The sequence below is a fragment of the Desulfofundulus thermocisternus DSM 10259 genome (assembly GCF_000686645.1).
GTDB classification, from domain to species: domain Bacteria; phylum Bacillota; class Desulfotomaculia; order Desulfotomaculales; family Desulfovirgulaceae; genus Desulfofundulus; species Desulfofundulus australicus.
Map to the genome: position 1 here is coordinate 1 of NZ_JMLG01000007.1, position 115,343 is coordinate 115,343.

Below are 115,343 nucleotides of genomic sequence, written 5' to 3' on the forward strand. Positions count from 1 at the left end.
TATCTGCAAGGTGGCCGATAAAGCCAGAACGTATCCGCCGACCAGAAACCGGCCGGCCTGGTTTGCTGCCGTGTTCAGAGAAAAGTTGCTGGAAGCACGGGCGGAAATTCTGGCCCTTAAGAAAAAATATCCGTTTAACCGGTTTTGAGCGGTATTACCACCGGCTGCCTCTTTCGGGTAGCCGGTTTTTCTTTTTTGGGTTTTCGATGGAAATGCCAGCGGAATTTAAAAATTATTTTTATGATTACCGGTTTAAAATGAGAATTTCCTTTGTTCCACCAGTTGGTTGCTCCAATTTAATTTGAAGATTTTTCCCGAATCAATTTGAAAATCTACAATTCAGCACCACCCGCCTTCCTGACCAGGCCGTAGTCCGTCACGTGGACGGTCGTCCTGTAGCCGCCGGTGGTTCGGACGACGGCAAATTTCGGGTATACCTTCTCCACCACGCCGGTAAAGGTTTTCGGGTACAGGCCCGCATTGCTGTCCCTATAGGAAACGGCCACCCTGGAGCCGGGTTTAAGGTTGACCACTGCCATCATCTCCTTCCCGCCTGATTCTGTTTCCCAAAAAAAATAAAACCCCGGTACAGGACCAGGGTCACTGGCAACCAGACAAAAAGCATTTACACGAGCTCATTTACCAGTACCTTCACTTTTCTCAGCGCTTCTGCCAGCTCCGGCGTTTTCTCCACGTCTTCATGCCCCAGCTTCACCAAGCAGTCGGCCAGCCTCCTGCACAGCGCCACGGTTAGTTCCGCCGCGCTTTTTGCCGGTGGACGCTCCCTGAACGGCGCTTCTTCCAGGACCTTTACCGCATTACTGACTACTTCCGGCACCATACGTTTCCTGTTTTCATACTCGGCCCGGGCCTCTTCAAGCAGCCGCCGGATTTCCTCGGCTTTCTCGCCTTCGGCTTTTTCCAGCGCCTTTTCCATCTTCTCCGCCCCCTGCATCGCTTTAACCAGGGGGCGCGACTCCTTTTCCAGCTTCCTTCTCAACTCTCTCGCTCCGGCAACAGTTATCCCCTGCAGGACGTCATTCCTGGCCGCTACTTCCTGCTGTATTTCCGGGGCCAGCCGGGACAGTTCGGCAGCCGCCATCGCAGGAAGTTCCCCGTTTTCAACCCTTTCCCTCAGTTTAGGCACCAGGTTGTTTAAACTGTCATACCTGTTGAGCTGCCGGAGCGAAAGGCCAAAACTTTCGGCAACTTCGGACAAATTGACCGGAGTTTTCGCCAGATCCAGGCGTGCCCCCTGACGGATTCCCAGGTGCTCTTTCAATTTCCGCACGGCACTGCTAATTTCGAGGGGCGATAAATGCCTTCTGGCAATGTTGTCCATAACCATGAATGACAAGGCGTCGTTACTGTCCGGCGCTATATCCCGGATTTCAACGGGCACTTCTTCCAGGCCAATTTCTTTCGCGGCCTCCCATCGCAGGTGCCCGGCCAGTATGGTTTTTCCATCGCTGGCCAGGATTATCGGGTTCTGAATGCCGCGTTCTTTTATGTCGTTTAATATAACGTGCCAGTTATCCGGTTTCCCTGGAAAAAATTCTCCGTTCAGTGGGTGCGGTCTCAGCTCATCAACTTTTTTCTCCATCGGCAGCCCTCCTTTTCCGGGAAGGTTCGACGCCCGGAGAGAAATTCCTTTAAGCCTCAGCTTTTCTGGGTTTCTTCCTGGGTTTTACCGGCTGGGCCTCCAGCCACTGCCGCACCAGGGAACGCAAAACGGGTACGGCGGCCTCTTTATACAGGATCTGCTCCACAACCTTACCTTCGATAACCCTGCCGGTCTTTTTGTTCACGGCGGGGGTTATACTGACTACAGCAAACTCGTTCTCCATCTCCCCGGCTTCCCTGTTCGGCCTGACACCGTGGGCCTTCGCCAGCATCGCCAGCCTCATACCGGTAATCCTGGTCCCGAACTCGAAGGTGAATTTACCGGCCAGCTCTTCCGTGGCGTAGTATTTGACCGTCGGCTGGACTTCCAGCCCGGCCAGGCGGGAGATGACGGCCTTCTGGAAGTCGGCGGGTAGGGGATATTTTTCGACGAAGGCCAAAAGCCGCATATTCTTTTCCCGCTCAGCCTGGACTTGTTCAAGCTCGATCTGTGCCTTTATGCGCTCAATTTTAAGCCTTTCCGTTTCCGCTTCCAGCCGTGCCAGGTCAACGCGGGCGGGGTTGATGGCGTAGCCGGGACCGAGGAAGTAGTCGCGCAGGACGCGGGCGGCTTCGGTCTGGTATCTGATCAATGGCTCTACCGCTTCTGGTTTAACCTTTGACGGGCTGATCCCGGCAAGCCAGAAAGGAAGCATGTCGATATGCAACATAAAAACTTCTCTTCTGTAATTACCATTATTTTCCGTACTGATAAGGGTACTTAAATATTTGTTCTTGTACACAGGGTTGGTTTGAATTTTAATTCTTTGGTTTTGACTTTTCACACCCAACTTCTCGCAAATAGGAGTAACTGCTACATAAATTTCCTGCCTCTTGTTTTCCTCTACGACGGCTGCTACTAATTCATCGTCGTAGAAGCGGACTTTCTGTACTGTAAGAACTTTTACATCTCTGGTTTCACTCATTTCCAATTCCTCCTTAGATTAGATTTTGGTTTTCCAGGGCCGCCTGTCCGGCCCGGCAGGGAAACAAGAGAAAACCCCTGCCTTTACTCCCAATATTTGCCACTGGCAACTTGTCAGATGCAAAATCTAACAGACCGAAAAGTTCTTACCTCCGTGGTAGCGTGCTGGTTGTCCGGCAACAGCCACAGGAATTTCACCTTTTCCAGCACACAGGTTTTTGCCGTAAGCTCGTCGCGCAGCGTCCGGCTTTCCAGAATAACAGCAGGGTTCACAAAAACCACTCCTTTCGATTTCTGTAGATTTGCTTCTTAAAAAAGAGAAGGCCCGCACGGAGCAATTTCCGTACGGGCCTCACTGCTATATCCGCGTGGCCAGGAGCGCGAACTGCACCGGTACGAAGAGCCTGCCGTCCCTGATCTCAGCGGGCGCAGGCATGGGGATTTCGACGCCCCTCACCCACGCTTTGGCCTGGCCGGCCCGGAAAACAGTCACCCGCTCCAGCGTCCTGCCCGGCTTGACCGGCAGGTAAAACTCGTCCAGCACGGGCGGTTCCACCTTCCGGGCAGTCACCACCACGGCACCGGCGGCGTCCACCACCAGATCCGCGCCGTTGGCCTCAGCCATCCACCGGAGGGGCACCATGAAAACGCCCCCGGTTGTGGTGTACGGCGCGGGGCCTTCGTAGGCGAAGGCGGGGACGGCAGCAACCGCCAGGACGGTTAAGGCCAGCAGTAGCGCGAAAACAGCTTTGCCGCGCATGGTGCATTCACCTCCTTCTTTTAACTCTTCCCATAAAAAAAGAAAAACCCGGTCCACTACTGGACCGAGTTACATCAGCCCCTGAGAAACAGCGTCAAGCCAGTTTACTAGTCTAGGTAAGCGGTACCGGCAATCCCTGTGTTGGTAATTGTAAACCCGCCCGAGGGGGACGACGTGACAGCGGAAAAGCAGTTCTGCGGCTTTGAAAAGCTGATAGACTCCACCACGCCCTTTTGTACCAGTATGCACGGGCTGCCGTCCCCAACGTAGGCGAACGGCGTGGCCCTCACTTTGACGACTTGCCCGTTGCTGTCTACGCTAATTCTCGCATTACCGCCGGGAATACGGTTGATGGTCAAGGTCTGGCCGGGTGCTAGTGTGAACGTGCGGACAGTGCCTCCGGCCAGCCTTTCGGACACCGTTATCGCGTGCCCGGAACGGGCGGACCCGGTAATAACGTATTCAGGTTTTTTGGTGCAGGCCGAAGCCGCTATCCCGGCCAACCCCGCCAGGATCACGACAAGTAAGATTACAACGGGTAAACGCTTTTTCATGGGAACAGTTCACTCCCTTTAAATTTAATTTTGGGGCACGGCTTTCCTGTTGCACCCCCTTTGCTGCCCGATTTGCCCTTATAAAAAAGAAACCGGCCGGGCAGCTTTTCCAGCCGGGTTTCAAGGTAGTTGTGTACAAATACATCAAGGTAGGTGCACACAAATTTTACAGGGGTGTGTGCAACTCTCTATAAAAGCTGCACAAAACACCCTGTAAAAAGTCACCTGCCCGCGACCAGCCTGGACACATAATCCCACCCCGCCGTGATGTACCCGGCAGCCTCGTGAAGTACGGGTATTTGCCCGCCGGTAAGGTAATTGGCGGCCAAAACGGTTACGGTCACGAAACAGAGGATACCCGCCGCCCAGAGCAGGCTCTCCACCGTCCACCAGATAAGCGCGTAGGTACGCCAGAGCGCCCTGCACACCCGTTTCAGACCGGCGGCCACGTCCCGCATGTCCACGGCTGGTTTTGCGCGGGTGGGTCCGCCTTCCGCAGCCGTCCGGTTCGTTTTAATTTCCTGTGCTTTTACGTCCATACCCATCTCTCCTTTACCCGGGTTTTCAGGCCCGACAGGGTTATGCCGGGCCTGCGGAATCAACAACAATAGACTTGTTTTTGGAAAGGTTCCGGTACTTCCGAACATGCGCCGTGACCGTCCCGGCAAACCCCGTCGGGAGTTCAACCAGCCCGGTCTCGCCTTTCGCCAGGGTCACTTCAGCCAGTGTGCTAGTGCCCGTTCGAAGTTGCGCCGTTACTTGTTCTGGCCCCCGTTTCGGCTCGTAAGTGACGTTCACCACGCCCGGCCCGGCTTCAGCCAGGGACAGGGACACGTACACCGCCCGGAGTGGAGGCAACAACAGCAGCCATTTCTTCCGGGTTAGGAAGGCCGCGCCTGCCAGCGCTACGCCGGTTATCACGACAGCAGCCTTCCCGCCGTGTCCGGGCGGCGGAGACGGTTCAGGTTGCGGCTTCGGCTCCGGTTCGGCAGTTTTAACCTTGTCCAACCAGGCTTGCGCGGAAGCCGGGCAGAAGGGGAAGCCGAAGGAAGGACCACGGACAGTGCCGGAAGTAACTTCAGGCATTTGATAGGACAGATGCATTGTGCCGTCCATCAGGCCGCCGTCGGCAGCCTGGTATCCCCAAACGTCGCGGTACCGGTAATAGTCATCCTGAAGTTGTTCTGTCGCTTTTTTATTCAGCACGATATTTCCCGTAGCCGACAGACTGTACGGCAAAGTGTATCTTATTTTGAAATCAGGAAATTTTATAACCGGCTTTCCTGAAACGGCGCTATCGACGTGTATCACTTCTTTTCTACCGCCGATGTCGGCGACAACATCACTGTTTCCGAAAAGCGTGACTGCCATCAGACCGAAACTGTATTTCTTATCGCCACCTTTAAGGTTATAACTACCTGGGTTTACAATCGGTGTAAATCGTGCCGTTTCTAAGTCTGATTTAACCATCTGCCCGTAAACCTTCACCCCCTCCGGGATGTGAATGGTTACGCGATCACTGCCCCAAAAGTCGTAAGCGTACAGGATACCTCCCTTGTAAAAAACCGTACTTTGCATTTGTATTTCGTCGTCCGCCCATGCTGCCAGCGGCATAACCACCAGCAGCGCCGTGATAAATAATAACAACAGTGATGATGCTTTGTTTTTGCGCATTTAAAAACCCCCTTCTTTGGATTGATTTCGGGGGCGGCGGCCCGTCTCGCACCCTCCCTTCCCAGCCTGATTACCGCCCCTATAAAAAAGAAAAGCCCGGCCTTTTCAGCCGGGCGCACTTCGGACAATTTGACCGATGTCAGTTCTGCGCGAAGTCCTCCGGTTCCAGCGTGTCCGCCCTGCCAGCCAGCACTGCCTTCCGCACCGCCTGCTCCACCAGCTTCCGGGCGTAGCGCCCGTTCCCGGCGGTCCCGATGTCCACCTGCCTGAACACCTCCAGCAGGACGGGTTCCGCGCTGTCACCAAACCGGAAGCCCTGCTTCCTGGCCTCCAGCCGGGCAATTTCCACCAGTTCTTCAGGCGTATAGTCGGGAAACTCGCAAGTGAACGCTATCCGGCTTTCAAGGCCGCTGTTCAGGGTGAACAGGTCCTGCATTTCCCTGGTGTAACCGGCCAGGATCACCACCAGTTTGTCCCTGTGGTCCTCCATAGCCTTTATGATGGCGTCCAGTGCTTCGGCCCCGAAGTCCTGCGGGCCGCCACGGGCCAGGGAGTAGGCTTCGTCGATAAACAGCACTCCGCCCATAGCCCTGTCCAGCACTTCCCGCACCTTCTGCGCCGTCTGGCCCACGTAGCCCGCCACCAGGCCGGAGCGGTCAACTTCCACCAAATGACCCGAAGGCAAAGCGCCCAGGGCCGCCAGCAGTTCTCCTACCAGGCGGGCAACGGTGGTCTTGCCCGTGCCGGGGTTTCCTAAAAAGCACATGTGCATGGACTGCTTCAGGGGCGGCAGGCCCTTCTCCCGGCGGGCGACATTGGCCTTCGCCACGGCTTCCACTTCGCGGAGGAAGGATTTCACGCTGGAGAGGCCCACCAGGGAGTTGATCTCGGCCCATATCTCGTCCAAGGAGCGGGCCTTTTGAATCGTCTGACCAACAGCGGCAGCAACATCGGTATCGGTAATTACAGCGGCAGCAGGGTCACGCTCAATGGCCGCTGATATGGCCTTCTCCACCACGTTCCGGGCGTAGCGCCCGTTCCCGAGTTTCCCGATCTGCCCCTCCACCTGCCGGAAGTGGGCCAGGAGTGCGGTCTGCGTGTCGTCGGCCAGGGCAAACCCCTGGCCTTTCGCCACCAGCGCGGCAATTTGGGCCAGCTCGTCGGCCCTGTAGTCGTCAAAGGCGATTATTTGGCCGATTCTGGACTTGAAGCCTTCGTTCACCTTATTGAGCTTTTCCACCACGTCCGAATACCCGGCCACGATGACCACCAGGCGGTCCCGGTGGTTCTCCATAGCCTGGATCAGCTCCGTGATTGCCTCACTGCCGAAACCCCGGTCGGCCAGTTCATACGCTTCGTCGATGAACAGCACGCCGTCCAGGGCCTTCTCGATGACTTTCCGTGCCGCCCCGCTGGTCTGCCCCACGTAACCGGCCACCAGGTCAGACTTGCTGGCCGTGACCAGGTGACCGCTGTTCAGCAGGCCCAGACCGGCGAAAAGCTCCCCGATGAGCTTCGCAACGGTGGTCTTGCCCGTGCCGGGGTTGCCAGTAAAGGCCATGTGCAGGCTTTGTTTCAGGGGCGGTAAACCCTGCTCCCTTCTCTTCACCTGCGCCTCGGCTAAAGCCATAAGCCTCCGCACCTGCTGCTTCACCCCTGCCAGCCCCGGCATGGCGTCCAGCTCGGCCAGCACTTCTTCTACCGGGCGGGCGTTCACCTGCGCGCCCCTGCCGGTGACGTCCTTCAAGGCGTCCAGCACGTGCTGTCGGGTGATTTCGGCATTTTCCTTCGCCGCGAACAGGGCCGCCCGGTCAACTGCCGCCCGTATCCCGGCGGGGGATATGCCGTCCGTGACGCGGGCCAGGTACTTCAGGTCGTCCCTGCTCAGGCTGTTGGGCCTACCCTGCAGGTACAGCTCGAACAGCTTCAGCCTGGCCTTCTCGTCCGGGTTGCCGATCTCCACCTTCAGGTCGAAGCGGCCAGGGCGGGTCAACGCTTCATCTAAGGTGTCCGGCCTGTTTGTGGCCGCAATGACGAACACCCCGTCACTGCCGGAGAAACCGTCCAGGCAGGCTAAAAGGGTATTTATAGCCAGGTCGGACGGGCTGTTGATTGAATGCCCGGTGCGCTTCTGCCCTATCGCATCAAATTCATCGAAGAAGATGACGCTGGGCTGGTTGGCCTTCGCGTGGGCGAACAAGTTCCGGATATTCTCTTCCGTGCCGCCCACGTAGCCGGAAATGATACTGCTGGCGTTCACCACGTAGAACGCCGTGCCGAACATCTCCGCCGCCGCCCGCGCGAAGCTGGTCTTGCCGGTACCGGGAGGGCCGTACAGGAGCAATCCCTTCGGGGGCCTGATCCCGTACCGCTGGAATTTCTCCCGCTGCGCCGGGTCCAGGGCGGCAGTGAGCGCGTCCCTGGTGGCCTCCTTAGCCTTCTCCAGGCCGATTATGCGGTCAAACGCCGCAGGGTCGGGCTGTTTCTTCGGGAAGTATTCCACACCTGCAGGCAGCCGGTTCCCACCGGCCAGCGGCTGGCCCTGCGGGACGCCTTCCGGCTGGGGTTGGGAGAGCGCGTCCTCCGGGACGGGCGGGAGGAACCGGTACTCGTAAAGCGCACCGGCCCCCACCATGAGCACTGCCGCCGCGCCCGCCAGCCCGGTTTGCAAGAGGGCCACGAGAAGCAGCCCCACCAGGGCCGAAAAGGACACCGGCCAGTGGCGGCACGCAAAGTCCGCCGCCCGCAGGACGTAGTAGGCGCTGGTGTCCAGCCAGTCGGGTTGGGCGTACTGGGGGTTCCTGTTCATTACTCACTCACCTTCCTCGTGATCAGAATCCTGAAGTGCCGCTTCCACGTAGGCCAGGCCGAGGGGTAGCGGCTGAAAAACCGGTACGTGACGGCTGCGGAAAATACCGTTACGCCGACCAGAAACGCAAGGAAGCCGTTGCGTGTGGCCCCGGAGACCAGGGACCACGCTATCAGACCGGCTCCCAGGGGCCACGCCTGGATGTAGAGGAACATGAACGCCCGCATCATCAGCTCCAGCAGTGCGCCGAAACCAAACATGCCCACCACTCCTTTACGGGATACTAAAAACCAGTTCGGACATGACGCATTCTTTCACTGGGTTAAAATTACTTATGACACCGTGATAGAAACTGCCATCATCCGGCTGCTCACGGATGATGTACTGACACGTCCACTGTTGTCCCACGGGCTGGTATGGGTTATTGATGTCCCTTTTCACCGTGAGCATGTCGTCCGGCCCCGCGGTGAACGTGAACGATTCCCCCGGGTTGAGTTTAGCGTGTTCCGGCGGGGAAGTGCGGTCGGAATGCGTCACATCTACCAGCAGGGGGAAGTCGCCGCCGGAATAAGTCAGGACATAGGTTTGCTTGCCGGTAGTACTATTCTGCTGAACCTGCTGAATTTGCTGGACCGCACCCTTCACCGCGCCGGTCGCCGCCTTTGAAGCCGTAGAAGCGGTTTTCATTGCAGCGTGTACTGTAAAAACTGTTAGGATGGCGGCCACCAGGACGGCGACCGCCAGGACGGTTTTACTTTGCAGCCTGAGTTTCATTTTTGCCATCTCCTTTCAGGGTAAAGTTCAGGTCGGCTAAAACCACCGGCATGAACGGCCCGTACTGGTCCGTAGTGCTGGTGTAGCCGTCTTTTTCAACCTTCTTCCCGTGAGTAGCCAGCTTGACCACCATCTGGCTTTTACCGGTCAGGTCGATGGTCACCGACTCGTCGCGGGACACCAGGTTGTCCTTTGCGATGTCCCGGCTCAGGGCATTTTCCCTGTCCACGCTGATCTCCAGGGCCGTCCCGTAGGCGTACCCGTTCAGGTTGCCCATGTTGTTCGGCTGCGCCAGGGTGAAGCTGACGGACTTATACCGCCCGCCCAGGGGGAAGACGATTGACGCGGAATAGTCGCTCCCGCTGTTCTTGCCGGGCCGTATCAGCAGGCCGGGTTTGGAATAGTCCGTACCGGCCAGGGACGTCCCGTTAAACAGGACCAGTTCCACCGGACCGGCAACCTGCGGGTAAATACCCTGCCAGCTCACCACGGCCTGACCGCCGGACTGCTGCTGTTCCTGCTGCTGTTGTGTCTGTTGCTGTTGTGCCTGCTGCGGTTGTTGTTGTGGTTGCGGCTGCTGTTGTGGTTGTTGTTGCGGTCGTTCCTCCCGCTGCGCGGCCTGCTCCTGGCGCACCGGCTGGCTGACCGGTTGACTGACCGGCGGGTTCGGGTGTACCCTGCTGATAAGGGTAATCACTATCACCAGCAGGGCGAACAGTCCTATCCCCCCGACGAAAACCAGGTGGGGGGACTTCTGCCAGAGTGTTTTTATCCTGTCTACTGTTTCCTGGATAAATTTTCGTACAGCTTCCAATGACGTTCCCTCCTTTACTGTATCAGGTCGCCCCGGTCGTCGGTGCGGTACGTCACGGGTTTCTCCGGCGTGACCGTACCGCTAACCCGGTGCCTGCCGATGGAGATCTCTCCCCGGTAGCTCACGGGTCCGGGGTCCGGCGTGCTGATGGTAACCGTACCGTTGCGGCAGTAAAAGACGCAGGGGGCCTGGTACGTCCTGGTGCCGCTGGCGTCCGTCACTGTGACGATTAGTCTACCCCCTGACGCCTGTATGCTGGACTTCAGGACCGGGGCTGACTGCCCCTGTATCGCGCCGAAAATAAGGACCAGGGCCAGCAGGAGTGCCGCCCCCAGGCCGACCAGCCCGCCCAGCCCCTTCTTCGGCGGTCCCGGCGCTTCTGCCTGCTCCCGCCGCTGTCCCTGCACCGCTTTGTTCTTTGTTTCAGTTTTCACTTCCAGCCCACCCTCCTTTTTTTATGGTCCTGCTGGGCCGGGGAGAAACCCGGCCCGAACAGGCGAAAGTTTACCGTCCCAACAGGTCCCTGATCAACATCACGACCAACTGCCAGCCGCCCAGGATTATCAGGGCACCTACCGCCACTGCGACGAGCAACTTTTTGCCCTGTTCCCGGGCAACCATGAAAACTATGCCCGCCACTATCAGCATCACGACCACCAGGGCGCTGCCTATCGCGGTCAGCCGCTCCTGCAGGCCCTGCAGGAAGCTGGTCGTGGTCTGCTGCGGCGCAGTGGTCACCACCGGGGGCGCGGTCTGCTGCGCGGCGGAATCGGTTTCCGTGGCGAGAGCAGGAGCCGCAACCAGGGCGAGGACCATGAGTGCGAGAATTGCGACGGCCATTGCTTTTTGCATTGCCTTTTCACCTCCTTCCGAAAACTTTTCCAGAGCCGCCCGGCTTGATTACACCCCTCCTTCCCGCCGGAAAAGCTGGCCCCTATAAAAGAAAAAGTCCGGCCTTTTCAGCCGGACGTTATCTACGCCAGCCTGCCGCCCCGCAGCCGCAGGTGCAGCTTTTTCTTCTCCCTGTCGAAGGCGGTGACCACAGCCGCCACCCTGTCCCCCCGACGGAGCACGCCTCTCAGGGGCGGGGGAGCTATGCCTACCACGCCGGGCTTGATCTCCAGGAACACCATTTTCTCAGCCTGCCCCACCACGGCACCGGCCACCACGTCCCCGCGCTTGTAGACCAGGCCCTCCCACGGGTCGGGTCCAGCGTCCACCAGGGACAGCTTCAGCGTCCCGGTCTGCGGGTCCACGTGGACCACCTTCGCCTTCACCGCCTGGCCGGGGCGGAACAGCTCATTCAGCCGGTGCGCCCTGCTCCTGGTGGCCAGCTTCCTGGGCACCTCCGCCAGAACGCCCCCGCCCGCGTCCACCACCAGGGATGCGGGCTTATTGTTCGCCGGGTCCGGCGGCAGGACGGCCTTCACCACGGCGTCGATAACCATGTCGGGCTTCAGCGCCTGGAACAGCCTCTCCTGGGCGTCCGCGATGGCCTCCCTCCGGGAGCAGGCCGCCACGCCGTTCTCCTTATCCAGACCCCTGATTTTGACCAGCACCTTCTGCCCCACAAACCTGGGCATCAGGGAAGCATCCGCCAGGCCGGTCTCAGAGGCGGGCACCACGCCCTTAATACCATCCCCCAGGTCCAGCTCCCAAACTGCCGTGTCCAGGTTCTCCGGCCAGGTCACCTTCTCCACCACGGCTTCCACCGGGACGCCGCGCTCCTTGGCGAAATAAAGGTACTCCCAGCGGTCGGCCACGACTTCATAACCTTCAGGTTTCGGAATAAACACAATACCTCACTCCCCTTTCACTTGCTAATAGTTATCATCAGCGCCACAACCATCCAGCTTACCGCCGCAACGATATGCTCACGATAATCCTGCCCGGTCACCACCTCCCCTCTGTAGTGTCGTTTCCCAGTTCGTCCCTCCACCTCAGCGGCCCAGGTGTTCCACCGCTCCAGCTTCCCCTTCACCCGTCCCGGCAGGAAGTCAGGCAGGGGAAGTTTCGGCAGCCACACCCGGAACGGCCTCACCCCGGATTTCGTCATGGCGTCCAGGACTAAATGCGACACCGCCCCCAGGACGCCGGAGAGCATCAGCAGCGGGACGCCCAGGAAAAGGCCCGCCAGCAGGCCCAAAAACAGGCCAGCGGGCAGGCAGAACATCACCGTGTGGGTGGGGCTGTCCCGGTGGCCCCATCTTTCTTCCAGCACGACCGCCAGCGGGCGGATTTTCCGGCCCAGTTTCGAGCCGGGGTGGTCTATGTCGGCCAGCAGGCCCGCTATCCCGCCCACCACGGCCCCGGCAGCTGGCTGTCCGGTTAAAGCGCCCACCGCCGCGCCCAGGGCGGCCCCGGCCGCGAAGTGCGTCGAACCGGTCACGTATAAATCACCCCTTTTTTAAAAATTCCAGTAACCAGTCAGCTAGCTGACTGAAAGCACCTCTTTTTTAAAAAAATGCCCGACCCTTCACTGGGCCGGGCCAAACAGGTCGTCGAGCCAGTCCCTGTCCTCGTCGCCGCCGGTGCCAGCAGTATCAGCCCTGCTCCCTTTCTTCTCGCCCCCGCGCCTCCTGTCCCTGTCCGGCTTCGGTGCCTCTTCTATCTCCGGCATCTCCGGCAGCTCTAATTTAAAGTCCTTCTTCGGGGCCACGTCCGCCAGTGTAGAAACTGCCAGCTCCTTTATCTCCTTCGCCTGCGGCAGCTCTTCCCAACCGAGCTTTTGCAGGTACAGCGGATAGCACCAGCGCATCAGGCACACCGCCGCCATGGAGTCCATCCCCGCCAGTTCTTGAGGCTCCATCAGGGCTCGGCGGACCACCGTCTCCCGGCGCTTCGCAACGTCCAGCCGGTCCCAGGGCATGGTCACGTCTTTCGATTCGCTGACGCTGTAGACCGCCGCTTCCCCCAGCTGCTGGGAGAAGTACCGTGTGGTGGTGGCGTCGTCGCCTCCCAGGAACAGCCTCACCGGGCAGTTGCCCGTGATGACTTCCAGCTCGTTTGCCCCGTACACGTCCGCCAACTGCCTTACGCTCTGTAGAATGAACTGCACATATATCCCCAGAGACCGGGCGGTAGAGATGATCTCCGTGAAGCCGGGCACCTGACCGATGTTGGCGAACTCGTCCAGCAAAAATCTGGTCGGGTTGGGCAGACTACCCCCATTTTCTGCGGCAAGCTGGTATAAACGCCGGAAGAAGAAGTAGTAGAACGTCGCCAGCACCGGCTTCAGGTGGCCGCTGTTCACCGGTAACACGCAGAACAACGCCGCCCTCTTCCGGCCCAGGGCGCTCATGTCAATCATGTCCCCCGGTGTACCGCTCAGGAGCTTCGCCACCGGCTCCGCCCGGACCACGCCCAGTTTGGCCGTCAGGCCGGAAATCGCGTTGTCGACGTTCGATGACACCGCACCGCGCCATTCTTCCAGCCCCTCCCTGGGCAGCCGCCCGGCCCGGTAAGCCTCCTGGAACCTTTCGTCCAGCGCCTCCACCGGCCACGCCAGCAGGGAGAGCACACTCCTTAAATGCGCCTGTTCCGGCGGGAAGTCGGCCCGGAGCAGGTAGACCAGGGCCTTCAGGAGCTGAATCTCCTTCATCACAAAGTACCCGCTGCTGTCTTTCGCCGCGTTGTGAACAATCGCAGTGGCGAAGGCCGTCACTTCCTCGTCGTCCCTGGCCTCTAAAATCGGGTTCCACCGGTCGCCCCATTCGGAATACTGGAGATTAAATACGTACACGTCATAGCCCTGCGATTTCAGCCACGGGGCCAGCAGGCACGTCAGCTCCCCCTTAGGGTCGGTCACCACTATGCTTTCTCCCGCGCAGGCGGCCGCTATCGCGTTCGGGATGACAAAACTGTACGTCTTCCCGGCACCCGTCCCGGCGGCCACCATCACATGCCCCGGCAGGGGCGGTTTCCCTTTTAAACTGGGCTGCGCCCTCACAATCCGGCCCTTCAACCTGCCCAGGACTATGCCGCCGCCGAACTTGTCCCCCATCCTGGGCGGGCCGAACTCGCAGATGTGGGCTATGTCCCGGTCACCCGCCCACCGCCTGGTGCCCTTGGCCGCGTTTTCGGCCACCCGCAGGCCGTGCACATGTCGCTCATCGTGCAATTCTCCACCCCGCCCGCGGGCCAGGGCCAGCACCGCCCCGCCCAGTGCGCCCAGGACCAGCCCGATTCTGGCCGCCCGGTTGGCCGGGTCCAACCGGTCCATAGTCATCCAGCCAGCTATGTCCAGGGGCACGGCGGGCTTCGTTCCTCCTAAATGCCTTAAAGTGTTTATCAAATCGCCCGCGCTCCAGAACGCCAGCGCCACCCCCACCCCCAGGGCCAGGGGGAACAGGGCGGCAGCCGCACGGCGGGTGTACCGGTACGCCCCGAAAGCCGCCGCCACCACCAGTACACCAACCGGGAGCGCCGCGACCAGGGCCAGCCCTGCAAGCCCTATGACTGCGAAGGTTGCAATTTTCACCTTGTTCATAGTCCATCCCTCCTGTCCTCAGTTGGCTCCCCGGCGAATGGCTTCCACCACTTCCCGGTAGTGCGCCTCCACTCCCGGGTCCGCCGGGTCGCGCTCCACCATCACCAGCAGGGACACCGGGTCGGTACCCCAGTGGCTCACAAACACCCGGTCGGACAGGGCCACCGCTTCCTCCGCCAGGAACTCGTTTGCCCGGCGCTCCACTTCTTCCGCGCCGCCGACGAAAATTTTCAGGATTCGCTCGCGCACTGCCGCGTCACCTCCCCCTTTCTCTTGTCCTCTCTCTCGGCCCGGACGGCAGCAGGAGTTGCAGGTCCTGGATGTCCCGCCTCGTCACCCGGAATACCCGGCTCCTGCCCGTCTGCACGGAGTACCCCTTGGTTTTTACCACCAGGTACGTTTTCCACCTTTCCCCGCGCTGCGGCGGGAGACCACCCGCCCAGTCGAGTACCATATCATGATTTCTCTCCAACAAAAACCCCGCCCGGTTGACCAGGCCCACCGGGTCAGACACCGGCACCTGGAACACTACCACAACCACCTTCGGCATGTTTTTCCCCGCGTAATAGGTTTCCTTCACCCACCATTCACCCGGCGTCATCCGGTCGCGCTCGTCGTTGAACAGCGGGCTGATTCTCCGCAGGAGCCGGAGTATCTCTTCCACCCGGTACAGCGGGAACACCACCACCCGCCACTCCCGGCTCTCCTGAAAGCTAGGCACTCCCCCCACCGCCCTTCAGCCGGTCCACCACCGCCTGCAGCAGCCGGTCCGGGTCCAGGTCCGCCTTCCTGCCGCACGCCACCTGCGCCGCTATCACAGCCGCCGCCCGGGCGTACAGCTTCACTTCCGCCAGGTCGGCCCCCGGGCCAGCCCCCAGCTCCCGGTAAAGGCTGAGTGCTTCCACCAAAATATCCGTCACCGTCCGGCCTTCGTCTTTCGCCTTCTCCTGCGCCCACCGGGCCAGCTTCTCCGGCACCCGGAAGGTCACCCGGACGGTCCTGCCCGTTCTTTTCACCTGCTCCCACCTGCCTTTTCTGTTTTCTTTTCACCGCACCCCCCGGCCCTGCCGGGCCGCCCCCACATACAACCCCAAGGTAGACCGGGCTTCCCGCCTCCCCGGGCACGCCTGCACCAGGCGCCCCGGCACGTCAGCCCACACTGCCGGACGTGTCCGACAGGACCGGCGGCCGGGACTGGGCGGCCTGGTAAGCGTCAGACAACCGGTATATCGCAATATGACGATAAAACGTTGGGCCGCCGGGCGCGTGAGCCCCGGGCACCGGCAGGACACTACCTTGGGGTTTTACGTGGTTGGTGGACGCCGACGCAGGGAGGCGGGGGGTCCGTATAAAAAAAAGAAAACCGGCAACCTGGAATGGGCTGCCGGTATACTGGTTAGTTCACCGCTTCCCGCAGTTCCTTCCCGGCGCGGAAAGCCACCACCTTCCGGGGTGGGATAGTGATAGTTTCCCCGGTGCGAATGTCTCTGCCCTGCCGCTCCCCGCGCTCCTTCACCACGAAGGCCCCAAAGCCCGGGATACGGACTTCCTCACCCCTGGCCACGGCTTCCTGTACCGCTTCCAGCAGGGCGTCCACCGCGCGGGCCGCGTCCTTCTGGGTCATGACAGCCTTTTCGGCTACGGCACGGATTAAATCGGTCTTGGTCACGGCTGTTTTCACCTCCTTTCCCAGGTAATGCCGCTAGTTTCTCAATGGTACAAAACTAGTCACAAACATACTCTTTATGACCGCATTTCGGGCATATATAGTTTCCAGCCCGCACGGAGACGGGTATAAGCACCATCTCTTCGCCACAGTTGGGACAACGCATATCAGCCACCCCTTCCTGATAAACAAAAACCGGCTGTACGGCCGGCTTCAAAACGGAAAAGCGCCGCGAATCTGATTTACAGCGTCATTCACCATCCCGGTAAAGTCAGGAATATCCGGCAGGCCGCCCGTCCCGATAAACTGCGACGCCACGGCGTAAGAGTAATCTAACGCTGCCCAGCCCAGGGTGGGGTTGGTGAGTAGCATGGCGGCAAATACCCACATGCACACATTCGCCACCATACCGGCAAACCTCCCGAATACCGGAGTTAACAGCGCCCACAGAATCATCCAGGCCAGGGCAGCGAAAATAAGCAGGACGGGCAAACCAATGGCAATTTTCTGAAATTGAAACACCATCTGTTGGATAGAATCAAACAGCCCCATGTCGAAATACATTCCCAATTCACCACCTTTCCAGGAATTTTTGTCCGATACCACAAACTAAGAGGCTCACCGCTGCCCCCGCCATCATCACCACCGGCCAGGCCAGCCAAACGAACCAGGCCGACCGGGACGGCTTCAAGTCGCGCAGCCAGTGTGCCGTAGAGAATATGCCGCCGCCCAGGACCACGGCGTACCAGGTCAGGAACCGCTCCGGTCCGGCCAGTATGTAGCACGGCCCGGCAAGCAGGCCCAGTACGGAGGCTAAGACGATTTCGCGCTTCTCGGGCTTCAAGCCACCACCTCCCGGTCACTGCTTCACCACCCAGGCGATAAACCCCACGACCGTCACCGCCAGACCGATTACGCCCAGGCCGATCAGCACCCAGATAAACTGCTCTTTCGCCCCGGCACGCACTGATTCATTTGCGGCAGTGGCCATTTTCAGGCCCAGGAATACCAGCGCCAGCACTGCTATCGCCCCTGCCGTACCGCCTACGGCTTCCCCGATTTTGAGGATCCGGGCCGCCAGCGCCGCTTTGTCCACCTGGGTTATCCCCGTCCCTATGTCCACGTCCCCGGCGGCCCACGCTGCGGCAGGAATGAGCAGGGACAGGGCAATACTTGCTAATACCCCTATCATCTTCCTCATACTCACCCTCACCACTCCCTATGTTTGGTTTTTAATATAACACAGACCTATCAATAGTTTTATTCCTACTCAAAGGCCGATAAAAAATCGTCCGGGTTGGGTATGGTGGCTTCTTTCTGCTGCCCGGTATTGGTTGCCCCGGTGTGTACTGATTCTTCCAGCCGTGCCAGGCGGGCCTCTATGGCGGCCAGGCGGGCGTCCAGGGCGACAAACACCTGCCCTGCGGCCTTACGACCAAATGCCGCCTCCAGCACGGCCCTGGCCACCTTCGCCCGCTGGCCTTCCGGGAGCTTCCAGATGGGGTGGTCTGTCGGGAGCCATATCTCCAGTCGTTTCCGCTTCTCCGCCATGTCCGCTTACACCCCTTTTACCGGTAACCTCAAATCACCTAAAACGCCCGCTGTATACGGCTTTACCGGGCGCATTACTCTTTAATTTTACCGGCAAACTTCAGGGACAGCGCGGTATTGATGGTCCCGCGTGTTTCCTTTACCGGTAAAAACACGTACAGCCAGAGCCGTATATGTCCCATGTTTTCGGCGTTTCATCCCATCTATACCATCCGGCAAAAGAAGGAGAAAGGTTAATCCCTTCTCCTTCTTCCGGTGCTAACAGGGCGGTTGAGTGCGGGAAAACAGGACCCACGGGTGTACAGGCGCTCGGCGATACTGGCAACGAACGGCTTCGGCGGTTTGTGGTCCCTTTTCTTTTTTTGCACCCGCTTATCGGCCATTTCAATCCCCCTTTCCTTTTCCCCCGGACAGCATCCGCAAATAACCCAGGGCGTTGGCGAAAACCGGGTCCTCCACCAGCACCGGGTTCGGAAAGGCCCGCGCCAGGCGCTCACCCAGGAGCAGGGCACCGCCCCCAGCCAGGTAGGTCACTGCCACGGAGTCCGTAAAGTCCCGCCATGCTGAAAGCACCTGCCGGGCCACCGCCTCCGCAACGTCCTCTACCGCCTCCCCATACTCCCGCGATAAGTCCAGCTCCCCGCCACGGAAAACTGTCCTGCCCGTCTCGGCCAGGTCCTCCAGCATTCTCCGCTCCATACGGGGCGGCAGGGGCCTGCCGGTCTTAGCCAGGTACGCCTGGGACACCCGCTGGGCCACTAAATGGCAGCCCGCCTCAACGGAACCGGAAGCCTCCACCACCGGCCTGCCGGTGCGCAGGTCCACCAGGAGAAAGTCGGTGGTGTACTGGCCTATATCTATCACTCCGGCGAAGCCCCGGCCCTTCGGGAGGCCCTGGACGAACACAACCCCGGCCCCCTGGGGGACCACCAGCACCCGCCTGAAACTGATGTACCGCTCTCCCCCGCCGTCTACGGAAACATGAGCTGCCAGGGCCTCCAGTCTCGTTTTGAGTACATCCTTCTGCGCCCGATAGAAGGCCAGCGGCAGACCCACGGCCAGGTCCACCTGTACTGGCGGGAACCCCGTGGTTCCGGCCCCAACCAGGTAGGCCGCAGTCAGGAGTAATAAGTCATGAAGTTCGGCGGGCTTCTCGGCACCCAGGAAGCCGGACGCTAAAAAACTTTCCTGAGCCGCTTCCCCGATCAGGTACTCCTGCGCCTGGCCGTTGAGCCTGCGTACCGTTACCCTATGGCCGGGGGCGGGGCCGCCGAAGCCCAGGTCCAGAGCCTGGTCGTGGCCCGCAGGGGCGGCCAGTGAAGGGAAGCAGGCCCGCTTACCTTCGGCGGAAACAGCTTTGGCAAAACCGTAACCGATGTCAATTCCTAACATACTCGCCACCACCCTGCAGCATAGCGCAGTGCCCCCGGATAAGTTCCAACATTAACGGCTTAAATTCCCTAGCAAACTCTTCCATACCCGGCACCTGATGTTTCTCCAGCACGGAGAACACCGCAGCCTGGCCCGCCAGGCGGGCAGCGTTGGCCGCGGCCTCCGCCAAAAGCGCAAACTCCGGGTACTTTTCCGCCAGCAAACCGGTAATGTCCGAAACCATGCGCTCTAACAGCTCTGCGTACTCCGCAAAGTTTCCGTCAAGGTCAAAATTTTTTTTGTGCATAATATCACTCCTTTAAGTTTTTTGGGGATTAACTCTCACTCTCACCGTTTTTCTCCCGCACGGCCCGTATGAGGCCCCTGGCGGGCCTGAAGGCCACCCGCAGGCCCTTCCTGCCCCTGCGGGGGTAAAACGTCCCCAGGCCCGCCAGGTGGACTTTTTTGCCCTGGGATACCGCCTCCACCAGGACAGCAGGAAAATGCTCCAACAGGAGTTCCCGCGCGTCCTTGGCGTAGCAGCCCATGCGCCGGGCTATAGAAGCCACTGCCTCCCTGGTGTTTACAGCTGGTTTCCGTACCATTCACCAGCACCTCCTTTTTTTTAAAATTTCGCTTTTCACAGTCACCTTACTGACTGAAATATGACTTCTTTAAAGAAAGCCCCGGTCAGAATGACCGGGAGTATCCTGTTGCGCTATGCCGTTCGCCGCACCGTCTACATCCGTATGGCCGTAACCTTGCAGGGCGGTTCATCTACGACGAAATCAAAACCGCCCAGGATTTCGAGTATCCTCACCGGCACGTACAGGTGCCCGCCGCGCTCCACCGTCACCGCGCCCGGCACAACGTCGGGCAACAGCTTACGGTAAAACAGGTAGAGCTTTATGGGTTTTCCAGCCTCTCCGGTCAGCCGGACGAAGCCGTTCAGCACGCTTGCCGACCAGGACAACCCTTCCGCATAAACATCGGCGCCCACCAGGTCCGCCAGGGCCTCAACCGGTACCATTATCCTGCCGTTAACACAAATCGCCGGGGCGGGCATGGTGACTGTTGCCGGTCCTTCCCCCGGCGCTATGGTGTGTGCAGTGACAACAGGACTACCCAGTTCAAATTCAAGGACGTAAGGGTTAAACGGCAGCCCACCGGCAAACGCCGGGACCGTGAAGGCCAGCACCAGCAACACGAGAGCAACAGCTACGCCAAGCCGTTTCATTTTTCAGGTTCACCCCCTTCTCGAAAAACTCTCCCAAAAAACAAAAAGGCCCCGGCATTGAACCGGGGCCACCGCATTACCAGTTACCAGCCCAAAGCCCTCAGCAGGCGGAGCAGGGTCGTCAGCGCCTCCGCGCGGGTGATGTGCGCGTTCGGCTTCAGGCTGCCGTCCGGGTAGCCGGAGAGCACACCGTCACTCACCGCCGCCTTCGCCCACTCGGGCACGTCGGCGGCGTCTTTAAACTGCGACAAATCGGCGGGCTTGTAGCCAGGTATCTTCGCCAGGGCGTTCGAGACCATCACGGCAGCCTCAATTCGGGTGATAGGCTCGTCACCCGCGAAGTCGCCCGGCATGCGGCCCTTCGCCAACCCGCTGGCCAGGGCAGTCGCCAGGGCGTCCCGGCACCACCCGGGCACGCCCTTCATGTTGCCCAATATGCGGGCCTTCTCTTCGGGCGTGGGCTGCTTCAGCACTTCGTACAACTTTTGTTCTCCTTGTGGTAAAACGCCGAGCGCCCTTGTCAAAACGGCGGTAAACTCCGCGCGGGTTATCTCCCGATCCGGGCCAGCAGGGCGTTCTAAGCTGGCCGGGTCCTCCGGGTTCGGGTACCCCTCCACCAGCGCCAGGCCGTTCATCCTGTTGATGACCGGCTCGGCCCAGTGGCCGGATACGTCCGTAAAATGCGGTTGTTTCACCGCGAAAACTGCCACCCAACCGGAGTAGCCGCCGTCGTTGAGTGCCTTGACCGCCTTGCCGTCCACCTGCGGGTAGGAAGCCAGGGCGACCCACTTCTGGTACTTATCGTTCCAGTAGTACACCCTGGGCGTCAAATCCTTCGCTTCGGCTTCGGCCAGGCGGTCGGTGCGGGTGATGTCCACGGTAAACTCCGGCTCAGGCTTCTCCAGCTTCGTGCCGTCCGGTGCGTAGCCTACCTTCGCGGCCTGCGCCACTAAAGGTATATGACCCGGCCACCTGGCGACGAACACCGATTCCGGCAGGTTTTCCACGGGCGGGGTTTCGGTCTGGCCGGTGCTGCCGCCGCTGGAGCCGCCGGGACTGCCGCCCGAAGAGCCGCCGGAACCGCCACCGGTCGGCGGGGGTTGAACAGACGGCAGCACTTCAACCCGGGCGGTTTTCTGCATTTTCTGGGGCGTCCCTCCCAGGGACAAGAATTCGCCTTCTGCGGTTATGTCCGCATAGACGATCCCCTGCACTGTTTCCGGCGCTCGGTAGACGGTCTCAAACCTTCCCTGTTCATCGGTAATAAGTTGGTTTGCCGCCAAAGAACCGGGGCCGCTCAGCGCCAGCGCGATCGGGGCGTTACCCCGTGGAGTGCCGTCAGAGTTATAGAGGAAGCCCCACACGCGCCCAGAGCTACCCGCATAAACAGGCGTCTCGGCAAAGAGTGTCAGGCCCTCCCTAACCTGTATGCCTACCTCTACTGTATGGGTTCTGGTTTCACCACTAGGTAGCCGGAAGATAACTTTCCAGTGAACGTAACCCGGCTCACTGGGGGCATGGTAAGTGTTTTGCGATTTCCCCAACGCATTAGTTACGGTTTCCCGCTTATCCCAAGCGCCTTTGTCGGCTTCCCATGTGACTGTCACTCCAGGGACAGGACCGAAAGGGGTATATACCTTTACCTCGGAATCCGTGAAAGTCTCACCGACATACATATATGCCGGATATATCGGACCTTCTGTTACCGTCCCTAGATTCTGAACCTGTACGGGAAGCAGGTTTTGCCGCACCACCGTGCTGTCCGCTTTCTGTAAAAATGTCCCCAGGACTACATCCTGGGTCACATTCGGATTGGGGGTCTGCGGAGCGGTAAAGCGCACCGACACCGTTTCATAATCAGACCCGATCAGCACTTCCTGCGGGTCTATTTGGCCCGCGGAAGCGGCGAACACTAAACGTAGCCCCTTACCGTTGATTACCTGCACCGTGTATTCGGCGGTCCCGCCGGACGGCACAACACCAGGGCCGTTTAAATCGGTAATATCCGGCACCTGAAACCCGGTCCCGCCTACCACATCAACAAAACCGCGGCCTTCTACAAAACCGGTCGATACCGCTTTGGACGGGACGCGGGCAATGACCAAAGCCTGCTGGTCGGCAGGCGTAAATGTCGTTTGCGCTTCTCCTTTTTCGTCCGTCACCGCTTCGGCAGGCGAGACTGTGCCGCTGGAAGCCGTAAAGCTCACAGGTACTCCCGCGTAATAAGTGGACGGGGCGAAAACGTAATCCGTTTTTACGGTCACTGCGGCAGTCTCATTCGGGTAAACACTAGGCGGCCTCGCCGTCACCCATACCCTCACCGGCTGCGGGTCCTGCGGGTCGGGCGGGTAAACCACCGGAGTCTCAGGCGGCCCGGCAACCGTGAAGCTGAAGGTGTAGTCGCGGGTCAGAATGTAATCTAACGGACCCCCTTCACCCAGGACAGACCCCTCAAGCAGTTTCACGGTCACGGTGCTTCCAAAGGGGAACCAGCCCTCCGGCGTCAGCACCAGGCTGCCGTCCTCTCCTATGCGGGCGGTGAAACCCACCGGCGTACCGTCGGCTGCGATGCTGATCCCTGCGCTCACGTAAGAGCGGGCGGGGCGCTCAAAGCGTATGGTGATTTTCGAGTCCGCCGGAACGCCTACAGTCCCATCTGCCGGATCTGTGGAAGCCACGCCGGACTGCGGCAGCGACTCTACATATCCCACGGTAAAGAAAACCATAGTGAAATCGGAATCCATCACGTTCTCAGCCGAATCAGCATCGGCAACCGCCCCGCGTTCGATCACCACACCTACTTGATCAGGGGAAGGCAACTGCTGATTGTTAAATCGCACCACGCGGCCATCAACCGGATCGACCGACGGGGCGCAAGGCACTGGACCGGCGTCCCGAGCGAATAAATACACACGTGCCGGATCCAGCAGCACTACTGGACGGTCAAACACGACGTACACCTGCACGTCTACAGGCACTTCACGCTGCCCGTCAACCGGGGACGTGGAGACAATCTGCGGGTTGACGGCCAGTATGCTGAATTTAAAGCTGTAGTCTTTGTCCGGCCCCACCCGCGCGCCGTCCGTTACCGCTCCCGCAAGCACCGTAAAGGTGTACGCCTCACCGTAGCGGTAAGACGAAGGAACGACGCGCACCTCGCTGCCAACCGCCTCCACGGAAAACAGCGGGACAGCCTGCCCGCTGCCGTCGGTCAAAACGAACTTCGCAGCGTCGGCCACACTAACGGGGCGGTCGAACGTTACCGTTATCGCCACCGGGGCTTCGCGCAGCACCGCCCCGTCCGCCGGGTCAGTGGAGACTATCTTCGGCGCGTCCGCAGGCTGCTCGGGCTGCGGGGCCTGCACCGTCACCGTAGTGCTGGCCGACAGCGCCGTGCCGTAAACCTGCGCCGTCACTGTCACTTCCCCGGGTTCCTGCGGGGCCGTGAAGGTGGTCACGGCCTTGCCATCAGCAAGGCCGGTCACGACCGAAGCCGGGTCAACCTGCTCCGCCGAAGCCGCGAAGTCCACCTGCACGCCCGGTACGGGCTGGCCGTACACGTCCTCCACCACAGCAGCCAGGGTGGACGTCCCGCCCGGCTGCACCGTACCGGGGTCGGCGGTCAGGGTTAAGTTGGCAGGTTCAGCCGCAAACGCCGCGCCCGCAAAAACCAGGAGCAGGGTGAGCGCGGCAAACAGGACAAATACACGTTTCCGCATAGCAAAACCATCCCTCCTGAATGTTTTTTCAGGCCCCTCCCCCATACCCCGCCCGGCTCTGCACTCCACCCCCTTCCCGCCGGAAGAGATTGGGGCCGGAAAAGGTTCCCAAAAATAAAAGGGCCGGGCGCGATGACCCGACCACTAAGTAACAATCAACTTTAACCTCCCCTGTTCCCGCTTCTTCGCTTCTAATATCACCCTTTCCAGCGGAATCCGGCACGACCTGCAAGCTAATTTTGTTGTGCGCATATCCCCATCAAAACAATATCTGTAGTTATACTGGCAACCTTTGTTTTTTAGCATTATACTACCCCTCCTTATAATCCTGGCTTATTTCCTTTTTCAAGGTACATCATAACCGCCGCCCTAAGTAATTTCGCGTCCACCACTGGCAACCCCACCTCCAGGCGAGCAATCCTGGCAGGCGACACCCCCAGGGCTTTCGCCAGGGCCGTCCGGCTCACCCCGGCCTGCTCTCGCAGGGCCTGGAGCCGGGCGCCTTCTTCAGCCCACTCCCGGGCGTGGTTGGCGGCGTACACAGTCGCCTTCACCCGGCGGCGGGCGGGGTCGACAAGGTTTAAAAACTTTTCCTGAAATTCGACCAGCGCGGCGTCCAGCGCCCGCAGGCCCTCTTCCCTTACACGGGCGCGGCAGGTGGCTTTCTCTTTTAAATGGAATATTGAAACTACTTTGTCATCGCCCATTTTATTAAAAACCCCTTTCCCTTTAATCATCCTGATCCTGTTAATCATCCTGGCTGGTGATGATCTATCCCTGCCAGCCGCTCCGCCCATTCCCCGGCGCTATACCAGTTCTTAGCAGTCCTCACCACCACCGGCCCCTTCTCCTGGAAAACCGCTTCCAGCCGGGCGGCCTGGGCGTCCGATAACTGCCAAACACGTTCAAACCCGCCAAACATCTCTTCCACTTTCTCAAATCCCAACTCCCGATCCGCCGCCTCCGTCCCGGCCAGGGCCTCCTGCATGGCCTGCCGCCCGGCTTCCAGGGCCTGGGCCAGGGCCGCTTCCGCGGCGCGGAGCTTTTCCGGGAAACCGGCTTCAGCGTCCCACCAAGCGGCTTCGCCTGGGCCTCGGCCCGCCGGACGGCGGCCAGCAGGTCGGGGGCGGTTGGCGTTAAGCCAACATTCCAGGGTGAAGCGGTTGGCGGCCGGGTCGGGTTCTGGTTCGGCAGGCGGCGGGGCGGCAGGTTCGGGTTCCTGCGCCGGTTTTGATTCAGTTGCCGCTACCTCTTCCGCCGGTTCCGGCTTCGCCTCCGGCTTCAGCGCCGCCGTCCCTTCCGTGGCCGCCCCCGCCCGAATAAGCCGGAGCGGGTACAGCTCCCACGCCAGGCGGCGAGTTTCTTCCGTTGTAAACCCTGCCATTTTTACATCCTCTGCCGCCGCCACCAGCGAAACGGCTTCCGGCGGCAGGGTTCCGTCACGCCGGGCCACCACCACGGCGTTGCCCGCCGCCGCCAGCTTCCGGGCTTCCTGCCAGTTCCGGCAAATAACTAGAGTTCGCCACCCTTCCGGCGCGTAAACCGGGCCATCCAGGCGGAAGGGCCGTACCTGCGTTTTGGGTCTGGCAGGCTTCCGCACCTCCCGGCTGGCCACGGACCGGACGCATTTTTCGATTTGGTTTTCAGGCAGGGGCGGTTGGTTCCGCTGGTTCCATGCCAGGAGCAGGGCCAGGACCTCGGATTCCGGTAGGCCCTTACCCAGGTAGTGCCCGGCAAGCCGGGTGCAGGCGTCGTCCCGCTGGCCTTCCGGGACGCCCCGGAGAAGAGCTTCCACCCAACCGGGTTCCTGGGCAGGACCAACCGCCTGCGCCCGGTTCCGGTTCGCCAGCATTTCCAGGAGCCACGCCGGGCACGGCGCAAGCGGCAGGTCGTCCGGGGAGCGGCCTTTCGCCCACCGGTAAACCCGGCCGGAAGGGTGAATTGACGGCGGGGCCACCACATAGCCGCCGTCGCCGCGCACGTCCAGGCCCTTCACGCCGCCCAGGCCAGCGGCGTTCTGCACCGGCTGGCCGGGGTGGGCGAAATAAACGTGCCAGCCCTTGCCGGTTGCAACCGTGGCCGTGAGCGGTACGCCGTGCCGTTTCGCAAAGTTCACGGCGTCCAGACCGTCTAAATCCAAAACAACCAGGTTAGACACCTGGCCAGTAACTACTCCAACGTTTGCGTCCGGCCAGCGATCCCACCAGGCGGTAATTTCTTCCGGTGTCGCCTGCCGGGACTGGTACTCCTGCCAGGAAGCCAGGGCGGGGCGTTTGCCGCGTGGCTGGAGCGGGATAATGCTCCAGCCACGGGCGGCATAGAAAAGGACGATGTCAAGCATTTTCCCACCCCCACAAAAACAAAAGACCGGGCTTAACGTCCGGATTAAAACGGACAATCTTCCCCGACAGGTCCGGCAGTAGCCTCTCCAAACCTGGACTGCGACACCAGCGCCACCAGGGGTATCACCCCGGTCTGTCCAGTGTTTCGGTTTTTCAAGACGTGAAGCTCCACAGGTTTGGGGGCACCCGGCGGCACGCCCTGGTCCCCTACCTGCAAGCGTAGAAAAACATCCGCGGAATATTCTATGTCACTGGATTCTCTTGCGGCGGCCAGAGTTCCGACATCCTTATAACTGCTACGGTTCATTGCACTGACCGCCAGCACCGTAGCGTCCAGCCGGTTCGCTATTTCCCGCAGTCCTGCCACCACCGCGCCCACCCGGTGCCTGACCGAGTCCTGGTACGCCCGGTCCTGCACGCTTCCGGCGGCGGTGTTTGCCATTAGCTGTAAATAATCCACCACCACCATCAGGTGGTTCGCCTTCGTCCGGGCCTTCACCGCCGCCGCTTTTGCCCGGATGTGGGCTGTGGTGGTATTCTGGTTCCCTTCCAGGACGGCCAGGCGTGCGCCCAGGGGCGCAAAGTCGCGGGCGGCCTTCTGGAGAGCGGCAAAGTCCCCGTACCCCGCAGTGTAGTCATCCCACTTCAGCCCGGCGAAATTGCACCAGCACTTCAGGACTAACCTATTCACCGGTTCCTCATAGGTCACGTACAACACCGCAGTATTCGGCTGGCGCAGGTACTGGACAACCAAGTGAATGGCAAAAAATGTTTTACCTGTGCCCGGTGCGCCCAACAATGCCCAGAGGCCGGGGGCCATGCCGGAGAGCATCCGGTCAAGCGCGGGTATACCGATAGGCGGGTATATCACCGCCCGGCCAGTGGCTTCCCGAGCTGTCCTAAACTCCTGCACCCAGCCCAGGACCTCGGCGGAAATGTCGGCGGCGAACGTCACACCGCCAGCCGAAAGTTCCTTTACCGCCGCCTCCGCCCTGGCGACCGCCTCTTGAAGCTCGGCTATCACTTCGGCGGCGGGCTTTGTCGGGATTCCGGCCCACGCCCGTTCCAGTGCTTCCGCCACCAGGCGTTTGCGGGCCAGTTCTGCCAGTTCTGTCGCCGCCGCGTCCAGGTCAAAACCGGGCGGTATGTTGGCTTCCGGCAGGTCCAGGTCGGCGGGTGCTGGCCGATCGGCGGTAAAAGTGTCTACCAGGGCCTGATAAGCCGCCTGGTGCGTGGGGAAAGCCGCAGGCGGTAACAGGTCCACCAGCTCCCAAAACTTCTCCGGTCCGGCGGCGGCCAGGGCGCGGAGGACGCGAGCTTCCAACTCCGGATTGACCAATGTGGTTTTTATAATGCTTTCCATTTCTCCAAACACCCCCTTTTTTAAAAGAAAAACACCCGGCCCTTTGAGGGACCGGGCTTATTCAGGGGTGTTTGGAGAAACATTGCCAACTCTTGTTATATACCAGGTTGGCAGTGGAATATATTTTAGTTTTAAATAAGGGGCAATAGGGTGCCCGTTAAGGGCGGGACCCTATTGCCCCTTATTTAAAGTCTTTAAAAGACTTTAAAAGTATTTATAGGGGACCGGGAAGCCTTATGGCTGTAGGGCTGTAGGATTTGAAAGTTCCTATTGGGTACTAAAAACGTTCCTATTGGGTACTAATCTGGTTCCTATTGGGTATCAATCCGGTTCCTATTGGGTAATAGGGTACATATGTTCTATGGTAATTACTGTAAATAGTTTTATTTAGGTGTCGAAAGCTCTTTTTTCTTTCTACTGGCAATTTCCTGGTCACGTTTCTTCATAATCACCACGTATTCACCGTCGAGCTTCCACCAGGCGATAACGTTAGTTTTCTGTAGGACGTCTAAAATATGCTCTAATCGCTTGATTTTTTTACTGCGTTTCTTTTCTTCAGCTCTCATCACATCGTTAATCAACGTGTCAACCTTGGGACGCAGCGGCGTCCCCGGTCTCTCTGGAGTTACCGCCGAAAGCCAGAAAAGCACGTTTTGCATGGCTCTGGTGGCTTTCGTGTTACCGTAAGTGGCTTGTAACGCGGCAACAGGAATCCGCGTTTTGTTTGCAGCGTCCAGGTCCAGCGCCTGGGCAAGCGCAGGGCAAAGGTGAGCAACGACTGTGGTATCCCGGCGGTGGCCGTCCACCACCGCATCCAGAAACTCCAGGTGGGGCACCAGAATGGTCATAACTTCGTGGCGCCCCTCAATTTTCACTTGTTTGCCATGTTTGTTGAGCACTTCCTGATTAAAAAAGGTCAGCCCACGGTAGCGCACGTGGTGCAGGATGATCAGGGCTTCTTTCATCTGCATCCTGCGCGGGCCGTTCGGGGTAAGTCCGACCGTACGGCACAACTCGCCCAAGGTGGTTTTTATTTCTGTGCTCTCGTTTTTATTGCTTTTTTCCCGGTTTCCCCGGTCGCGGAGGTACAGTGTAGTCAGTGCGGCCAGGGCAAGCCGGGCATGGGGAAGGTTTGAAAAAATGCGGATAAACTCCGTGGGAATGTACACCACCCGCTGCCCGTCCCGGTATCCGGCTACCTCGACATCTACTTCTTTGGCAATATTTGTCTCCTGGTCTACGACCCACTCCTTCATCATAGCTTGCTTCACCTCTTTTCGAGGTGGACTAAATAGCCCCACTTCTCGCGAAAAATTGCGCTCGATAAAAATATGTTTATCCATGATCATCCTCCTTTGCTAGCCCGCCTCGCGGGCAAAATACAGAGTGCCATATTCACACCTGCCTTTCTTTGATTTGGGCCGCCGGAGACAGGCGGCCCCGACAAAAAAGCCCCCGGCCCGAAGGCCGGGGAGAAAAAAAAGGAAAGAGGGGTAATAGCACGGGGACGTTCAACCAGCCCCAAAAAAAACTAAAAACCCGGCGGGGCCGGGTTACCATAACAGGCTTAATATGCCAGTAACTGCCAGAATAAAAGGAATTACAGGCGCGGCAACAACCCCGTGCTCGTCAGCAGAAAACTGACGCATTTTCCGTGCAAAACCGCGCGGCGCCAGGTCAGAGCTCCGGAAAGATAAAGTATCACGTCGCCGGTACCGCGCTTCGCCGCCGCCGTAACCGCACAGGTGTTCGGCCAGTTCCGCAACTTCCTTCTTGTTTTTATTTTGAGTTTGTTTGCGTTCGACCCGCGCAAGCGCGCGCGCAAGCGCGATGGCTTGTTTTTTCGGGATTCCTACCATCCTGGCAAATAACCCGACGAGGTCATAGCCCCCGGCGGCATGGACACGCTTGATTATATCGCGCCTCCTCTCTTGTACTTCCTCAGCGTCAAGGTATCTGGCACAGATTTCCCAGTCCCTTGCCAGGGCAAGCAAATCCCTGCTTGTCCTGGGTATGCCGCCAAACATACACATACCCCCTTCACTGATACGCGCAACTTCGCCGCCAGATGGCGCCCCCGGCCCGCCGCGTGGAGGCGTGCGCCATGATGGGCCGGATATTACTACCCCCTCTAAAAAACCTTCTCCCCGCACCCCCGTTTCCGTCCGCCGCTCTTGTGCGCCGGGTATGCCGCCGTTTCGGGTCCGTTCCTTTTTCCAGTTCCTTTCCAGCTCGGCGTCCAGCCCCCACGGAGACCTTCCGCTTCCCCTTCCATTCCCTGGAAACGATGTTTCACCTTCCCCGGCGTTGGCCGCACCGCTGACCTCGGGCGGGTGGTGGTGGCCCTTGCGGGCCGCTCGATTTTGCCACACTATTGTTGTGGCTGGCTCGTTTATCTCTCGTCGTTCCGCTCGCTCTTACCGGGCGAAGCCGGTGAGTTTTATCTTTCCGCCTATGTATGTGTCACCCCTGGCAAGCCCGTGCAAGTCTTGCGTTTTCTGCTCCAGTCCCACCCCCGGCCATACCGCCAGGGTCACCAGGCCAACGTCCGTGGCCGTCACCACGCCCCCCGGTGGTTTTGGTTCAGGGGTGGACAGTTTTTCGCCTGCTCCGTTTTTGCCGGTGCTTGCCTTGCCAGGGGTTGTTTTTTTAGTCCTCCTTTCTTCTTTTGTTTGAGGGGTTCGAAACTGTCCTGCACAGTCATAATACCTTATTCGCCCGGAAAAGTAAATACATATTTATTGGTCAAATAGCTCTACAATCATTGTTCTTGCGTAATTATATCTGTTATTCTTTTAATTTTATTTAATTTTGATTCTTGACTCTCAATATCGCCCCTAAATACCTAATGAGATCAAGTCAAACTGTCCGTCAAGTCAAAATGCTTGTCAAGTTAAAATGCCTGTTTTTAAAGTATATGTAATACAAATATGTATAAAATCTATTGACATGTACAGTATTGTTTTGTATACTATTGATTGCAAAGGAGTTCTCCATGAGAACGTTCGTTCTCTCCATTAATCATGAAAATCGATCAAGCAAGTTCAATCTGGAATTCGTCTAAAGCGAATTCCTACTACCCCGACGACTGACGACCGACGATTATTTTCGAGGGAGGGGATAATCGTGTCTGAAAAATTTCTGTCAGATTTTGTCAACCAAGGAATGAAACACCGGGGCTGGTCGCTCCGCCGTACCGCGCGCCAGCTGGGTATCAGTCCGTCATATTTGTCACTGATCTTAAACCACCACGTCGTTCCCCAACCTGCTACTATTGAAAAAATAGCTCGTGGCTTTGATGTTTCGTATTCATATTTGTTCGTAAAAACTGGATTGTTTAAGGATGGCCCATTTAAATTCCAGGTAAGAACAGCTTTGTTGCAAGTCCATAATGATATTTCATTTGTAGCCGATGTTCTAACTCAGTTTGCAGAATACTTCCAGGTTAATAATGTGGATGCTTTTGTAGCCAGCTTCTTGTCAAAAGAGCTACGTGATGAATATTTTAAAAGTGAGGGTGATGGATACAAATGGGTCAAACTGCTTACATTACGGATGCATGATGGTCACATGACCCCGCAAACAGGCGGTGTGATTTTAAGTGGTATCGAAGAATTTATTAAACATGAAAATATGGTTTCAGTTGGCGTTGACCTACTTTATTATCTATTCGACTGTATTCCTGCTCCATTCTTTAATAAGTCTTACGCACCTCTTTTTGCTAAGTTATTATCTATATATTCAAAAGCTTTTTCTGATACACTAAAACGCTTTAAAGAATTAAAAACAGATATAAGTAACTTTAGTTTTCCAAAAGTGTTTCAGGATTTTTTTGTTTCAACTTGCGAAAAACAAAGCAAAACTGCTATTACTGAAGAAGAAGTCTTAGACGCTAATTTGAACGTTAATGATAATAATGTGAGTGAGATATCTGAGATAAACATAAGCACAAGCATTTCAGGTGATAAAGCGTCAATTACTATTACTGTCCCCAGGAATAAGGTTGATACTCTTCTTGCTAAAATCCTGAACCTGGTAAAATGAACAAAGCCCGCTGTTTGGCGGGCTTTATTCATTTACGGCTTTCCAGAGAATTTCTCTCATCACCGCCTGGTACTTCATACCTTTTTTATGTGCTAACTTTTTTAGTGCTGCAACCAGGCTGGGTTCCAGGCGTACCGTTACTAACTTTTTGTTTTCGTGCTTCAGCTTCCGCATACAATCACTCTCCTTTCGTAATTTTGGTCCGGGGTCACCCCCTTAAAGACAAAACCCCCGCCAGCCGCCCTTTCGCGGGTACGGCCAGCGGGGTTTTCTGCCGGGCAGGGCCGTCCCTTCCGACCACTACCCCACCTTTTTCGTGCAACCGGGGCGGTTTTTGGCCCAACCCACCCCCTGTTTTGACCAAACCGGGCCTGTTTTTGGGCCAACCGGGACCGGTTTTAACTCAACCATGCCCGGTCTCCGGCCCGGCCGTTTTCACCACGACCGCCGCCCCTGCCTGCCCGTTCCGGTGTCCGTTTTGCCCTGTCCGCTGCTCTTTTTCGGCCCACCCCGGCCCCAAAGACAAAAGACCCGCCCACGGCTCCCAAAAGGCCGCGGGCGGGACTCTTGCCCCTCTGCACTCAATCTTACGCCCGATTTCTCCCTAAAGCTCCCTAAATCTCCGTTTTTGTTTGTCTGAATTTTTGTCTGACACACCAGGTTTTTCCTTCCGGCAACCCCAGGAAACATGCGGGTTTTAGGGGAACCCTACGAAGCCGCCCCCGGCCCTCCCCCGGAAAATTTAAAAACCCGCAAGCCCTTGATTTAACTGGGCCTGCGGGTTTTATCCTGGTGCGCCTGGCAGGAATCGAACCTGCGCAAGACCCGGCTCCGGAGGCCGGCGCTCTATCCTCTGAGCTACAGGCGCATATAAATAACTGCACAAGATATTATACCAAAACCTCAAAAAAAAGCAATAGTAAATTTCTTGGAGCTTCAGGGCAAATCCAGCTGCGCAATAATCGACTGCAGGGTCCGGGCAGAGTGGTGCAGGGCTTCTTCCTCCCGGGCAGCCAGGGGCACGGCCAGCACCCGGGCCCGGCCCTTCCGGTTGACAATGGAAGGAAGGCTGAGACAAACACCGGCGATCCCGTATTCGCCATCCACCAGGCCCGATACCGTGAGGATGGAATTTTCGTCCCGCAAGATGCTCTCGCAGATCCGTTTTACCGCCAGGCCAATGGCATAATAAGTGGCCCCCTTGCGTGCGATGACCTCGTAAGCCGCTTCTCGCACCCGGCGGCTGATTTCCTCCGGATCCAGGCAGGGAACACCGCGCCAGCAGCAGAACTCCTGCACCGGCATACCGGCAATATTGGCCAGGCTCCAGAGGGGCACCTCCGTATCACCGTGCTCGCCCACCACATAGGCGTGAATATTCCTGGGCTCCACCTGGCAGTACTGGCTGAGCAGATAGCGGAACCGGGAACTGTCCAGAACTGTACCGGAACCGATGACCTGCGCCGGAGGCAGGTGGGTCAAGCGCAGTGCCGCGTAGGTGAGGATATCCACCGGGTTGCTAACCATCAGCAGGATGCCGTCATCCTTCAACGGCATGAGGTGTTCAAGGACATCTTTGAGGACAGCAAAATTTCGCTGCACCAGATCCAGCCGTGTCTCGCCGGGTTTCTGGTTGGCCCCGGCGCAAAAGATAACAATATCGGCATCACGGCAGTCCTTATATTCGCCGGCGTAAATGCGGATGGGCTTGATAAACGAAGCGCCGTGGGCCAGATCCATGGCCTCCCCTTCAGCCCGTTCCCGGTTGATATCCACCAGCACCAGCTCACTGACCAGGCCGCTGATCATCACCGCGTAAGCGGTGGCGGAACCAACAGCACCTACCCCCACCACGGCTATTTTACGCTTGTCATCTACAGGCATTTTTCCCCCTCCCCCCTTTATTTTCCCCTCCCTTTTAAAAAATTACTAAAAAAAATTACCCCCGGGGAAAGAGATACACCACAGCCGGTTTTCCCGGAACGTTATTTCCCTTTACCTCCTGGAGGTAATTAAAAAGCTGCTCTTTGGTCCGGGGGAGGGGTAAACCTTCGGGCAGCCATCCCTTGCGGCTCAGCTGTTCAAAAACCTCCACCAGCCAGGGACGGGACAGATCACTCTGCCGCAAAAGCTGTTCGTTACAAAATACTTCACCGGGCAGCCCTTCTCCCACAACGGTACCGCAGCTCATCACATAGACATAGTCAGCCCATGAGTAGGCCAGGTCCACATCATGGGTGGCCAGGACCACTGTAGCACCCTGCCGGTTGATCCGGTCGAAAAGTTCCATTACCTGGCCGGCATGCAGCGGGTCCAGGCCGGCCGTGGGTTCATCACAGATCAACACCTGCGGTTCCATGGCCAGGACACCGGCAAGACAAACCCGTTTCTTCTGGCCGTAACTCAGCAGGTGGGTGGGCTTATCCTTCAGGCCGGTAATCTCCGTGGCCTCCATAGCCGCTTCCACCCGGCGTAACACTTCCTCCCGGGACAAACCCAGGTTCAGCGGGCCAAAAGCAATCTCCTGGACCACACTGGCCGAAAAAAGCTGCATATCGGGGTCCTGAAAAACGATCCCCACGTTCCTGCGCAGCTCCATCAATGAGCGATGATCATAGCGCACCGGCCGTCCGTTAAACAGCACCTGCCCCCTCCCGGGACGCAGTATACCATTGAAATGCAAGAAAATAGTAGTTTTACCGGCCCCGTTGGAGCCCAGCACAGCTATTTTTTTTCCTCTTTCAATGGCCATTGTAGCTCCCCGCAGGGCAGCCGTTCCATCGGAATAGGTAAAATGAACATCCCGGGCTTCCAGTATATTTTCCTTCAAACAGGCCACCTCCAGGTCACCAGGACCAGAACCAGCAGGGTTAAATCCACCAGGGCAATCAGGACCAGGTTCTTTGCGGAAACCGGGCGGGGTTCCTCCCACATCCTTATCTCCCCTGTATAGCCCCTGGCCAGCAGGGCGGTATAAAGGGCCCGGGAACGGTGGTATGACCGGGCAAATAAGTTGGCCACCAGCTGGGCCATTGAGCGGAAAGAAACCCTGATGCCGGCATAACCGCAGCGGGAACCCTGGGAAACATACATCATCCCGGCCGTTTCCATGATTACGAAGATAAAACGGTAGATCAGACCCATCATCTCCACCAGCAGGGCGGGCACCCTCAGCCGGTGCAGGATGGAGATAATCTCCACCATGGGGGTAGTCAGGGATAAAAAGTACAGGCAGGATACCGCCCCCAGGGACTTGGTAAAAATCAGGGCTGCTTGATTTAAAGCGGGCCCGGTCACTCCCAGGGTAACCCCTCCGATAACAAGCCCGTAAACAGCGGGATCGGCCCCCCGGGAGATGGTCAGGGTAACGGCCAGCAGGCCGGCCACCAGGAAACCCAGGGGAAGGAACAGCAGCCGGAAGTAAAAGCGAGCCGGTACGCGGGCAACCATGATTACTGCTGCCGCCGCCAGGCAGGTAACCAGCAGTGGTACCAGGATGGTTGATGCTGCCAGACAGATACCCATGGTCAGGATGGCAAAGGCAAATTTTTCACCGGGGTGCACATGGCGCAGGCTGCTGGTATAAGCATACTGGTCAATCCTGAACAACGGCATCCCTCTCTTTTATCGTTCCCCGCCGGCGTTCCTGCCCGGTACCCTGTTCCCTGCGGCCCCGGTAGAATCCGATGAAATAGCCGATAAATCCGGCGCCCAGCGCTGCCTGCAGGGCAAAAAGCAGGCTTTCAATTTCCCCGCTGGGCGGCTCCCATACGGATTCGAACCAGGGCTGGTAATCCGGCTGCAGTTCTCCAATTACCTCTTCGGCCTGCTCATCGGCCCCTCCAAATTCAGCATTTTTATTTACCAGGAGAGGAAAAACAGCCAGAGCCAGAACAACCAGAATCAACAGCAGGTTCTTTAAACCGGCTTTCATCTCCACACCCCCCGGGATAAAACTCGCAACTGTTCCAGTTCCTGGCGGTTATGGGCCAGCAGAAAGTTAAAAACAATAATGGTCAGGATCCCCTCGCTGACAGCCAGCGGCACCTGGGTTATGGCAAAGATGCCCATAAACTTGACCATGGCTGCCATTACTCCCCCGTCAGGGGCGGGAAAAGCCAGGGCCAGCTGTACGGAGGTGGTAACATAGGTCAGGAGATCGCCCAAAAAGGCGGCCAGAAACACCGACAGCCAGCGGGGTAAAGACAGCCTCTCCCCCAACCGGTATATGGCACAGGCCACCAGCGGGCCGACCACCGCCATGGAAAAGGTGTTGGCCCCCAGCGTGGTCAGGCCCCCATGGGCCAGCAGGACCGCCTGAAAGAGCAGCACAATGAAGCCAAGAACACACATTACCCAGGGACCAAAAAGTATGGCTCCCAGACCCACTCCGGTGGGGTGAGAACAGCTGCCGGTAACGGAAGGAAGTTTCAACGCTGAAAGCACAAAAGCAAAGGCACCGGCCAGCCCCAGGAGCATTTTTACCCCCGGATCGACCTTTACGGCCCTCTGGATGGACAGCAGGCCGGCAATGAAGAAAGGCAGGGTCAGGACATACCAGAACAGGCTCCATTTTAAGGGAAGAAATCCCTCCATTATGTGCATAGCCCAGGCATTTTGCTGGGGAAAGCAGAGGAGCAGGAGAAGGGCAAATATAAGGGTACATGTCCGCTCTTTCATCAGCATCCCTCCCGTAGCAAGGTAACCGTTTAACAGGCGTCCAACCGGTACATGAAAACCCCCGGATCACTTCCGGGGGTTACAAACACAAAAAGGACATGCTGCACCGCTCCCCCGGTTCAGGATAGAGGAGTGGAATAGGCATGCCCCTGGCTGCCCACGGATCATGGCCCCTCCAAGTCACCTAATTGAAGAGGCTCTCCGGGCAGTGGACTGGTAACCCTTTAAGCTTTATCCCTCGGGATAAAGCACCTATTCCCGGTATATAAATGGAAAATTAATAGGAAAATTAATAACCCCTGCTAGTCCGGGTGCAGGGGTGAAAACGCCGTCTTTAACTCTTTCACCTCCCCATGGACCGTAGGTACAAACGGTGAAATGGAACGGGCAGGTTTCCTGGCTCATGGATCATCGCTTTAACCACGCCTTCCCAACCGGACACCCACCAGCAACTGCTAACCGGTCACTGCAAGTGCCCGACCAGTGGCATTGTGTGGCCAGCTCCCCATTCACAGTGGCGGCACCGCGTCAGATTTGCACTGACTTCCCTCTATCCCTTGAAAAAGGGAGCACCCGTTCAATTATTCAATTGCCTAAATTATAACACAACAGGTATATGCTGTCCAGAAGGATGCTGGAAAAATGAAATGGCCCTGCCTTTCAAGGCAGGACCGCTTATTTTCCCGGTTATTACATGGGAGGCATTCCGCCGCCCATACCGGTGTCTTTCTCTTTCTCCGGCTTCTCCGCCACCAGGGTTTCGGTAGTCAGGATCATGGCGGCAATGGAGGCAGCGTTCTGCAGGGCGGAACGGGTTACCTTGGCCGGGTCCACAATACCGGCTTCGATCATATTCACATACTCGCCGGTCAGAGCGTTGAAGCCCATGCCATCGGGAAGGGCCTTGACCTTCTCCACCACCACAGAGCCTTCCGCACCGGCATTGTTGGCAATCTGCCGCAGCGGTTCTTCCAGAGCCCGGCGCACAATGTCCACCCCGGTCTTCTCGTCCAGGCTGCTGGTTTCAATGTTATCCAGGGCCTTAATAGCCGCCACGTAAGCCACACCACCGCCGGAAACAATACCTTCTTCCACGGCGGCCCGGGTGGCGTTCAGGGCGTCCTCAATGCGCAGCTTCTTCTCTTTCATTTCAGTTTCCGTAGCCGCACCAACCTGGATGACCGCTACGCCGCCCGCCAGCTTGGCCAGGCGCTCCTGCAGTTTCTCCCGGTCAAAGTCGGAGGTTGTTTCTTCAATTTGCTTCTTAATGGAAGCAATGCGGGCGTTGATCTTGTCCTGGGAGCCGGCACCGCCGACAATAATGGTCTCTTCCTTCTTCACCCGGACCTTGGAAGCCCGGCCCAGCATGTCGATAGTAGCCTTGTCCAGCTTGAGGCCCAGCTCCTCGCTGATTACGGTACCGCCGGTGAGGATGGCGATATCCTCCAGCATGGCCTTGCGCCGGTCACCGAAACCGGGGGCTTTGACGGCCACACAGGACAGGGTACCGCGCAGCTTGTTCAGCACCAGGGTGGCCAGGGCCTCACCTTCCACATCCTCGGCAATAATCAGCAGCGGCTTGCCCGCCTGCACGATCCTTTCCAGGATGGGCAGCAGATCGGCCACGGCGCTGATCTTCCGGTCAGTAATGAGGATGTAGGGATCGTTGAGGATAGCCTCCATTTTCTCGGTATCGGTAACCATGTATGGGGATATGTAACCCCGGTCGAAATTCATCCCTTCCACCACTTCCAGGGTGGTGCCGATACCCTTGGATTCCTCGACGGTAATTACTCCGTCCTTGCCCACCTTTTCCATGGCTTCAGAGATCAATTCGCCGATGGACGGATCGTTGGCCGATATGGAAGCTACCTGAGCGATGGCCGCCTTGCTTTCCACAGGTTTAGCAGCAGCCTTGATGGCCTCCACGGCTTTTTCCACCGCTTTTTCAATGCCCCGCTTGATAATCATCGGGTTGGCTCCGGCAGCCACGTTCTTCAAGCCTTCCCGGACAATGGCCTGGGCCAGCACGGTAGCGGTGGTGGTACCATCGCCGGCCACGTCGTTGGTCTTGGTGGCCACTTCTTTAACCAGCTGGGCGCCCATATTTTCAAAGGGATCGGTTAATTCAATTTCCCGGGCGATGGTCACACCGTCATTGGTGATCATGGGAGAACCAAACTTTTTCTCCAGCACCACGTTACGGCCTTTTGGTCCCAGGGTAACCCGTACCGCTTCGGCCAGGGCATTAACGCCCCTCTCCAGGGCACGGCGTGCTTCTTCCCGGAAAATAATCTCTTTACCAGCCAATTTCCTCGACCTCCTCAGATATCAGATGTTTAATTATGTCTCCTTACACCAGCAAAAACCTACTTTTCAATAACCCCAAGGATGTCGGCTTCCCGCATGATCAGGTATTCTTCGTCATCTATCTTGACCTCATTACCGGCATATTTGGAGAACAGGACCCTGTCCCCCACCTTGAGGTCAACAGGTACACGGGTGCCATTATCCAGCAGGCGACCGGGACCTACCGCTATTACTTCCCCTTCCTGGGGCTTCTCCTTGGCGGTTTCAGGCAGCACAATGCCTCCCTTGGTCTTCTCCTCGCTGGGCAGCGGCTTGACAACCACCCGTTCACCCAATGGCCTGATTTTCACCTAAAACCCCTCCTTAGAATAGAGTTTGTTTTCTTTATTGTTAGCACTCATTTAAACTGAGTGCTAATACCCAAGTACTATAATATAAAGGGGGAATGATTAAAAGCAACTTTTCTCCATGGACCTAATCCCCCTTTAAAACCTTTTAAAGGAAATTACCCGACTTTATCTCTCATTTTCTCCCTCCGATAAGCTATTATCGCAAATTCCTGTCCAAACATTTCTTGACCTTTCTAGAAACATTTTCCCCATAAGAAAAATGGTTTATACATGCAAAATTAATTAAGCATACCAGCCCGTTTTTAAGGAAGATGTGTACCGGCCGCAGGTTTTTACCGCGGCAACCCCTTAATCTGCCCCGCACTCACCGCCCCTGCCGGTAAGTATTTCCAGGCCATGGGAAAGTGCCGGCAGAATTACTTCCAGGCATTCCCTCACCGCCCGGGCACTGCCCGGCAGGTTGATGATGAGCGTTTGGTGCCTGATGCCCGCTGCAGCCCGGCTGAGCATGGCCCGGGGTGTTTTTTTGAGACTTTCCAGCCGCATTACCTCAGGAATACCCGGCACTTCCCGCTGAATAACCGCCCGGGTTGCCTCGGGGGTGTTGTCCCGCGGGGCGAAGCCCGTACCGCCGGTGGTCAGGATGAGGTCCAGCTTCTCCTGGTCGACCATTTTGATGAGCGTTTCTTTCAGGACATCCAGATCATCGGGCACAATATAGTAAGATACCACTTCCCCCCCGATACCGGCTACCATCTCGCGAATCACCCCGGCACTTCTATCCTCCCTTTCACCCCGGGAACCTTTATCACTGGCTGTTAGAATACCAACCCGCCACATGGACATCACCTCCAGTATAATCAGAACAGGATAACCACATCTTATTCAGTTGAAGCATTAAACCGGTTAAAGATAAAATAGTGGTAATGAGCTGCAGGAGGTTAAACCAATGGCCATATCCGAAACCACTACCGTTACCGTAAAAAAAGTGATCGGCGGCCGTGTGACAACCGTTGAAGATGAAGTGGCCCGGGAAGTTCCGGTCACTATCTTTTTAAACGACGAAGAACTGGTTACCCTGGTCTGTTCCCCCGGCCACCTGGAAGAACTGGCAGTGGGCTTTCTGTGCTCCGAAGGCATCCTTCAAGAGCGCGCGGACTTGAAAGAAGTTTTTATCCGCCCTGAAGAAGGCTTGATCTGGGTGGAAACTACCCGGCCCGTCCCCGCCCGCCGGCAATTTTTAAAGCGCTACATTACCACCTGCTGCGGCCGGGGACGTTCCACCTTTTATTTTGTCAATGATGCCCGGGGCATATCACCGGTAACCTCGTCCCTGGCCGTCAGGAGCGATACAATCCTTGAATTCAGCCGGGAACTGGAAAAAATGGCCGCCCTGTTTCAAACCACCGGCGGCACCCACAGCGCGGCCCTTTATTCCGCAAACCAGCGCCTGCTGTTTTATGAAGACATCGGCCGTCATAACGCCGTGGATAAAATCTTCGGCCGCGCTTTTCTGGATGGAATGGCATTAAGGGATAAACTTCTGGTCTTCAGCGGCCGCGTTTCCTCGGAAATCCTGATCAAGGTGGCCCGCATGGGCATCCCTGTAATTGTGGCCAGGGGGGCACCTACCGGCCTGGCCCTGGAAATGGCCCGGGAAACCGGCGTTACCGTTGTAGGATTTGCCAGGAAAGGCAGGATGAATATTTACACCTGCCCGGAACGAATTCTTTTCCCTTAAAAGCAACCCAGTTCACAGGCTTTGATTTTGATTCCCAGGGCATCACAGGCCGCGCCCACGACCCTTACCGGCACGTTCAGCTCCCCGGCCAGCCTGCGGGCTTCAGTACAGGTCAGCCGGCCGTCAACTGCAGCCTGCCTGACGGCTTCCAGAACCCGTGGCTCAACAGTTAAACTTTGCTTTTCTTTCAACTTTTATCCCTCCCTTGCTACCTTCTAAAAGGGCATTAAAAACCAGGCCATGTTACGGCCTGGTCTTAATATATCATATATTACCGCTAAGCGGGAACAATGGCTCCCAGCTTGCACCGGGCCAGGCATTCACCGCAACGGATACACAGGGCCTGGTCAATGGAATGGGGCTCTTTTTTGTTGCCCGAAATGGCACCCGTTTCGCAGGCTTTGGTGCACATCTGGCAGCCCTTACATTTTGCCGGGTCCACCTTCAGGGCGGGAATCTCGACCCCGGCAGCCGCGGCCACCTCTTTCACTCTGGCTCCCGGTGGTATGACAAGCTGCACGCCGTTTAAAGTAATAACCACTTCTTTTTGTTGCTTTCTGGCTTCGGCCATCCTCCCCATCTCCCATGTAAAAGATTATTCTCAACTTTAAAATACTTTCTACAGGGGACGGCCGATCCCTCCCGCAGCACACAAAACTTATGAACATTATTTCTTCTGCCTGGCCAGTTCTTCCTCCCGCAGGTAACGGCGCAGCACCTTACCCACAATGGTTTTGGGCAGGCTGTCCCTGAATTCCACCTGCCGCGGCACCTTGTAAGCCGCCAGTTTGCTGCGGCAGTACTGGATCAATTCTTCTTCCGTTGCCGTCTGTCCCTGCTTTAACACCACAAAAGCTTTCACCGTTTCCCCCCGGTAGGGGTCGGGTATCCCGGCTACCACGGCTTCCTGAACCTTGGGATGCTCAAATAAAACTTCTTCGACCTCGCGCGGGTAGATATTGAAGCCACCAGCCACAATCATATCCTTCTTGCGGTCCACAATGTAGAAATAACCCTCCTCATCCATCCTGGCTATGTCCCCGGTATAAACCCAGCCGTCCCGCAGGGTACCGGCCGTCTCCTCCGGCATATTCCAGTAACCCTTCATCACCTGGGGACCTTTAATGCAAAGTTCACCCGCTTCTCCGGGGGGCAATTCCCGCTCACCCGTTTCCACATCCACGATCTTGCACAGGGTATCGGGCAGGGGGAGGCCAATGCTGCCCACCTTGCGTTTTCCCCGCAGGGGGTTGCAATGGGTCACCGGGGAGGTCTCCGAAAGCCCGTAGCCCTCCACCAGGTAGCCGCCGGTCAGTTCTTCAAACTTTTCCGCCACCTCCACGGGCAGGGGTGCCGAACCGCTGATGCAGTACTTGATGGAGCGCACATCATAGTCTTTAATCCTGGGGTGATTGTTAAAGGCCACGTACATGGTGGGAACGCCGGGGAAAAGGGTGGGCCGGTAAGTGTTTATACATTCAAGAACCTGATTAATCTCAAACCGGGGCAGGATGATCTGGGTGGCCGCAATGACCACCGCAAAATTCATGGCCACAGTCATACCGTAAACGTGGAAAAAGGGAAGTACAGAAAGCATCCGCTCCTGACCGTACTGGCAGCCGGTAAACCAGGCCACCACCTGCAGGGCGTTGGCCACCACATTGCGGTGGGTGAGCATGGCTCCCTTGGGTATGCCGGTGGTACCGCCGGTGTACTGAAGCACGGCCAGATCTTCCAGGGGGTCGATCTTTACCTCCGGGGGGCTGGACGGGGCACCGGCCAGCATCCTTTCCGCCTGCAGGACATCCGGCCCGGCCGGACACTGGGGCTGGCCCAGGCTGAATAATATTACGTGCTTTAAGGGAGTCACCCCACGTATTGCCTTAATACGGGGATAGAGGGCATCGTAAGCAATAATTACTTCCGCCCCCGAATCCACCAGGAGGTGCTCCAGTTCCCGCTCGGTATACATGGGATTTACCTGCACCACCACCGCCCCGATTTTCTGAATGGCCATGTAACCGATTATGTACTGCGGGCAATTGGGCGACATAAGGGCCACCCGATCGCCCTTTTTAACGCCCAGATCCGCCAGGGCAGCGGCGAACCGGTGCACCATGCCCGCCAGGGTGCGGTAGTTGATCTCCACACCGGAGAAAATAATGGCCGTCCGGTCGGGCCAATCAGCTGCCGCCTGTTCCAGCAATTCAGGCATAGTTTTATCCGGATACTCCAGGGTTGAGGGCACGCCTTCCTCATAGAAGGACAGCCAGGGTAGTGTAACTTGCTGAGCCATGGAAATCCTCCCCTCACAATTAATAAATGATTATTCATTCAACATTTATAATAAAAATACCTTCTTTAATATTTAAAATTATTTGAACCTTAAGCCCGCCAATTTTCCGTCCCAAAATGGCGGAATTGGGCAGGATTTAGCATCCGCCCATCGAATTAAATACATGAAATAAAAATAATTTCATCTGTTCTCCGAGCCCGATTACCTGTGGCCGCGGCTATGGTTTTCGGGCCGGCAGGGTATACCGGGAAACTGGTATGCCTCCCAGTGCGGAAAGGAGAACACTGCCAGCTTCAGGGCATGCAGGCTGTGTTCTGTTTCCCGCAGGACACAGTTTTTTTCTGCGGGAAACACCACCCGGCCGCCCGGAAAACGGCTGTGCTCTGCCTTTTCGCCGGAGCACAGCTTTTTGATTTTCAAGCCTCGGGGATTTGCACCGGCCATAATTATTCAGGATGCTATCTTTGAGGCAACCGGGGGGTGATAAAAAAGAATATCATCAGGCATAACTTTTACCGGGCTACATTTTGACGTATTTTTTATCCTTATGAAATAACCATGCTAAGAGGTGAAGAGTAATGTTAATGTTTAAACGAATCCTTACCCACTTAACAATCCTTCTCTTCGCGCTCGTGCTCGTAGCAGGCTGCTCTTCCGGCAACACGCAGGAAAAAGCAGAACAGGGACAGCCGGCACCGCAAAACCGGGACGTTATCCTGGCCACCACCACCAGCACCCAGGACAGCGGCCTTCTGGATGTGCTTATTCCGGAATTTGAAAAGAAAACCGGTTATAAGGTGAAAACCATTGCCGTGGGTACGGGCCAGGCCCTGGAAATGGGCAAAAAAGGTGAAGCGGACGTGCTGCTGGTGCACGCCCCCAAAGCAGAAAAGGAACTGGTGGACAGCGGCGTGGGCATCAACTACCGGCTGGTAATGCACAACGACTTTGTGGTGGTCGGCCCGGAAAATGACCCGGCAGGAATAAGCTCGGCCCGGAACACCGTGGAGGCTTTTAAGAAAATCGCCCAAACCCGGAGCATCTTTGTTTCCCGCGGTGATGAGTCCGGCACCCACAAGAAGGAAAAAGAGATCTGGCAGGAGGCAGGCATTACACCCGGTGGCAAGTGGTACCAGGAAGCCGGCACGGGCATGGGCAATACTCTGAACATTGCCTCGGAAAAGGGAGGCTATACCCTCAGTGACCGGGCCACCTACCTGGCCAACCAGAAGCACCTGAAGCTGAAAATTTTATACGAGGGAGATAAAACCCTGCTGAACATATATCACGTGATGCAGGTCAACCCGGAAAAGTTCAGCAAGGTCAATGCCGAAGGCGCCAAAGCCTTTGTCGATTTCATGGTCTCCCCGGAAACCCAACAGATGATCGGCAAGTTCGGGGTGGACAAGTACGGCCAGCCGCTGTTCTTCCCCGACGCCGGGAAAAAGGAAGAAGAACTGGGGAAGTAGAACAGAGATTAAACCGGCCACCTGCCCTCAACCTTCCAGCTACAAAAGCTGGACGGGCCCTTTAATCTTTGCGTTAATCAAAGTAAATCTTAGAAATGAGGATCATCCGGTGAACGACACCATCTTAGAAGTGCACGATTTACAGTTCAAACGGGGAAACCGGGAAATATTAAATATCGAACGTTTCAGCCTTCAGGAGGGGGAAACCATCGCCCTGATCGGGCCAAATGGAGCCGGCAAAAGCACATTTTTGCAGGTAATGGCCCTTTTATTGAAACCAACCCGTGGAACCGTGGCCTTCCGGGGCGTACCCGTTACCTCCCGCAATGCCCTGGCCATTCGCCGGCGCATGGCCGTGGTATTCCAGGAACCGCTTCTTTTAAATACGACGGTCTATGAGAATGTGGCCACAGGACTGAAGCTGCGGGGAGTTCCCCGGCAGGAAATTAAAAAAAGGGTTGGCCGCTGGCTGGAACTGCTGGGCATTGCCCATCTGGCCGGACGACGCTCCCACCAGCTTTCGGGAGGAGAAGCCCAGAGGGTCAGCCTGGCCAGGGCCTTTGCCCTGGAACCGGACGTTTTGTTCCTGGACGAACCCTTTTCCGCCCTGGATTTCCCCACCCGCCTGTCCCTGCTCAATGAACTGGACAGGCTTTTAAAAGAAACGGGAATAACCGCTGTTTTCGTCACCCACGATTTCTCGGAGGTCCCCTATCTCACCGACCGGGTGGCCGTGCTCAAAAACGGCCGCCTGGTCAAAACGGGTACCTTCGAGGAAGTATTTAATGTCAAACCCCGGCGGGAAAACTACCTTACCTCCCTTTACCGGGTTTTTGAAAGCGACGCGGCGGGGTAAAGCCAGCACATGGGATTTCTCTATCCTGACGCTCACTATCGCACCTCCAGGTCCGTCTCCATGGCCGCTTCTAGCGTTTCCTGGTCGTAGGCAATTACCCGGTTACTTTTTCCCAGGGTTTCCAGCCGGTACAGACAAAAATCATAGTGCCCGCTATCCCTAAACGCCCTGTGGGCAGTCCTAATACACTCAAGACTATGGGTGGTGGCAAAAATTTGGGTATTAAACGTCCGTGCTGCTTCCCCAATGACCCGCCACACTTTATATAAAACGGAGTGGTGAAGCCCGTTCTCGATTTCATCTACAAGCACCACACCTTTTCCAGTATTGGCAATCGCCAGTACCAGACTGGTCAAACGCACCATCCCTTCCCCCATAACCGGTAGGGGGATGAGACGGCCATGGCCGAGATCGCCGTAGATCATTGGTACCCCTCCGGCAACTACCACGCTCAGGCGGCGTAGCCGTGGTTCAACCGTTTTTAAGACTTTTAAGAGTACATCTTGTTTGCCAGCGATCTCCAGCCTTCCAAAACGCTCGGCATCTTCAGCAGGTGAAATCCGGCCGCGTGCAGCCAGGAAGACAGCCGGAACAGGCGGCGGAGGGGGAGGAAAAGGTTGGATCTGAATTCCTTTCGGCCCCACAATTAGATAATGCTTCCCTTTTCGCTTTGGCTCATCGTATTCCAGCTCAAGCACAAGATCAGTCCCGGTGGACAGCAATGGTTCACCGGGTCTCCCCTGATTAGAGTGTATAAATAAGCTAACTCCCGAACTATCCCAGGGTTCACGGAGTATCCTTATCCTGAGAGTGCGGTAACCCATAGCTTTGCTTTTCCCCGTCAGTTCTATCTCCTTTGCCGGGTCAAAGCCAGCAAAAAGGGAATCCCACGGCGTTTCTGCGGTTCTTCCCGATTCGATCTTAAAGAACGGCTCGATACCTCGAAACGTATTGATGCGCAGGACCAGTTCGGGATTATATGCTCCGCTGTGCAGGAATAATGCTTCCAGAAGGGCTGTTTTGCCAACGTTATTCATCCCTGCAATCAGATTAACGGGAGCAAAATTTTCTATAACCAGCTCATGGAAACAACGAAAGTTAGTAACCTTAAAGGAAAGGTACATCACAACATCCTCCCATAGTCTCGATTTCATTAACTTTTGCCGTCCTGCGCCCCCGTCTTCCTGGTAGTACTGTTTTATACAGATATGCACCGTTCTTTATAGAAAAAATCCTCTTGTAAAATCTTTAAGTACTTTAAGTACTTTATGTAATAGAAGCACATCTTATTTCTGGCACGGCTTCTGTATACTCAGAATCCATAAGATGAAGTTGTTTTCTAATTGTCGCCCGCATCAGACGGGCCGGATTCAGACAATATTCCATAAACTCATCAATCTTTATATCGTTTATCGAAAGAGCATGGGGAAATAACAATTTTAAAAACCCAGTAGTCAACCTTTTTATCGCCTCGGTATCCCTGGTATCTGCCCCCTTTGGCACCTCAAGCAGTTCATCAACCATGGCACGGTAGCGAATTTCGCTCCGTAAAGCATGTAATATCTCTGAAAAATATTCTACATTTAGCCCCCATCCTTCCGCCTTCATATTTTCTCTCATTCGTGGAACATGCCACCCTTTTATAAAGCCATGAAAACGATCAATGAGGGCTGACTCGTGAAATATTGCCGGTAACTCCCGAAACATATTGGTATTTTCGTTCATGTTATCTTCACTGATATTGCCCAGCAAGACAAATCCAGCTTCGCCCACTCCCCGGTAGTCCCCCACCCTATACTCGCCACTTTCCAGATATCCTTTAAGTGCCCCCCGCACTTCTTCTTCGTCAGGAAAGCTAATGCTCTGGATTTCATCCAGGGCAACATAGTCATAACGACTCACCAGACCGGTGCTGCGCCGGCTGAGATCATAAAATAAACGTGCCCTGCTGATGCTCCCCCCGCTAACCAGCCACCCGTATTTACTGATCTGGGAAAAAAGGTAAGACTTTCCTGTTCCCTTTGGAGCCAGTTCAATAATATTTACTCTTTTCTCCACAAAAGGCAACAAACGGCTAAGCATGGTCAATTTCTCTTCAATGCTTAAAAAACCAGCGGGGTTGTAGTCAACCGCCATCAAAAGTATATCAATCCATTCCTCAAGGTTAAATTCTTTCCTTGCTTCCTGATAAAATTCCAGATCTACCCGGTAGGGTCGAAATGGTTTAAAATCAATCAAAAATACCCGGCCTTCTTCTTGCCGCCCGAGGATTTTTTCCATTCGCCACTCGAGCTCAACAATACCCCAGGTTTCTGAAGATGTGAACAGAACCTCTTTTTTTTCGCGTAACACATGATCAGCAATCAGGGCTTCGTATTTTCGCCCCGGAAAACCCAGATCGGGCAAACTGAAAAGACCTTCCCCAGTCTTAACATCCATTTCCACCCTTATTTTTGCTAAAAATCGAACCCTTCTTCCTTCTTTACTCATCTCTTTTTTCATTAATTCCCACTGCTCACGACGGGGAATATACTGTCTCACATATTCGTTAACCTCTTCAATGTTAATCCTCCCCTCGCCATCTGCAAAACGCATTACCAGCCAGTCACGCAGGTAAGAAGGGATACCTAACGCTGAAAAAAATTTATTTCGCTGGGGGTTTTTATAAACGAGCATTTCCGAAAAGATACTTTTTAACTTCGCGATATTTTCATTGATCGCCCTGCCCATTGGAATTGCACCTCACAATCCCAGGTCTTCTTCCATAAGCCCCCTGGTCACTTCAAATTCTATTTCACCCAAAAAGCCTCCTTCATATTCCAACCTACCCCGATACCTTCCGGCTTTGAGATTTCTTATCCCGATCACCCACTTTTGAACGCCCTCCAGGATACCTGGGTAAACCTGACCGGCAACTTGCAGGATAACTTTTTCGACCGGAGCGGTCAATTCCACCTCCAAACACCCTTCTCCCCTGATATTCAGTTTAACCACGGAGGTAAAAATAGCGATTTTGGGACTGGCTTTTGCTCCGTCTTTTCGGACCATCCAAAGCCGGATCACCGGCACCAGGCATTCTTCCAAAGTAGCGCCGCCGTGAACTTCCCCGCTGGACCAGGCTCCCCCTTCAAACTTTTCGTGTACAGCTAGAAAAATTCTTCTGCCATCATTAATCCAGTTGGTAGAATAAATGGCATACTCCTCAGAGGTTTCCCTTAACTCCGCATAACGGCCCCATTTATGTATCTGCGCCCCTTGCGGCGGGGTAGACTTTCCTCCCGCAAAGGCAAACCGGGTAAGGCCGTGGTCGGAAGTAATAATTACTTCCCCTTTTTCTTTTAAGAGCTGAACCATTTTTTCAACATCCTCAGCGATCACCTTAATTTCTTCTACCAAAGAAGCAGGAAACTGATAGTTATATTTATGAGCCAGTTCATCCAGCCTCCGGTCCACTTCCTCTTCTTTATGCCAGCCTTTATTGTATTCACTGGTGGTGGGTAAATTTGTTCTCGCCACGACAACTTCCAATTTTATCTCCTCATTGTGGCTGAGCAACCCTTTCCATAAGCCCAGCCACTCAAGGCCCATCCCATCAATCCAGAATTTAAAGATATTCTGGGAATATTTCTCCAGGATGCTTTCCCTGGTCGGAAAAGTCCATATTTTCTTTTCTTCCGCTGCCTGTCGGGCCATGGTTAGCAGTTCCTCCCGGGGAGTGTCCAGGATCCTGGAATAAGTATATGACTGAAAATATTCTGACAGGAAATGATCTACGTGAGAAAATGGTGTAAGATAATAAGCAAGTTCAGGGTATACTATTTCCAGATAAGGCCACCAGATATTTCTTTCTCTATCTTTTTCCAGTAATTCCTTAACCGCCAGGATTACCTGGATCTTTTCCCGGTAAGTTAAACCGGTCAGGACCTGCAGCCTGTCTAAAGGATCCTGTAATTGCGCAAAAAGTTGCCAGAACGTCGCAGGCATTTCTTTTATTCCCAGCCGTTTTAACAGTTCTTTTCGTTCTTTCAGTAAAGTAAGATCCAGTTTTTCTTTGAAGGGCTGGTTGGCAATTGCCTCTTCCAGCTGGTTAACATCATTACTGTTCTTTAAAACCATGTGGAACAGGGTCCCCGCAGGTGCCCGCAGCTTGCTCCAGATCCAGAATAGCCATTTCCGGTCCGGATCGAAAGTACCCCATCGCAAAGATAATTGATCCAAATCATAGCGATTAACATTTAATATCCTGGCCGCCAGCGCATTAAAATCCTCACCGTCTTTAATCTCCCCGGCCAGCCACTGCCACTGACGTTCTGTACCCCAGCCCGGCTCGCATTTCAAAAAATCCTGAGCCCGTTCCTTTAAAAAATCATATCCGCTCTGGTAAACTCGAACCTCAAAATTTCCTACCCTCCCGCTTAAACTTAAGTAAGGAGCACACCCGGTAACGAGGACAAGTTCACCCTGACCACCTTTTTCCCAGGCTTCTAAATATGCTTTGATTCCCGTAACCATATTACAGGTGCTTCGTTTTAGCTTAAATGGGAGTACCGTTATCTTTACCTTACCGTCATTCGTAAAAGAAAGGACTTCTGGCAGCCTTTCCTGCCAGGATTGGGCAATCATATTCATTTCGTATCCGAAAATATCATCAAGTTCCATTAGGGGTATATACACCCTTTTATAGCCGACATCTTCCCAAGTTGCCAACTCCCTTAAAACCAGCCTGGATTCACCGGTAAAACGCAGGCATTCTGCCAGAGGTAGAACTAAAATTTTAGTGGTTTTCATCCCCTTGAGTATGGGGATTATGCCCTCAACATAAGGAAAGGTATCATCATTCGTACACAAGGTAGAAAGGGTAAAAACCTCATCAACTTCCAATCTCAAACTTTTTAGGAGCTCCTGCCAGGCGTCCAACCCTCGAACAAGTATAAACCGAGCGGGGTAGCGGGTGGGCACTTTTGCTTCATTTTTTATAAAATCCAATAGGGAAGCAATCTCTTTAAACTCCCGCACAGCTAATACCTCCCCGGACCGGCAAAGGAAAGCCGTCAAGAATGATCATCCTGCATATCCTCAATTCCGGTAACGATACCTTTTTCCCCGCGTAGCAAAAGATTCCCCACCAGAGGATTCTTTGCCAGTAACTTGAGCAAGTTCTTAACCTGTGTTTCCGGCATATTATCTATTTTATTTAAAACTTGCGGAAAGGCTTTCCTTTGATAATAATCGTTTAACCAATGATTTACCAGCTCATTTACTTTATTTAACCTTTCGTGCCAGTTGAAAACATCTTCCCCTAAGTGATCGTAGAGAAACTGTTTTAAATCTTCTACGTCTCCCTTTTCCTGAAAGAGCTCTTTATAATCTTTAGCTACAAAGGACAAAAACTTATCATTTATAAAACTTTCCTGGTCAAGCATTTTTATCTCTTCAGCGTGTTCTCGTAAGAAATCTAAGGCTTCTTGAAGCTCGTCCTGCGTTTTTGTTTCCGGATGATTTACCAGAGAAAACAATTTCGCGTACGCCGGTCCTTCCAGTACCCATCGAACAGGAACCTTCTGTTTCCTGCTCCAGGAGGACGGTGTTTCGCTTTGGGTTAGCGACATCCATTCTTCCTTTAATTTTTGTAGCAATTTACGCTTACCCAATGCGTCGATCTTGCTCTGCACAATCCTTTTGATTTCTTCTAGGTTGTTTTCACTACTTAGATCCGGCAATTCTCTATAGATTTCTTGAGCTTCAGAGAAAGTTATGTCCTGCCCCAGATTATTTCTTATCCAGCGTTGCAAAGCTCCCGTTTGATTTTTAAGTGCCTGTCGAATTTCATGTTTTGCTGCTTTTAATTGCTCGGCCAGTGCAATTTTCTTACCAAAACCCCTTCCCCGGGTGGAAATTAATTCATCAAGATCGCCGAAAATCCTTTTTATAGAAATGTCATCTACTTCAGCCAAAATTCTCAAAGGAAGCTTTCCTGCTTTTAGCCATGAATCGTTAAAATAATTAATTGCCTTTTCAAAATCCTGGTTTTCGGCTGCACATAGTTGATTGAGGGCTTCGAGAAGTTCCAATTCCGCATACAACTCCGGCAGGCGGCTGGAAACCTGACTTTCTTGCCAGAGCCAGCTTTCTTCATTTAAAGTCAATCTTAACCTTCTCATAAAAGATGGCAAATCGATTTTCAGACGTTCCAGCACTTCCAGCAGGCCAGGCTGTTTTTCGGCAAAGAAATTTTTCATCCCGGCGGTGAAATTTTCCCTGGAAACCAGTTTTTTCAACCTTACCTTCATCTTAATAAGAGAATTAACGAGATCCTTCAACTGGTTGCCGCCTAAATTCAGATTTTCGTTTTCTGAAACACTTAACATGGCTCCGAGTTTATAAATAACGTTATTTAAATCCTCAAGATCAGGATCATTTTTCTTTAACACATATTGTAGAGCCCAGATCGGATAACCCATTGCCGTAAGGCTGTTGCGCAGTGCCTTTCTTGCTTCCTCCGGATATGCTGTACTCTCGGTAGGTAAGCCAAAGATTTCCCGGATAAGTTCACAAAACCTTTCACCTTCCGGAGAAGATCGTCGGATCTCATATTCATCACAGCCCCTTCTACCTTTCATAACACCTTCAATCAGTTCTGCCAGCTTATTGGGATTTAGAGGAAAACAATTATTTCCATCCCAGTAGTAATACCCCTGCCCGTAATCTCTGAGCAGACACCCCAGCAGGGTAATGGCTACCGGTGAAGGTACCAAACCATACGGAGGAGCCTGGAGGGTTTCCCAGATTTCCATTAATCTAACGTTTTCATCAGTCGCAAAAATCCGTTCAATTTCCTGTTTCATCCGGCTTAAGAAGTGTTCCGGTTTTTTAACAAAACCGTCTCCTTCCCAAAAGCCCTCTTTTTTCAATTCAAAAACCAGCGATTTATAGGGCTCGATAATATTTGTTTTAATCCCTAATCCAATCTCCGCACCAACCTTGCCATAACTTGTTGCATAAAGGGTATTGACCTGGGTTAATTGCTCGGGACCACAAGGAAAAACTTTTGTAGCTAATTGCTGAAAGTATTTTTTATAACCCGCTTGACCGATTATCTCAATTTCCTCTCCCCCAAAATACCCTTTATGTTTGAGAAGGGACACTTTTGTCAACCAATTCTCCACTATGTTTTTCATTTGCTGGGCATAATACTTTGCATTATCACGATCGTTTTCATCGCTACAGTATTTCTGGTGCGCCTTATAATCTATCCATTCCTCCCATTTTTTCTGGCTGAAAGGAGCCTGGAGCACCAGGTAGGCAGCGCGCTCAGATCTTCCGGATAACTGCGCCGCGAGGGATTCGGCTTCTTCCAGCTGCCCCTCATCCTGCACCACCACCAGCACATTGCCTATTTGATAGGGTTCCAGTGCCGGTTCAACCCGCTCCCTCCTGAATTTCAACTCCTTCAAAGAAACCACCGTTAATTTCTGCCGGCGGGACGCCGCCCCATCAAGGGCAAAGATCTTTACCAGTTGATTTCCAATTTCCCCAGTGGGCGTAATAATCTTTTCAAAAGGAAAGGCCGCCTTAAACTGTTTCCTTATATCTTCCAGTTTTCTTTCATCCACAGGCCGGGAAGGAATGGTGAATCTTTCTCCTGAAGCAGTGGAAAGGGAGCGAATAAAATCCCCTTTCTTCAAATTTTGAATGATGTCTTTCAACCTTTCTGCAACCGGTGTATCTGCAAATAGCAACTCCAGGCTTGCCCTGGTAGGTTGCAGCAAGAATATTTCCCCCGGCATCTGCCGCTCCAGAGCAAAAAGAAGCATCAAAACTTTAAATACTTTCCTTTCATTTTCTCCCCCGATAAAATCCAGACGTGAATGATAATATCCCATGATATCCCGGATCCGTTCGGTAAGTTCGGGATTATCATCCCGGAAAAAATAATCCCACAAAATATCGGCAGTCAACCAGAACCAGTTATTTTGGGGATAATCCTTTATAAACTGGATAAATGAATTATCCACATCTTCTTTTAAAAACCGAAACAGGGTTCTCTGGCTGGAACTAAACTGCCGGGAAATGGTGGCCAGCAAAAAGGCCGCAAAGGGATGCAGGGGAATGAGGCCCTTAAAGTCCTCCATGCGCGCTTCATCGCCCAGGAGGCTTACGGTTGCCCTTTGCACCCGGCTCCATAAGCTTTCTTTCTTGATTTCCCATTGCTGTTGCGCATCCTTTTTCACTTCGATGGCGTTAGCCATTAGCTGATAGGCCGTTACCGGTTTCATCTCAAAATGAAAGTTATGAAAACGTTCCAGGAGCCTATTCTTTGTGTCTTCATCTATTCTCTGGAACGTTTGCGGTGATTTGTGTGTAATTAAAAAAAGGTAAAAAGGGGATTCCGCAGTTGCGTGGGCCAGTTCCTGCAAAGTCGAAGTGGCAATGTTATGGGTAAAGAAGTCAGTAAATTCGTCCCAGATGAAGAGGATACCCGCCAGAGAATTTTGCCGGATGATCTCCTTCAGCCAGTTCTTTATACTCTGCGGGTCATCCTGCACTATAAAGCCTTCATTTTCGAGAACCCGGGCGACCCTTTCCACCAGGTTCACCGTCTGTTCAACATCACCTGCTTTAAGCCTGTCCAATACGTCTTCTGCAGAGGAAAAATCGAGAAACTTTCCCCTGTATCGTTCGAAGGCTTTCGGCCAGTCAAAGGTACTCCGGGGATCGGCAAGCTTTCGGACAACAGCGTCGTAAAGGGTTTCCCCGGTAACATCGCCGTATCCCTTTTCCTTCAGTCTTTCTTTAATCCCCTGCTGAATTTCCACCAGCAGTTTTAAGGAAGAGGTGATATGGGCAGAACCGGAACGGTAGACGACCAGATAACGCCCTCTTTCCCGCAGGGCTTTTAATCGTGGCCAGAGTTCGAGCAGTTTCTGGTGCTTGCGGAAATAATCCTCCACTTCTGCAAGGTCGTCTTCCAGCAGGTGCTTTAAAACAAAGGCTGCAAAAGTTTTCCCCGTCCCGTATGCTCCGTGCATCCACAAGGATAACTTATCTTTAGCGCTGCCGCGCTCCAAAGCCCGGATCATCCCATGTAAGATTTCCCGCAACCCCCCGTGGGGGATAAAAAACTTCCACGCGGCCGGCTGGTTGCGGTCCTGTTCCTCGGAAAAGACCGGAATAAAATCTTTCCTCACTTCCAAATAGTCAGCATAGAGCCACATGCCCACCACTCCTCGGGAATATATTTGGCAAGCAAGCGATCCCCGGTCACCTCAAACCATTTTTGCCCGTGGCAAAGTAGCTGGCCCAGCACATATTTCTGCGCACAGCCAAAAATGACCCAGGGCCAGAGTAAATTTTCCCTTAGTTCCAGACTTTCTCTTTTTTCCCGCTCAAAAAGGCGGCAGGCAGCAAAACAAAGGGCTTCCACGGAAGGATATACGTGGCCCTTTCGCTGCACACGACGCGGTCGCGAAGGTAAAACCTCCCCCTGGTTGATTTCCCTGCCCACCGGCGTTCTTTCCAGGAGGCCTACCAGTTCCATGACGGCATTGTTAACTGTCCATAAAGCCAAACGGGGAACATAAAAAAGTAATTGTTCTCTAATTTCCCCTGTTGTCCAGGTGCCCAGGCCGAGTTCCTGCACGTACCAGGCAGCGGTGGGAAAATTAAAGACCACGTTCACCCAGAGCAACTCCCAGGGCAGGATTTCCTCCAGGCCATACTCCCGGAAAAGCGCCGCCAGAAAGGTTTCCTTTCCCCGTTTATCCTGCAATCCGGTGGTCCTCAGCCACACTTTGAAAGACTGTACCTGGCGGTTGCCTAATAACCCGCTGAATTCCCACTCCTGCGGTTCTTGTAAATAGAGCTCCAGCCACTCCTTGCGCAAACCGAAATGCTGGTGTCTCGACCAACCTGTAACTTTCTCTTTACCCGCCAAGCTCCAGCACCTCGATTGACGAGCGGCTCTGGTCCAGGTATATGTTATCCAGATCCCTAACCAGTTCCACAGAAAGCCATCTCTCCCAGCGGGAGGAAATGGCCCGCAGCATGCCGGCCAACCGGTCCCGGGACAACCCAAAAAGCGCATGGGGACCCTCCGGCGCCCCGTTCAGCAGTTCCGAAAGGGAGAAACCGTGCCGGCCAACCCTTTCTGCATAACGGTAAAGGGAGTACAAAACGGCCAGGGCGGGAACACTCTCCCAACCGCGCTTGGTGATGGTCGTTAGCTTTCCCTTGGTTTGTACAATCCCCAAACCCAGCTCACCACCCAGGGGGGTGTCTCTCAATAAACCGACTAGGGTAGTAATGGCGTTTTCGCGTGACCTTTTTGCTAGATTTTCGTCCAAAAGCTCTACTAGTTCTTCTTTCAAATAACTGCTATCCCAGGGTACATTATGTAGATACCAGTCAACCAAAATAGAGTTCCTAGCCAGGTTGGTCCAGATCACGGCCCAGGTTAAAGGATTTTCCGTCCCCCATTCCCTCAATCTTTCCCCAAGTAATGTTATTCTGGTACCCGTCACTATTTCCGCTTCCCGCAGCCACACCCGCATGGCCTCAAACTGCCTGTTGCCCAGGCTGTTTTCATACCACCATTTTTCCGGGTCGCGAAAATACTCCTCCAGCCAGGCTTTCCTCATCCCAAACGTTTGGTACCTGTTCAGCCCCTTCAAACCCGTACCTCCCCTGCTTATGGCTAAAGACTTGGCCGCCAGACACCCCTTTTCTACAAAGGTAAGACAGGCCGCACAGTGAATACAATGGTCTTCAGCAATTTTTACCGTATCGTTTATCTGCAGGGCCCCCGTCGGGCATTCCACCTCACAACTGCGGCAGTGATTACAGTAAGCTGCTTTGTTGGCCGCAGCCCGCAAATGGCTCAAGAAAAAACGGTCTGCCCGGTCTATATTCCGCAGGCTGACTTCCACACCCTCATCATGTCTTTTAATCCGGAAGGGATAACCCACGGACCCGTTTTCAATCCTCCCCCGGCCATCCCCTTCCCTGACCAGAGATCCCAGAGTCTTCGCCCATTCCACCCACTCTTCCCGGGGCCGGCGGATGAAAAAGGTGACAGTTTTTTTTCCGCTGGTCTCCAGAACACCGGTGCCCCCGGTATCCATATCGCGACCGCCGGCGCGTACTCTCCACTCCCTTTCTTTTATAAATTTTTCTATTTCATTCTCAGAAACGTTTTTTTGACGTGCATAATCCCGTAATATAGCCAAAAACTTATCAACTTCATTCCGAAAAACTAGCCAGGTTATTTGATTTGTCCACTTGGAGGATAAAGGGCATACCGCACACCCTACTCTAACCAGCCCGTACCGGTACGCCCGGTTAAAGAAAATGTTTCTCTTAAATAAATAAAGAAAAATCTCTCCGCTACTCCAGTTCAACAAAGGGCTGGCATTGATCTGGGTATTATGCTTGCTCCCTTCGGAAACCAGGGAATACTTCTGGCGCATCAAACTTTCTTCCCAGCGCACCCCGTCAAAAACCAGCGCCTTTACAGAAGGTTTACCCACCAGCTCTCTTAAACACAAAAGGGTGGGAACAGATTTATGAACCGTGCAGCACCAGCGGTGAACCCTGCTGGGCGGACCGAATTCCCGCCAGGTGGTTTGCGCATCTTTTTCCGCCCGTGCCGTGTAAAAATAAAGGTGTTTCCACCTTTGCCGGGCTTTTTCCACTGCATCGTAAGTCGCGCTTATTTCCATGGTGGTATCGCTAAAGATGACCACAAACTCACCGGGAGAAAGCGCCCTCTGCACCAGGTCAAGGAGTACCAGGGAATCCTTCCCGCCGCTGAAGGCCACGGCAGCGGCATCCACCTTCGGTCGATACTTTTTGTAAGTATCCCAAATAGATTCTATGGTCTGCTGGACCAACCCTTCCAGCAACAGGGAATTTTTCGCCAGCATGGTTTTAACTTTAACGGGCTGTAGATGAAGGTTTTTTTCATGAAATTCAATCTCCGGAGGTTCAAAAAACCCCCCTCCCTTTGCCTCGGCGACCAGTTCGCCCCGGTAGAAATAGCGCCGCCCTGGAGTGGCCCAGAGCAGGGGTTCCTCAACTTGCGCATAGGACCAGTGCCTGTTAAACCCCAGCAGATCCAGCTCTTCAAAAAAAACGGGGCGTACCTCCCCCCTGATCACTTCACTTTTTGATTCGGTTAGCAAAATGCCACCGGTTTCCCTATCCCAGAGGATGTCGTACATAATTCAAACCCCATTTAGTTTAAAATGATTGTGTTATCTCTTTTTCCAGCTATTCGACAAATGGCACGTTTTTTCCTCTTCTAAGGAATGCCATATTATCCTGTCTATACAATAATTTTATATATTATCCAGTATAAATCAATGAGATTCTAAGCTAAATTACTTAATGGTATTGCATGGTAGTGCATATGTTCGAATCAAAAACCAAAAAAAACTGGTAGCAGGAAAAACAACCGGCAGCACCATTAATGCTTGATCTTCCCGGCTACCACTTGCTTAAATTATCTGATAATTAAATGTAGTTTCTCTCAAGCTGCCCCCCACAGTTTTCTGGCCCTTGCCCGTGCCCTGGATATATGAACACGTGCCAGGTTTACTGAAATTCCTTTTATCATGGCAATTTCTCGAGCATCTTTATTTTCTAAAAGATAAAATAAAATTTCCCGGTCGTGTTTGGATAATGAAGGGTGATTCAGAAAATCCCGAACCTCAATGTTAACGTGATCTGCTTCATCCAATGAAGGAAAAATTACTTCTTCAGGAACATATTGTTCTTCAAAACCTCTGTTTTTACGGTTCTTTAAAACCGTAGCAGCGTTACCAAGCGCGGACCGAACCATTTTTCTGGGATCTCCTACTTTATCTGGATTTCGACTTAATTGATTGAGTGCCCGGTCAATTTTGTCAAGCAAATAATTGTTCCGGTCCCTCAGGTTCTGCTCGTACCCGTAGAGAATCAGCATGGCTTCCTGAACATCTTTGGTCATCATGGTTCCTCCTTTGCTGTGACAGGAATAAATCTCAGTCACGGCGGTTTATAAATTAAGCCAATGTAACCTTTTTTCAGTAGCCGTCCGGATGGCTCGGTTACTGGAAGGTTACATTAACTTAATTTTCTAAAATGTTCAGGCATGGTGTTTTTATTTTCTTAATAGGCCCTTTCTGAAAACTATTGTACCACGTCTGGTTATGCCTGGCAATTATTCTGGAAAATTTTATCTTGGCACTTTCCGTTGCCGGAAAGTGCCGCTTTCTCTTTTAAATATTTTTTAGCAATTCACGAACATAAGCAGCCGAGAACTGGCCCCAGTAAGATCTCAAATCAGCATAAGCATCCTCCGGATTCGGGTGCATATTTTCCGCTTTGGCATAGGCCATTAACAGCACGTCAATTGCCCCTTCGACTTTCCTGACCAGTTGAACAAGGTCCGCCGGGTCAACAGAAGCTGGATCAGTACCGGCATATTTTTTTATGGGTTCATATATATCACGAATAAACGGATGCCGGTGATTTATTTTCAGGATTGCCCTGCCATTAAGATGTATAATTTCCAGCAATTCTTTACCCGGCCAGGAACCATCCACAATGGTAATTGACTGTTCCTGGATTTGCTGCTTAATTTCTTCAGCAGCCTGTTGTTCCGAAGCTTCATCAATACCAAGATCCTCCAGTACATCGGTGATAATTTTTTGTGCTTCCTCCGGCCTGACATTAAAACCGCCTTTTCCTTTAGGCGCCGTCTCCTCAACTTTTTGGACAGCTTTCGTTGCCGGCGCATGGTCCTTGGATATTTTTCGCTCTTCCCTGTCCGTTTTTTCCCAGGTTTCGGCTATCTTGTTCCTTGCCACAATAACTGGTTTTTTCAAGAATTCACGAAGCTCCTCACGAAGTTTACTGACCGGTTCTGCCCCCCTTTTTACGTGCCGGACCTGGAAATATTCATCAAGTTCTGCCGGGAAACTTACTTCTATGCCTATGTAACGGTCTTGCTCCTTCACACCACCGGGTAACATCTTTGGAATGATGTTATAATAAATTTCTCGCCCGTTTCTGAGAATACTTATTTTCCCTTCATTATCAAATATCTCTAGTTCCTTGAAGCGACTGGCAGATCCTTTCCGAGCACCTTCGCCTTTCTTTTTCCGGACGATTTCCGGCAGCAATGTTACGGTAACCTCTACCTCATGACCATCAATTTGTATTTTGCCCGCATCTATAATCTCGGCGCGTAAGTCCTCACCAAAAATCTTTGTTGCACGTGGATTTTCTAAAAGAAACAGGGGATCATGCAATTCAATTTTTTTTCCATTTAATTCAATATGCAAACCATTATCAATAAACTTTCGGTAAGCCCTGGCTAAAAATTTAACCAGATCATCAATGCGTTCTTTGATTGATGTTCCATATCTTCCTCCATCAACGATCCGGTCAACTTTTGACCAGATAACTAATGTACCAGAGGCAAATGGTGTTCCATCGGGGTATTGCATCAAATCTTCATATTCTGCAGGATATCCTTCAACGGCTACCGCTCTTATGTCCTTTTGAGATTTATCAGCTACCATATCCAGATCGAGAAAGGTATAAAAATACTTATCGCTGCCAATGGGCCTGGTATAAATTTCAATCCTTTTCGCCTGGCTTAAACCTGCCAGCTTCAACCCGACGCCAAAACGGCCAAGGCCTTTTCGCTGGTTATACCGCGTTGAAAAACCCATTTGCAGGGTACGGGCAAGAATTTCGGGCTGGATACCAACCCCATCGTCGGCAAAAATAATTTTTTCCACAACCTTCCTGCCCTCATCATTTTTGCCTTCAATGGTTTTAATTCGTATAAATCGGGCATTTGCTTCAATTGAGTTGTCTACAGGTTCTCCGGCTGCAGTTGCGAGATCAAACCCGGAATCACGCCAGCTTTCGAGAGCCTGCTCAGCCAAAATCAGTTCAGCCACCATTGGATCCTTTTGCATTTGCGTTGTCATTTTTCTTTTCCTCCTCCTCGCCGGGGTAGCCATCCGGTCTATCCCGGGGTATACTTTATAGATTTTAAGGCAAGCTTATTTTGAGGCGATTTTTTCCCATATCTCCCCAACGCTTGCCTTAAAATCCTTTCACCTATATAAATTGGCTAACCATGCTAATAATTTCAGACTAACAAAAAAATTTTTTCATCACCACTCGCTACCTTTTCAGGTGTACTCTCCGATTGACCAGAAAAGTCACTATTTCCAGAGGGAGATATAACCCTGCTGAATATACGATATTTCCATCATTATTCCGGCCCCGCCATCAGGCGGGTGATGGCGGTGGCCAGGGCGGCGGCACCAAAACCGTTATCGATATTAACCACGCCAATACCGGAAGCGCAGCTGTTCAGCATGGTGAGCAGGGCGGCCAGGCCGTGAAAACTGGCCCCGTAGCCGATGCTGGTGGGTACGGCAATCACCGGCTGCTCCGCCAGCCCGGCCACCACGCTGGCCAGCGCTCCCTCCATCCCCGCCACCACGATGATCACGTGCGCCCACCGGATCAGGTCCAGCTTATCCAGCAGGCGGTGGATGCCGGCCACCCCCACATCGTAACAGCGGCGCACGTGGTTGCCCATCACTTCGGCAGTTACGGCCGCTTCCTCGGCCACCGGGAGATCGGCGGTTCCCGCCGACATCACCAGCACGTTACCTTTGGGCTGCGGGCGCTCCCCGCGGTACACCACAATGGTGCGCGCCAGCTCCGAGTAAACGGCGTCGGGGAAAACAGCCCGCACCGCTTCGTATACCTCCCGGCCGGCCCGGGTGGCCAGGACCGTCCGGTTGTTCCCGCAAAGCCTGCGCACAATCTCCACCACCTGCCCGGTGGTCTTGCCCTGGCAGAAAACCACTTCCGGGAAGCCCTTGCGCAGGGCCCGGTGGTGATCCACCTTGGCAAACCCCAGGTCCTCGTAGGGCAGGGTTCTGAGCTTTTCTATGGCCGCATCCACTTCCAGGCGGCCCTGGCGCACATCTTCGAGCAGCAGGCGCAATTCTTCCCTGGTCATCAGTCATCGGTTCCTTTCCTTGAAAACCGGGAAATGCGGTGCTTCACTTTACATTGAGCACCGCATTTCTTACCATTTTATCCCTGAGATTCCCACATGATTTTACCGCAGTCCCGCAGGTCGTAGCCGCCCAGGGCCTGCACTTCTTTCCGGAACTCCGGCAGGTCCATGACGGCCAGCAAACGCTGGATATATGGTGTATCCCAGTATTCCCGGGGGATGCAGAGGTCGTAACGCTCTTCGGCCAGGGGGATAAAGTCCAGACCCAGGGCCACCGCGGCGGCCCGGATACCCAGCCCCGCATCCACTCCCCCGGCCACAGCTGCCGCCACGGCCATGTGGGTATATTCCTCCCGCTCGTAACCGTTTATCTGGTCCGGGCTGATCCCCAGCTTTTTCAGGTGATAATCCAGCAGAACCCGGGTACCCGCTCCCCGCTGCCGGTTTACAAAGGTAACGTCGGGCCGGGCCAGGTCCTCCAGCCCCCGGATCCCTTTGGGGTTGCCTTTAGCCACAATCAGCCCCTGCTCCCGGTAGACCAGGTTGACCAGCACCACTCCCCTGCCCGGCAGCAGCCGCCGGATGTAGGAAATGTTGTACTCCCCCGTTTCCTCGTCCAGAAGATGCGTGCCGGTACAGTGGGCTTCCCCTCTTTTCAGGGCGTTCAAACCTGCCAGGCTCCCCACATGGGCGCTGGACAGGCTGGCCTGGGGATAGAGCCGCCGCAGGAAGTTGGCCAGCACGTCCAGGGCGATATCGTGGCTGCCGATGATGACGGTGGTTTCCTTGATCTCCTCCAGGGGACGCAGGAGCTCCACCGGCACCGCCTGGCCCGCACCATACCCTTCAGAAAGCCGGGGTATGCGCACGATGCCGTCAGCCCGGATCAGGGACATAATAATGCCCGCTCCACGGGATATGGGTGTGGCGATGATCTTGTCCCCCACCTGTCCCAGCTTGACCCGGACAAACTCTTCCACGCCCAGGGAAGAGACCAGCTTGCGGGAAACGATGGCCTCGATTTTCCGGCGGGCGGGCGGAACGGAACCAAGTTTTTTGTAGATGATTGGCCTGACAAATAAATCGGCGCACAGGTAGGCCGATACGGGATAACCGGGTACCCCGATTACCGGCCGCCCGTTAACCTCTCCCAGGATCACCGGCTTCCCCGGCCTGGTGGCCACACCGTGCACCAGCACCCGGCCCAGGCTCCTGATTACTTCCGCCGTGTAATCCTCGCTGCCGGCCGAAGAACCGGCATTGATCAGGACCACATCGGCTTCCTGCAGGGCCTCCAGCAGGGATTGGCGCAGGGCCTCAAAGTCATCGACGGTAATCTTTTTGCGAAGCGGAACGCCCCCCCACTGGCTGACCAGGCCGGAGAGCATCCGGCTGTTATAGTCGATAATGTCTCCGGGCCGCAGATCCCGGCCCGGTTCCACCAGCTCGGTACCGGTGGGCAGGATGGCCACCCGGGGCCGGGGGTGGACGGAAATTTCCGTTACCCCACCGGCCAGAAGCCCCCCGATGTCCACCGGGCGCACCCGGTGATTGGCGGGGACAATCATTTCCGTAGCCACAATATCTTCCCCAATGGGCCGTACGTGCTGCCAGGGATAGACCGGCTGGGTGATTTCCAGGATATCCGGGGAGACAAAATGTACATCTTCCACCATGATCACCGCGTCGCACCCTTCGGGGAGGGGATCACCTGTGTCGACCATGATGGCCTCGCTGCCAACTGCCAGCTGCCTGGGAGCAGTTTCGGAAGCACCAAAGGTCAGGGCAGCCTTCACCGCATAGCCGTCCATGGCCGCCGCGTGGTAATGGGGCGAGGACACCCGCGCATAAACGGGAGCTGCCGTCACCCGGCCCAGGGCTTCTTCCACCGCCACCACCTCGGGTGGCCCGGGATTGAGCGCTCCTTTTTGCTCCAGGTAAGCCAGATATTCTTCCAGGGCTTCTTCCCAGGGCCGGTCTTCCAGGTAAACGTCCCGTTGGCCCGTGAATTTAGACAAAGCCATCACTCCTCAAAAAAGTTTGACCTCCACCCATTCACCTGCTTCTACCCCTTCTTTGCCCGCCGGGATGCGGGCCAGCCCGTCGGCACGGACCATGGTAATGATCAGGCCCGATTTGCCCAGCACGGGGTCTGCATGCAGTTCCCCGTCCTGCAGGCGCAGCTTCACCCGCACGAAATCCTCCCGCCCGGCCGCGGAACGTAAATTGCGGGTTATTCGTGCCTTCAGGGGAAATTCCCAAAATTTTTCCCGGGGGTAAGTGTATGAACTGATCAAAGGAGCCACCAGCAGCTCAAAGATTACCAGGGCCGAAGCGGGATGGCCGGGCAGTCCAAAGACCGGTTTACCGTTCACCACTGCCCCCACGGAAGGCTTACCGGGTTTCAGAGAAATTCCGTGAAATAAAATTCCCGGCCGGCCCAGGGATTCAATCACCCGGGCCGCCACGTCCCGGGTACCCACCGAGCTGCCCCCCGAGAGCAGGACCATGTCGTTTTCTGCAAGAGCCCGGGCCAGCCGTTCCTGCAGCCGCTGGAAATCGTCCCGGACAATGCCGTACAGGCGGGGCTCGCCGCCACAGCCGGCCACCGCACCGTAAAGGGTATAGGAGTTTATATCCCGCACCTGCCCCGGAGCCGGCTTCTCTTCCGGGGAGACCACCTCGTCACCGGTGGAAATGATCCCCACCTTCAAGGGGCGCCTTACTTCCACCGCCACAACCCCGGCTGCGGCCAGTATTCCCAGGTCCTGCGGCCGCAGACGGTGTCCGGCCGGCAGTACCACGCTCCCGGCCGGCACATCCTCCCCCCGGCGGACGACGTTCTCCCCGGGCGCCACCGGCCTGGTAACGCCAATGTTTTTTTCATCCAGCTCCTCGGTATGCTCCACCATCACCACCGCGTCAGCGCCCGCAGGCAGCATGCCGCCGGTGGCAATGCGCCAGGCCTGGCCCGGCTTTAACTCCCCTTCCGGCGCCACGCCCATCAGAACCTCCCCCGCCACTTCCAGGTAGGCGGGCAGACCCTCGGAAGCGCCAAAGGTATCCTTTGCCCGCACGGCAAAACCGTCCATGGTGGAGCGGTCAAAGCCGGGTACATCATCGGCGGCCACAACATCGTGCAGGAGACAGCGGTTGAGGGCGGATAACAACGAAACCTTCTCCCCTTCCAGGGGGAAGGACACATGTTTTAAAATCAATTCCCGCGCCTCTTGAATGGTAACTGCCTGGAATAGTTCCTTCATCTTTTATTCTCTCCTTAAAAATATAACCACATTAGGCATGCAGCCGTAATTTTGACATTTTTAACATTTTTAAGCGTGGCTGCTGCGCTGCTGGGCCACGGTTAAAAAGGCGGTAATGCCGTAGGCCAGGAGCAGCAGGATGATGCTTAAGGCAGTGGCCAGCTCATACTTGCCCTGCCCCACCGCCAGCACCGTGGCCGTCGTCAGCACCCGGGTACTGCCGGCAATGTTGCCGCCGACCATCATGGAGGCACCCACCTCGGAGATGACGCCGCCAAATCCGGCCATCACCGCCGCCAGCAGGCCCAGCCGGGCTTCCCGCACCAGAAGCCACAGCAACTGCAACCGGGATGCCCCCAGGGCCAGGATCTGCAGGGGAATCTTCGGGTTTAAAGACTGCATGGCAGCCACGGTAAACCCAGCCACAATAGGAGAGGCAATAATGGCCTGGGCCACCACCATGGCCGCCGGGGTGTAAAGGAGGCCGAGGAAACCCAGGGGGCCGTACCGGGTGAAGGTAAGCCAGACCGCCAGCCCCACCACTACCGGCGGCAAGCCCATGCCAAAATTAACCACACTGACCAGGAAGCGGCGGCCGGGAAAATTGACCAGGGCCAGGAGCGTCCCCAGGGGCACGCCAATGAGGACACTGATCAGCGTGGCCAGACCGGAGATTTTTAAGGTGCGCAGGGTAATATCAAGAACTTCGGGATCTCCTGCTGCCAGCAAACGAACGGCTTCCACAAGACCCTGCCAGAAGATTTCCAAACTCCTTCAACTCCTTTGATGGGTGTAGGATTGTAAATTCAGCTCGGCCAGTTTTGCCGCGCCGGGCACCCCCGTATCCGGATCCCATCCCCGGGCCAGGTAATATTCCCGCAAAACCTCCCGCACCTTCTCCCGCTCCAGCCTGCGCCCGGCGGCGGGGCCGGCCGTTACGGGCTCATCGTAAAAGCGGGAGGGATAATCCGCATCACCCGGTTTTTCACCATGACGCAGGTTGAACAGCTTCTGGAGGTTCCAGATACGTTCTCCCGCCCTGATCACCTCTTCCGGTGTTAGAGCAATACCGGTCAAGCTGGTATAAAGGCGGGCAAAAAGGGTGGGACCCACAGTATGCAGCACGGGCGGGCGGATGCACATGCCCAGGGCGTTATAGACGGCAATGAGATCTTCTGCCCACCGGGACATTTTTGGTATGTTTACATCCCTGGTAACGGGATCGAAAATCTCCTTTTTTAGCTCGTCGGGCATATCCAGGCGCTCGTACATTTCCTCCGAAAAACCAAACTTTTCCGTAAGGTAAGGGACGGGATTTTCATTATAACGGAGATTTTCCACCGGGTTGCGGGTGCGCAGGTGATCTCCGCCCCGCACATTGGTAATATAACCCAGAGTCCAGGTAGACCAGCGGGCCCGGGGATCTAAAAGGAAACATTCCAGCCCCTTGACTTCTACAGCATATTTTGAAGCACCCGGGAAATGCTCCGCTGCCTTTCTGACACCTTCAGCCAGCACATCTCCCAGGCCGCGACGGTGGGCGATCATATCGAGCAGGGAAATGGTAGCCCGTTCATCGCCCCAGTTAAGGGGGAAGCCCAGATCCTTTTCGCCGATCAGCCCTTTTTCATACAGCTCCATGGCAAAGGCTACCACCGCCGCCGCGGAAACCATATCCAGGCCCAGGCGCTGGCAGGTTTCGGTAACCATGGCCACAGCCGGCAGGTTGTTGATATCACACCCGGCTCCGAAGCCGATGACCGGTGTAACCTCCATATCTTTAAGCCTGAGCCCGGCGTAGGGGCCTTCCTTAATTTCCACCCAGTGGGCGCAGGCAATGGGACAGGCCACGCAGGCCACACCACGATTACTGTACCTGGGTAGAACCTTGCGGCTGCGGGTTTCCACCCAGTTTTCTATGGCACCAAGCCGGTAATTGCGCCCCGGCAGGGCCCCGAACTCCTGATAGGGCAGGGTGGCCAGCATGGTGCCAAAGCGGGAAAAGGGACCGTAAAAAGGAGAAGAAAAAATCGCTTTCCGGGTGTCGTCCACGGCCTGCAGGAACTCTTTCCGGTGAGCCACCCTCACCGCACCACGGCCGCGCACCGCCACGGCTTTCAAGTTCTTGCTGCCCATTACCGCGCCCAGCCCCGTACGCGCCCAGGCATCAAAGGGACCGTTTTCTACGCTGGCAAAGCGGACCAGATTTTCACCGGCCTGGCCAATGGCCGCCACCTGAATGGCCCCGTCGCCCAGTTCCCGGCGAATCCGGCGCACCGTCTCCCAGGCATCCCGCCCCCACAGGTGGTCCGCCGGTAAAATTGTTGCCTGGCCGTCACAGATCCATACATAAACCGGTGCGGCGGCCTTTCCCCGGATAACCACCCCGTCAAAACCGGCAAACTTGAGCTCGCTTCCCCAGAAGTTGCCGGAGTTGGCCGTACCAAACAGGCCGGTGGCGGGTGAGAGGGCGGAAGCTTCGGTGCGGGATGCTGTAGGTACCGTTGTTCCCACCAGCACCCCCACATTAAAGACCAGGATATTTTCCGGGCCGAGGGGGTCGGCGCCGGCGGGAATTTCCTCGTAGAGCAGGCGGGCGTTAAATCCCAGGCCGCTCAAATATTCCCTGGCCCAATCCTGTTCCACGGGTCGCTCCTTTATCCTGCCGGCAGTAAGGTCGATATCCAGGATTTTACCGCTGTAACCGTACACGCACTACCCCTCCTGTTCCGCCATTTTCTCTACATCGACCACCCGCAGGGCTCCCGAAGGACAGGCCAGGGCACACTTTTTACAGCCGCGGCAAAGGGAGGAAAAGGTAATGGTAAACGTTCCCTCAAACTCATCCCTGGCAATACTGATAAAAGCTCCGGTAAGCTTAAACTCCCCCAGGTGGGTAATGGCACAGGTAAGGGCGCAGGTGCAGCAACCGGTACACCTGCCGGGGTTGATCGCCAGTTCTCTGGCCATGAAAGTACCCCCTGAAAATAATGTCAACGAAAATTTCTACGGCCGGCTCCCGGAAACCTGCCGGCAATAAATAAAAAACACCGTGAAGGTGTTGTACAAAAGGAACCCGAACTATGATTTTCTGCTGTAAAACCCCAGCATTACCCTGTGAATGGACGGCACCCCCGGCGGGACAAAGGCCACCCGGTCGCCATCCTGCAGAGGGTGACTCATTTTTTCCACCCGGCCGTTGACAAAAACCACTTCCACCTGTTCTTCCGGTATCTCCAGGCGCTTTAACAGGGTGCCGGGAGTATCACCGGGAGCAATTTCCACAGGCAGGGGAAAGGGCCAGCCGCGGTGGGAAAATATCTTCATCAACGGGCCGAAAGCCCGCAGTTCTATTCTGGCCAAACACCGTCACCTCATTTCCTGGCTGCAGGCCGGACATCCGGGATCCCGGCCCACAGATACCTCCAAAAAAGTCATGGACAGGGCGTCGTAAGTGAGCAACCGGCCAACCAGCAAATCGCCAAGGCCCAGGAGGTACTTGATGGCTTCCGTGGCCTGGATGGTACCGATAACACCGGGCACAGCTCCCAGGACCCCCAGTTCCGCGCAGCCGGGAACCTGCGGATCAGGTTCATGCGGGAAAATACAGCGCAGGCAGGGACCGGCACCGGGCACCACAGTCATCACCTGACCGGCAAAGGCCAGCACGCCGCCGTAGATGAAGGGCTTCCCCAGGCGCAGGCAGGTTTCGTTGAGCAGGAAGCGGGTGGCAAAATTATCGGTGCAGTCAACAACAATGTCATATCCCTCGATCAGGGACAGGGCACTGGCAGCGCTCAGGCGTTCAAGGAAAACCTCCACCTGCACGTCCGGGTTCAGAGCCACCAGCTTATCCCTGGCCGATTCCACCTTGGGCCGGCCCACATCACCGGTGCGGTGCAGGATTTGCCGCTGCAGGTTGGACAAATCCACCACGTCGGCATCTACCAGGCCCAGGTAGCCTACACCGGCCGCAGCAAGGTAATAGGCTACCGGTGAGCCCAGCCCCCCGACTCCCACCACCAGTACTCTGCTGCGCAGCAATTTTTCCTGTCCCTCACTGCCCACACCGGGCAGGAGTATATTCCTCTGATAACGCTCCCGTTGTTCCCGGGTCAACCCCTGCATATTTACCTGCCTCCTCAACCTCCGCCAACCGGCGGGAACAAGGATACCCGGTCACCGGGCTGCAGGACGGCATCCATGGCTGCGTGCCGCCCGTTGACCAGAACCGTAAAGACCTGGCTCCGGGGAATACCCAGGCTGTCTATAAGGCCGGCCACGGTAGTTCCCTCCGGGCGCTCTACCTCAATAGCCTGGCCGAAGCGGGCCCCGGGCATGAATTTTTCCAGCCCGCTGAAAACGCGTACTTCCAGCCGCACATCATCTACCCCCGTTAAAATTCAGGGTGGCAGGGCACCTCTATGGGAGCCCTGCCACGGAATTAGTTTAGAAATTAAACACCTGATCCAGTTCCTCCGCCCTGACATCAAATACAGTGTTGTGAGGCGGCAGTTCTTCCTGGCTGAAGAACTCGGGCAGCCGGTCGTCGGCGCTGGTGAACCCGGCCTTGCGGTTGAACTCCCTCTCGACCTTCAATACCTGCTTGCCCATGTTGAGCACGTCATCTACAGTTAAATTGAGGCCGTACATGGCGTTAAGCATTTCAACAATGGTGGGCATTCCCTCAGGGTTATCCAGGACAGCAAAGGCCACAAAGAGACACAACCCGCTGCTGTCTATGAACGCAGTGGCAATTTGCAGGTTCCGGGAAAGCTCCACCTGGCTTTCGGGTTTCAAAGGATCCACAAAACCGCCCACTTTAAGGATGTTGGCCGTTACGGCATACCCGGCGGTATGGTCGGCACCCATGGGCGTGGTGGCATAGGTAACACCGTTGCCCTTGCAGCCCCGCGGGTCATAGGCGGGAATACCCTGGCCTTTCACTGCGGGCACGCGGGTTACCCCGTAAATCCGGCCGGCATTGGCCGAACCGCCGCCGATAATCCTGCCCAGGGGCGTGCCTTTGGCCACTTCTTCCAGAGCCCTGATGGCGGCCTCACCATCACCAAAGGGTATGACGCCGGCTTCCATAAGCACACCCAGGGTGCACCCCGTCTCAATGGTGTCCAGGCCTACGTCGTTGCAGATGTAGTTCAGTTTGGCGATTACATCCAGGTCGCCAATTTCCAGGTTCGGACCGAAACACCAGGCGGTTTCATATTCAATGGGGGCACAAACCTTGCCGTCGGGCATGGGGTAAACATTGGAACACCGCATGACGCAGCCGGGATGGCAGGCATGGGTGGCTTTCCCTCCCCGGGCTACGGCCACCTCGGCCAGTTTCTCCCCGCTGACCTCGGCAGCTTTGTCGAAACGGCCGAAGCGGAAGTTTCTGGTGGGAAGGGCGCCCGCTTCATTGATAATGTTCATCAACACATTGGTGCCGTAGCTGGGCAGTCCCTGCCCCGTGACCGGGTGATCCTGCAAAATTTTCGCAAATTTCCTGGCTGCCGCTTTGAAACGCTCCGGTTCCTTAACCGGGGCATCAAAGGTAGCCGGGCTGTCCACGACGATGGCCTTAATTCTCTTGGAACCCATTACCGCCCCCAGGCCGCCCCGGCCGGCATAGCGGCTGCTGTTGCCGTCACTATCGTTGTTGGTTACCCCCGCGGCCGGCATGAGCATCTCGCCGGCAGGGCCAATGGTAATCACGGCAACCTTCATACCGTAACGCTCCCGACAGATGGCCGTTACCTCGTAAGTACCCTTGCCGGCCAGATCGCCGGCGGGCAGCAACTCTGCCCCCTCGGGAGTAACCTTGAGCAGATACCAGTCGCTGCTGGCGGGCTTACCTTCGAGGATGATGGCCTTGATGCCCAGGTTGGCCAGCTTCTGAGAGGTAATACCGCCGGCATTGGCTTCCTTAATCCCTCCGGTGAGGGGGCTCTTCCCTCCTACGGACAGGCGTCCTGAAGATGGTGCGCTGGTACCCGAGAGCAATCCCGGAGCAATAACCAGCTTGTTGTAGGGACCAAGAGGATCACAGGTGGGCGGCACTTCGTCGTAAACCAGCTGGGATGTAAGTGCCCTGCCGCCAAGGGGCATATACTTTTCCGGCACTTCCTCAAACTTGACTTCCCCGGTGGTCATATTCACCCGCAGGAACTTGGACACCGCTTTCTCCCCCTTTAATATTTAGATTTTTAGGCAAAAATTGATCTTTCCAACTACAATCTTCCTGTTTATTCAGGCTATTCAATTGGCTCTAAACAACCAGGTACAATTTCCATGCCATAAAAACTCCGGGTTAAATGACGCTTACGCACCCCCAATGCACCATTTTGAAACACTCCGCCTGCTCCATAACAGGGCAAGAGCATCACAAAAGGACACCTTGTCCAAAACTTTTACTAAAAATGCTGATAGGAGAGACTTAGACTCTCCCACAACGACTCTCCTATCAGATCAGCAAGTCATCTAGTGTTTATATTCTACATTGCCTGCCGGTAGATGTCAATTATATCGTCCAGGGTGGCCAGGCGCGGGTTGGTCAGGCTGCAGGCATCCTTCATGGCGTTTTCAGCCATGATGGCCAGGTCTTCCTCCTTGACTCCCAGCCCGGCAAGGCCGGAAGGAATACCCACATCCTCCGACAGTTTTTGAATGGCGGAAATAGCCTTTTCTGCAGCCTCACGCACGGAAAGCCCCTCAATGTTTTCGCCCAGGGCGACTGCAATGTCGGCAAAACGCTGCGGGCAGGCAATCAAGTTGAAGCGGCAGACATGGGGCAGCAGAATGGCGTTGCATACGCCATGGGGAAGGTTGTAAAAGCCGCCCAGCTGATGGGCCATGGCGTGGACGTAACCCAGGCTGGCGTTATTGAATGCCATGCCGGCCAGGAATTCGGCATAGGCCATCTTATCCCGGGCTTCCATGTTTTGACCGTTGGCCACAGCCTGGCGCAGGTTGCCGGCAATTAATTTTATGGCCATCAGTGCAGCTGAATCGGTGACCGGAGTGGCCATGGTCGATACATACGCTTCCACGGCGTGGGTTAAAGCATCCATCCCCGTCGCCGCCGTCAGGGCAGGGGGCATGCCTACCATGAGCAGGGGGTCGTTTATGGCCACGTTGGGGGTGACCCGCCAGTCCACAATGGCCATTTTAACCTTCCGGTCGGTATCGGTAATGATGCAGAAACGGGTCATTTCGCTGGCCGTTCCTGCGGTGGTATTCACGGCAATAAAGGGGGGCATGGGCTTGCTGGACTTGTCCACACCTTCATAATCCCGGATGTTACCCCCGTTGGTGGCCACAATGCCGATACCCTTGGCGCAATCGTGGGAGCTGCCGCCGCCCAGGGAAATAATCATGTCACACTGATTTTCCTGGAATACTTTCAAGCCATCATGAACGTTTTTATCGGTGGGATTGGGTTCGGCCCCGGCATAGATTATAGCCTGGGCACCTGCCTCTTCCACCTGGGCCTTGATCTGGTCGGCCATACCGGACTTGGCCAGGTAGGCGTCCGTAACAATGAGCGCCCTTTTGCCGCCGAGTATTTTCACCTGCTCGCCGACCTTCTTGTGAGCACCAATACCCATGAGGTTGACTGTGGGAATGTAGTACCCGTAAACCTGTTCACCTAATGCCATCAAAACCGCCTCCCGTAATTAATGTTCTGGAGAGGTAAACAATCATATTTTCCCTCTCCTTTGAAGAGTTTTTATGTTTTTGTTTATTTAAAGCAAGGCAATATTCATGCCAGATATAAAAATCTTGATATTCGCTAAATTGGAGGCGGTTCATCATTTCTGGTGTTACATTATGACACAAGCACCCTGACCAGTTTGGAGCAGGGAGTCTCAATTTTGAAAAATAAGATCAACCGTTTCTGGCCCCGTCCTGCATTTCTTTTAATTTCCTGTAAAGGGTATTCCGGCCGATGCCCAGAACACGGGCAGCCAGGGAAATGTTGCCGCGGGAATAAACCAGAGCCTGGTTGATAGCCTCCCTTTCCATTTCCTCAATGGTGGCGGGAGGCGGGCAGGAGAGACCCCTGCGGGACATTACCTCGAGCACATTTTTTTCCAGCACCTTCAACAAATGAAAAACCCGCGACAGTTCCCCGTCCTCCAGGCCGGACAGGTAATCCTTTGCTTGCGCCATATTCTGCAGCTGAGCCAGGAAAGGTGAACCCTGCGGCTGATTTTCCAGAAGCGCTGGCCCGGCTCTGGGGAACTGGTTCAGGCTACCGGTTATGCGGCTGGAGAGGTGCCCGGGTAGAATTACCGTCCCATCGCACAGAGCCGCGGCCTGCTGAATGGCATTGAGCAGTTCCCGCACGTTGCCCGGCCAGGAATACTGCATCATAATTTTCATCGCTTCGGGGGATATTCTTATCTCCTGACCCGTTCCCTGTCCGGAAAGCTCTTTTAAAAAATGGTTTACCAGTTCTGGTATATCTTCCCTGCGCTCCCTTAAAGGGGGGAGACACAGCCGCACCACGTCAAGGCGGTAAAACAAATCTTCCCGGAAACTCTTTTCCCTGACGGCCTGCTCCAGATCCACATTGGTGGCGGCAATTATGCGAACATCGGTTTTAATGGGTTTTTCTCCCCCCACCCGCATAAACTCCCCGGTCTCCAGCACCCGGAGGAGCTTTACCTGGATGGACAGGCTGGCCTCACCAATTTCATCCAGGAACAGCGTGCCGTGGTTGGCCAGTTCAAAAATACCCCTGCGCTGGCCGATGGCACCTGTAAACGCACCCTTTTCATGACCAAATAACTCGCTTTCCAGTAGATTTTCCGGCAGGGCACCGCAGTTAACGGGAATAAAAGGATGGTCGCTCCGGTGGCTGGCCGCATGGATGAAACGGGCCAGCACTTCCTTACCCGTACCGGTTTCCCCCTGAATGAGCACGTTAACATCTTTACGGGCAATTTTATAAGCCACGGAAAGAAGCTGGTTCATGGCCCGGCTGTTTCCGACAATTATTCCCGCCCGGGTGGCAATATGACTCCATTCGGCGGAAGAAAGCTTTTTCTTCCTTTCTTCAGCACCACCGGCAAAATCGAGGGCTTTGTCGATCAGGGATTCAACTTCCGATATGTCCTCGAAGGGCTTCTCAATGTAATCGTAAGCCCCCAGTTGAATGGCCCTCACGGCTGTCCTGGTGGTGCTGTAACCTGTCATGATAATGACTTCACAATCGGGCTGCACTTTTTTTATCTCCTGGAGCAGGGACAGGCCATCGCCATCGGGCAGCTTTAAATCAACCACTGCCACATTAAACTTCTGTGCGTTGATGGCCCTGCAGGCCTCCTGGCCATTTGTAGCTACAACCACTCGATAACCTTTTCTTTCCAGCAGGCAACGAAAAAATGTGCCTACCTCTACCTCATCATCTATTACCAGGATACGTGCCTGTAAAGACAAAATTATCCCTCCGGTAACAAGCTGAATTTAGAAAAATCTAAGACCGGTCCTCCTCCAAAGGGAGGACCAGCGTAAAGGTGCTTCCCTCACCAGGCCGGCTCTCGACTTCGATGGTCCCTCCGTGGGCCCGGGCAATGCCAAGGCTTACACTCAAACCCAGCCCGGTACCCCGGGAAGCTTCTTTCGTCGTAAAAAAGGGATCAAAAAGCCGGTCTAAATTTTCAGGGGGGATTCCCTGACCGTTATCCTTAACTGCCACAACCACTTGCTGCTGGCCGTCTTCCCCCCTGCGCACCCCGGTGCGGATATGAATATGCTTTTCCTCCCTTTCTACCCCATCCAGGGCGTCCCGGGCATTGAGCAAAAGGTTGATCAGGACCTGATCGAGCTGCTGCCCGTTGGCGGCCACCATGGGGAGATCCCGGGCCAGATCCGTACAAATGACAATCCCGTTCCGGTTTATCTGATATTTGACCAGGCTCAGCACCCTTTCCACCACCTCATTGAGGTCGGTGGGAGTCACCACCGGGGGTTCCTGGCGGGCAAAGGTGAGCAGGTTCTGAATTATTTTTTTGCAGCGCAGGCCGCAGGTGACGATATCTTTGAGCAGCTGGGAAGACGGATGTTCGGGCCCCAGTTCGCGCTGCAGCATCTGGGCGTTGCCGATAATCACAGTCATGGGGCTGTTAAGCTCGTGGGCCACCCCCGCGGCCATTTCCCCTATGGCCGCCAGCTTGGCCGACTGGACCAGCTGGGCCTGCATTTGCACCCGCGCCCGGAAGGCTTCCTCCCACTCCCGCTTGGCCTGGACCACTTCCTCGTAGAGCCGGCGGTTTTGAACACAGATGGCCAGCTGGTCTGCCAGCTGCCGGGAAAAGGCCAGATCATTTTGTGAGTATACATTTTTCTCCCGGGTACCGATTATCAGCATACCGATAATATTTTGTTTTACTTTCAGGGGGTCCAGGATCAGGCATTTGAGTTCCAGCTCCTGCACGGGAAGCTCCTCAAGAAGTTTCCCGTCGCCTGCAACACACAGGTACACCTGTTCTTGCTGTTTTCTAATGGTCTCCCAGAGCACGGAATTCCTGGGTACCACCAGGCCTTTACAGGGCAAAGGGGGCTGCGTGGCCACCAGGCGCAGCTCACTGCCTTCCAGCGTGATCAGGCCCAGAAAATCGCAGGGGATAACCGGGGGAAGGTTTTCATAAACCCTTTGCACGATCATTTCCAGGGACATATCGATATTGATGTCCCGGCTCAACTGGTGGATGATCTCCAGGCGGCGGTTCTGGATAACAATTTCCCGGTTGCGTTTTTTCAGCTCCACGTAATAATTCAGCTTGGATGACCTGACCCCCGTCAAATTCTCAATCAGCCTGGCTTTGTCGTCAATCAACCTGAATCCCTCTCTTCAAGGTCAGAGCAAAAAGGTTATGCAAATCCCTTTCGGTTACATCCCGCGGGTTGGTAATAATGCAGGCGTCTTTCAGGGCGTTTTGGGCAAGATTGTTTATACGCTCCTCCGACAGGTTCCCCACGGTAATTTTATCCGGTATGTCAAGATCCCGGGCCAGCCTGCGCACCGCCTGGATGGCCCTTTCCGCCGCCTCCCATGTACTCAGCCCTGCAATATTCTCGCCCATGGCCTCGGCTATCCGGGCGAATTTTTCCACACAGGCGATCATGTTAAACTCCATTACATATGGCAAAAGGATGGCATTGGTTTCTCCATGATGCAAATCCAGCTGCGCGTCCAGCTGGTGGGCCATGGCATGGGTGGCCCCTAAAATGGCGTTGGAGAAGGCCAGACCCGCCTGCAAAGCAGCCATGGCCATGGCCGACTTGGCCTCCAGGTTGGAACGGCTGGCAACCGAGGGGCGCAGGTACCTGGCCACCAGGCGTATGGCATTCAAGGCATTTACGTCGGTAAGGGGGGTTGCGGCCAGGGATACAAAGGACTCGATGGCGTGGCTTAAAGCATCCAGCCCGGTGGCGGCCGTCAACCTGGCGTCCTTGGTCTGGAGCACCACGGGGTCGATAATGGCTATATCGGGCACCAGGGATTTGGAAATAATGGTCATCTTAACCCTGCGCCGGGTGTCAACAATTATGGCAAACTGGGTGACCTCGGACCCCGAACCGGCCGTGGTGGGCACAACCAGCAACGGCGGGAGGGGGCGGGTGATCTTGTTGACCCCTTCATAATCCTGGATAACCCCCCCGTTGGTGGCCAGGATGGCCACGGCTTTGGCCACGTCGATGGGGCTGCCTCCTCCCACGGCCAGAATGGCATCGCACCCCGTGTCCTGGTAGCGCTTGACCCCTTCGATCACCTCATAATCCTTCGGGTTGCTGGTAACCTCAAACCATACTTCATAGGAGAGACCGGCCTCCTTGAGCCTGTCGATGGCCCTGTCCACCCACCGGTTGGCCACCACCCCCGGGTCACTGATGACAAAAAGTTTGGTCGCTCCCAGGCGCAGGGCGCTTTCACCCACCTGGCTCAAGGCCCCCACTCCGAAAATAATTTCGGGAGTTACAAATTTACTGATCATCCGCATGGGCTTTCTCTCCATAAAATTTTTTCTAATTGTTTTAATTCTCTATCACCGGGAAACTTCCTGTCGGAAAAAAAAACCCCTGGTAGGGGTGTGAAGGAGGATGGAACATTATAAGTTTACAAGACTTATTTCAAAGGATTTGCTAAAAGCAGCCCGCGAAATGCTTACCAGTAGCGAGCACCTCCGGACCGCTGTTCCTCTCAATTACCGGGCGGTACGCCATTCTGATCCCAGCCACGCAGACGGTAGTAGTCATCCAGCATAACATCCAGCTCCTGCCTGGTAATAACGTTCCGCCCGTCATTGACCGGCTCATCGAAGAACCTGGGCGGCAGCATATCATCTGCCCGCGTAGCACCTTCCCTGGTATTGAAAAGACGCGTGGCGGTGACAATACGGCCAGCTAGGCGGGCCAGCTCCTCCGGGGTGTACTCCCAACCGGTACTGCCCTTGATCATGGTCACCAGGTCGTCCCACTGGATCAGGTCGCGGAAAAAGACGCAGAATATCATGGTGTTAAAAACCGTAAGCCTGTTTTCAAATTCGATAAATAGAGCAGCTTTTCCCTCAGTGGTGGAGGGATCAATCATGCCGCTGAGCTCCGGTTTGTAAAAGGTAGCCCGCAGATGACAGGCCCCCCTGGGCGAAGTTGCATAGGCCAGGCCCATCCCCTTCAGAACCCGGGGGTCATAACCGGCCGGCTCCAGCCCTTTAACGTGAACAGCCAGGTCGTCCAGGCCCAGTTCAGCGGCAACGTGTTTTATTCCCCGGGCCAGCAATTCCCCAGGGCCGCGGGCGTAAGCCATATCCTCAACCAGCCGGGCAACCCCCTCGGCATCACCGTAACCGGGATACCCCTTAACCCGACCCCTTTTCCCGGCCTCCATCATTAGAGCCACCAGATTGCCGGTGGTAATGGTATCCATACCCAGCCGGTCACAGAGGTCGTTGAGGTAAATGATCTCTTCCAGGCTGTTAATGCCGCATAACCCGCCAAAGGAATAGATGGTTTCGTACTCTGGGCCCTCCAGCTTAAGGCCGGCATGCTTTCCTTCCTTGATCGTAGTTAACTTGCCGCAGGCCATAAAACAGTTGTGGCAGGCCCTGGGCTGTACCTCAAATTTTTTGCGTAACGTATCCCCGCTTATATTTTCCCAACCGGGATCAACGGCCATGGTCCAGTAACGGGCCGGAAATGCCCTGGCGGCATTCATGGTGCCTACCATGACAGTGGTCCCATAGGTCTGGTAAGCCTTAACCCCCGGGTTGTCCCTGCCCTTTTCCCTGATCCGGCGGGCAGCCTCCTGCAAAAGGGCCGGGTCGGCCATCTCACAGCGGGCTTCCCCGTGGAAAACCAGGGCTTTTAGCTTTTTGGAACCCATTACTGCCCCCATGCCAGTGCGCCCCGCCGAGCGCCAGTAATTATTTTCAATACAGGCAAAACGCACCAGGTTTTCTCCCGCCGGACCTATAACCATGGCCTCGGCTCCCTTTTGCCCCACCTCCGCCAGCACGGCGTCTTCCGTAGCGTAAGTATCCTTTCCCCACAGGTGGGATGCATCGTGGAATAGCACATTTTTGTCGCTAATTTCCACGTATACCGGCGCATCAGCTGCACCTTCGATGATCACCGCGTCATAGCCGGTGCGGCGGATGGCCGGGGCCACCCGCCCGCCAGCATAGGATTCGGCGTAAAACCCGGTCAGGGGAGATTTGCTGAACACCCCGTAGCGGCTGGACCCGGGCAGCACGGTACCCGTGGCGGGACCAATGGTAATAATCAGTTTATTGGCCGGGGAAAGGGGGTCTATCCCCGGTTCCAGCTCGCGCAGCAACAGGTAAGTGCCCAGCCCCTTCCCGCCCAGGTAGTCCCGGTACACGCTTTCCGGCAATTCCTCCACCGCAAAGGACCGGTCCGAAAGGTTCAAGCGCAGCAGCCTACCGTAAAAACCGTACATCGTAAGCCTCCTCCCCACTTGCCGGGCCGTTTTAACCGGCCACTTCGGCCACCACTTCTTCCAGGATGGAGAAACCTTGTTCCAGCTGTTCATCCGTGATGGTCAGGGGCATGAGCATGCGCACCACGTTGCCGAATATGCCCGCCCCGATAATGATCAGGCCGCGCTTGTAGCATTCCTGTATAATGCGGCCGGCTTCCTCTTTGGCCGGTTCCTTGGTCTTCCTGTCCTTGACCAGCTCCATGGCCACCATGGCCCCCAGCCCGCGCACGTCCCCAATGAGGGGGTATTTTTCCTGCATGGCCCGCAGACGCCCCAGGGCCATTTCCCCGATTTTGGCGGCCCGGTCCGCCAACTTCTGCTCCGCCATGTAGTCAATAGTGGCCAGGGCCGCGGCACAGGAAATGGGGTTGCCCCCGTAGGTGCCGCCGATGTGTCCCGGATCGGGGGCATCCATAACCTCTGCCCGGCCGATCACCCCGCTCAGGGGCAGCCCGGACGCAATGGACTTGGCCACGGTCATCAGGTCGGGCTGCACACCCCAGTGCTCCACGGCGAACATCTTTCCGGTCCGGGCAAAACCGGTCTGCACTTCATCCACAATAAAGACGATGCCGTGCTTTTCGCAGAGTTTCTGCAGGCCCGGCAGGAACTCCGGCGGGGGTACAATGAACCCACCCTCACCCTGTACCGGCTCGATAATCATGGCGGCGATATTTTCCGGTGCCACTTCGGCGGCAAAGAACCGGGTGAAATTCTCCAGGCAGTGCAGGCCGCACCCAGGGTAAGTGGAGTTGTAGTAACAGCGGTAGCAATAGGCGGAAGGAACCTTGTAGACTTCCGGGGCAAAGGGGCCGAAGCCGAACTTGTAGGGTTTCACCTTGCTGGTTAGACTCATGGCCATCAGGGTCCGGCCGTGGAAGGCGCACTCGAAGGCGATAATGCCCGGCTTTTTGGCATAAAAACGGGCTATCTTGACGGCGTTTTCCACCGCCTCAGCCCCGCTGTTGGCAAACATGACCTTTTTATTCTCGCCTTTAACGGGGCACAGGCCGGCCAGCCTTTCAGCCAGGTCCACGTAGTTCTCGTACATGGTCACCATAAAGCAGCTGTGCAGGAGCTTGTCGGCCTGGCTTTTAATGGCAGCCACCACAGGCTCGGGACAGTGGCCGGCATTCAAGGTGCCGATGCCGCCGTAAAAGTCAATAAATTCGTTCCCGTCCACATCCTTGATCAGAGCTCCTTTTGCTTCGGCCACGAAGACGGGAGTGGAATTGGAAATGCCCCGGGCGACGTACTTGTTCTTCTTTTCCAGCAGGCTGCTTGACCTGGGACCGGGTACGGCAGTAACTTTTTGAAGCATCATACCAAAACCTCCTGCTTTAACTTTTAATTTTTAAAAGAAACGAACCCGAAAAATGTTTTCACCCTTCTGCTGGTTCCGCCAAAAAGTGGCATGGGGGTCGTATGTAGTTTTAACTCCTTTTGCTGTGGACTAGAATGCAAATGCTGTTCCCTTAAGAAAAATATCGAAAAGCACAATTATCTAAATGTTAGAGGAATATCTCATGATGCATATTTAAATCAATATACCTCGCAATTCAGGCAGTGTTTTTGGATTGTTCTACTATCCTTTGTAATGCATTTATGCATTTTATAAATGCAACATTACACTGCGCTAACATTAGCAACCCCTATAACAAAGCCCAAGCTCTAGAATAACGAGCCCGGGCTCCGAGATGAAGGAGTCTTTTGCTCTTGAAATCAACGGCAGAAGGTAGGCAGAAGGTGTATCCCGAACAAATTTGTAATTTTTCCAGCCTATTCTCTCAACCAGGTCAACTGCTCCAGCATAGCCAATTTCCCTTTCCTTTACTCCAAAGTTAAGATGACCGTATCCGGGTTGACTACATCGCCCGGAGTGGCTTTAATTTCCTTGACCACACCGCTGGCCGGAGCATAGATTTTGACATACATTTTCATGGCTTCAATAGTGGCCACGGGATCATTCTCCTTCACTTGATCCCCTACTTTAACATCAACTGAAATCAGCTTGCCCACCATGGGTGAATTGACCGGAGTAGCCACTTACAGACCCCCTTTCCTAATGATTTACTGATACTAAATACTTAAGCCCTGAGAATGTTAGTGTTTAATTAGAGTCTTGTTTGAGCAGTGGCCTACCCACGGGAAACTTCATGCCAGCTCCGCCAAGGATCCCTCCGACGGCCATCACAATACCGAAAAACCCTGCTACAAAGAAAGACCATCCGCTAAGCTGAAACACGAGCGAACCGGCAAACCCCCAATAGATTAAGGCAAGACTGGCAAGGCCAATATCAGCCGCTATAACCGACAAAGCAGCGGCTGCCGGTGCAAACTTTAAAAAAATCGGGGTTGTTAAGATCAGTACCAGTGCCAAAATTGCCCATTCGTAACCCAGAATCCGGGCATCCACTTCCCAACCGTAGATACCGGCAAAATAATTTACTGCATAAGTCAACGCCGAACAAAAGGCAAAAAACGAACCGAAATACAGCCAGGTAACGCCGCCCGCTACATTCCCCAGTTTTAATTGGGTTATTGCGGCACCAAGATACGGAATGGTACAGGCAAGAGAAATGCATGCCATAAACAAAAGGGCCTTGCTGCTCACAAAACCACATAATGCCGCCCAGGCAATCCAAGTGGCAATGGAGTAAGCAATCCACCCCGCCGCTCCTGCATCGGCAATTTTAGGGTCATTACCCACATCTATCCCCTCCCAAGCAGGTTATTTCGCCGCAAGCAATTCCCGCACAAAGCCGGTATAAAACTGACCACTGACAAAACTATTATTTTCCAATACCATTAAATTTAGCGGAATGATCGTTTTTACTCCTTCAATGTGAAACCCAGCCAGAGCCTCTCTCAGACGTCGAATCGCCTCTTCCCGGGTCGATCCCCAGGCAATTACCTTGGCTAACATCGGGTCATAGTAGGGAGGTACGCTCAAGCCCTCTTTCAGAGCATGGTCGATCCTCAGAAAGCGGCCGTTTGCCGAAGGAAAAATAAGCTTTTCTATTTTGCCAGGAGAAGGCACAAAAGAAAGCGGATCCTCGGCATAAACCCTTGCCTCTATGGCATGGCCTCTTAAGTTAATTTCTTCCTGCTCGACGTTTAGTTTCTCCCCAGAAGCAATTTTTAACTGGCTCTTGACAATATCCACACCCGTTACAAGTTCCGTCACCGGGTGTTCCACCTGCAACCTTGCGTTTACCTCCATAAAGTAAAAGCTTCCATCTTCTGATCTAAGAAATTCTATAGTACCTGCATTTCGATAACCCATGGCCTTTGCCAGCTTTATTGTATAGTTGTAGAGGGTCTGACGGTCTTCCTCCGTAATAACCGGAGAAGGGGATTCTTCAATAATTTTTTGATAACGCCTTTGAATTGAGCACTCCCTTTCACCCAGACAAACATAATTACCAAAATGATCGGCAAGAAACTGAACTTCAATATGCCTCGGCATCATAACCTGCTTTTCAATGTAACAGTCACCGTTTCCGAAGGCCATATACCCAATCCGCGAAAGCCTTTCAAAAGCACCCCTAATTTTTTCCTCACTATTGACGGATTCAATACCTTTTCCTCCGCCACCCTTATCCAGTTTGAGCAGAAAAGGATAACCATATTTAGCGGCAAACTGGAAGATCTCATTAGCATCTCTTACTGGTTCATTGGTACCGGGCAGCACGGGTACGCCAACGGAATCTGCGATTCTTCTACAATAGCACTTCGATTCAATTGCCTTTAATACTTCAGGTGGCGGACCTACCCATATTGCCCCGCTTGAAACAACTGCTTGAGCAAAAGCATAATTTTCAGCTAAAAAGCCATAACCAGGATGAACGGCATCTGCCCGGGATATTTTTATAACTTCAATCAGTTTTTCAATATTAAGATAACTTTTTACAGGGTTTGCCGGTCCAAGATTGTAAGCTTCGTCTACATCTTTTAAGTAAGGCGCATTTTGATCAGCATCCGAATAAACGGCCACCGTTTTTATATCCAGCTCACGGCAATCCCTGATTATTCTTGCGACTATTTCACCCCTGTTGGCTATAAGCAGCTTCTTAATCACGATCTCCCCATCCTTATGCCGCATAGGGCCCCTTCAATTGGTAGATCTTGCAACGCTAGTCCTAAAAATCGCCCATCTATTTGCAGCTGTGCATCTACTAACTATTTAAGGGCCCATGGAGTTTGAGTAATTAATAATACAATTACTAAACTTACAAAGCTTTTCAACATCCAAAACAACCATAGGACTTCCTACTTCCATCTCGTCCCATTCTTTAACCAGAATTTCTTTTACTACCCCATCATATTCTGATTGTACTGAAAGTTCGGTTTTCATGCAATTAATAACGGCGACTTCTTGCCCTTTTTGAACCCTATCGCCCACATTTACCACCACTCTTGCAACCAGTCCAGGCATATGTGCTCTCACAATTTGTTCCATACCCCCAGATCCTCCTTATCTTGTATGATGCAAAGCATTATTTAGAAGCGCTAATTTTACACAGCGGTATACCCAGGCGTTCAAATTCTTCCTTTACTTTTTTAACTACTTCGACGGCATTGGGCGAATCACCATGGCAACAAATCGTATCGGCCTCAATATCAATCTTTTTTCCACCGATTGTCGTTATCTGCTTGTCCCTGGCTACCATAACAGCGCGTTGGGCAACTTCTTCCGGAGACCAGGCTTTCTTTTTCCGCTCCAAAACCCAGTTCCCCTGGTCATCGTAGCTGAGATCCACAAGAACTTCCGCCGCCATCTTCAAACCCAGATCAGTGCCCCGATCCCAAATTAATGTTCCTTTGGGAATAAAAATGTAAAGCTCCGGGTTAAACAACTTAACTGCTTCAAGAAAAGCTTCCGCATATTTTTCTTCCTCTGAGACCATGCGGTAAAGCACACCATGCGGCTTTACGTGCTGCATTTTCATGCCGTTTGCTTTCAGAAAAGCATCCAGCGCTCCAAGCTGGTAAAGAGTATCGGTTTTCAATTCCTCTGGAGTTATATCCATCCGCCTGCGCCCAAAACCCCGCAAGTCGGGAAGACCAACATGCGCACCAACCGCCACATCGTACTTTTTGGCCAGTTGAACCGTTTCATGCATAACCTGAGGATCTCCGGCATGAAAACCACAGGCAATATTCGCTGATGTAATATACTTCATTACCTCTTCATCCTGGCCGAGCTTATATCTCCCGAAGCTTTCACCCATATCAACGTTTAAATCCATTTTTTGTTTCACTCCCTTGTTTATAATTGATTATTTAAAAAACTAAGCTAGAGATTTCTCGCTCAAAAGTTCTTTCAATTCAGCTCTGGCTTTTATTGCATCGTCTTGTGTACAATAAACAAACCTGACATAGTCCCTGCCCGGAACCGCCTGCCCTATCTTCCAAAGATCTGCCATAATCACGCTCAATGCGCAGAGGTAACCACCCAGGGTGGGTCCGTCGACAGTTAAAAGAGTGGGAGTATCACCACAAATATTTAAAGCACCGGGGGTAGCATAGGCATGATCCAAAACATTTGACGGGTGACTGCCGCCTGCACCTCCATCTGTTCTGGCGAAAAAGTTTACACCCTTTATCGCCTCAAGCCGGTAGGCTGACCTGTTTGCGCTATGCTGAATTTTAAATTCATGCGAAAAGAGGTAATCCATCCCTTCTTTTGTCACATAATCAGGATACGAATTGGGACCCGGTAACGCTCTCAGCTCCCACACCCGCGTGTATTCAGGAATGGCCTCTTTTTTAATTCTCCGGCCCTCCAGGTTCTTTAAATCTTCCTGTGGCTTACCAAAGTTCAGTACATCACCAGCTTGCAATCTCCTCCCTTCATAACCCCCATAACTTCCGTATACACAGGTGGACTTACTTCCTAAGTATACTGGAACGTCAATTCCTCCCGCCACGCCAAGATACGCCCTGAAGCCAAACTCTCCAATGTGGGAGAATTTTATAACATCACCCTTGCTTACCCTGATTGCTTCCCACAAAGGAATGGGCTGATCATTAAGAGTGGGCTTCATGTCAGCTCCTGTAACACTAATAACAGTGTCCACGCCGAACTCAGCTTCAAAATAGCCACACGCAATCTCTATTCCTGCTTCACCGGGCGGGTTTCCCACCAGCAAGTTGGCCAGCCCCAGGGCAACATAATCGAACGCACCGGATGCGGCCATACCGTTATCCAGGTAGCCGATTCTTCCGGGCCAATCTTCAACAACGGCTTCAATGCCGCCTTTTTTTACCAGCAGCATAAACTAGTTCTCCTCCTCATTCATGTTGTTAAACTCGCGGAGCCACTTTTCTTCCTGCTTCTTGTTTTGCCAGGAGCTCCTTTACTCCTTTTTGCACCTCTTCCGAGTTATAAAACGACAGCCAATCCTTCACCACAAATTTCTCCGTCTTTATGTCATACTCATAATCGGTCTTTTCATGGACATGCTTGTAAATAGACAGAATTTCTTCCTCCGTGACCTCATAAAACCTTATCCGGTCACCAGCTTTAAAGAGAGTGGGGCTATCCTTAAACTGAGGGTGTTTTTGGCTGAACTGGAATACGGGAATTGTTCTCCCCAAAAGCTGGTATCCACCTCCCGTTGGCGTCGTATAGACAAATAAACAAGCCCCTCCAATTCCCACCGTTCCTTCAGGAGTCCACGTTCTAGGCGGATTATATTTCGGCACAACAATGGCGCACCTGGGGTCCAGCGGCCAGAAAAAACCCCCGCCGGGCCAAAAACCATTTCCGCTGTTATACCATTCCGTTCCGCAAACCATCTTCTTCACTTCGTCAACCGTAACTCCGTTGCACAAAGCAACATACTCCAGGTTATAACCGTTAATGACATAGGGGGCATCCGGCCTGATCTCTTTTACATACTTTTCTACTGCTTTTTTTGTTTCGCTATCTTCAAAAGCGATGGGTAAGGTAATCAGGCGCGATTCGAAGACAATGTTCTCCACATCTTTTAACGACTCTTCCACTTCTTTGATTTCGGCTATTAATTTCTCAACAGGCAACTCTAGCGGGTCAAAATGGTACAAACTTGTCCGCAAAGCAGGTACTGTTTCGTACAAACCTTTGATTTTCTTGGACTTAATGGCACTGTTTACGGTAAGCACCCTAAACGAGTCGAGCAGGTTAAACCTCGGAACCTCCCCGTACTCAACCTGCAGAAATCCGTCCCCTGCCTGCCTGAACAGTACTTTTGGCCTGGCTCCATCTTCTGGAAGGACATCCAGGATGACACGATAATCCATTTCCATAACTGGCTATTTGCCCCCTTTTTGCCAAATTTTTATTTTCGCAATTTTAGTGCCTGCTGACAAATCTCAAAGCTTAGCAAATACTGTACCCCCAAAAAAACTTAAAAACTTCGCAACTTTCTATTTATTAAAATGAAATATTGCATTAAATAATTAAATACGCAAACCTTTTATTTGGCTTATAAACCAATCAACACTACCAATGCACTTGTGCATTGGTAAATGCACAAGTGCATTCTGACTGTTTGAGACTGTATGTAAGCCAGGGGGCTGTTTTAAAACCCCCATTCAACAAAATCTTGGAACGCGAATTACATTGCCGGTTTTACCACCAAACCCTAAACAACAAAGCCCATGCTTTAGATTATATGCCTGAGCTCCATCATATCACCGAACTGCTACGCAACCAGTTCCTTGCTACGTCAGAACAGCTTCCTAACTTACCTTGGTATTCGGCGCCTTTACCCAGCCATCCCCGCAGCCACATGGCCTCGCCCAAGCGCCGCACGGCCACCAGGTAGGGCATCTTACTTATATACAACTTCCTCCAACGGCTATTAAATTACTCCCCAATACTTCCTTTCGTTTTATTTGTTGAAAACCGCCCCTGAAACCCATAGCCTTGTACTCAAGATTGAGCGGGGCTTCGCCTGAAAGGGCGATCAATGCTTCTCTTACATATGTTCCCATGGATACGTACTTGTACTCACAGCCTGTGAGGTGCTCAGTCCCCTTGTCGTCGGGTCAACGGGTGCAACCGAACGCGAAGGTGTAGTAAAGATCCAGGCCGGTTGCGGGTTGAGGGCTTTCTGATGCGGTCCTGGAAAGCCGGTTTTTTTTTCGAAAATGGGTTTTCTGCACGCTTCCACTGCTTCCAGAGGCACATGCGCAGCCTCCTCCGCATCCAGCCTTCCAGGTTCCTGAAAATGCTGGGCGTTTCAGCCAGGGCAAAGTAGCCCATCCACCCGCCCAGGTAGGCGTTTAGCCGCTCTATGCGCTCAGCCATGCTTACGGGCTTATTCCGGGAAGTTATCTCCCGAATTTTCATCTTCACCCGTTTGATGGTTTGCGGTGCCAGGCGGATAAGGATTTGCCCTGCTTTGACCTTGTACATGCTAAACCCCAGGAATTTCAGTTTCCACGGCCGGTCTACCGCCTCTTTTGTTCGTTAATTCTGAGCTTCAACCGCTCCTGCAGGAACTTACGGATACTGGCCATGACCCTTTCTCCTGCCCGCTTGCTTTTGACGTAGATGTTACATAGCGGACAAACTTGTGACCCCTCTTCTCCAGTTCTTTGTCCAGGTCGTCCAGCAGAATGTTGGCCAGGAGCGGGCTTAAAGGTCCACCCTGCGGCGTCCCTTCCGCCGTTTCCACGACCACTCCGTTCACCATGACGCCTGCGGCAAGATAGCGGCGGATAAGGGTGAGTACCCTCTTATCCGTCACTTTCCGGGCCACACGGGCCATGAGAATGTCGTGGTTTACCCGGTCAAAGAATTTCTCTATGTCCAGGTCCACGGCCCATTCGTATCCCTCTTCCACGTATTGACGCGCTTTCCTTACCGCGTCATGGGCTCTCCTTCCGGGCCGAAACCCGTAACTGGCCTCTGAAAATTGCGGGTCGAAAATAGGCGTCAATACTTGCAGGAGCGCCTGCTGGATCAGGCGGTCCATTGCGGTAGGTATCCCTAATAGCCGTTTGCCTCCCCCGGGTTTCGGGATTTCGACCCGGCGCACGGGCATCGGTCTATAAGTACCTGTGAGCAGTTCCTCCCGGATGCGCGGCCATTCGGCACGAATTTGGTCCCGAAGCCGTTCGGTCGGGATGCCATCTACGCCGGGCGCGCCTCCGTTCCGCTCTACCCGCTTCAGGGCGGCCAGCATGTTCTCCCTGGCCACCACCTGTTCCATCAGGCCGCTATCCTGACCCCCGCGAGGTGACGTCCCGCCTTGTGCCGGAGAAGGACTCGGCCCTCCCGCGGTCCCCCGTGGCTTCACCACTTCCTCCCGCGGGCAGGCCCCTTCCGGGGTTTTCTGCTGTCTTCGCCCTTCTCGCGAACGCATCGGTCTCACCTCTGACTTGATGTTCGGGCCTTCCCCTGGAGTTCATGACCCCCAGGGTACTATGCCCTCTGCTGACTCCTGCCGGTTCAGCCGTGCCTCTCGACACGGGTTACCAGCTCTACCTGGCTTATACGGCAGGCCTCCCCGGGTAAGAGCGTTAACCTTCACCCCGCGCCCGCCCCATATACTCCGCCGTCCCTTGGCAGCCTGGGATTTCGCTGTGTTGTGCCAGCTCATCCGAACGGCTTAGCCTCTTATGGGGTTCTTGTTCATCGGGCCGTGGTTTTGCCGCCGGCGCACCGATCCGATTCCACCTCGCGATGGACACCCTTGCCTTTGGCTAGCAGACTCGTGCTGCCTCGCCTGCACCTGCCTTTCACCACCAAGTTAACGCCCATGCCGGGCGCACACAAAAAAACTCGAGCCAACAAATAGACTCGGGTTTTTAAAGTACCTAAGCAAGCACGGCTTCGGAGGTGCGGAGTAATGGTAACCAAGTTTTGCGGGCTTTTTAAGGTTCTTACGCAAGCACGGCTTCCCGCTTATGTTGATATTCGGCACCTTTACCCAGCCATCCCCGCAGCCACATGGCTTCGCTCAGGCGCTGCACGGCCACCAGGTACGCACAATCCCTCATATTAAGATCTTTATGGGCCCTGTACATTTGATACACTTCTTTAAAAGTGGCCACCATTTTTTCCTCCAAACGACGGTTCACTTCTTCTTCAGACCAGTAGTAACCGGTATTGTTCTGCACCCACTCGAAGTAGGAAACGGTTACGCCGCCGGCGTTGGCCAGAATATCCGGAATCACAAAAACCTTTTTCTCATTCAGGATCTGATCTGCACCGGGAGTGGTGGGGCCGTTGGCTCCCTCGCCGATAATCCGGGCTTTAATATTACGGGCGTTTTGTTCGGTAATCTGGTTTTCCACGGCCGCCGGGATGAGAATATCACAGCTTAAGGCCAGCAACTCCTCGTTGCTGATTGGGCGGCTGCCCGGATACCCTTTCACGGTTCCCGTATTTTTGCTGAATTGATACACCGCCACCGGGTCGAACCCCCTGGGGTTATATATACCGCCGAAAATGTCGGATATAGCAATAATGCGGCAGCCCATTTCGTGCAGCAGCCTGGCAGCAGTGCTCCCTACCTTACCATAGCCCTGCACGGCAGCGGTGGCACCGTTCAAACTTATCCCCAGCGCCTTAGCCGCTTCCCGCACGGCAATGATACAACCCCTGCCTGTGGCCTCTTCCCGCCCGAGGGATCCGCCTACCACCGGCGGCTTGCCGGTAATAACCCCAAACTCGTTATACCCTTTAATATTCGAAAACTCGTCCATCATCCAGGTCATGACCCGGGCGTTGGTATAAACATCCGGGGCAGGAATGTCCTTTTCCCGGCCCAGCAACGGGTACATGGCCTTGATGTAACCCCGGCTCAGCCTTTCCAATTCATCGAAAGACATTTCCCTGGGGTCGCAAGTCACTCCACCCTTTGCGCCGCCGTAGGGCAGCCCCAGTAAGGCGCACTTCATGGTCATCAACAGGGCAAGGGCTTTCACCTCGTCCATATCCACATCCGGGTGGAACCTTATCCCCCCCTTAAAAGGGCCCAGTACACTGCAGTGCTGTACCCGGTAGCCGGTGAAAACTTTAATGCTGCCGTCGTCCATTTTGACCGGTATGGCCGCCGTCAGTACCCGTTCCGGATTCCGAAGAATTTCGTAAACCGCCGGGTTGAGGTTGAGCCTTTTCACCGCCGACAGAACGTGATTACATGCCAGTTCAAAAATGTTCAGCTGCTTGCTCATCAAATCACTCCCCTTAAAGGTTTGCCCCGGAAGCTTTCCCACCGGAGGCTTTACCCCTTAAGGGTGCAAAAAGTATGCCAGGCTTAATAATCTTGATTGAGTCAACATTTTTAAGACTTCTGCAATTTTCACCAAATGGGTAGATGCAGGCACACATTAAGCCCCAATTAGCACAGACTAAAAGACACCGGGCACCTCCCTGCACTTTGTCCCTTTTTAACGATGCAATAAGGGATTGGGCTTAATGCATAACTGCATTACTTTGTGTTTTTCATGATCTTCTTTTGCTTGCTTCCCGTAAGGTGCACGCGGTACTTCTGGATCTTCCTGACAATGGTAGACTGGTTAACCTGCAGGACGCTGGCCATTTCATAGGTGGTTTTGCAACGCTGTGACGCCAGCATAATTAACTGCTTTTCCACCTCATCGACGGCCTGTTTCAGGGGGCATATCCCCAGCACATATACCCTGCCGGGAAGTTCCCCGTTGGAATTGATAATATAATCGGGAATATGCACTGTCTCAATAAGGTTGCTGTCGGTGGTAACCATCAACCGTTCCACCAGGTTTTCCACTTCCCTTACATTACCCGGCCAGTGGTATTTTACCAGTAAGTCCAGGACTTCCGGTGAGAAATGTTTATTCATGTCATATTTCAGATTAAACTTATTGACGAAATGCTCAATCAAGGGCACAATATCTTCTTTGCGATAGCGCAGGGGAGGAATGGTGACCGGGACAACATTCAACCGGTAGTAAAGATCCTCCCGAAACAATCCTTCCCTGACCATCTTTTGAATATCGCGGTTGGTGGCGGCGATAAATCTCACATTCACCGCGGTTTGGTGGCTGCCCCCGACACGTATTAACTTTTTTTCCTGAACTACCTGCAACAGCTTGACCTGCAGGTTCAGCGGCAGGTCCGCCACCTCATCCAGAAAAACGGTTCCCCCGTCACCCATTTCAATTAAACCCTTTTTCCCTTCCCGCCTGGCCCCGGTAAAAGCCCCGGGCTCATAACCGAATAACTCCGATTCCAGCAGGTTCTCGGGTATGGCTCCACAGTTGATGGTAATAAAAGGACCTTTATGCCGCCTGCTCAATTTGTGAATGCGGGAAGCAATAACGCCTTTGCCCACACCGGATTCGCCGGTAATGAGGATGGTGGAATCCACCTGGGCCACCCGGTCCACCAGGTCCAGGACCTGTTTCATCTGGGGGCTGACCGCGATAATTTCCGTGTTTTCCAGCTTTTCCTGCCGCAGGTACATCACCAGCCGGCGGTAGTTGTCCACCAGCTGTTCGGTGTCTTCTAACCGCTGCTTTAAATTGATCAGCTCGGAAACATCCCGTGAGTTAACCACTATGCGGGTGATCCTGCCCGAATCGTCAAATACCGGATTTGCGGTGACAATGAGGGTTTTGCCCGTTTTCGTGCGCTGGACCATGGTCACCCGCCGTCTTTCCTCAAAAACCCGGCGCGAAACGGATGGGTTGAAATAACCCTCCTCCTCCATTTCGCTGTAATGTTTACCTATTATCTTTTCCACTTCCACCCCGTAGTAGCTTTCTCCAATCTTGTTCACCCTGCGGGTGTATCCCTCGCCGTCGACAACATAAATTTCGTCGTAAGAAGAGTTAAAGATGGCTTCCAGTTCTTCCTTGGCTTCTCTCAAGGATTCACACAGGGAGATATCCTGTAAAACCAGCATCAACCCGCCCGCCCTTTCTTCCCCCGCCAGCGGGTTGACCTGCACGGCCACCTTCCGGCCGTTTATTTCCAGCTTCGCGCCTGAAGGTGAGCCCTCCTGCGGCCATAACTGTTCCACCAGGGAGCCGGGTAAGATTTCCCTAGCTCGCTTCCCCGCAACCGCACTTCTTTCTATACCCAGGAGCTCTTCAGCGGCCCGGTTCAAAAACTCCACCTTTCCCCCGGCATCAACCAGCAACAACCCCACGGGTACGGGATCAAGTAATGCAAATACCTCCCTCAGATGAATCCCTCCCCTGGACGAACTAAGCAGTGCGCCGGCCGTAAGCCAGTGACTTGCGACCGGCGCACCGTTTTACAAGTCCGTGATAAACAGGATCCAGCCTCTGGCGAAAGCTGGGTCCTGCCTATAATAACTCAGGCGATCTTCTCCACCCGTACGGCACAGACTTTTAATTCGGGTATCCTGGCCACCGGATCGCGGGCCGGGTTGGTCAGCTTGTTGATGGCCACGTCCGGGAAGTGGAAGGAGGTAAAGACCACACCCGGCGGTACGGTATCCACAACCCGGGCGGTTACTTCCACCTGACCCCGGCGGGAAATAACCCGCACCCGTTCGCCGTCGGCAATGCCCAGAGCCCGGGCGTCGGCTGGATTGATCTCCAGGTACTCCCGGCCGTAGTACTCCTCCAGGGCACCGGTGCGCAGGGTCATGGTCCCGGTATGGTAGTGGAAGTGCCGCCGGCCGGTATTAAGTATGAGCGGGTATTCTTCGTCGGGCTGCTCGGCCGGGGGTACGTATTCCACCGGATGGAACTTGCCCAGCCCCCGGGCGAACTTGCCCACGTGCAGTCTGGGTGTTCCCGGATGATCGGGGGAAGGACAGGGCCAGACCAGGCTGCGACTCTCCAGGCGCTGGTAGGAAATGCCGCCGTAGGAGGGGGTGAGGCGGGCAATTTCCTCCATGATTTCCGCCGGCGAACCGTATTGCATGGGGTAACCCATGGCCGTAGCCACCAGGCAGATGATCTGCCAGTCTGGTTTGGCTTCCCCTACGGGCTCAATGGCTTTGCGCACCCGCTGCACCCGCCGCTCGGTGTTGGTAAAGGTGCCGTCCTTTTCGGCAAAGCTGGCCGCCGGCAACACTACATCAGCCAGACGGGCAGTCTCGGTCAGAAAGATGTCCTGAACGACCAGGAAGTCCAGCTTTTCCAGAGCATGCACCACGTGCGTGCTGTCGGGGTCAGAGAGAACTGGGTTTTCGCCCATAATGTACATTGCCCGGAGCTTCCCGGCTGCTGCCCCTTCCATCATTTCGCCGACCGTCAGCCCCGGCTGTTCCGGCAGGGAAGCCACACCCCAAGCAGCGGCAAACTTCGCCCGTACGTCGGGATCGGCCACTGGCTGATAGCCGGTCAGTACGTTAGGCAGGCCGCCCATATCGCATGCTCCCTGGACGTTGTTCTGCCCGCGCAACGGATTGACCCCGCTGTACGGTTTGCCAATATGACCGCAGAGCATGGCCAGGTTGGCAATAGCCAGTACGTTGTCCGTGCCGCAGATGTGCTGGGTGAGGCCCATGGTATAAAGAATGGTGGCGTTTCTGGCCGTGGCGTACCCCCGGGCTACTTCCCGGATCACACCGGGGCTGATACCGGTAATTTCCGCCACATATTCGGGGGTATATTTGGCCACCGCCTCTTTGAGGGCTTCAAACCCTTCGGTGCGGGTTTCCACAAATTCTTTGTTCACCAGGCCTTCGGAAATAATCACATTGGCCAGGCCGTTTAAAAGGGCGATGTCCGTGCCCGATTTCAACTGCAGGTGATGGTGGGCCAGACCGGCCACCTCTGTCCTGCGGGGGTCCACCACCACCAGGGTGGCGCCGTTGTGCACGGCCTTTTTCACCTGAAGGCCGATAACCGGGTGCGACTCGGTGGTATTGGTCCCAATGGCCAGGATAAAGTCGGCTCCCCCAATATCTCCGATGGGGTTGGTCATTGCGCCGCTGCCAAATGCTGCCGCCAGACCGGCGACGGTAGGCGAGTGTCAAAGACGGGCACAGTGGTCGATGTTGTTGGTGCCGATCACCGCCCGGGCCAGCTTGCTCAAGAGGTAGTTCTCCTCGTTAGTACAGCGGGCCGAGGTCAGGAAGCCGATGGCATCAGCACCGTACTGCGCCTTCACCTCCCCCAGCCTGGTGGCAATCAACTGGATGGCTTCATCCCAGGTGCTCTCAACCAGCCGGCCGTCCTTCTTGATCAACGGCTGCTGCAGCCGGTCGGGATGGTGAATGAAGCCGAAGCCAAACCGGCCCTTGACACACAAGGCCTTGCCGTTAACCTCGCCGTCGGTAGAGGTTACTCCTACCACCTTGCCGTTCTTGACGTTGAGGTCCAGTGTACAGCCGGTACCGCAGTAGGGGCAAACTGTGGTGACCTTCTGCACTTCCCAGGTCCGGGCATGGGAGCGCAAGTACTTCTCCTGCAGCGCCCCGGTCGGGCAGTAGGCCACGCAGTTGCCGCAGAATACGCATTCCGACTGGGACATCGGTACATCCATGAAGGCGGCGATCTTGGTATGGAAACCGCGGTAGGTAAAATCAATTACGCTGTTGCCCTGAATCTCCGCACACACCCGCACACATTTGCCGCACAGGATGCACTTGTTCATGTCGCGGATGTAGAAAGGATTGTCGTCCTCCAGCGGGTAGTTGTGCTTTTCGCCGCTGAAGCTCGACTCCCTGACTCCATACATGAAGGCGTAGTCCTGCAGGCGGCAGTCGCCGTTACGCCCGCAGGTCAAACAATCCATTGGATGGTTGGCCAGCAGGAGGTCGATGATGGTGCGCCGGGCTTCAATAACCTCCGGCGTATCGGTTTCCACCACCATCCCGTCCCGCGCCAGAGCGGCACAGGCCGGTACCAGGTTTTTACTCCCCTTTACTTCCACCACGCAGATGCGGCAGGATGCCGGTCGCGTCAAGATCGGCTCGTAGCATAAGGTAGGAATAAAGATATTTAACTTTTCCGCCGCCTGAAGAATGGTGCTTCCGGCCGGCACGGTTACCTGTTGGCCGTTGATGGTTAAAGTTACGTTAGCCACGCCTTTCCACCCTCCCTCCTACTGTTTTACTACCGCATCGAACTTGCACCTGGTCAAGCAGCTTCCACACTTAATGCACTTCTCTAAATCTATGGTATGGGGCTGCTTTTTCTCGCCGGTAATGGCTCCGGCCGGGCAGGCCCGCGCACAGGCGCCGCAACCGGTACACTTCTCCTGGTTGATCGTATAAACCAACAGAGCCTGGCAGACACTGGCCGGGCAGCGCCTGGCAAAGATGTGGGCTTCGTACTCCGCCCGGAAGTAGCGCAAAGTGGACAGCACGGGGTTGGGCGCGCTCTGGCCCAGGCCGCAAAGGGAGGACTGGATAATGACTTTGGACAGTTTCTCCAACACCGGAATATCTTCCGGTACCCCCTTGCCTTCGCATATACGGTTTAAAATCTCCAGCATCCGCTTGGTGCCTTCACGGCAGGGCGTGCACTTGCCGCACGACTCGGCCTGGGTAAAGTTGAGGAAATAGCGCGCTACGTCCACCATGCAGGTCGTATCATCCATTACCACTAAACCGCCGGAGCCCATCATCGCGCCGACTGGCCCCAGGGAATCATACTCGATGGGCAGCTCCAAATGCTCTTCCGACAGGCAGCCACCGGAAGGACCGCCGATCTGCGCCGCTTTGAACTTGCGACCGTCACGGATACCGCCGCCTATGTCAAAGATAATCTGGCGCATGGTAATGCCCATCGGCACTTCCACCAGGCCGTTGCTGTTGACCTTGCCGGTCAAGGAGAAGATCTTCGTGCCTTTAGATTTTTCGGTGCCGATGCTGGCATACCAATCACCACCGTTAACAATAATTTTCGGGATATTGGCAAAAGTTTCGACGTTATTAAGGGTGGTTGGCTTCTCCCACAAACCTTTTTCCGTTGAGCGGCCGACCTTAAAGCGCGGCATGCCCCTGTTACCCTCAATGGATGCCATAAGAGCTGTGCCTTCACCGCAAACGAAAGCTCCGGCCCCGGCCTTGATTTTAATGGTGAAATTAAAACCGGAATTGAGGATGTTATTACCTAACAGGCCGTATTGCTCGGCCTGAGCAATAGCAATTTTCAGCCGGTGAATGGCCATGGGGTACTCTGCCCGCACATAAATATAACCTTCGTCCGAACCGGTGGCAAAGCCGCAGATAACCATCCCTTCCAGAACGGAGTGCGGGTCGCCTTCCAGCACGCTGCGGTCCATGAACGCACCGGGGTCACCCTCATCGGCATTGCAGATAACATACTTTTTATCCGCCTTGGCGTTCAAGGCTCCCTGCCACTTAACCCCGGTCGGGAAACCAGCGCCACCCCGACCGCGCAGGCCGGACTTTTTAACCTCATCCACTACTTCCTGCGGCGACATGCCGGAGAGCACCTTTACCAGACCACGGTAGCCGCCCAGTGCCACATAATCCTGAATTTCTTCCGGGTTAATAAAACCGCACTTGTCCAGGACGACCTTTTGCTGGCGGGCATAGAAGGGCACCTGGTCGTAAGTGCGAATCTTTTCGCCGCTAGCAGGATCGGTAAACAGCAGGCGTTCGACCACTGCGTTGGCGACCAGCGCATCAATTATTTCCTGAGCGTCTTCCGGTGCAACACGGGTATAAAAAATCTTTTCCGGCTCCACCGTGACGATAGGGCCTTGCTCGCAAAAACCGTGGCAGCCAACCCGCTTGACCGTTACACCGGATAAGCCCCGCCGGGCCACCTCTTCTTCCAAAGCTGCCAGCACTTTCAGCGAACCAGACGACGTACAGCCGCCGGCGCAAACGCATACCAGCCGCAGGCCCGAAGCAGGGGTCGGATTGATTCTGATCAGCCAATCCAGCCGCTTCTGCCGACAGGAAAGATCGTCGTGGCAGATCGGTCCCTCCGTACGGCAGGTTACATAATCCTTACAGGGCGTGGCCGGACTATGGGTGCACTTGTCGCAGCACTTGTCCATCAAGCTGTTCAAACCGCATACCTCCTTTCTACTCGTACTGCTTGAGGATCTCCACGGCCGCCACCGGCGTCAACCGCCCATGAGTATCGTCGTTGACCATCATGACCGGCGCCAGGCCGCAGGCACCCAGACAGGCCACCGTTTCCAGGGTGTAGCGCAGGTCGGCGGTGGTTTCATTTTTACCCACACCGAGTTTCTCCGACACCGATTGAAATACCCTGGCCGCTCCCCGCACATGGCAGGCCGTCCCCTGGCAGATCCTGACAATATTCCGCCCCCGGGGTTTCAAATGGAACTGGGCGTAAAAAGTGGCCACCCCAAAAACCTTGCTGAAGGGAACTTTCAGCTCGGCGGCTATCCTTTGCATCACTTCCCCGGGCAGGTACCCGTAAATCTCCTGAGCTTCCTGCAACAGCGGGATGAGCGCCCCCTTGGTGCCCCGGTACTGCTCAAAAACCTTCTCCAGGGCTTCTTTTTTAGCCGCATCATCCTGACCGCATCCACAATGACAGCTCACCAGAATTTCCCTCCTCCCATTACTCTCCCTTACAGGTGTATACAAACCCGCTTATCAACACAGCCAACAGCCTGCGCATTACGAGTGCGCAGGTTTTACCAGCGGGTGTAAACAACCCGCTCCTCGGTAACCAGAATGTGCACCGGGCAATCGTAGGGCCCGGTTAAAATGTGCGGGCGAATCTGCAGCTCAAAAGCCAGGGCCAGCCAGAGGGTATCCGGCCTGGTGCGGGGCAGAAAGCGGTCGTAAAAGCCTCCCCCGTAGCCCAGCCGGTTGCCTTGGAGATCAAAGGCTACCCCCGGTACGATTACCAGATCCAGTTCTTCCGGTTCCAGGGGTCGCAGGCACTCAGGACGCGGTTCCAGAATACCCCACGTTCCCGGCGCCAGGTCCCCGGGAAAATCCAGCAGCAGAGACGGCACCAGGCGTTTACTGGCTACGTCAGTCAAAGGCACAGCCACCCTTTTGCCCCGGGCCATGGATTCCATGATCAGGGCGCCGGTCTGCACCTCGTTGCGGAAGTCAACATAGGCCATGAGAGTCCGGGCCCTTTGAAACTCCTCCAGGGACAGCACGCGGCGCAAAATCCGCCCGCTTTTTTCGGCTATTTCTTCCGGAGAAAGGCTGTCCCGTGCTTTTAAGACATCCTTTCTTAATTCGCTTTTATTCACCGGAAATCCTCCAGATGTCAGATTTCAATAAAAATTTTAAATTAGCTCATGAAAAAACAATTCGCCGGCAATGAAAAAGTTCCTCCCAGGTTGCCTTTACCTGGCCATTAATGAGCCGGCGATTCCACTGGCTTCCTTTATAAAAGAAACGAACTCTTTTACCACAGATGTGTGGGACCTGTTTTTTTTATAAATTAGATAAAAGTTTCGAAGCAAGGAAAATCCCTTAATCCTCACAGGTACAAGCGTACATAGTTTTAATTCCTTTTGAACCGCCCACATGGAAATGATACTGGCTCCAAAACCAGCTTCTACAGCTTTTTTTACTGCTTCGGTACTCCCCAGTTCCATAACAACGTTTAATGCAGACAATTCCACCCCCGCTTCCCTCAACCGCTCTTCGGTAACTTTCCTTGTACCCGACCCCTGTTCCCGCAACACCAGGGGAAGCGCAATGAATTCATCCAGCGAGATAGACTTTTTTCCAGCTAAAGGGTGGCCGGCCGGAAGTACCACTATCAACTCGTCCTGTAAAAAAGGGCTGGCAGCCAGTTCCTGATCGTCTACATGACTCTCCACCAGTCCCAAATCCAGGATGTGTTTTGATACCCGTTTCGCAATTTGCTCTGTATTGGTTACCTGTAGAAACACTTTTACCTGTGGATACTGATTTTTAAAACGGCCAATTACCTGGGGAATTACATACTCACCCAGAGTAAAACTTGCTCCAATGGACAGTGTACCCCTCATACATCCTGTAAGGGCAGAGAGTTCTTTCTCTGCTTCATCTACCAGGGACAAGATCTTCTCTACATAGCTATACAGGATACGGCCGGCCTCTGTTAGATTCACCTGGTGGGTGTTGCGCTCAAATAACCGTGTGCCGAAGTGATCTTCCAGGGATTTAATTTGCATACTGATGGCCGGCTGGGAAATAAACAGGACCTGTGCAGCCTTTGAAAAGCTCTTTTTATCAGCTACTATCTTGAAAATATATAACTGGTGAAAGTTCATGGCGATTGCTACCTACCCTTAACAACCAGAACGGGGATCTCTGATGCTTCAACCACTGCTCCTGCAACGCTCCCCAATGCTATTCTTTTAATTCCCGTTAAGCCGGTATCCCCCACAACAATTAAGTCGGCCTCTTCTTTTTCAGCAGTATCTACAATCTGTTTAACAGGATTGCCCCTTAAAAGAAGCTGCTTAACATCTAAACAGTATGCCTTACCGTACCTCTGAACAAGCTCCAGGCCAGCCAGCCCATAACGGATCCTTTTACTCTTTTTTGCCAGGTATTCCCACTGATCTTCCGGAACAACGGCCTCTTCACCGTCGGAGTCTACAAACACTGCAGTTATTTTTGCACCGTGACACCTGGCTAAAGCTACGGCATATTTAGTTGCTTCAACAGCCGGAGCCGAACCATCCACCGCTAGAATAATCCTGTTAATGGAAATACTTGCTACTTCCAGTTGATATCCTCTTAAAAGTTGCTCGGCCAGCCCGCTAACCATTTTAACACCTCCAAAGCCTAAAAATGAACAATGCGAACAGCAGCAAATCCAGCAATCGAAATGACCAGGGATCCGAGCAAACCGACGAAAAATGATTTTAAGCCCATACGTTTGAACATTACAATATCAACGTTAAGTCCCATACCCGCCATGGCCATAATCAAAAAAAGATTGCTAATCTGCAGGATTAAAGAAGCAAGCTCATCTGGTATTAAACCAGTGGTTCTAAGGCAACTCATCCCGAGAAAACCCAGAAGAAACCAGGGAAATGATAAGCTACGCCACCCGCTAATTTGTTCTTTCTCCCCATTTTTCAAATTAAACCAGAGGCTGATTCCCAGGGTAACGGGAACCAGCAGGGCCACCCGGCCGAGTTTGGTTAAAAGGGCCATGTTAGCCGCAGAGCTTCCTGCCGGCTGGGTTGCAGCTATCACGTGTGCTATTTCATGTAAGGTTGCTCCTGCAAAAACGCCGTAAGAACTTGCATCAAGACCCCAAAACGGCTGTAATAAGACATATAAAACACTACCAATGGTCCCTAAAACGGCAACACTTGCCACTGATACAACTGTCTCATCCTGGCTGGCCTTAACCGTTGGCGCAACGGCAGCTACAGCAGCAGCTCCACAAACACCCGTTCCTACCGCTGTTAGTAAAGCCAACCGTTCCTCTACAGCAAATAATCGTCCCAGAAAACAAATAATAACAATGGCCGATAAAATAACCGCAGCATCGAGAAGAATAATTTTGGGACCTGTAGCAACTATGGCATCGAGGTTGAGTCGAACACCCATTAAAATGATACCATAACGCAAAAGTCTCTTACTGGCGAAATTTATCCCTACATTAGCATGTTTATGGATCCCCATAACGCCCCGCCAGCAAATACCAATTAAAATTGCAATAACCATAGGTCCGGATACAGAAAAAAAAGGTAGTGTGGCAATATTATGAGCAAGAATCCCCACTACTATGGTTAAAATGAGCCCTTGAATGCCACCGTGAAAAAAAGCTTTGCGCTGAATAATTTCAACCCTCACTTACGACCATCTCCCCTTGTCGTTTTTTTTAAAGTTTACCACTGGAAAGGATAATAAGGGAAATACCGGTTAATAATAACCCTTATAAAGTAATATTTATAAGCAAACGGGGCAAGAATGGCCATTCAGGTCCACTGAGTTAAATATCTCCCGTTAAAATCTAAGAGCACACATTCTTACGATGTGTGCTCCAGTGAAAATCCTCCAGCTTCTGTATCTTAAAATGACAATCCTGGCAAAGTTCATTTTCCACTTCTTAACGGTATTCCGCTGTGACTTCCTTCCCCTTTTTCCTGAGCAAACGGATTAATTGTTCGATGGTCCGGTGCTTGTAGGCGCAATCTCCGGCCGGATTGACGGCCAGCCCCACGATAAAATGGATCACGTCCGCCCAAAGCAGGGTGGCCGCCAGCCGGCTGGCGCCGTCCCGGGCCTTTTGCAAATCCTCCGGGAGCAACTCCTGGCGCAGGTGTTCCAGGGCGTAAAGCACGGTCAGGGTACCCTCGGTAACCAGGTCAATGCCGGCAATGAAGCCTACCGGTGGCACCCGGTCGCTGCGGGTGGAAAGGTCCACCTCTATTTCCCTGCCCAGAACGCGGGCCACAATGCTGGCCGTGGTACCCCCGCAGACCACCTTCATCCCGGGTGAGCGCACCAGTTTTTCCACCACCAGGGCATCAAGGGACCGATCCGCAGGAGGGCCAATCAACACCGTCACCTGCCGGGGGCAAAGGGCTCTTACCACCACCACACTGGCATCGTCGCCGGGTCGCCCGGCATAAAGCTGACGGCATCGCTCGATTAATTCTCTGGCCCAAACAGCGGCGTCCAGGTTTTTGGCGGCCAGTTCTAAAAGAAAGCCGCGTACCCCTTGCCAGCCCCAGCCCTGGCTCAGAACGCCCCCGATACCTGCGTGCACCACCCCGTCGCTGATCAGCACCAGCCAGTCCCCTTCCTGGAGTTCGAAAAAAGCTTCCGAAACATCTTTATCATTGATAATCCGGCGATTCCGGCTGACTTCCTTCAGTTGTTCCCCGTGGCCGAGAAAAGCTTCAGGGTTATCATATTCCACTAAATAAGCCCGGCCGCTGGCCATAACCTGCAGGATGGAAAAGGTGCTGTAGGCCAGCTTACGTACCCTGCAGGTGGGTAGGGTCTGGGCCAGGGTTTCAATGACCTCCTCGATTTCTCCCCCCATGCGCAGCATGGTGGCTGCCGTTTTGGTGGTTAAAGAGGAGAGAATATTGGCCTTCACCCCACTGCCCAGGCCATCGGAGAGGACCACGATGGTGGAAGAGCGGGTTCGAACCACCTCAATGCTGTCGCCGCAGAGCTCTTCCCCGGCCTTACTTAGCTGAGCCCTCCCAATGTCAAGGGAAATTTTCATGAAAACTCGCCGCTGAAGTACCCCCGATTTTATTCGAGGGAAGAGAGCGGCTCACCCCCCTTATCTACAGCCACTACTCCTGCATCAGGCGGATTAACTGGCTGAGCAAAACCTTGGTCTCCGCCGTGGTTTCCCCCAGCAGGCCGGCAATTTCCTGGGCCACCTTCATTTGCTTGTTAATGACCTCCTGAGCCCGCTTGATGGTCTGGGCCTTCATTTGCCTTAACTCTTCCTGCTGGCGCTTCTCGTGGGTAATGTCCACCAGGATGCCCACCACAACCTCCCCTTTTTCCAGGGGAAAGATCACTTCCCGGATGATCCGGTCGTGTTCATCATAGGTATGCAAAACGTTCAGGGATTCCCCTGTGGCCAGCACCCGGCGGAAATTGGTGGCATCGATCAGTTGATCCAGCTTCCGGCCGGTAATTTCTTTCCCCTGCCAGCCAAACATCTCCCGGACCGCCGGGTTGGCCTCCAGGATCTCCAGGTTCCGGTTCACAATAATGCAGCCGTTGGGCATGGCACCGATCACCAGGTTGGACATGGATTCCGCCCGGCGCCGCATATAGGGAATACACATCTGCACCTCGGCCATCCCCCAGTACACCGCCGCAGCCTTTTCCCGGCAGGAGTTATAGCCGCAGGCACCGCAGTTCAATTCGTCCTCGGGACTGTACTTGCCCGTCTGGGCCAGTATTCGCCTGATAGCTTCTTCAGGCGGGTCGGGCCGGTGAATCCTGCGTTCCCGGTAATGGCGCCGGAGAAAGTCAAGGGACAGGAAACGGGTCTCCCCTTCACCCCCCGGAAGTGGTGTGGAGGATCTGGTTCGGAAGTATTCAATAATTCTCCGGCGGCGTATGAAGATATCCCCGGCAGCTTCCACAAGGGGGCCCGCAATGCACCCGCCGCTGCAGGCCAGCAATTCCATGAAGGCCGGAGGGTTTTCAATCTGCCCCCGCTGCAGCTGGGAAAGGAAATCAATACAATTGTTCAGCCCGGAAATGGCCACCACCCGGGTATCCAGCATATCGGTGCTCATGGACAAGGTGTGCAGCTGGCCGCCTTCCACGGGAAATAGAACGGCCTTATGGGGATGGGGGGGATCAAATTCCGCCGGGGAAAATCGGTCGGGGGAAAACCCTTTTTCTTCAAGCCACTGCACAAGCTCGTCAAAGCCCAGCACTTCGTCAACGGCAGAGGGAAACTGCCTGGCTTCATCCTTCTTGGCGATACAGGGCCCGATGAAAACCACCCGGGCCTGCGGGTGGTTTTGTTTAATCCACTGCCCGTGGGCAACCATGGGGGATACCAGGGGGGCGAGCCGGGGAATTAACTCCGGGTAGTATTTTTCCACCAGGTTCACCACCACCGGGCAGGCTGTCGAAATGTACGATGTGCCTCCGGGCAATTGCTTTTGCGCCCGGCAGACCAGTTCCGCCCCCCAGGAAGTTTGCTGTACCAGGGTAAAGCCCAGGGCCTTGAGCATGGCGGGAAGGACAGGGACATACCCGGAGGGCAGCACCGCAGCAAAGGAGGGGGCCACGCTGGCCGCCACCGGCTCGCCACTGGCCAGCAACTCCTTAACCCGATCCAGGCTTGAGGATACCTTCTTGGCCCCCTGGGGGCAGGTTAAAACACAGCGCCCGCAGAGGATACAAAGGTCTTCCACAATGCGGGCACGCAATTTATCGTTTTCCGCCTCGATGCGGATGGCCTTCACCGGACAGGAACGGATGCAGCGATAACAATCCCGGCAGCGGTCGGCCACGGTGGTAATGGGAAAGGTTGCTCGCTCACCCACTGAAAGCGCCCCCCTTGAAAATAGTTGAATTCTACGATAAAGGACGGGGTTCCTGCCCCGTCCTAAACCACCCAGGGTGGCTCGGCCTTGATGGCAATCCTGGTCTTAAAGATTTCTTCGGCGTTATCCAGGGTTACGTTGGTAATGATTTCATCGTTGACTTTAATGCTCACACCCCGGTCGCAGTGTTCCAGGCAGAAGGTTCCCTTCAGCTGCACGTAATCGGCGATACCCATCTGCCGGGCCAGGGCCATGAACTTGTTTAAAATATCATAGGAACCCTTGAGGTAACAATTGGTGCCCACGCAGACCGCCACTTCCACCGGGCGCTCATCCCGGCGGCCGTTCAACTCTACGGGTTTGCCGCTGATGCGACGCCGCGGGTAGTAGCGGGTATGCAGGGCCTGATGGGTGTTGGCGTTGGCCGGGCCGCCGAACCACCGTTCCAGAGCCCTGGTGACAAATATGTTATCCTGTGGCCTGTGCAGCTGTTCCGCCCGGTCCAGGGAATAAAGGCCTTTCATCCGCCCCAGCCGTGAAGCGGTATTGTTCGGGTAAGGCTGGCCACCGCCGCCCAGGCAGCCGCCGGGACAGGCCATCACCTCCACAGCATGATAGAAAACTTCCCCCGCTTTGATGCGACCGATCAGTTTTTCCGCATTGGCCAGGCCGTTTACCACCGCCAGCTTGAGGGTTTGCCCGCCTATTTCCAGCTCGGCTTCTTTTATTCCCTGGATACCCCGTACCGGGTAAAAATCCACCCGGCCCACATCGCCGGCTGACCGGTGGGCGGTAATAAAGCGTACCACCGACTCCATAACCCCACCCGAAGCACCGTATATGACCGCCGCCCCGGAACCCATGCCCAGGGGATTATCAAACATTTCCGGTTCCAGCTCGTTGAAAACGATACCCGCTTCCCTGATCATCCGGGCCAGTTCCATGGTGGTGAGGACGAAATCCACGTCGGGAACCCCTCCGGTGGTAAACTCGGGCCGCCTGGCTTCAAATTTTTTAGCTGTACAGGGCATCACCGATACGCAGACCACCTGTTCCGGGGTCCTTCCCATCTCCCGGGCATAAAATTTTTTGACCAGGGAACCGAACATTTGCTGGGGCGACCGGCAGGTGGACAGGTTATCCAGGAGGTCGGCGTGGAACTGCTCGGCATATTTTACCCAGGCCGGACAGCAGGAGGTGAACAGGGGCAGCCTGCCCCCCTTTTCCAGCCGGCCCAGCAGCTCCATCCCTTCCTCAATGGTGGTCATATCGGCGGTAAACAGGGTATCAAAGACACGGTCAAAGCCTATTTTCCGCAGGGCGGCTACCAGCTGCCCGGTGGCCTTTTCCCCGGGTAAAAGGCCGAATTCCTCGCCGATGGCCACCCTGACTGCTGGAGCCACCTGCACCACCACCAGCTTTTCCGGATCATGGATGGCATCCCAAACCCTATCCACTTCCGGCTTTACGGTCAGGGCCCCGGTAGGACATACGGCCACGCACTGGCCGCAGTTAACACAGGCCACCTCCTGCAGGGGCTTGCCAAAGGCGGTGGTTACCCGGGTTTTGGAGCCCCGGAAGGCAAAGTCCCAGATCCCCAGGCCCTGGATTTCCTTGCACATGCGCACGCAGTCGCCACAGAGGATACATTTATTGGGGTTCTTGACTATAGCTGGAGAAGTATCGTCCACCGGTAACTTCTTATCCCTTTGCCCGAAGCGTACCTCCGTAATCCCCATCTGGCGGGCCAGCTGCTGCAGTTTACAGCTGCCGCTGCGCTCGCAGCTGGTACACTCCCGGTCGTGATTGGCCAGGAGCAGTTCAATGATCATGCGGCGCAGCCGCCGGGTGCGGGGAGTGCTGGTGTGAATAACCATGCCGTCAACGGGAGGCGTTGAGCAGGAGGCCACCAGCCCGCGGCCTTCCACTTCCACCATGCACATGCGGCAGGCCCCGTAAACGCTCAGTTCCGAATGGTAGCAAAAGGTGGGCAGTTTGATACCGGCCCGGCGTACCACCTCCAGGATGTTCCTGGCATCACCTATTTCCACCACACGACCATCAACGGTAACTTTCCCCGTGGACATAACCGCCGACACTTCCTTTCTTTGTTTAATATCAGGCAGTGTAAACAGCGCCGAACTTGCATTTCTCCATGCAGGTACCGCACTTGATGCATTTAACCGGGTCAATGACGTGGGGCTGTTTCTTTTCGCCGCTGATAGCTTCTACGGGACAATTCCTGGCACATAATCCGCAGCCCCTGCATTTTTCCCGGTCAATAAAGTAACTGAGCAATTCCTTGCAAACTCCCGCCGGGCATTTCTTGTCCCGGACATGGGCTTCGTACTCATCGCGGAAGTAGCGCAGGGTAGTGAGCACAGGATTGGGAGCAGTCTTACCCAGGCCGCAGAGGGCACCGTCCTTGACCACCAGGGCCAGCTCTTCCAGAAGGTGCAGGTCATCCTCCGTGGCCTTGCCCCTGGTGATTTTGGTCAGAAGCTCCAGCATCCTCCTGGTACCTTCCCGGCAGGGAACACATTTACCGCAGGACTCGTTTTGCACGAAGGTCATGAAAAACCTGGCCACTTCCACCATACAGCTGTCCTGACCGATGACCACCATACCGCCGGAGCCAATCATCGCCCCCACCTGCTGGAGGGAATCGAAATCCAGGGGCAGGTCCAGGTGCTGCTCCGTCAGGCAGCCTCCCGATGGTCCTCCGATCTGCACCGCCTTGAACTTTTTGCCTTCCCGCAGCCCGCCGCCGATGGAAAACACTACCTCCCGCAGGGTTATGCCCATGGGCACCTCCACCAGACCGGTGTGGGCCACCTGACCGGCCAGGGCAAAGGTCTTGGTTCCCGGACTGCCGGGAGTGCCGTACTGCTTGAACCATCCTGCTCCCCGGGAGATAATGGGGGCCACGTTGGCCAGGGTTTCCACGTTATTGATGACGGTCGGGCACCCCCAGAGACCGCTCTGAGCGGGAAAGGGAGGACGTGGCCGGGGCATGCCGCGCTGGCCCTCGATGGAGGCAATGAGAGCTGTTTCCTCGCCACAGACAAAGGCACCGGCACCTTCTTTAATGTGGATACGGAAAGAAAAGCCGCTGCCCAGAATATTGTCGCCCAAAAGACCGGCAGCCTCCGCATCGGCCACGGCTTTCTTCAGCCGTTTAACTGCCAGGGGGTATTCCGCCCGTACATATATATAGCCCTCGTCGGCACCAATGGCATAACCCGCTATCATCATCCCTTCCAGTACCCGGTGAGGTGCCCCTTCCATCACACTGCGGTCCATAAAGGCCCCGGGGTCACCTTCGTCGCCGTTGCAGATAACATATTTTTTCTCCCCCGCGGCTGAACGGGCAAAAGCCCATTTCCGGCCGGTGGGGAAACCTGCTCCACCGCGACCGCGCAGGCCGGACTCCAGTATTTCCGTAATCACCTTTTCGGGAGTCATCTCAAACAGGGCCTTTTCCAGGGCCCGGTAGCCGCCGTGGGCAATATAATCATTAATATCCTCCGGATTTACCAGGCCGCACAATTCCAGGGCTATGCGCACCTGGTTCTGGTAGAAGGGTATATCTTCCTCCCTGGCCACCACCTGACCGGTAACCGGATGGTGGTAAAGCAGCCTTTCCACCGGCCGGTTGTGCAGGATGTGTTCTTCGACAATCTCAGGAACGTCTTCTTTCCTGACTTTTAAATAAAGGACCCCTTGCGGTTCAAAGCGTACCAGGGGACCCATCTGGCAGAAGCCGTGGCAGCCGCTGATATTCAAAGCGGTTCCGGCGTCCTCTTCTTCCCGAACCAGCTCCACTTTATAAGGCAATTCCCTCCTGGCCAGTTCTTCCCGGAAGGCCTCGTATACCCCCAGGGAGCCGTTGGCCACACAACCCGTGCCGGCACAGACCAGGATACGTAATCTTTCTTTTTCCAGGGCTTTCCCGGCCCGTTCTGCAAGTGCCTGCAAATCCTGTCTTGATTTAAGCATGGGCTTCCCTCCGTTCTTCCTTGCTTTCCCCCGACTTAATGGCCCGCAAAACCTGTAATATACCTTCGGGCGTCATCTGGCCATGCACTTCCCGGTCATTAATGGTCACCACGGGGGCCAGCCCGCAGGCCCCCAGGCAGGAAACCGTCTCTACTGTAAACTGCAGGTCGGCGGTTGTCTGCTCACCCTCCGCGAGCCCCAGTTCCCTGCGCAGGGCAAAGTGGATCGGTTCCGAACCCCGCACGTGACAGGCCGTACCGTTACAAACCCGGATAACATACTTACCCTTGGGAACCAGGGAAAACTGGGCATAAAAAGTAGCCACGCCGTAGACCACCGCCGGTGGAATTTTTAAGGCCGTAGCCACGCAGGTCAGCACCTCTTCGGGCAGGTAGCGGTATTCCTGCTGCACTTCCTGCAGGATGGCAATTAAATGGGATACCTCACCACCATGACGGGCAATAATTTCCTGTAACTTTTCAAACTTTCTGCCCGTTCCCTCCATACATACCCCTCCCACTCTTCAAAAGCTTTAGATTTTACTGATTCAAATTTTAATGATTTTTCCGCCTATAACAATGAAAGCTAAATAAACAACATAAAACACATAAGACTCTTAAAAAAAGAAAAAAACCCCGTGGCGGGGTTTAATTACAGATGCGCTGCAGAACTGGAACCTGCTGGGCGGCAGTCGTCCCGTTTGTCAACAGTCTGATGACAGGATCTATCAGGAACTGAACAGGTTGACCAGGGAATATATTTTTAACGGCCTGCCCACGGTGCCATATCTTAAATCAACCTTAACATAACCGATCTGCTCCAGGTAATCCATATAACGTCTTACAGTTACCCGGGAAAGCCCCACCCCGGTGGCTATTTCTTCCGAAGAAACACCCGTTTCATTATGTTCTTCCAGGTAGGAGAGCACCTGCTTTAAGGTTGCCTTATTTAGACCTTTGGGAAAATCCGGCCATAATTCCTGATCGCTATTATCCTCCCCGGAAGGAACCGGCTGGTTTCCCGGCAACATACCGGGAGAACCGGGTGTGGATGATGTTCCCGCTGCCTCCTGCCTGGCGGCAAGCTGCAGAACCAGCGGCTGGATAACCTCCAGAATTTCCCTCATGACCCGGATTAACTCATTTATTTGCCCGGCACAGGGCGGGACAACCTCCCCTGTTAAAGGCCTGCCCGCTTCCCCTGCTTCGTTGTTCTCCCGAACCTGACCCTGCCGCAGGTATAGCCACAGGCCGGCCCCACCAAGCAAAAAGAACAGGCCCCCGAAAGCCAGGTTAAGCCCCAAGGCATACTGGAAAAGCCTGTTGACCTGGCCGAAGTTACCGGACATCAACACAAAAAAGAAAATAAGCAGGTTATAAAGGGTAGCCAGGACGGCTCCGGCAGCAGCCAGCAGGATAAAGAAAAAAAGCAGGTTATTTACTGGCCAGCGCATTATCTCTGCCACACTCCCGCTGCTGGGAAAAGGTTTTTGCATATGCCAGTACAGGCATGTTACCTCTACAAAAAAATTCTCCGGTACGCTCAAACTTCCTGCCCGCACCGGCATTAGCCCCAATGCCAGATTTTTACCGCCATTTCAGATTCCACCCCCCGGCGATACCCCTGGTGGCGGGTGGCGCTGGCTTACCACGGCATACATATAAAAAGCCTGCCCCAGTGGTAGCAGGCTCGGCCTGTAGACAAAATACTTCCGGGATGTGCCCTGGATTTACCCGTCGCTCGCGGTCGTTGCGCTGGCCGGGCCTTGAGGCCCGGCTCCATCACCGGCAAAAACCTTTTATAAGGCATATACCTCCTCACCGCTCAGGATGCGGATGCCCTTCGCCTGCAGGGCGGCAATGGCCTCGTCCAGCTGTTCCACCCGGAACACCACCAGAGCGGCCTTTGAAGCCTTCTGTAAAAAGGCATACAGGTACTCGATGTTCAGGTTTGCCTCTTGAAGTACGGCCAGCACCCCGGCCAGCCCACCCGGCTCATCCAGCACTTCTACAGCAATGACATCGGTGGCGCTGACGGTAAAACCTGCTTCCCTGAGCACCCGGTAGGCCCGGTCCGGATCGTTAACGATGAGGCGCAAAATACCAAAGTCCGTAGTATCGGCAATGGCCAGGGCGCGGATATTGATACCGTTATCGCCAAGTACCCTGGTCACCTGGGCCAGGCGGCCCGACTTATTTTCCAAAAAAATGGAGATCTGCTTAACCTTCACGGGTATCCTCCTCTCTCAGATCTGCCGCCGGTCGACCACCCGCTTCGCCTTACCCTCACTTCTCGGGATGGTATTGGGCTCCACGAGCTTGACCCTGGCGGAAATACCCAGTACGCTTTCAATCCGCTCCCGCAGCCGGTATTCCAGGTCTTCCAGTTTACGCACCGTGTCGCTGAACATATGTTCCGCCACTTCCACCCAGATCTCCAGGCTGTCCAGGTTCTCCTTGCGGTCCACCACCAGCAGGTAATGGGGTTCGGTTTCGCCGAATTCCAGGAGCACGCTTTCCACCTGGGAGGGGAATACATTGACACCGCGAATGATGAGCATGTCGTCACTCCGACCGGTGATCCGCTTTATCCGTACATGGGTGCGGCCGCAGGAACAGGGCTCCGGATCGATGCGCGTAATATCCCGGGTGCGGTACCGGATGAGGGGGAAGGCTTCCTTGGTAATGGTGGTAATAACCAGTTCCCCCTGTTCCCCGGGAGGCAGCACTTCACCTGTTGCCGGATCTATAATTTCTGGTATGAAATGATCTTCCCAGATATGCATGCCCTGTTTTGCAGCGCATTCCATGGCCACACCCGGCCCCATTATTTCCGACAGGCCGTAAATATCCAGGGCCATGAGATCCAGTTTTTCCTCCAGTTGCTGGCGCATACGCTCCGACCAGGGCTCGGCCCCGAAAACTCCGGCCTTCAAGGGAAGCTTTTTAAAATCAAGCCCCATTTTTTGCCCTTCCTCGGCCATGTACAGGGCGTAGGACGGTGTGCAGGTAAGAATGGTAGTGCCAAAATCCTGCATGAGCATCAGCTGCCGCCGGGTATTGCCGCCGGAAACGGGGACCACCGTTGCTCCCAGACGCTCAACACCAAAATGCAGGCCCAATCCCCCGGTAAATAAACCGTAGCCGTAAGCGTTCTGCACAACATCAAATCTGGTAGCCCCGGCACAGGTGAGGGAGCGGGCAATCAGCTCCGCCCAGGTATTGATATCGTTCTGGGTATACCCCACCACGGTAGGCTTGCCCGTGGTACCCGAAGAAGCGTGCACGCGGACCACATCGCTCATGGGCACGGCAAACAGACCGAAGGGATAATTATCCCTTAAGTCCTGCTTGGTGGTGAAGGGCAATCTCCTCAGGTCTTCCAGTGTACGGATGGAAGAAGGTTTTATCCCCGCTTCTATAAATCTCTGGCGGTAAAAGGGAACGTTACGGTAAACACGTTCAATGGTCAGCTTCAAGCGCTCCAGCTGCAAAATCCGGAGCTGCTCACGGGACATGGTTTCATACTCACGATCCCAGTACACAGGCTCACTGCTCCTTTTTTAAGAAACTGATTTTCTTTTTTACAAACTGATTATCTAGAATAAAAAGATTCCTTAAAACCCACCAATAATGATAATTCAACAACCGGCCCGCTGCATCCTGCCGGGGGAAAATTTTTTGCTCCTGCACATAACCCATATTAGCCTTTTAAAAATAAATGACAGGATTTCCAGACAAAAATAAATCTGTTTCGGAAATTTGAGACACTGATCGACCCACAATTTCACCCACAGGGAGACCCTTTGACTGGCCGGTTATAAACAAACTTATTCACATTATCCACAGGCCGTAATCCACAGGATAATGTTTCACCCGGCTGAAAAATTGCTGGAACAGGCCTGCACAGTATGGCTTCATGCCTTGATTTTCAAGGCTTCGCGCTTTTCAGCTTCATTTTTTGCGCCGGCCATAGCGTTTGGCAAATACTTAATTTTTTGTGGATAACCTCGAACAATCCACAGGCAGGAATGAAAAAATTCCGGTAAGATTCCTTCGACAAAGTTTTTTAGGGCGCTACCAGTGGAAGACCGGGCACGGCATTGAGGGTAAGGGGGGCCAGGTCTCCCCGCAGGAACTTGTAATAGGCTGCGCACCCGATCATCGCCGCATTATCAGTACAAAGTACAGGCGGGGGATAAAATACCTCCCGGCCCTCCCGGCGGGCCCGGGAAACCAGGGCAGACCTCAAACGGCCGTTGGCGGCCACACCCCCGGCCAGGATGATGGCAGGACAGTCGTAAGTGCGGGCAGCCTGCAGGGTTTTATCCACCAGCACGTCCACCACTGCTTTCTGAAAACTCGCGGCTACATCGGCCAGGTTCACTTTCTCCCCCTTTTGACGGAGGCGGTTGAGGTACTGCAGCACCGCCGTTTTTAAACCGCTGAAAGAAAAATCAAACCCCTCCAGGTGCGCTCTCGGGAAATCAATAGCCTCCTCGTTTCCCTCCCTGGCCAGGCGTTCAATGGCCGGCCCGCCGGGGTAACCCAGTTCCAGCACCCTGGCCACTTTATCAAAGGCTTCCCCGGCGGCATCATCCCGGGTGCTGCCCAGCAGTTGATAATCACCATGATGTCGAATCAAAACCAGGTCCGTATGGCCTCCACTTACCACCAGGCAGATGAGGGGAAAGGGTAAATCGGGCCGGACCAGAAAATTGGCATAAATATGCCCTTCAAGATGATTTACGGCAATCAGAGGAATTTCCAGGGCAAAGGCTATGGCTTTGGCCGCAGCCACCCCCACCAGGAGAGCTCCAACCAGACCGGGGCCCTGGGTTACCGCCACCCCATCCAGATCATCGAATTTCAACCCCGCCTGCGCCAGCGCCTCCTGAATAACATGGTTGATCAGCTCCAGGTGCTTGCGGGAGGCCACTTCAGGGACAACACCCCCAAATTTCCTGTGCAAATCCACCTGGGAGGAAATGATGTTAGAAAGCACTTCCAGGCCATCCACCACCACGGCGGCGGATGTTTCATCGCAAGAAGTTTCAATGGCCAGAATTTTGATGCTCATCCCACTCCCTCTCTTCCGATCAAAATAATATTATTAATAATACCACATAAAAGACCCCGGCATACGGCCGGGGCTTACACCACCGGAGGAATATTGATGGGGTGCCCTGTACGGTTGTTAACCTGCAATATACATCACGGGCAGGGAATAGACGGTAAAGTTAAACTCCAGCGCCTGGCCTCAGTCCTGCAGCAGTATAATCCCGATGCCGTTGCCCTCCAGGAAGTGGACCGCCACCTGCCCCGCAGCCACCTCCGCCACCAGGCCAGGGTACTGGCCAGGTACCTGAGCATGCACTTTGCATTTGCCCCTACCATCAACTGGCTGGGCATCTGCCAGTACGGTATGGCCGTTTTAAGCCGTTACCCCATTTCCAGGCACCAGTATCACCCTCTGCCGGCAGGCACTGAACCCCGCGGGCTGCAGGTTACCAGAATCAGCCTCAGGGAAGAAGGCTTCCTCCTGCTCAATACCCACCTGGGGCTGGACTACCGGGAAAGGGAAATACAAATAAAAGGAATAAGGAAAATATTACGCTTACTGAACGGACCGGTGGTTCTGGCAGGCGATATGAATACGGAAAAGCTTGCCATTCCCGAACTACCCGTAACCCCGGTACCCGCCCTGCCCACTTTTCCCTCCTACCGTCCCCGGTTCGCGCTGGATCGCATTTTTGCCTCCTGCCACTGGCAGGTTGTCCATGCCATGACTCTTCCCACCACAGCCTCCGACCATCTACCACTCCTGGTGGAACTGGTACTGGAGAGTTAGCCTGTGAGGGGTTCTCCCAGTTCCGCCATTAAATCCCGGAATACCCGCCCGGCACTATCATGGATCACCAGCTCGGCCTGTTCGTCCAGTGGGGTAGGCTCCCGGTTGATAATTACCACCCGGCGGGCAAACTGCGGTAGCCCCGCCGCCGGGTAAACCTGCAGGCTGCTTCCCACAACCAGTAATAACTGGCAGCCGGAGAGAGCCTTGATGGCTTTAAAAAAGTCTTCGCTCATTCTGTCCTCAAAGAGGACCACGTCAGGCCGCAAAACCCCTCTGCAGGAATCGCAAACAGGCGGATTTTGCCCCCTTTCAAACTGCTCCACCAGGTAAGAAAAGGGGTAACTTCGCTCACAATTCATGCAGTGACAGGTGCGCAGGTGGCCGTGAATCTCCCAAACCCGTTTTGAGCCAGCCCGCTGATGCAAACCATCAATATTCTGGGTTATCACCCCCACCAGGTACCCCAGTTCCTCCAGGCGGGCTATTGCCCGGTGGGCGTCGTTGGGTTCCACACCGCTAAAAGCCGACCACCGGGAGAGATTAATTTTATAAAAAGCGGCCGGATCCCGTTTTAAAGCACTTAAACTGGCGGTTTTTATAGGATCATACTTCGTCCATAACCCCGTTCCCGGACTGCGAAAATCGGGAATCCCGCTTTCTGTACTTACCCCCGCTCCCGTCAGGGCAAAATTGCGGTTATTGCGGCGTAAGAGCTCCGCCAGGGTGCGGATTTTTTCCTCGTAAGTCATAGAAACAAAAGCTCACCCCCAGTAGTTAGATAATTTAGATAAATTCTTTTTTAATAACCACCCTTTTTCGTTATTGAAGCAAGTCACGTTAACACCAATATTCCGCACGGCCCTGTTTATTCCGCTGCCACCTGCCTGCCGCAATAGCTGCAGAACTTACCGCCTGCCGGAAGCTCAATCTTGCACTGGGGACAAACCAGGGGCCTGGGTTGCAGGCGGTCGATTTGCTCCTGGATGGTTAGCATATCGGTTTCAATTTTCCGGGTGCTCTCACAAAGATGTTCAATATCTTCATCAAGGTTGGCTTCACCTTTAAAACGGCGGTAAACCAGTTCCCCAAGGCTTAAAAAATTATTCTCCAGCTCCTTTTCCAGCCGCGACAGTTCAAATTTCAACCGGGTAGCCTCAATAAATTCGCCTGACCGCCTGGTTACCTCCCTGGCCTTATCGCTGAGTCCTTTAGCCGTTTCACCTATCCTTTGAAAGATTTCCATACAAATCCCCCTTTTTAATTTTTTGATAATACAACTTCGACAACCGTTATAAAATTCCTGGTAAAAAGTTCTTGTTTATTTAAATAAACAAATTTAAATAAACAAATAACCCGCATAACCGTTGCGGGTTAGTTGTTCTCGCCCACAGCATCCAGGTGGACATACAGTGCCCTTTCGTTCTCATCAAACCGGGCCTCATACTTTCCACGGGGACTAATATTAAAGTGTTTAAAAAAGCCCTTGCCGAATACCTTCGTCTTTTTAATCTGCATACCCCCTTCTTCCATCGCCCGTATTCTGATTACGCGTGCTTCGCGATCGTAAGCCAGTTCCACATGTTGTGCACCTAATTTTTCCCTGGCCACATTATTTAGTACTATAGAACTTTTAGAAAATGAAACCATAGGTGCTTTTTCAGCCCTCTCACCACGTGGCTTATAAACTTCAAAGGGCATATATCACATCTCCTTTTTCTTTTTTTGAAGGTATTATAATCTATAGTATCCACGGTAGTCAAATGTTAACTTTAAAATTTCGTTTATACTACTTATATAGATACGTTTATCAAACAAGTTTATTCCCTGGTACCTGCAGTATACTCCCAATTAAGTGGT

General features: G+C 54.5%; 106 protein-coding genes, 1 tRNA gene, 1 pseudogene and 2 riboswitches. Of the genes and pseudogenes, 6 read left to right on the plus strand and 102 right to left on the minus strand.

The features are described from left to right. Positions 1 to 332 precede the first annotated feature (332 nt). The 36 genes from BR83_RS0107400 to BR83_RS17175 form a co-directional block, all read right to left on the minus strand. Positions 333 to 542 carry a hypothetical protein gene (locus tag BR83_RS0107400; protein WP_456072965.1) on the minus strand — a complete coding sequence of 70 codons (210 nt, stop codon included), beginning with the start codon at positions 540 to 542 and terminating at the stop codon, positions 333 to 335. Between the two features lie 83 nt (positions 543 to 625). Further along, on the minus strand, positions 626 to 1,603 hold the full coding sequence (locus tag BR83_RS0107410) for a ParB/RepB/Spo0J family partition protein (RefSeq protein ID WP_027356560.1): 978 nt from the start codon (positions 1,601 to 1,603) through the stop codon (positions 626 to 628). Between the two features lie 49 nt (positions 1,604 to 1,652). Next, the gene (locus BR83_RS0107415; RefSeq protein ID WP_027356561.1) at positions 1,653 to 2,588 is read right to left on the minus strand and encodes a phage antirepressor N-terminal domain-containing protein; all 936 of its coding nucleotides are present in this window, start codon (positions 2,586 to 2,588) and stop codon (positions 1,653 to 1,655) included. A gap of 113 nt (positions 2,589 to 2,701) precedes the next feature. After that, a complete protein-coding gene (locus tag BR83_RS17165) occupies positions 2,702 to 2,860 on the minus strand; it encodes a hypothetical protein (RefSeq protein WP_157832975.1) in 159 nt (52 codons plus the stop codon). Between the two features lie 85 nt (positions 2,861 to 2,945). Next, positions 2,946 to 3,347: a stalk domain-containing protein gene (locus tag BR83_RS0107425; RefSeq protein WP_157832976.1), complete on the minus strand. Its 402-nt coding sequence runs from the start codon at positions 3,345 to 3,347 to the stop codon at positions 2,946 to 2,948. Positions 3,348 to 3,454: 107 nt separating this feature from the next. Further along, positions 3,455 to 3,901, minus strand: a complete 447-nt coding sequence (locus BR83_RS0107430) for a hypothetical protein (protein ID WP_027356563.1) — start codon at positions 3,899 to 3,901, stop codon at positions 3,455 to 3,457. 221 nt (positions 3,902 to 4,122) lie between these two features. Continuing rightward, positions 4,123 to 4,440 carry a hypothetical protein gene (locus tag BR83_RS0107440; RefSeq protein ID WP_027356564.1) on the minus strand — a complete coding sequence of 106 codons (318 nt, stop codon included), beginning with the start codon at positions 4,438 to 4,440 and terminating at the stop codon, positions 4,123 to 4,125. A gap of 40 nt (positions 4,441 to 4,480) precedes the next feature. Beyond that, a complete protein-coding gene (locus tag BR83_RS0107445) occupies positions 4,481 to 5,575 on the minus strand; it encodes a hypothetical protein (protein WP_027356565.1) in 1,095 nt (364 codons plus the stop codon). Positions 5,576 to 5,714: 139 nt separating this feature from the next. After that, a complete protein-coding gene (locus BR83_RS16380; protein WP_051618015.1) occupies positions 5,715 to 8,384 on the minus strand; it encodes an AAA family ATPase in 2,670 nt (889 codons plus the stop codon). Then, positions 8,384 to 8,644, minus strand: coding sequence for a hypothetical protein (locus tag BR83_RS0107455; protein ID WP_027356566.1), 261 nt, complete (start codon positions 8,642 to 8,644; stop codon positions 8,384 to 8,386). Before BR83_RS0107455 ends, BR83_RS16380 begins: the two co-directional genes overlap by 1 nt. Before the next feature lie 13 nt (positions 8,645 to 8,657). Continuing rightward, positions 8,658 to 9,158, minus strand: a complete 501-nt coding sequence (locus tag BR83_RS0107460) for a hypothetical protein (protein WP_027356567.1) — start codon at positions 9,156 to 9,158, stop codon at positions 8,658 to 8,660. Next, positions 9,136 to 9,972 (minus strand): hypothetical protein, encoded by an 837-nt coding sequence (locus BR83_RS0107465; protein ID WP_027356568.1) that lies wholly within the window; start codon positions 9,970 to 9,972, stop codon positions 9,136 to 9,138. Before BR83_RS0107465 ends, BR83_RS0107460 begins: the two co-directional genes overlap by 23 nt. A 14-nt stretch (positions 9,973 to 9,986) precedes the next feature. After that, on the minus strand, positions 9,987 to 10,406 hold the full coding sequence (locus BR83_RS0107470; protein WP_027356569.1) for a hypothetical protein: 420 nt from the start codon (positions 10,404 to 10,406) through the stop codon (positions 9,987 to 9,989). A 70-nt stretch (positions 10,407 to 10,476) separates the two neighbouring features. Continuing rightward, positions 10,477 to 10,824, minus strand: a complete 348-nt coding sequence (locus BR83_RS0107475) for a TrbC/VirB2 family protein (protein ID WP_027356570.1) — start codon at positions 10,822 to 10,824, stop codon at positions 10,477 to 10,479. Between the two features lie 122 nt (positions 10,825 to 10,946). Continuing rightward, a complete protein-coding gene (locus BR83_RS0107480; RefSeq protein ID WP_034634723.1) occupies positions 10,947 to 11,768 on the minus strand; it encodes a 30S ribosomal protein S1 in 822 nt (273 codons plus the stop codon). Between the two features lie 17 nt (positions 11,769 to 11,785). Next, the gene (locus BR83_RS0107485; protein WP_027356572.1) at positions 11,786 to 12,361 is read right to left on the minus strand and encodes a metal-dependent hydrolase; all 576 of its coding nucleotides are present in this window, start codon (positions 12,359 to 12,361) and stop codon (positions 11,786 to 11,788) included. Between the two features lie 87 nt (positions 12,362 to 12,448). Further along, positions 12,449 to 14,461, minus strand: coding sequence for a VirD4-like conjugal transfer protein, CD1115 family (locus BR83_RS0107490; protein ID WP_027356573.1), 2,013 nt, complete (start codon positions 14,459 to 14,461; stop codon positions 12,449 to 12,451). An 18-nt stretch (positions 14,462 to 14,479) separates the two neighbouring features. Further along, positions 14,480 to 14,710, minus strand: coding sequence for a hypothetical protein (locus tag BR83_RS0107495; protein WP_027356574.1), 231 nt, complete (start codon positions 14,708 to 14,710; stop codon positions 14,480 to 14,482). Positions 14,711 to 14,717: 7 nt separating this feature from the next. Continuing rightward, complete coding sequence (locus BR83_RS15315) at positions 14,718 to 15,182, minus strand: hypothetical protein (RefSeq protein ID WP_027356575.1); 465 nt, start codon at positions 15,180 to 15,182, stop codon at positions 14,718 to 14,720. Further along, complete coding sequence (locus BR83_RS15320; protein ID WP_027356576.1) at positions 15,175 to 15,477, minus strand: ribbon-helix-helix domain-containing protein; 303 nt, start codon at positions 15,475 to 15,477, stop codon at positions 15,175 to 15,177. Before BR83_RS15320 ends, BR83_RS15315 begins: the two co-directional genes overlap by 8 nt. A gap of 380 nt (positions 15,478 to 15,857) precedes the next feature. Then, positions 15,858 to 16,130 (minus strand): HU family DNA-binding protein, encoded by a 273-nt coding sequence (locus BR83_RS0107515; protein ID WP_027356577.1) that lies wholly within the window; start codon positions 16,128 to 16,130, stop codon positions 15,858 to 15,860. 210 nt (positions 16,131 to 16,340) lie between these two features. Then, complete coding sequence (locus tag BR83_RS0107520) at positions 16,341 to 16,691, minus strand: hypothetical protein (protein ID WP_027356578.1); 351 nt, start codon at positions 16,689 to 16,691, stop codon at positions 16,341 to 16,343. A 7-nt stretch (positions 16,692 to 16,698) separates the two neighbouring features. Further along, complete coding sequence (locus tag BR83_RS0107525) at positions 16,699 to 16,971, minus strand: hypothetical protein (protein WP_027356579.1); 273 nt, start codon at positions 16,969 to 16,971, stop codon at positions 16,699 to 16,701. A gap of 15 nt (positions 16,972 to 16,986) precedes the next feature. After that, complete coding sequence (locus tag BR83_RS0107530) at positions 16,987 to 17,328, minus strand: pilin (protein WP_027356580.1); 342 nt, start codon at positions 17,326 to 17,328, stop codon at positions 16,987 to 16,989. A 65-nt stretch (positions 17,329 to 17,393) separates the two neighbouring features. After that, positions 17,394 to 17,678 carry a hypothetical protein gene (locus BR83_RS0107535; RefSeq protein ID WP_027356581.1) on the minus strand — a complete coding sequence of 95 codons (285 nt, stop codon included), beginning with the start codon at positions 17,676 to 17,678 and terminating at the stop codon, positions 17,394 to 17,396. A 384-nt stretch (positions 17,679 to 18,062) separates the two neighbouring features. Next, a complete protein-coding gene (locus BR83_RS0107550; protein ID WP_027356582.1) occupies positions 18,063 to 19,070 on the minus strand; it encodes a ParM/StbA family protein in 1,008 nt (335 codons plus the stop codon). After that, on the minus strand, positions 19,057 to 19,356 hold the full coding sequence (locus BR83_RS0107555; RefSeq protein ID WP_027356583.1) for a hypothetical protein: 300 nt from the start codon (positions 19,354 to 19,356) through the stop codon (positions 19,057 to 19,059). The genes BR83_RS0107550 and BR83_RS0107555 overlap by 14 nt, the downstream gene beginning before the upstream one ends. A 28-nt stretch (positions 19,357 to 19,384) precedes the next feature. Then, positions 19,385 to 19,654, minus strand: coding sequence for an HU family DNA-binding protein (locus BR83_RS0107560; protein WP_027356584.1), 270 nt, complete (start codon positions 19,652 to 19,654; stop codon positions 19,385 to 19,387). A 134-nt stretch (positions 19,655 to 19,788) separates the two neighbouring features. Next, the gene (locus tag BR83_RS0107565) at positions 19,789 to 20,286 is read right to left on the minus strand and encodes a hypothetical protein (protein WP_027356585.1); all 498 of its coding nucleotides are present in this window, start codon (positions 20,284 to 20,286) and stop codon (positions 19,789 to 19,791) included. A gap of 83 nt (positions 20,287 to 20,369) precedes the next feature. Beyond that, positions 20,370 to 24,005, minus strand: a complete 3,636-nt coding sequence (locus BR83_RS0107570; RefSeq protein WP_162164753.1) for an Ig-like domain-containing protein — start codon at positions 24,003 to 24,005, stop codon at positions 20,370 to 20,372. Between the two features lie 320 nt (positions 24,006 to 24,325). Next, complete coding sequence (locus tag BR83_RS0107580) at positions 24,326 to 24,712, minus strand: helix-turn-helix domain-containing protein (protein ID WP_084327103.1); 387 nt, start codon at positions 24,710 to 24,712, stop codon at positions 24,326 to 24,328. A gap of 44 nt (positions 24,713 to 24,756) precedes the next feature. Further along, positions 24,757 to 26,346, minus strand: coding sequence for a bifunctional DNA primase/polymerase (locus BR83_RS16385; RefSeq protein ID WP_051618017.1), 1,590 nt, complete (start codon positions 26,344 to 26,346; stop codon positions 24,757 to 24,759). Between the two features lie 44 nt (positions 26,347 to 26,390). After that, entirely contained in the window at positions 26,391 to 27,710 is a 1,320-nt protein-coding gene (locus BR83_RS0107590) for a DnaB-like helicase C-terminal domain-containing protein (RefSeq protein WP_027356588.1), read from the minus strand. A 383-nt stretch (positions 27,711 to 28,093) separates the two neighbouring features. Beyond that, positions 28,094 to 29,053 carry a hypothetical protein gene (locus tag BR83_RS0107595; RefSeq protein ID WP_157832977.1) on the minus strand — a complete coding sequence of 320 codons (960 nt, stop codon included), beginning with the start codon at positions 29,051 to 29,053 and terminating at the stop codon, positions 28,094 to 28,096. Positions 29,054 to 29,263: 210 nt separating this feature from the next. Further along, on the minus strand, positions 29,264 to 30,082 hold the full coding sequence (locus BR83_RS17170) for a hypothetical protein (protein ID WP_157832978.1): 819 nt from the start codon (positions 30,080 to 30,082) through the stop codon (positions 29,264 to 29,266). Between the two features lie 45 nt (positions 30,083 to 30,127). Further along, on the minus strand, positions 30,128 to 30,271 hold the full coding sequence (locus BR83_RS17175) for a hypothetical protein (RefSeq protein WP_157832979.1): 144 nt from the start codon (positions 30,269 to 30,271) through the stop codon (positions 30,128 to 30,130). Between the two features lie 565 nt (positions 30,272 to 30,836). Between BR83_RS17175 and BR83_RS15330 the strand changes: the two genes are divergently transcribed. Next, positions 30,837 to 31,754, plus strand: coding sequence for a helix-turn-helix domain-containing protein (locus BR83_RS15330; RefSeq protein WP_034634729.1), 918 nt, complete (start codon positions 30,837 to 30,839; stop codon positions 31,752 to 31,754). A 24-nt stretch (positions 31,755 to 31,778) separates the two neighbouring features. Here BR83_RS15330 and BR83_RS16935 read toward each other — a convergent pair whose 3' ends face one another. From BR83_RS16935 to BR83_RS0107685, 10 genes are all read right to left on the minus strand, one after another. Next, positions 31,779 to 31,928, minus strand: coding sequence for a CopG family antitoxin (locus BR83_RS16935; RefSeq protein ID WP_114679205.1), 150 nt, complete (start codon positions 31,926 to 31,928; stop codon positions 31,779 to 31,781). Positions 31,929 to 32,544: 616 nt separating this feature from the next. Beyond that, positions 32,545 to 32,622, minus strand: a tRNA-Arg gene (locus BR83_RS0107640). A gap of 68 nt (positions 32,623 to 32,690) precedes the next feature. Next, positions 32,691 to 33,638, minus strand: coding sequence for an L-lactate dehydrogenase (locus tag BR83_RS0107645; RefSeq protein WP_027356591.1), 948 nt, complete (start codon positions 33,636 to 33,638; stop codon positions 32,691 to 32,693). A 55-nt stretch (positions 33,639 to 33,693) separates the two neighbouring features. After that, on the minus strand, positions 33,694 to 34,584 hold the full coding sequence (locus BR83_RS15335) for an energy-coupling factor ABC transporter ATP-binding protein (RefSeq protein WP_034634731.1): 891 nt from the start codon (positions 34,582 to 34,584) through the stop codon (positions 33,694 to 33,696). Then, positions 34,581 to 35,363 (minus strand): cobalt ECF transporter T component CbiQ, encoded by a 783-nt coding sequence (gene cbiQ, locus BR83_RS0107655; protein WP_027356592.1) that lies wholly within the window; start codon positions 35,361 to 35,363, stop codon positions 34,581 to 34,583. The genes BR83_RS15335 and cbiQ overlap by 4 nt, the downstream gene beginning before the upstream one ends. Next, positions 35,350 to 35,688, minus strand: a complete 339-nt coding sequence (locus BR83_RS15340; RefSeq protein ID WP_051618019.1) for an energy-coupling factor ABC transporter substrate-binding protein — start codon at positions 35,686 to 35,688, stop codon at positions 35,350 to 35,352. Before BR83_RS15340 ends, cbiQ begins: the two co-directional genes overlap by 14 nt. Further along, positions 35,685 to 36,434, minus strand: a complete 750-nt coding sequence (locus BR83_RS0107665; protein ID WP_027356593.1) for an energy-coupling factor ABC transporter permease — start codon at positions 36,432 to 36,434, stop codon at positions 35,685 to 35,687. Before BR83_RS0107665 ends, BR83_RS15340 begins: the two co-directional genes overlap by 4 nt. 369 nt (positions 36,435 to 36,803) lie before the next feature. Continuing rightward, positions 36,804 to 37,026: riboswitch (cobalamin riboswitch) on the minus strand. Between the two features lie 98 nt (positions 37,027 to 37,124). Continuing rightward, entirely contained in the window at positions 37,125 to 38,744 is a 1,620-nt protein-coding gene (gene groL / locus BR83_RS0107670) for a chaperonin GroEL (protein ID WP_027356594.1), read from the minus strand. Positions 38,745 to 38,803: 59 nt separating this feature from the next. Beyond that, positions 38,804 to 39,094, minus strand: coding sequence for a co-chaperone GroES (groES, locus tag BR83_RS0107675; RefSeq protein ID WP_027356595.1), 291 nt, complete (start codon positions 39,092 to 39,094; stop codon positions 38,804 to 38,806). Between the two features lie 348 nt (positions 39,095 to 39,442). Continuing rightward, positions 39,443 to 39,934, minus strand: a complete 492-nt coding sequence (locus tag BR83_RS0107685; RefSeq protein ID WP_027356596.1) for a MogA/MoaB family molybdenum cofactor biosynthesis protein — start codon at positions 39,932 to 39,934, stop codon at positions 39,443 to 39,445. A gap of 109 nt (positions 39,935 to 40,043) precedes the next feature. Here BR83_RS0107685 and fdhD point away from each other — a divergent pair, with 109 nt between their 5' ends. Next, the gene (gene fdhD, locus BR83_RS0107690) at positions 40,044 to 40,835 is read left to right on the plus strand and encodes a formate dehydrogenase accessory sulfurtransferase FdhD (protein ID WP_034634734.1); all 792 of its coding nucleotides are present in this window, start codon (positions 40,044 to 40,046) and stop codon (positions 40,833 to 40,835) included. Here the strand turns inward: fdhD and BR83_RS0107695 are convergent. The 3 genes from BR83_RS0107695 to BR83_RS0107705 form a co-directional block, all read right to left on the minus strand. Further along, entirely contained in the window at positions 40,832 to 41,026 is a 195-nt protein-coding gene (locus BR83_RS0107695) for a hypothetical protein (protein ID WP_027356598.1), read from the minus strand. The genes fdhD and BR83_RS0107695 overlap by 4 nt on opposite strands. 86 nt (positions 41,027 to 41,112) lie before the next feature. Continuing rightward, the gene (locus BR83_RS0107700; RefSeq protein ID WP_027356599.1) at positions 41,113 to 41,406 is read right to left on the minus strand and encodes a 4Fe-4S binding protein; all 294 of its coding nucleotides are present in this window, start codon (positions 41,404 to 41,406) and stop codon (positions 41,113 to 41,115) included. A 96-nt stretch (positions 41,407 to 41,502) separates the two neighbouring features. Next, positions 41,503 to 43,131, minus strand: a complete 1,629-nt coding sequence (locus BR83_RS0107705; RefSeq protein WP_027356600.1) for a long-chain-fatty-acid--CoA ligase — start codon at positions 43,129 to 43,131, stop codon at positions 41,503 to 41,505. A 177-nt stretch (positions 43,132 to 43,308) separates the two neighbouring features. Next, positions 43,309 to 43,427, plus strand: a riboswitch (molybdenum cofactor riboswitch). A gap of 288 nt (positions 43,428 to 43,715) precedes the next feature. On the opposite strand from BR83_RS0107705, the gene BR83_RS0107720 reads away from it, so the two are divergent. Together BR83_RS0107720 and BR83_RS0107725 are read left to right on the plus strand one after the other, a co-directional pair. After that, positions 43,716 to 44,600 carry an ABC transporter substrate-binding protein gene (locus tag BR83_RS0107720; RefSeq protein ID WP_114679208.1) on the plus strand — a complete coding sequence of 295 codons (885 nt, stop codon included), beginning with the start codon at positions 43,716 to 43,718 and terminating at the stop codon, positions 44,598 to 44,600. Positions 44,601 to 44,709: 109 nt separating this feature from the next. Next, a complete protein-coding gene (locus BR83_RS0107725; protein WP_027356603.1) occupies positions 44,710 to 45,456 on the plus strand; it encodes an ABC transporter ATP-binding protein in 747 nt (248 codons plus the stop codon). A gap of 35 nt (positions 45,457 to 45,491) precedes the next feature. Here the strand turns inward: BR83_RS0107725 and BR83_RS0107730 are convergent, their stop codons facing one another. From BR83_RS0107730 to BR83_RS0107745, 4 genes are all read right to left on the minus strand, one after another. Next, entirely contained in the window at positions 45,492 to 46,580 is a 1,089-nt protein-coding gene (locus BR83_RS0107730; RefSeq protein ID WP_027356604.1) for an AAA family ATPase, read from the minus strand. 142 nt (positions 46,581 to 46,722) lie between these two features. Then, on the minus strand, positions 46,723 to 48,186 hold the full coding sequence (gene brxL, locus BR83_RS0107735) for a BREX system Lon protease-like protein BrxL (RefSeq protein ID WP_034634735.1): 1,464 nt from the start codon (positions 48,184 to 48,186) through the stop codon (positions 46,723 to 46,725). A gap of 12 nt (positions 48,187 to 48,198) precedes the next feature. After that, positions 48,199 to 50,472 carry a BREX-4 system phosphatase PglZ gene (gene pglZ, locus BR83_RS0107740; RefSeq protein ID WP_157832981.1) on the minus strand — a complete coding sequence of 758 codons (2,274 nt, stop codon included), beginning with the start codon at positions 50,470 to 50,472 and terminating at the stop codon, positions 48,199 to 48,201. A gap of 35 nt (positions 50,473 to 50,507) precedes the next feature. Next, positions 50,508 to 53,873, minus strand: coding sequence for a hypothetical protein (locus BR83_RS0107745; RefSeq protein ID WP_157832982.1), 3,366 nt, complete (start codon positions 53,871 to 53,873; stop codon positions 50,508 to 50,510). Between the two features lie 18 nt (positions 53,874 to 53,891). On the opposite strand from BR83_RS0107745, the gene BR83_RS17180 reads away from it, so the two are divergent. After that, positions 53,892 to 54,284 (plus strand): hypothetical protein, encoded by a 393-nt coding sequence (locus BR83_RS17180; protein WP_157832983.1) that lies wholly within the window; start codon positions 53,892 to 53,894, stop codon positions 54,282 to 54,284. Between the two features lie 356 nt (positions 54,285 to 54,640). On the opposite strand, the gene BR83_RS0107750 is transcribed toward BR83_RS17180, so the two are convergent. From BR83_RS0107750 to tsaD, 46 genes and pseudogenes are all read right to left on the minus strand, one after another. Further along, entirely contained in the window at positions 54,641 to 55,390 is a 750-nt protein-coding gene (locus tag BR83_RS0107750; protein WP_034634736.1) for a hypothetical protein, read from the minus strand. After that, positions 55,380 to 57,674: a phosphoadenosine phosphosulfate reductase domain-containing protein gene (locus BR83_RS0107755; protein ID WP_027356609.1), complete on the minus strand. Its 2,295-nt coding sequence runs from the start codon at positions 57,672 to 57,674 to the stop codon at positions 55,380 to 55,382. Before BR83_RS0107755 ends, BR83_RS0107750 begins: the two co-directional genes overlap by 11 nt. Positions 57,675 to 57,982: 308 nt before the next feature. Then, complete coding sequence (locus tag BR83_RS0107760; protein ID WP_157832984.1) at positions 57,983 to 58,444, minus strand: sigma-70 RNA polymerase sigma factor region 4 domain-containing protein; 462 nt, start codon at positions 58,442 to 58,444, stop codon at positions 57,983 to 57,985. A 268-nt stretch (positions 58,445 to 58,712) separates the two neighbouring features. Then, a complete protein-coding gene (locus BR83_RS0107765; protein ID WP_027356611.1) occupies positions 58,713 to 60,437 on the minus strand; it encodes an ATP-binding protein in 1,725 nt (574 codons plus the stop codon). A gap of 290 nt (positions 60,438 to 60,727) precedes the next feature. After that, positions 60,728 to 61,489 carry a nickel pincer cofactor biosynthesis protein LarB gene (gene larB / locus BR83_RS0107770; RefSeq protein WP_027356612.1) on the minus strand — a complete coding sequence of 254 codons (762 nt, stop codon included), beginning with the start codon at positions 61,487 to 61,489 and terminating at the stop codon, positions 60,728 to 60,730. A gap of 77 nt (positions 61,490 to 61,566) precedes the next feature. After that, the gene (locus BR83_RS0107775; RefSeq protein ID WP_027356613.1) at positions 61,567 to 63,507 is read right to left on the minus strand and encodes a molybdopterin biosynthesis protein; all 1,941 of its coding nucleotides are present in this window, start codon (positions 63,505 to 63,507) and stop codon (positions 61,567 to 61,569) included. Between the two features lie 12 nt (positions 63,508 to 63,519). Continuing rightward, positions 63,520 to 64,752, minus strand: coding sequence for a molybdopterin molybdotransferase MoeA (locus BR83_RS0107780; RefSeq protein ID WP_027356614.1), 1,233 nt, complete (start codon positions 64,750 to 64,752; stop codon positions 63,520 to 63,522). Positions 64,753 to 64,821: 69 nt separating this feature from the next. Beyond that, a complete protein-coding gene (locus BR83_RS0107785) occupies positions 64,822 to 65,520 on the minus strand; it encodes an ABC transporter permease (RefSeq protein ID WP_027356615.1) in 699 nt (232 codons plus the stop codon). 6 nt (positions 65,521 to 65,526) lie between these two features. Further along, positions 65,527 to 67,464: an aldehyde ferredoxin oxidoreductase family protein gene (locus tag BR83_RS0107790; RefSeq protein WP_034634738.1), complete on the minus strand. Its 1,938-nt coding sequence runs from the start codon at positions 67,462 to 67,464 to the stop codon at positions 65,527 to 65,529. A gap of 3 nt (positions 67,465 to 67,467) precedes the next feature. Then, entirely contained in the window at positions 67,468 to 67,722 is a 255-nt protein-coding gene (locus BR83_RS0107795; protein WP_027356617.1) for a 4Fe-4S binding protein, read from the minus strand. Between the two features lie 111 nt (positions 67,723 to 67,833). Further along, the gene (locus BR83_RS0107800) at positions 67,834 to 68,115 is read right to left on the minus strand and encodes a MoaD/ThiS family protein (RefSeq protein ID WP_027356618.1); all 282 of its coding nucleotides are present in this window, start codon (positions 68,113 to 68,115) and stop codon (positions 67,834 to 67,836) included. 6 nt (positions 68,116 to 68,121) lie between these two features. Then, positions 68,122 to 68,880: a HesA/MoeB/ThiF family protein gene (locus BR83_RS0107805; protein ID WP_027356619.1), complete on the minus strand. Its 759-nt coding sequence runs from the start codon at positions 68,878 to 68,880 to the stop codon at positions 68,122 to 68,124. Positions 68,881 to 68,894: 14 nt separating this feature from the next. Continuing rightward, positions 68,895 to 69,134, minus strand: coding sequence for a MoaD/ThiS family protein (locus BR83_RS0107810; protein WP_027356620.1), 240 nt, complete (start codon positions 69,132 to 69,134; stop codon positions 68,895 to 68,897). Between the two features lie 67 nt (positions 69,135 to 69,201). Beyond that, on the minus strand, positions 69,202 to 70,929 hold the full coding sequence (locus BR83_RS0107815) for an aldehyde ferredoxin oxidoreductase family protein (protein ID WP_027356621.1): 1,728 nt from the start codon (positions 70,927 to 70,929) through the stop codon (positions 69,202 to 69,204). Positions 70,930 to 71,246: 317 nt separating this feature from the next. After that, the gene (locus BR83_RS0107820; protein ID WP_027356622.1) at positions 71,247 to 72,410 is read right to left on the minus strand and encodes an iron-containing alcohol dehydrogenase; all 1,164 of its coding nucleotides are present in this window, start codon (positions 72,408 to 72,410) and stop codon (positions 71,247 to 71,249) included. 229 nt (positions 72,411 to 72,639) lie between these two features. Next, positions 72,640 to 74,196: a sigma-54-dependent transcriptional regulator gene (locus BR83_RS0107830; RefSeq protein WP_027356623.1), complete on the minus strand. Its 1,557-nt coding sequence runs from the start codon at positions 74,194 to 74,196 to the stop codon at positions 72,640 to 72,642. Between the two features lie 37 nt (positions 74,197 to 74,233). Beyond that, positions 74,234 to 75,595 carry an ATP-binding protein gene (locus tag BR83_RS0107835; protein ID WP_027356624.1) on the minus strand — a complete coding sequence of 454 codons (1,362 nt, stop codon included), beginning with the start codon at positions 75,593 to 75,595 and terminating at the stop codon, positions 74,234 to 74,236. Beyond that, positions 75,588 to 76,760 (minus strand): iron-containing alcohol dehydrogenase, encoded by a 1,173-nt coding sequence (locus tag BR83_RS0107840; protein WP_027356625.1) that lies wholly within the window; start codon positions 76,758 to 76,760, stop codon positions 75,588 to 75,590. The genes BR83_RS0107835 and BR83_RS0107840 overlap by 8 nt, the downstream gene beginning before the upstream one ends. A 200-nt stretch (positions 76,761 to 76,960) precedes the next feature. Continuing rightward, positions 76,961 to 78,718 carry an aldehyde ferredoxin oxidoreductase family protein gene (locus tag BR83_RS0107850; protein ID WP_027356626.1) on the minus strand — a complete coding sequence of 586 codons (1,758 nt, stop codon included), beginning with the start codon at positions 78,716 to 78,718 and terminating at the stop codon, positions 76,961 to 76,963. A gap of 31 nt (positions 78,719 to 78,749) precedes the next feature. Then, a complete protein-coding gene (gene gabT, locus BR83_RS0107855) occupies positions 78,750 to 80,081 on the minus strand; it encodes a 4-aminobutyrate--2-oxoglutarate transaminase (RefSeq protein WP_027356627.1) in 1,332 nt (443 codons plus the stop codon). A gap of 509 nt (positions 80,082 to 80,590) precedes the next feature. Next, positions 80,591 to 80,806 (minus strand): biotin/lipoyl-containing protein, encoded by a 216-nt coding sequence (locus BR83_RS0107860; protein ID WP_027356628.1) that lies wholly within the window; start codon positions 80,804 to 80,806, stop codon positions 80,591 to 80,593. 64 nt (positions 80,807 to 80,870) lie between these two features. Further along, entirely contained in the window at positions 80,871 to 81,470 is a 600-nt protein-coding gene (locus BR83_RS0107865; protein ID WP_027356629.1) for a hypothetical protein, read from the minus strand. Between the two features lie 21 nt (positions 81,471 to 81,491). After that, positions 81,492 to 82,841, minus strand: coding sequence for an acetyl-CoA carboxylase biotin carboxylase subunit (locus tag BR83_RS0107870; RefSeq protein ID WP_027356630.1), 1,350 nt, complete (start codon positions 82,839 to 82,841; stop codon positions 81,492 to 81,494). A 105-nt stretch (positions 82,842 to 82,946) separates the two neighbouring features. Beyond that, the gene (locus BR83_RS15345; protein WP_051618021.1) at positions 82,947 to 83,222 is read right to left on the minus strand and encodes an acyl-CoA carboxylase biotin carboxyl carrier protein subunit; all 276 of its coding nucleotides are present in this window, start codon (positions 83,220 to 83,222) and stop codon (positions 82,947 to 82,949) included. A 37-nt stretch (positions 83,223 to 83,259) separates the two neighbouring features. After that, positions 83,260 to 84,012: a 5-oxoprolinase subunit PxpA gene (locus tag BR83_RS0107880; protein ID WP_027356631.1), complete on the minus strand. Its 753-nt coding sequence runs from the start codon at positions 84,010 to 84,012 to the stop codon at positions 83,260 to 83,262. Positions 84,013 to 84,054: 42 nt separating this feature from the next. Further along, on the minus strand, positions 84,055 to 85,041 hold the full coding sequence (locus BR83_RS0107885; protein WP_027356632.1) for a 5-oxoprolinase subunit C family protein: 987 nt from the start codon (positions 85,039 to 85,041) through the stop codon (positions 84,055 to 84,057). 28 nt (positions 85,042 to 85,069) lie between these two features. Beyond that, on the minus strand, positions 85,070 to 86,053 hold the full coding sequence (locus BR83_RS0107890; protein ID WP_034634742.1) for a carboxyltransferase domain-containing protein: 984 nt from the start codon (positions 86,051 to 86,053) through the stop codon (positions 85,070 to 85,072). Positions 86,054 to 86,897: 844 nt separating this feature from the next. Further along, positions 86,898 to 87,966: pseudogene (gene ltrA, locus BR83_RS16945) on the minus strand (group II intron reverse transcriptase/maturase); the annotation flags it as partial. A gap of 673 nt (positions 87,967 to 88,639) precedes the next feature. After that, positions 88,640 to 89,935 carry a Glu/Leu/Phe/Val family dehydrogenase gene (locus BR83_RS0107900; protein WP_027356634.1) on the minus strand — a complete coding sequence of 432 codons (1,296 nt, stop codon included), beginning with the start codon at positions 89,933 to 89,935 and terminating at the stop codon, positions 88,640 to 88,642. 257 nt (positions 89,936 to 90,192) lie between these two features. Beyond that, the gene (locus BR83_RS0107905; RefSeq protein WP_322786312.1) at positions 90,193 to 91,959 is read right to left on the minus strand and encodes a sigma 54-interacting transcriptional regulator; all 1,767 of its coding nucleotides are present in this window, start codon (positions 91,957 to 91,959) and stop codon (positions 90,193 to 90,195) included. Between the two features lie 104 nt (positions 91,960 to 92,063). Further along, the gene (gene fdhF, locus BR83_RS16690; RefSeq protein ID WP_084327099.1) at positions 92,064 to 94,751 is read right to left on the minus strand and encodes a formate dehydrogenase subunit alpha; all 2,688 of its coding nucleotides are present in this window, start codon (positions 94,749 to 94,751) and stop codon (positions 92,064 to 92,066) included. An 18-nt stretch (positions 94,752 to 94,769) separates the two neighbouring features. Then, complete coding sequence (locus BR83_RS0107920; protein ID WP_027356638.1) at positions 94,770 to 96,713, minus strand: NADH-quinone oxidoreductase subunit NuoF; 1,944 nt, start codon at positions 96,711 to 96,713, stop codon at positions 94,770 to 94,772. 16 nt (positions 96,714 to 96,729) lie between these two features. Next, positions 96,730 to 97,218: an NADH-quinone oxidoreductase subunit NuoE gene (nuoE, locus tag BR83_RS0107925; RefSeq protein ID WP_027356639.1), complete on the minus strand. Its 489-nt coding sequence runs from the start codon at positions 97,216 to 97,218 to the stop codon at positions 96,730 to 96,732. Positions 97,219 to 97,313: 95 nt separating this feature from the next. Next, positions 97,314 to 97,889 carry a 5-formyltetrahydrofolate cyclo-ligase gene (locus BR83_RS0107930; protein WP_027356640.1) on the minus strand — a complete coding sequence of 192 codons (576 nt, stop codon included), beginning with the start codon at positions 97,887 to 97,889 and terminating at the stop codon, positions 97,314 to 97,316. 96 nt (positions 97,890 to 97,985) lie between these two features. Beyond that, positions 97,986 to 98,903 carry a selenium metabolism-associated LysR family transcriptional regulator gene (locus tag BR83_RS0107935; RefSeq protein ID WP_051618023.1) on the minus strand — a complete coding sequence of 306 codons (918 nt, stop codon included), beginning with the start codon at positions 98,901 to 98,903 and terminating at the stop codon, positions 97,986 to 97,988. 8 nt (positions 98,904 to 98,911) lie between these two features. Beyond that, the gene (locus BR83_RS0107940; RefSeq protein WP_084327100.1) at positions 98,912 to 99,406 is read right to left on the minus strand and encodes a universal stress protein; all 495 of its coding nucleotides are present in this window, start codon (positions 99,404 to 99,406) and stop codon (positions 98,912 to 98,914) included. Positions 99,407 to 99,423: 17 nt separating this feature from the next. Further along, positions 99,424 to 100,446 carry a YeiH family protein gene (locus BR83_RS0107945; protein WP_027356643.1) on the minus strand — a complete coding sequence of 341 codons (1,023 nt, stop codon included), beginning with the start codon at positions 100,444 to 100,446 and terminating at the stop codon, positions 99,424 to 99,426. A gap of 256 nt (positions 100,447 to 100,702) precedes the next feature. Further along, positions 100,703 to 101,833, minus strand: coding sequence for a SpoIIE family protein phosphatase (locus BR83_RS0107955; protein WP_027356644.1), 1,131 nt, complete (start codon positions 101,831 to 101,833; stop codon positions 100,703 to 100,705). A 73-nt stretch (positions 101,834 to 101,906) separates the two neighbouring features. Next, on the minus strand, positions 101,907 to 103,634 hold the full coding sequence (locus tag BR83_RS0107960) for a [Fe-Fe] hydrogenase large subunit C-terminal domain-containing protein (RefSeq protein WP_051618025.1): 1,728 nt from the start codon (positions 103,632 to 103,634) through the stop codon (positions 101,907 to 101,909). 62 nt (positions 103,635 to 103,696) lie between these two features. Continuing rightward, the gene (locus tag BR83_RS0107965) at positions 103,697 to 105,721 is read right to left on the minus strand and encodes a [FeFe] hydrogenase, group A (RefSeq protein ID WP_027356646.1); all 2,025 of its coding nucleotides are present in this window, start codon (positions 105,719 to 105,721) and stop codon (positions 103,697 to 103,699) included. A 31-nt stretch (positions 105,722 to 105,752) separates the two neighbouring features. After that, on the minus strand, positions 105,753 to 107,633 hold the full coding sequence (nuoF, locus tag BR83_RS0107970) for an NADH-quinone oxidoreductase subunit NuoF (protein ID WP_027356647.1): 1,881 nt from the start codon (positions 107,631 to 107,633) through the stop codon (positions 105,753 to 105,755). After that, positions 107,626 to 108,138 (minus strand): NADH-quinone oxidoreductase subunit NuoE family protein, encoded by a 513-nt coding sequence (locus BR83_RS0107975; protein ID WP_027356648.1) that lies wholly within the window; start codon positions 108,136 to 108,138, stop codon positions 107,626 to 107,628. The genes nuoF and BR83_RS0107975 overlap by 8 nt, the downstream gene beginning before the upstream one ends. Before the next feature lie 222 nt (positions 108,139 to 108,360). Then, the gene (locus tag BR83_RS16390; RefSeq protein ID WP_157832985.1) at positions 108,361 to 109,086 is read right to left on the minus strand and encodes an HTH domain-containing protein; all 726 of its coding nucleotides are present in this window, start codon (positions 109,084 to 109,086) and stop codon (positions 108,361 to 108,363) included. A 345-nt stretch (positions 109,087 to 109,431) separates the two neighbouring features. After that, positions 109,432 to 109,863: an ACT domain-containing protein gene (locus BR83_RS0107985; protein ID WP_027356650.1), complete on the minus strand. Its 432-nt coding sequence runs from the start codon at positions 109,861 to 109,863 to the stop codon at positions 109,432 to 109,434. A gap of 15 nt (positions 109,864 to 109,878) precedes the next feature. Beyond that, positions 109,879 to 111,177 carry a phenylacetate--CoA ligase family protein gene (locus BR83_RS0107990; protein WP_027356651.1) on the minus strand — a complete coding sequence of 433 codons (1,299 nt, stop codon included), beginning with the start codon at positions 111,175 to 111,177 and terminating at the stop codon, positions 109,879 to 109,881. A 524-nt stretch (positions 111,178 to 111,701) separates the two neighbouring features. After that, positions 111,702 to 112,712, minus strand: coding sequence for a tRNA (adenosine(37)-N6)-threonylcarbamoyltransferase complex transferase subunit TsaD (gene tsaD / locus BR83_RS0108000; protein ID WP_027356652.1), 1,011 nt, complete (start codon positions 112,710 to 112,712; stop codon positions 111,702 to 111,704). A 96-nt stretch (positions 112,713 to 112,808) separates the two neighbouring features. Here tsaD and BR83_RS0108005 point away from each other — a divergent pair, with 96 nt between their 5' ends. After that, positions 112,809 to 113,483 carry an endonuclease/exonuclease/phosphatase family protein gene (locus BR83_RS0108005; protein ID WP_034634744.1) on the plus strand — a complete coding sequence of 225 codons (675 nt, stop codon included), beginning with the start codon at positions 112,809 to 112,811 and terminating at the stop codon, positions 113,481 to 113,483. Here the strand turns inward: BR83_RS0108005 and BR83_RS0108010 are convergent. The 3 genes from BR83_RS0108010 to BR83_RS0108025 all read right to left on the minus strand — a co-directional run bounded on the left by BR83_RS0108010 (position 113,480) and on the right by BR83_RS0108025 (position 115,184). Beyond that, positions 113,480 to 114,235, minus strand: a complete 756-nt coding sequence (locus BR83_RS0108010; protein ID WP_027356654.1) for an SIR2 family NAD-dependent protein deacylase — start codon at positions 114,233 to 114,235, stop codon at positions 113,480 to 113,482. The genes BR83_RS0108005 and BR83_RS0108010 overlap by 4 nt on opposite strands. A 116-nt stretch (positions 114,236 to 114,351) precedes the next feature. Further along, on the minus strand, positions 114,352 to 114,729 hold the full coding sequence (locus BR83_RS0108015) for a zinc ribbon domain-containing protein (protein WP_027356655.1): 378 nt from the start codon (positions 114,727 to 114,729) through the stop codon (positions 114,352 to 114,354). A gap of 128 nt (positions 114,730 to 114,857) precedes the next feature. Further along, positions 114,858 to 115,184 (minus strand): hypothetical protein, encoded by a 327-nt coding sequence (locus BR83_RS0108025; RefSeq protein WP_027356656.1) that lies wholly within the window; start codon positions 115,182 to 115,184, stop codon positions 114,858 to 114,860. Positions 115,185 to 115,343 lie beyond the last annotated feature (159 nt).

Coding starts and splice junctions, on each gene's coding strand:
- BR83_RS0107400 (WP_456072965.1), bottom strand. CDS start 542: ATGATGGCAGTGGTCAACCTTAAACCCGGCTCCAGGGTGGCCGTTTCC.
- BR83_RS0107410 (WP_027356560.1), bottom strand. CDS start 1,603: ATGGAGAAAAAAGTTGATGAGCTGAGACCGCACCCACTGAACGGAGAA.
- BR83_RS0107415 (WP_027356561.1), bottom strand. CDS start 2,588: ATGAGTGAAACCAGAGATGTAAAAGTTCTTACAGTACAGAAAGTCCGC.
- BR83_RS0107425 (WP_157832976.1), bottom strand. CDS start 3,347: ATGCGCGGCAAAGCTGTTTTCGCGCTACTGCTGGCCTTAACCGTCCTG.
- BR83_RS0107430 (WP_027356563.1), bottom strand. CDS start 3,901: ATGAAAAAGCGTTTACCCGTTGTAATCTTACTTGTCGTGATCCTGGCG.
- BR83_RS0107440 (WP_027356564.1), bottom strand. CDS start 4,440: ATGGACGTAAAAGCACAGGAAATTAAAACGAACCGGACGGCTGCGGAA.
- BR83_RS0107445 (WP_027356565.1), bottom strand. CDS start 5,575: ATGCGCAAAAACAAAGCATCATCACTGTTGTTATTATTTATCACGGCG.
- BR83_RS16380 (WP_051618015.1), bottom strand. CDS start 8,384: ATGAACAGGAACCCCCAGTACGCCCAACCCGACTGGCTGGACACCAGC.
- BR83_RS0107455 (WP_027356566.1), bottom strand. CDS start 8,644: ATGTTTGGTTTCGGCGCACTGCTGGAGCTGATGATGCGGGCGTTCATG.
- BR83_RS0107460 (WP_027356567.1), bottom strand. CDS start 9,158: ATGAAACTCAGGCTGCAAAGTAAAACCGTCCTGGCGGTCGCCGTCCTG.
- BR83_RS0107475 (WP_027356570.1), bottom strand. CDS start 10,824: ATGCAAAAAGCAATGGCCGTCGCAATTCTCGCACTCATGGTCCTCGCC.
- BR83_RS0107490 (WP_027356573.1), bottom strand. CDS start 14,461: ATGAACAAGGTGAAAATTGCAACCTTCGCAGTCATAGGGCTTGCAGGG.
- BR83_RS0107520 (WP_027356578.1), bottom strand. CDS start 16,691: ATGTATTTCGACATGGGGCTGTTTGATTCTATCCAACAGATGGTGTTT.
- BR83_RS0107530 (WP_027356580.1), bottom strand. CDS start 17,328: ATGAGGAAGATGATAGGGGTATTAGCAAGTATTGCCCTGTCCCTGCTC.
- BR83_RS0107535 (WP_027356581.1), bottom strand. CDS start 17,678: ATGGCGGAGAAGCGGAAACGACTGGAGATATGGCTCCCGACAGACCAC.
- BR83_RS0107550 (WP_027356582.1), bottom strand. CDS start 19,070: ATGTTAGGAATTGACATCGGTTACGGTTTTGCCAAAGCTGTTTCCGCC.
- BR83_RS0107555 (WP_027356583.1), bottom strand. CDS start 19,356: ATGCACAAAAAAAATTTTGACCTTGACGGAAACTTTGCGGAGTACGCA.
- BR83_RS0107560 (WP_027356584.1), bottom strand. CDS start 19,654: ATGGTACGGAAACCAGCTGTAAACACCAGGGAGGCAGTGGCTTCTATA.
- BR83_RS0107565 (WP_027356585.1), bottom strand. CDS start 20,286: ATGAAACGGCTTGGCGTAGCTGTTGCTCTCGTGTTGCTGGTGCTGGCC.
- BR83_RS0107570 (WP_162164753.1), bottom strand. CDS start 24,005: ATGCGGAAACGTGTATTTGTCCTGTTTGCCGCGCTCACCCTGCTCCTG.
- BR83_RS0107580 (WP_084327103.1), bottom strand. CDS start 24,712: ATGGGCGATGACAAAGTAGTTTCAATATTCCATTTAAAAGAGAAAGCC.
- BR83_RS16385 (WP_051618017.1), bottom strand. CDS start 26,346: ATGCTTGACATCGTCCTTTTCTATGCCGCCCGTGGCTGGAGCATTATC.
- BR83_RS0107590 (WP_027356588.1), bottom strand. CDS start 27,710: ATGGAAAGCATTATAAAAACCACATTGGTCAATCCGGAGTTGGAAGCT.
- BR83_RS0107595 (WP_157832977.1), bottom strand. CDS start 29,053: ATGGATAAACATATTTTTATCGAGCGCAATTTTTCGCGAGAAGTGGGG.
- BR83_RS16935 (WP_114679205.1), bottom strand. CDS start 31,928: ATGCGGAAGCTGAAGCACGAAAACAAAAAGTTAGTAACGGTACGCCTG.
- BR83_RS0107645 (WP_027356591.1), bottom strand. CDS start 33,638: ATGCCTGTAGATGACAAGCGTAAAATAGCCGTGGTGGGGGTAGGTGCT.
- BR83_RS15340 (WP_051618019.1), bottom strand. CDS start 35,688: ATGAAAGCCGGTTTAAAGAACCTGCTGTTGATTCTGGTTGTTCTGGCT.
- BR83_RS0107665 (WP_027356593.1), bottom strand. CDS start 36,434: ATGAAAGAGCGGACATGTACCCTTATATTTGCCCTTCTCCTGCTCCTC.
- BR83_RS0107685 (WP_027356596.1), bottom strand. CDS start 39,934: ATGTGGCGGGTTGGTATTCTAACAGCCAGTGATAAAGGTTCCCGGGGT.
- fdhD (WP_034634734.1), top strand. CDS start 40,044: ATGGCCATATCCGAAACCACTACCGTTACCGTAAAAAAAGTGATCGGC.
- BR83_RS0107700 (WP_027356599.1), bottom strand. CDS start 41,406: ATGGCCGAAGCCAGAAAGCAACAAAAAGAAGTGGTTATTACTTTAAAC.
- BR83_RS0107705 (WP_027356600.1), bottom strand. CDS start 43,131: ATGGCTCAGCAAGTTACACTACCCTGGCTGTCCTTCTATGAGGAAGGC.
- BR83_RS0107720 (WP_114679208.1), top strand. CDS start 43,716: ATGTTTAAACGAATCCTTACCCACTTAACAATCCTTCTCTTCGCGCTC.
- BR83_RS0107730 (WP_027356604.1), bottom strand. CDS start 46,580: ATGTACCTTTCCTTTAAGGTTACTAACTTTCGTTGTTTCCATGAGCTG.
- brxL (WP_034634735.1), bottom strand. CDS start 48,186: ATGGGCAGGGCGATCAATGAAAATATCGCGAAGTTAAAAAGTATCTTT.
- BR83_RS17180 (WP_157832983.1), top strand. CDS start 53,892: ATGGGTAAAGAAGTCAGTAAATTCGTCCCAGATGAAGAGGATACCCGC.
- BR83_RS0107755 (WP_027356609.1), bottom strand. CDS start 57,674: ATGTACGACATCCTCTGGGATAGGGAAACCGGTGGCATTTTGCTAACC.
- BR83_RS0107760 (WP_157832984.1), bottom strand. CDS start 58,444: ATGATGACCAAAGATGTTCAGGAAGCCATGCTGATTCTCTACGGGTAC.
- BR83_RS0107765 (WP_027356611.1), bottom strand. CDS start 60,437: ATGACAACGCAAATGCAAAAGGATCCAATGGTGGCTGAACTGATTTTG.
- larB (WP_027356612.1), bottom strand. CDS start 61,489: ATGACCAGGGAAGAATTGCGCCTGCTGCTCGAAGATGTGCGCCAGGGC.
- BR83_RS0107780 (WP_027356614.1), bottom strand. CDS start 64,752: ATGAAGGAACTATTCCAGGCAGTTACCATTCAAGAGGCGCGGGAATTG.
- BR83_RS0107795 (WP_027356617.1), bottom strand. CDS start 67,722: ATGGCCAGAGAACTGGCGATCAACCCCGGCAGGTGTACCGGTTGCTGC.
- BR83_RS0107805 (WP_027356619.1), bottom strand. CDS start 68,880: ATGCAGGGGTTGACCCGGGAACAACGGGAGCGTTATCAGAGGAATATA.
- BR83_RS0107820 (WP_027356622.1), bottom strand. CDS start 72,410: ATGGCATTAGGTGAACAGGTTTACGGGTACTACATTCCCACAGTCAAC.
- BR83_RS0107840 (WP_027356625.1), bottom strand. CDS start 76,760: ATGCGGATGATCAGTAAATTTGTAACTCCCGAAATTATTTTCGGAGTG.
- BR83_RS0107850 (WP_027356626.1), bottom strand. CDS start 78,718: ATGTACGGTTTTTACGGTAGGCTGCTGCGCTTGAACCTTTCGGACCGG.
- gabT (WP_027356627.1), bottom strand. CDS start 80,081: ATGCTTCAAAAAGTTACTGCCGTACCCGGTCCCAGGTCAAGCAGCCTG.
- BR83_RS15345 (WP_051618021.1), bottom strand. CDS start 83,222: ATGGAACAAATTGTGAGAGCACATATGCCTGGACTGGTTGCAAGAGTG.
- BR83_RS0107880 (WP_027356631.1), bottom strand. CDS start 84,012: ATGGATTTAAACGTTGATATGGGTGAAAGCTTCGGGAGATATAAGCTC.
- BR83_RS0107885 (WP_027356632.1), bottom strand. CDS start 85,041: ATGCTGCTGGTAAAAAAAGGCGGCATTGAAGCCGTTGTTGAAGATTGG.
- BR83_RS0107890 (WP_034634742.1), bottom strand. CDS start 86,053: ATGGAAATGGATTATCGTGTCATCCTGGATGTCCTTCCAGAAGATGGA.
- BR83_RS0107900 (WP_027356634.1), bottom strand. CDS start 89,935: ATGAGCAAGCAGCTGAACATTTTTGAACTGGCATGTAATCACGTTCTG.
- BR83_RS0107935 (WP_051618023.1), bottom strand. CDS start 98,903: ATGAACTTTCACCAGTTATATATTTTCAAGATAGTAGCTGATAAAAAG.
- BR83_RS0107940 (WP_084327100.1), bottom strand. CDS start 99,406: ATGGTTAGCGGGCTGGCCGAGCAACTTTTAAGAGGATATCAACTGGAA.
- BR83_RS0107955 (WP_027356644.1), bottom strand. CDS start 101,833: ATGAAAATTTCCCTTGACATTGGGAGGGCTCAGCTAAGTAAGGCCGGG.
- BR83_RS0107965 (WP_027356646.1), bottom strand. CDS start 105,721: ATGTCCACGGGGAAAGTTACCGTTGATGGTCGTGTGGTGGAAATAGGT.
- nuoF (WP_027356647.1), bottom strand. CDS start 107,633: ATGCTTAAATCAAGACAGGATTTGCAGGCACTTGCAGAACGGGCCGGG.
- BR83_RS0107975 (WP_027356648.1), bottom strand. CDS start 108,138: ATGGAGGGAACGGGCAGAAAGTTTGAAAAGTTACAGGAAATTATTGCC.
- BR83_RS16390 (WP_157832985.1), bottom strand. CDS start 109,086: ATGCGCTGGCCAGTAAATAACCTGCTTTTTTTCTTTATCCTGCTGGCT.
- tsaD (WP_027356652.1), bottom strand. CDS start 112,712: ATGAGCATCAAAATTCTGGCCATTGAAACTTCTTGCGATGAAACATCC.
- BR83_RS0108005 (WP_034634744.1), top strand. CDS start 112,809: ATGGGGTGCCCTGTACGGTTGTTAACCTGCAATATACATCACGGGCAG.
- BR83_RS0108010 (WP_027356654.1), bottom strand. CDS start 114,235: ATGACTTACGAGGAAAAAATCCGCACCCTGGCGGAGCTCTTACGCCGC.
- BR83_RS0108015 (WP_027356655.1), bottom strand. CDS start 114,729: ATGGAAATCTTTCAAAGGATAGGTGAAACGGCTAAAGGACTCAGCGAT.
- BR83_RS0108025 (WP_027356656.1), bottom strand. CDS start 115,184: ATGCCCTTTGAAGTTTATAAGCCACGTGGTGAGAGGGCTGAAAAAGCA.